This is a genomic window from Pseudomonas sp. GYB4201 (genome assembly GCF_056312595.1).
In genome coordinates, this window is the sequence record NZ_JBWGIG010000007.1 from 113,177 (window position 1) to 224,156 (window position 110,980).

Consider the following 110,980-nt stretch of genomic DNA (forward strand, 5'->3'; position numbering starts at 1 on the left):
CTCTCAGCGTCGTACCTCGCCCCCTCCTGGCTGCCCCCCCAATACCCCCCGAACTGGTTAATTGACCTAACTATTGCAGCGGCATAATTTTCACTCAGCAGAACACCGTCCAACAAAACATAAGGTGCACTATGAGCAAGTACGAAGGCCGCTGGCAGACAGTCGCTGTAAGCGTCGACGACGGCATCGCCTGGGTCACACTGAACCGCGCGGAAAAGCGCAATGCGATGAGCCCTACCCTCAATCGAGAGATGCGCGATGTCCTCGAAACGGTTGAGCAGGATGACGACGCCAGGGTTTTGGTATTGACCGGTGCAGGTACCGCATGGACCGCCGGCATGGATCTGAAAGAGTATTTCCGTGAAGTGGACTCTGGCCCTGAGATCCTCCAGGAGCGCATCCGCCGTGACGCCTCTGAATGGCAGTGGAAATTGCTGCGCCTGTACAGCAAACCAACCATCGCCATGGTTAACGGCTGGTGCTTCGGCGGTGGCTTCAGCCCACTGGTCGCTTGTGATCTCGCGATTTGCGCCGATGAGGCGACGTTTGGTTTGTCAGAAATCAACTGGGGCATCCCGCCAGGCAACCTGGTCAGCAAAGCCATGGCCGATACGGTAGGCCACCGCGAATCGTTGTACTACATCATGACCGGCAAGACTTTCGATGGTCAGAAAGCCGCACAAATGGGCCTGGTCAACCGCAGCGTTCCTTTGGCCGAACTGCGCGATGCCGTGGTCGAACTGGCCAGCGACCTGCTGGACAAGAACCCCGTGGTCCTGCGCGCTGCCAAGAACGGCTTCAAGCGCTGTCGCGAGCTGACCTGGGAGCAGAACGAAGATTACCTGTACGCGAAGTTGGACCAGGCGCAGCTGCGCGACCCAGAGCATGGGCGCGAACAGGGGCTCAAGCAGTTTCTGGATGACAAGTCGATCAAGCCGGGCCTGCAGGCCTACCGCCGGTAATTGAACCGCCTAGGGGCTCTCGCCCCTGGGCACGCCCCCCTCAATGGCCCGCCGTTCCTGGAGATTGATATGTTTCAGCCAACACCCTCCCCTTACCACCTCACGGGTCACCAATACATCGACGGTGCCTGGCGACCTGGCAGGTCCAAGCGCTCGCTGGAAAACAACGACCCGTTCAATGGCGCTCAACTGCTTGAGATTCCCCTGGCCTCGATTGACGATGTGGACGACGCCTACCAGGCCGCGCACAGTGCCCAACGGCAATGGAACAAGGCAGGCGCTGGGCAACGCGCAGCACTGCTCATAAAACTGGCGGATGTCATCGAGCGCCGTGCCGAGGAGATCACGTCCTGGCTGATCAAGGAATCAGGCAGCACCCGGATCAAGGCCAGCTTCGAATGCCACAGCGCGCTCAAGCTGGTGCGCGAGTGCGCCGCGATGCCCTTCCAGGTGGAAGGCCGAATTCTCACCAGCCACAAGCCTGGCGAACAAAGCTTTGTCTTCCGGGAGCCGCTTGGGGTGATCGGCGTCATTAGCCCCTGGAACTTCCCGCTGTACCTGAGCCTGCGCTCGGTAATTCCTGCCGTTGCGCTCGGTAACACTGTAGTGCTCAAGCCCGCCAGTGACACGCCGGTGACCGGCGGCTTGCTCATCGCACACTTGTTCGAAGAAGCGGGCTTCGCTCCCGGCGTTCTGAATGTGGTGGTCGGTGCAGGATCTGAGATTGGCGACGCCTTCGTTGCGCATAACGTCCCCAGCTTTATATCGTTTACAGGTTCTACCGACGTCGGCCGTAACGTCGGCCGCATTGCCACCGGTGGCGAGCATATCAAGCGGGTCGCCCTTGAGCTGGGTGGGAACAGCCCTCTGGTCGTGCTGGATGATGCTGACATTGAAGTGGCGGCCCATGCAGCGGTGGTGGGGCGTTTTCTACACCAAGGCCAAATCTGCATGAGCGTGAATCGCGTTATTGTCGATAAGTCGGTCTATGGCCAGTTCACCCACCTGGTGGCCGAGCGGGTACGTGCGCTTAAAGTCGGCGACCCCAATCGGCCTGATACGGTCATTGGCCCGGTGATCAATAGTGCGCAACTCGAAGGCCTGCTGCGCAAGATCGACAATGCGAAAACCTACGGACTGCAGCAGTTGGCTGGCGGTCAACCTCAGGGGCTGGTCCTGCCACCGCACGTGTTCGCCGATGTCCCGTCCCACCAAGAGTTGGCGATGGAAGAAACCTTCGGACCGATTCTACCCATTGTCGCGGCAGAGAACGAGGAGCACGCACTGGCGCTGGCCAACACCGGCAGCTACGGGCTGTCCAGCGCCGTGTTTACTCGTGATATGGCCCGTGGCCTGGCGTTCGCCCGCGGCATTGTCGCTGGCATGACGCACATCAACGACATCACCGTCGATGACCAACCCAACGCTCCATTTGGCGGCGAGAAGAACTCGGGATTGGGTCGCTTCAATGGGCATTACGCCGTTGAAGAGTTCACCCGAGCGCAGTGGATCACTTGGCAACCCGGCGGGCATCACTACCCGTTCTGACCGTTTGAACTGGCTGACCACCACTTCCCAAGGTGGCCAGCCTTCATTCGCCAACACTCTCCAATAAAAATAATGGCCATGGTGAAGCAGACGTCAAGCCACCCAAGCTTGGATGATGCCCTGGGATACGCACTCAGGCGTGCCCACATTCAGCTGTCCCAGCACTTGGCAAAACAACTGAGTGCACTGCATCTGACGACCTCGCAGTTCTACGCACTGATGCTCATCCAACGATATGACGGCGCCTGCCAGGCAGAAGTGGCTCGCTTGATGGGCATTGATGCTCCCCAAATCGTTCCCCTTCTCCAAAAAATGGAGGAGAGAGGCCTGATTCATAAAGCCCGGGATCAAGGGGACAAGCGTTTCCATCACCTCCATACCACCGCTGCTGGCGTACTCGTGAGTCAGCAAATCAGCCCCATAGCGAAGGCTAGTGATCTGTTCGCTACCTCATCGCTGACTGAACTGGAACGACATAGCCTGCTGCGGTTGTTGCAGAAAATAAAATGCTGAGCGCTTTGACCAATCGACCCGAGCATCCAAAAACAACAAGGGAATTGATATGAACACGTTGCCTGTTTCAGCGAAATACTATATCCGGCGTGAAACCTTGATAAGTTGCGGGTTCAACGCGTCCTTGGCCATCGTATTTGCGATTCTGTTGTTCTGGCATATACCCACCATACCGATATGGGGAGCAAACGGAGTCGCCATGGACCTGCTTCCAACAGTGTTCATTCTGACGTCATTGGGGGGGCTGGCGCTGTCCTTGATCACACGCAAGCGGCTACGCCGCGGCATCATCGAGCCCTGGAGGCCAGAGGAGAGAGAGTGGCTCCCCTCGTTTCTGGCTACCTTCGCCGTGGTGCCCCGCGTACTGATTGTGACCTTGGCGATGACCGTCATCATCGTCCCTGCGACGTGGCTAACGCTGCAGATGCTAAGTATTCATTCACTTCCATTTCTGGCGTTCGTGGGATTCAAGGTCGTGTATGCGCCCATTATCGGCGCTATTTCCGCTCCCTGGATGTTGAAGGCAGAGCTGTTGAGGTCAGCCCTCGCCCCTGGCAGACGCAGGTGAAATACACTCCGAGGGTGGTCGTGTTGGCGTGATCCAAGGGGGTTACAAGGTAGTTGCCTGCCCCTTGCGATCCAGCTCAAACACCTTCTGAGCTTGCAGGCACTCCTTCAACCAGCGCCCTGCCTTGCCCAGCGGACGCTGACGGGCCCACAGCAGATCCACGCCGATGTGCCAGTCCGTGTGGGGATAGGCCTGTAGCTGCAATTCAATCAGCTCCCCAGCTGCCAGTTCGCGCAGGATCAATTGCCGAGGCAAGGTTGCCCAGCCCAGCCCCGCGCGAACCATTTCCAGCAACGCCAGGTAACTCTCGGCCTGCCACACTTGGGTGGAACGCAGGTATTCGCTGCTGGGGAGCTTGCTGGTGTGCGCGCTGAACGCCAGCCGACGGTGCACATGCAGATCGTCAAAGCGCACATGCTCAAGCTGGGCCAAGGGATGGTCGGGATGGCACACGTGCAACATGATCAGCTTGCCCATCTGCTGAAAGGCCAATTCCTTGGCGTACCCGGGTTGCGAAAACGCCACGCCCAGTTGCGCATCGTGACTGCCCACCAGTTCGCTGACATCGCCGTGCACGGCGTGACGGACCACTAGGTCAACGTAGGGAAAGGCCCGTTCGAAGGCCTTGAGCACCGGCATCAATGGGCCGTAAGGCATCTCAATGGCCAGGGTCAGGCTCGGCTCGATGCTGTCGGACAGGCTATCGGCGTGCGACGCCAGGCCTAGGCAACGCTCGATGACCGCCTCCGCCTGCACCAGGAGTTTTTGCCCGCTGGCCGTGAGCGTGGGGGTGCGGCTGTCGCGATCGAACAACGCTACGTTCAGGTCGGTTTCCAGGTTGGCAATCGCCGCACTGATGGTGGACTGGGTCTTGCCCAGCTTGCGGCCAGCGGCAGAAAACGAGCCGGTTTTCACCACCTCGGTGAATGTCAGCAACTGCTCGAGTGAGAAACGCAACGCTTGTCCTCCCTTAACCCATCGAGAAAAACGATGGCAGCCAATTTGTTTCATCGACTCTGCCACTCAATCATGGGGCTGTCCAGGCAGCAGGCTCATACCTGCCCAGCCAAACCACCTCACCCTGGCGCCCTCGGGAGACAAGCACTTGAGCACTCCACTGACCCACCCCGTCGATGAAATTTTGCCGCTACGCCAATTGCTCATCTTCGGCCTGCAACACGTGCTGGTGATGTACGCCGGCGCCGTCGCCGTGCCGTTGATTCTGGGCAGCGCATTGGGGCTCACCTCAGCGCAGATCGTGCTGTTGATCAATGCCAACCTGCTGACCTCCGGCCTGGCCACGCTGGTGCAAACACTGGGCTTCTGGAGGTTCGGTGCACGCCTGCCGTTGATTCAAGGCTGCTCCTTTATCGCCCTGGCGCCGATGGTCATGATTGGCAAGACGTTCGGCCTCAGCCAGGTATTCGGCGCCGTCATCGTTTCCGGTGCCGCCACGATTGCGCTGGCGCCCGTGTTCAGCCGCCTGTTGCGGTTTTTCCCGCCCGTGGTCATTGGCAGCCTTATTACCATCATCGGCATCTCGTTGATGCCCGCCGCCGCTATCTGGCTGGGCGGCGGCAACCCGGCCGGCGCCGATTTCGGCAGCGCCGCCAACTTGCTGCTTGGTGTGGCTACGGTGGCCGTGACGTTAGTGGTCTACGCCACCTGCGCAGGTTTTGTCGGCAACCTCAGCGTGTTGATCGGCTTGTTCGCCGGCAGCTTGATCGCCGCCGCCTGTGGCATGACGCACTTTACCCGCGTCAGCGAGGCTGCCTGGTTCGACATCAGCGCGCCAATGGCCTTGGGCCTACCACAGTTTGCCCTGGTGCCTGGCTTAATCATGACGCTGGCGATGCTGGTGATCATGGCGGAGACCACCGGCAACTGCCTGGCAATAGGCAAATTGACCGGCCGGTCCATCACCCAACAAACCCTGGGCAACGCCTTCCGCGCCGACGGGCTGTCGACCCTGCTGGGCGGCTTGCTCAATAGTTTTCCTTACAACGCCTATACGCAGAATACGGGCCTGATCGCACTTTCGAACATCAAAAGCCGCTTCGTGGTGGCCGCTGCGGGGGTGATCATGGTGGTCATGGGGCTGTTCCCTAAGCTGGGCGCGTTGATTGCCGCAGTACCCACTCCGGTGTTGGGCGGCTGCGCCGTGGTGATGTTCGGCATGACGACGGTGGCGGGGATCCAGGCACTGTCGCGGGTGCAATTCGAGGGCACGCGTAACGGCATCATCGTGGCAGTCTCGATCAGCATCGGAGTGCTACCGATGTCCTTCCCTGCCCTGTTCGACCAAGCCAGTGGCACCCTCAAGTTAGTGCTGCAAAGCGGCATTTTTCTCGGCGCGATCACCGCTGTCGTGCTGAACGTGTTGCTCAACCCCAATGAAAAAACGATCCACGCCACTGCCCCTCAAGCGGCCGACATGGCCGAGTGAAAACAGTAGTTATTCCATCTGCCAAGGAGTCTATGCATGCCTCAACCAACGCCCATCATCCCGGCTGGCACCACTGACCTGGACATTGAACTGCTGCGCCGGGCAATCGCCTTGTCCGAGCTGTCCAGGCAGAACGGCCGCCATCCCTTTGCCGCCTTGGTAGCCGACCGCGATGGCAACGTGATTGCCGAAGCGGGTAATAACTCCATGCCGCCACAGGGCGACCCGACGCAGCACGCCGAGTTGGTCGCAGTGGCCAGTGCCGCCAAGCGCTTGAGCCCCGATGAGTTAGCGCTCTGCACGCTCTACACCAGTGCAGAGCCGTGCTGCATGTGCGCCGGCGCCGTGTATTGGACCGGCGTTGGTCGGGTGGTTTACGCCTTGTCAGAGCACGATCTTCTTGGCCTCACCGGGAACCATCCCGAGAACCCGACATTTTCCCTGCCTTGTCGCGAGGTGTTTGCGCGCGGCCAGCACTCGGTCAGTGTGTTGGGGCCGATGCTGGAAATTGAGGCCGCGGTGCCGCATCAAGGGTTCTGGACATAAGTAACGTCCCCTAAGACATACGCTTGACCCTCAGGCGGGAATCCAGGGTGGGTGGCCAACGGTCGCCCAGCCACAACGGATTCAGCCGCGGCACACGTGTTTTTGCTGTAATCGGCTGTTTACCCTTCTGTTCTCGACGGAGATCTCCAACCGCTTGCCTCGATAATAGGCCCACTGCCACCGCATGGACCCCCTTCGATGCAAACCACCAACACCGTACTGATGATTCGTCCTGCCCGCTTCGGCTTCAACCCCGATACCGCTGCGAGCAACCGATTTCAGCGTCCTGACACAGACCCAGCCCTGACCCAGCGCATGGCGCTCGAAGAGTTCGACGGCTATGTCGAGACCTTGCAACGCCAAGGTGTGGAGGTGCTGGTAGTGGAGGACACCCCCACCCCTCATACCCCGGACTCCATCTTCCCCAACAACTGGTGGAGCACGCACGCCGATGGCAGCCTGGTGCTTTACCCAATGGAAGGCGAAAACCGGCGCCTGGAGCGTTCCAAGGGCGTGCTGAAGGTGCTGGCCGGCCGCTTCAGCGTTGAGCGCACTATCGATCTCAGCCATCTGGAGCAGCACCAAGTATTCCTGGAAGGCACTGGCAGCATGGTGCTGGATCGCGTCAACCAGATCAGCTACGCGTGCCACTCAAATCGCACCCACGAAGATGCGCTGAGGGAGTTCGCTGACCAGTTGGGCTACAAGCTCCATGTCTTCCATGCAGTCGATCGCCAAGGCGCACCGATCTATCACTGCAACGTGATGATGAGTGTAGGCCGCACCCTCGCCGTGGTTTGCCTGGACGCCCTCCCACTCCTGACTGAGCGCGAAGCCCTGCTGAAGTCTTTGCAAGCCACCGGCAAAGATGTCCTGGCGCTGGACTTCGACCAACTGGAAGGCTTTGCAGGAAACATGCTCGAAGTCCACAACCGCCAAGGCGAGGCTCTGCTGGTGATGTCTCGAAGCGCTTGGCGCTCACTACGCGGTGAGCAGCGACAGCACATTGAGCGGCATTGCCGGCCGGTAGTGGTGAACATTGATCACATCGAACGAATCGGCGGCGGCAGCGCTCGCTGCATGCTGGCCGAAGTCCACCTGCCGTCCGCGCATTGATCTCTTCCCTCTCGTAAAGGAAACACTCATGACCCGCTATATCGACGTCAAAGATTTAAGCCAACTGGTTCGTCAGCAGGGGCTGCAACGCTGCTTGGCGGAAATGGCCGAATACATTCGCCAAGACTATTTGCGTTGGACAGACTTTGAAAAATGCCCGCGGTTGGCCAACCATTCCCCTGACGGCGTCATTGAGTTGATGCCCGTGTCGGATGCCAGCCTGTATGCCTTCAAATACGTCAATGGCCACCCCAAGAACACTCAACAAGGTCGGCTTACGGTGATGGCGTTCGGTGCGCTCGCTGATGTCGACACTGGCACACCACTGCTGCTCAGTGAAATGACCCTGACTACCGCCATCCGCACCGCAGCCACCTCAGCGCTGGCAGCACGTTACCTGGCGCGTCCCAACAGCCGCCGTATGGCCTTGATCGGCAATGGATCGCAAAGTGAATTCCAGGCCGTCGCGTTCCACGCGATGCTGGGCATTGAGGACATCGTGCTGTTCGACATTGATCCAGCAGCCACCGCTAAGCTGGCAGCCAACCTGCGGCACTACCCAGGCCTGCGTGTCACCATTGCCCAGAGCGTGGCGCAAGCGGTACGTGGGTCCGACATCGTTACAACGGTTACTGCAGACAAGGCGTACGCGACGATCCTGACTCCAGAGATGATCGAGCCCGGCATGCACCTAAACGCGGTAGGAGGTGATTGCCCAGGAAAAACCGAACTGCACCGCGACATTGTGGAGGCGGCCCGCGTCATCGTTGAGTACGAACCCCAAAGCCGCATCGAGGGTGAGATTCAGCATATGCCCGCCGACTCACCGGTAATTGAGTTCTGGCGTGTGGTGAATGGTGAGGAATGCGGTCGCGAGACATCTGATCAGGTGACGTTGTTCGACTCGGTAGGCTTCGCCCTCGAGGATTACTCAGCCTTGCGGTACGTGCTTGATATAGCGCAAGCATTAAATATCGGCAGCCCTCTGGAACTGGTCCCCGACCTGCACGACCCCAAGGATTTGTTTGCCCTTCTCAAGCCAACCGAGCACACCCTGCGACGAAGCGCTTGAACACACCGAACGTGCCTACTCAACCAGATTCGATCGCCGCACAGCCGAATCGGCTGCAAACACCACTTTAACAGCCGATAGCGGCGGTCGGCGTGACCGTAAACGACAAAAATAACGAAAGACACTGATGCATTCTGCACGTGACCAAAGAGTCACTCCCAATAACCATGCCTCACCTACTTTCACTGCCCTTACATCCACTAAAAACAGAGAGGGATACCGCACATGGTGACGATTCGACGATTGTTCGCGGTGGCGCTTTTGCCACTCCTGGCCAACTTGGCCTACGCAGATACCCCCAAGGAAATTCGTTTTGGGGTCTTCCCCGCCTACCCGCCTTTCGAATCGGTAGCGGCAGACGGCTCGCTGAAGGGCTTCGACATCGACCTGGGCAACGCGATTTGCGCCAAGCTGGAGGTCAAGTGCGTGTGGGTACAGAACGAGTTCGACGGCATGATCCCGGCGTTGTTGGCGCGCAAGTTTGACGCGGTGATGTCGTCCATGGCCGTCACGCCTGCGCGCCTGAAAAATATCGCTTTCTCCGATCGTCTCTACGTCAGCCCCACTGCCGTAGTCGTCAGGAAAGGCGCAGAGTTCGGCATGACACCTGAGTCACTCAAAGGCAAACAGGTCGGCGTGTTGCAAGGATCACTTCAGGAGGCGTATGCCCGCACGACGCTCATTCCACTGGGGGCTCAAGTCAAGGCTTACCAAGCCCAGGATCAGAATTACGCCGACTTGGTCAATGGTCGCCTTGATGCAACCTTAACGGACAAATTGGAAGCGCAACTCAATTTCCTGGCCTCCCCCCAGGGCGCCGAGTTCCAGGCTGGACCCGCTATCCAAGACCCGTCGTTGCCGCTGGATATCGCCATGGGGCTGCGCAAAAACGATGAGTCGTTGCGCGAACTGATCAACAAGGGAATTGCCGCAGTGCATGCTGATGGCACCTTCGAGCAGATCCAGCGCAAATACGTTGGCGATCTGGACATCTACCACCCGTAAGGCGAGTGCCTGGCCCGGCCGGCGTGTCGGGCCGTCCCTGCTCTCTTTCCTTTCGAAGAGAATTTTTCCGTGAACGACCTCGAACACTTTGCAGGCCTGGGCCTGCCGAGCCTGCACGGTTTTGCGCCGATGCTGGCCATGGGTACGTGGATGACCCTCAAACTCGCCGCCCTGTCATTGCTGCTCAGCCTGATTTTGGGCTTGCTGGGCGCCAGCGCCAAGCTGTCACGCCTAGGGCTTCTGCGCTTGCCGGGCACGTTGTACACCACACTGGTACGTAGCGTGCCCGACTTGGTGCTGATTTTGCTGATTTTTTACAGCCTGCAGATTGGCGTTAACAACGTTACCGACTGGTTGGGCTGGAATTACCTGGAAATCGATCCTTTCATGGCAGGCGTGATAACGCTGGGATTCATTTATGGCGCTTATTTCACCGAGAACTTTCGCGGAGCCATCCTCAGTGTGCCCGCCGGTCAACTGGAAGCGGCCACTGCCTACGGGTTGAGCAGGACGTTACGCTTTCGCCTGATCCTGTTCCCGCAACTGATGCGTTACGCACTGCCTGGCCTGTGCAACAACTGGCTGGTGTTACTCAAGGCCACCGCGCTGGTGTCGTTGATCGGCCTGTCGGACCTGGTCAAGGCTGCACAAAACGCGGGCAAGACCACCAACAATGTACTGTTCTTTCTGCTGCTGGCCGCGCTGGTCTACCTAGTGATCACGACCCTCTCCAATCGGTTGTTCAAATCGCTGGAGCGCCGTTACAACACAGGCATCAAGGGAGCAACCTCATGATCGAGTTGCTGCAGCAGTATGGCAGTGCGTTCATTTACACCGATGGCCAGGGCCTGTCGGGTCTGTCCATGACGCTTTGGCTGTTGGTGATCAGCTTGGTGGTGGGGTTTTGCCTATCGATCCCGCTCGCCTTGGCCAGGGTCTCACCCCGTGCATGGCTATCACAACCAGTGGCGTTTTACACCTACCTGTTCCGGGGTACGCCGCTCTACATCCAACTATTGATCTGCTATACCGGCTTCTACGGCATCGACGCCGTGCGAGCCAACGCGGTACTCGATGCATTCTTCCGCCAGGCCATCAACTGCACGGTACTGGCATTCGTGCTCAATACCTGCGCCTACACCGTGGAAATATTTGCCGGGGCGATCCGCAACGTTCCTCATGGCGAAATCGAAGCAGCCCGCGCATATGGCTTCACCAGTTGGAAGCTCAATGTGTTTGTCGTGCTGCCCTCTGCACTGCGGCGCTCGATCCCGGCCTATAGCAACGAGGCCATTCTGATGCTGCATGCCACCTCGCTGGCCTTTACTGCAACCGTTGCGGATATCCTTAAAATTGCTCGTGATGCCAACGCCGCCACGTTTCTCACGTTTCAGTCCTTCGGTGTGGCAGCACTGTTGTACATGCTCCTTTCATTTGCCCTAGTGGGCGCGTTTCGCTGGGCCGAAGGCCGCTGGATGCGCTTTCTTGTTCCCGTTCGAGGCTAAGTCATGACCCAGTCCCTGAAGCAAGCACTACCCGAATTCGCCAGCGTTCCCTCTGTGTCAACGGCCGCCCAAGGTAAAGCAGATATGGCAAGCTCGGCCAAGCTGAACGTGGAAAACCTGCACAAGTGCTACGGCAATCACCAAGTGTTGAAAGGTGTTTCGCTGCAAGCGCGCAGCGGCGATGTGATAAGCCTGATCGGTGCCAGCGGCTCAGGCAAGAGCACGTTTCTGCGCTGCATCAATTTCCTGGAGCAACCCGATGCCGGCAGCATCACCCTGGATGGCCAACGGATAGAGCTGCGCAACGGGCGCGGCGGGTTGCAGGCCCCAGACCCACGCCAACTGCAAAATCTGCGCACACGCCTGGCCATGGTCTTTCAGCATTTCAACCTATGGAGCCACATGACCGTGCTGGAGAATATCTGCATGGCACCGCAGCGCGTATTGAGCGTCAGTGCCCAGCAAGCCCGTGAGCGCGCCTTCAGTTACCTGGACAAGGTCGGGCTTCCACAGCGCGTCGCCGAACAGTACCCTGCCTTCCTTTCCGGAGGCCAACAGCAGCGAGTGGCCATCGCTCGCGCCTTGGCAATGGAGCCGGAAGTCATCCTTTTCGACGAGCCTACCTCGGCACTCGACCCGGAATTGGTGGGTGAAGTGCTGAAGGTTATCCAGACGCTCGCAGAGGAAGGCCGCACCATGCTGATGGTCACGCACGAGATGGGCTTCGCCAGGCAGGTATCGTCCAAGGTGCTGTTCTTGCACCAAGGGTTGGTAGAGGAACAGGGCGGTGCCACCATTCTGGACAACCCGCAAAGTGAGCGGCTGCAGCAATTTCTGTCAAACCGATTGAAGTGAACAAGACCCCTTGATGGACACCAAAGACAGCAACTCGCGGTACAGCTTGGACCGGATCGACGAGGCCATTCTTGACGTGCTGCGCCATGACGGGCGTATCACTTATGAAAAGCTATCCACCCTGGTGCACCTCACGCCCCGGCCATGCCTTGAGCGGGTGCGCAAGCTTGAGCGCAACGGCGTGATTCGCGGGTACAGCGCGATTATTGATACCCAAACGTTATCGCCAGGGCTATCACTGCTGGTGCTGGTAGCGTTGTCCAACCAAAGCGGGCGTTCGGCCCAAAGAGCCTTTGAGACCACCGTCAAGGAGTGTCCGCAGGTGCTGGACTGTCGCTTGATCAGTGGGCACTTTGACTACAGTCTGCGCATGCGCTGCAAGGACATGGAGCATTACCGGGTGCTGACGGAGTTGTGGCTCAACAATGAGGAACTGCATATTGACAAGCTAGTGGCGCATCCAGAATTGGCGATGGTCAAGGACAGCGCCCCATAACGCTGGCGATAACCTGCCCGAATTCGCTTCGGGCGGACTCAGTGGATGGGACCACTCTACAAGGGCTGCACAGCGTCTACATCCTCGAGCAAGCCCTGCAGGGATTCGATGAACACCGATTCGGCACGGTTCATCCGCTGTTCACGATTCCACATCAAATAAACGTCCACGTCAGCGACTCCGTCCGCGGGTGGAAGGCGCCACAACAACCCGTTGTGCAAGTCGACATCAACCAAATGCTCCGGAAGACAGCCGATGCCATAACCGGCGATGACCAGTCGCCGGATTTCTTCGAAACTGGATGATGACGCGACGATCTTGCCGGTGAAGCCTTGCTGGTCACGAAACATAGTGATCGGTGAAAGATTTCCCCCCACCTGGTCGCTGGTAAAACTCACGAAATTCTCACCCTGTAGCGCTTCCAGCGGCAGCCGACGCTGTCCGAAAAGGCGGTGCCGCTTACCGCAGAAGAATGCATACCGCTGTCGCAACAGACGGCGCCGTTCAAGCTTCGCTTGGGCGAAACGGCACAGCCCCAGGCCAACCGTGGCGGTTTTCTGGCTAAGCGAGCTTTGGATGTCGGAACTGCGAAGCACCTCGACCTCTAGCTCCACACGCGGATGGTCACGGTGAAACTGAATCAAGAAATCGTCGTACAACGCCGATTGCACCTGGCTGATCGTAAGAATTCTAACCTTGCCTACCACGTCGTCCTGAGGCGTCTTGATCGTCGCCGCCAACCTCGACACGTTGCCGTAGATCTCCTGGGCGATGCGGAGTACCTCCTCGCCGGCCGGAGACAAATCAAATCGCGGACCGCGACGCAAAATCAAGGCGCACTCCAGTTGCTCTTCCAGCCGCTTGAGTGACTGGCTGACCGCTGACTGGGTGAGATGCAGGCGCGCCGCAGCACGGCTGATGCTTTTTTCCTGGCCGATGGTCAGGAAGGTGCGCAGCAGGTTCCAATCCAGCCGATCGTGCAGAAAGCGTCTACCCAGCCATTCCTGGCCCGCAGCGGGCACTTGTTCTTCGCTCATCACCCACCATCAGTAATCTGGCTAATAATCAGAATAAGTATTAGCAAATTGAATAATCATGAAGGTTAAGGGATAAAGGTGCCAAGCGCCATAGAGCGCACCGTGATCAGCCTTAGCACCCTGCCAGAAGTCAAAAAAACAAAGGGCCTTGTATGCACTCTTCAAGCACTCAGCCGCGCCGCGCGGCCGCTGCCGCCTTCGTGGGCACGACCATCGAGTTCTACGATTTCTATATCTACGCCACGGCAGCCGCGCTGATTCTTGGTCAGGTCTTTTTTCCCAGCGGTGACCCCGCACTCAGCACCCTTGCAGCGTTCGGGACCTTCGCGGTCGGCTTCATCGCCCGCCCCTTGGCTGGCGTTGTCTTTGGCCACTTGGGTGACCGCCTTGGCCGCAAGAAAATGCTCCTGCTGACTATCGTACTCATGGGCCTTGCCACCACTGGAATTGGTCTGCTGCCCAGTTATGCCAGCGCTGGTATTTGGGCACCGATCGGGTTGGTAGCCTTGCGGATCGTGCAAGGGATTTCAGTAGGCGGTGAGTGGGGTGGTGCAGTGCTGATGGCCAGTGAGCACGCCCCGAAAGGTCGTAAAACCTTCTACGCCTCCTTTGCCCAGCTGGGTAGTCCTGCGGGCCTGCTGCTGGCTCTGATCGCCTTCCGCGTGGTTACCTCCCTGGAGCCTGCGCAATTTGCCGACTGGGGTTGGCGACTGCCCTTCCTGGCCAGCGGTGTATTGATGCTTATCGGTCTGTTCATCCGCTTTGGCGTTGATGAGTCCCCGGAGTTCAAAGAGGTCGCCAAGACCGGCGCGACCGCTAAGTTCCCGGTCATGGAGGTACTGCGTACTTGCTGGCGGCAGATCCTGTTTGCAGCCTGTGCCGTCACCATCGGGTCGGCAGGCTTCTTTTTCACCAACACCTTCATGATCACTTACGTGACCCAGTACCAAGGCATTCCCAGGGCCACGATTCTGGACTGCTTGTTCGTGGTCACGATTCTGCAATTTCTGTCGCAACCCCTCAGTGCGCTGCTGGCTGAAAAAATAGGCGAAGGTCGATTCCTGACGTTGGCAGCCCTACTGTCGATCGCCATGCCCTACCCCATGTTCCTGCTGGTCGGTTCGCACAACCTGGTGTTGATGACCCTGGGTATCACCATGGCCGTGGTCACGCTGTCAGGGCTCTACGCCGTGATCGCTGGCTATATGGCCCAGGCGTTTCCAGCCCACCTTCGCTACAGCGGGATCTCCCTGGCGTACCAATTGATCTGTGCCATTGCCGGCGGTACCACGCCCGTCATCGGCACGCTGCTCGCCTCCCACTACGCCGGCCAGTGGCTGCCACTGGCATTGTTTTTCAGCCTGCTGGCCGGGCTGTCGTTGTTCGGCGTCTGTGGACTTACCCGCCTTCGCGAAGCCCCCATCGCCCAGCCAGCCTCGGCACTTTAACAAGGAGCTCACATGCATAACTCAGACACTATCAGCCCCGTGGAGTGGCAGGCACGCTGCGAACTCGCCGCCTTGTATCGTCTGGTGGCTTACTACCGCATGACCGACCTGATCGACACGCACATTACCTTGCGCGTCCCCGGGCCGGACCACCACTTCCTCATCAATCGCTATGGCGTTGCCTTTGATCGCATGAAGGCCAGCGACCTCGTACTGATCGACCGCGATGGCAGGGTCGTTCATGGTGACCGCGAGCGCAGCCGGGTCAATGCAGCCGGCTTCATTGTTCACTCGGCCATTCACATGGCCCGTCATGACCTGACGTGCGTGATTCACACTCATACCGCCGCAGGTATGGCCGTGGCAGCCCAAGAGCAAGGGCTGCTGCCAATCAGTCAGCATGCATTGAAGTTCTACGGCAAGTTGGGCTACCACACCTACGAGGGAATTGCCTTGTCGCTGGATGAGCGCGCTCGCCTGGTCGCTGACCTGGGCCCACACAAGGCCATGATTTTGCGTAACCACGGTTTGTTGGTGGGTGGTAACGGTGTCGCCCAGGCGTTCCAGGAAATTTACTTTCTGGAACGTGCCTGCCAGGCCCAGGTGCAGGCACTGGCGGGCAACGCGAAGCTGGTCTGCCCAAGCGAAGAAGTCTGCCGACTGACCGCCGAGCAATTCGATCGTGACGAAGCCGGTGAAATCATCGACCTTGGCTGGAAAGCTGCATTGAGCCTGATCGAAGACCAGCGCGAGTCCTATTGCTCATGACAACACTCGTATTGCTCAGCCGCGACACCCTATTGCTGGGCCAACTGCAGAAGGCGTTTGCCCAGCACGCGCCAGCGCTCAAGGTGGTGCTGGCCGATCACCCCGATGCTGCCCAGGCAGAAGTCGCGGCCTGCTGGTACCCGCCGGCTGGCAGCCTGGGCCGATTGCCTGGCCTGCGCCTGGTTCACTCGGTCGCGGCGGGCGTCGACCATCTGAGTACCGACCCTAGCGCCCCCTCAGTGCCCGTATGTCGTGTGGTGGATCCGGATCACCGGCGCGGCATGACCGAATATGTGCGCTGGGCGGTCTTGCACTACCACCGCGACTTTGATCGTGTGAATGCGCAACAGCGCCAGAACCTGTGGCTGCGTCACCCCCAGCGGCCTGCAAGCCAATTCAAGGTGGGGGTCATGGGCCTGGGTTCACTGGGTTCCGCGATCGCTGCCGATCTGGCTAGCGCCGGTTACGACGTACGAGGTTGGTCACGAAGTGACCGACAACTGCCGGGAGTAGCCTGCAGTCACGGCGATTCATCGTTTAATCATTTTCTCGATCGGCTTGACCTGCTGATCAACCTGCTGCCGCTGACCGATGCCACCCGCGGCATCCTCTGCCAGAAAACCTTTTCGAAACTCGCTCCGGGTGCGGCGATCGTCAACGGTGGGCGCGGCCAGCATGTGCTGATCGACGACCTGCAGCAGGCATTGACCAGCGGCCAACTTCGCGGCGCGGTACTGGACGTGTTCGAACACGAACCCCTGCCTGCGGAGCACCCGCTTTGGCAAATGCCGGGCGTTGTGGTCACGCCGCATATGGCATCGGCCGCTGCTCATGACTGCATCGTCCGCCAGGTCGCCGAGAACACGCGGCGACTGATTGCCGGCGAAGTACTGAACAACCTGGTGGACCCTTCACGGGGCTACTGAAGCAACACGAGAGGTATTGCATGAACGTATTCAATTGCAACGGTGAACGGCTGTGGAGCAGCCTGATGGACATGGCTCAGGTGGGCGCAACGGACAAAGGGGGCAATTGCCGCCTGGCGCTCTCCCCGGAAGACAAGGCCGGCCGCGAACTGTTCATGGGTTGGTGCAAGGACGCCGGCATGACCCTAGGCTTTGATGCCATCGGTAACCTGTTTGCCCGGTTACCCGGCACCGACGATAGCCTAACGCCGGTTGTCATGGGCAGTCATCTGGATACCCAACCCAAAGGCGGGCGATTCGACGGAATCTACGGTGTGCTCAGCGGCCTGGAAGTGGTGCGCTGCATCAACGAACAGGGTTTGAAAAACAAGCGCCCCATCGAGATCGCCGTATGGACCAACGAAGAAGGCGCGCGCTTCACCCCTGCCATGTTCGGTTCCGCAGTCTTTACCGGGACCCTGCCCTTACAAACCGCTCTGGATGCGCGTGACGCCGACGGTATCAGCGTCGCCCAAGCCTTGGACAGCACGGCTCACGTCGGTGAACTGCCGTTCAATCGCCCGTTCGATGCCTACTTCGAGGCGCATATCGAGCAGGGCCCAATCCTTGAGGACAACGGTTTGCCCGTGGGCGTGGTCACTGGCGGCCAGGCCATTTGCTGGCTGGACATCAACGTTACCGGCATGAGCGCTCACGCAGGTACTACGCCGATGGATCTGCGCCGTGACGCCTTTTTCGGTGTAGCAGACATGGCTGCCCGCCTGGAAAGCCTCGCCGCTGACTTCGCACCCAAGTGCCTCGTCACCATTGGCCAGGTCAGTATCGCGAAATCATCGCGCAACACGATTGCCGGCCAGGTCAGCTTTACGGTGGACTTACGTCATCACGACGATGCCCAGATCGCACTCATGGAGCAGCAAGTACGGGCGCGCTTCAAGCACGTTGCCCAGACCCGAGGCCTGACACTAACCATCAATCGCCACTGGTTGAGCCCGGCTACCCCTTTTGACGCCGACTGTGTCAGCGCCGTCCGGCGCGCTGTCGAGGCTTTGGGTTACCCGCATCAGGATATCGTCAGTGGCGCTGGACACGATGCCATCCTGCTGGCGCGCCATTGCCCCACCACCATGATTTTCATCCCCTGTGTCGGTGGCCTCAGCCACAACGAGGCGGAGGATGTCATCCCCGAGGACGCGCGCAAGGGATGCGACGTTCTCCTCAATGCCGTGATCGAACGCCTCCAACGCTGATCGTTCCACTGCAGCGCAACCGGAGCGCTGCATTCAGGGCACGTCGAGGCCCGTGACAACAATAAACAGGCGCCCGGACGCGGGCGCTCGCACTACGCAATACCTGCCAATCAAAAAACATTATCCGCTGAGCATTGGCTCATCTTGGAGACATAAGGCATGAACAGTTCCGCGTGCATTCCCGACCCGCTGGCCACCGAAGCCACGCCGGTCAACATGAAAAAGGTGGCGGTCGCCAGCGTTATTGGCACCACCGTCGAATGGTACGACCTGTTCGTTTTCGCGACGGCGTCAGCGTTGGTCTTCAACAAGATTTTCTTCCCCGCCTTCGATGCTCTGATCGGCACATTGCTAGCCTTCGGCACCTTCGCCTCGGCATATGGAGCCCGCATCATCGGCGCCGCCTTGTTTGGCCACTTCGGTGACAAGCTGGGGCGCAAATCCATGCTGTTGATTTCGCTGCTGACCATGGGCGCTGCGACCTTCGCCATCGGCCTGCTGCCCGACTATGCCAGCATCGGCATCTGGGCGCCGGTGCTGCTGCTGACACTGCGAATTATCCAGGGCCTGGCCCTGGGCGGTGAATGGGGCGGCGCGGTGCTGATGGCGGTCGAACATGCGCCTGCCAACCAGCGCGGTCTGTACGGTTCCTGGGTGCAGATCGGCGTGCCAGCCGGCACCATGATTGCCAACTTGGCGTTCTTGGCGATCGCCGCCATGCTGTCGCCCGAGGACCTGTTGGCCTGGGGCTGGCGCATTCCTTTCCTGGGCAGTGCGCTGTTGATCGCAGTGGGCTTGTACATTCGCCTCAACATCACGGAAACGCCTACCTTTCACCAGGCCCAGGCCAGCGAGCAGGCGGTTAAGGTACCGTTGCTGGAAATCTGTCGCAAATACTGGAAGCAAGTGTTGCTGGGCGGCATTGCCACGATGTCAACCGGTGCCTCGTTCAACATCATCGTCGCCTTCGGCCTCACCTACGGAACCCAGACCCTGGGCTTCACCCGTCCAGTGATGCTCAGCGTGGTGCTGGCCTCCTGTGCCCTGTGCGTATTCCTGCTGCCAGCCTTCGGCGCCCTCTCCGATCGTATCGGTCGCAAGCCAGTGATCATTGGCGGCATCGTCGCCGAAGCCCTGGTGGCGTTCCCAATGTTCTGGCTGATGGACACCCGCGAACTGCCCATGGTGTTCCTGGGCTACATGCTGCTGATGACAGCCTTCGCTGCCAACTACGGGCCGATAGCAACGTTCCTTGCCGAGCTGTTCGGTACCCGCGTGCGTTACTCGGGTCTGTCGGTGGCCTACATGTTGTCCGGACTGCTGGGCAGCGCTGCAACACCCATGGTCACCACAGCCCTGCTGAACTGGACAGGCAAAGGCTCCTCCGTGGCCTGGTACATGATTGGTTCTGCACTCATCTCACTGATTGCCCTGCTGCTGCTCACCGAAACCTTCAAACGTGACCTGACCCGGACTGACAAACATGCCTGAGTTCACTCCTCGTTTGAAACCACTTTCGTTGATCGACAACAGGACCCGTACCATGAGCAAGTCTTTGAATCTGCTGGGCCTGGGCACCAGCGCTGTGTTGATGTCACTGAGCGGCAGCGCGTCAGCTGATTTCTTTGCCGATAGCAAGGCCACTTTGGGGCTGCGCAATTTCTACTTCAACAACGACTATCGCGACCAGGCGGGCAGCGCCGGGCAAAGCAAGACCGAAGAGTGGGCGCAAGCCTTCATGCTCAAGTACACCTCGGGTTACACCGACGGCACCGTAGGCTTTGGGATAGATGCGCTTGGCCTGCTGGGTATAACGCTGGACAGCGGCCCGGGCCGCCACCTTGGCAGCTCGATGATACCCAATGACGGCGATGGCGCGGCCGGCGAATGGGCACGCTTGGGCTTGACCGCCAAAGTTCGCTTCGCAAAGACCGAGGCCCGGGTCGGCACCCTGCAACCCAAGCTGCCAGTGCTGCTGAGCAACGATGGTCGCTTGCTGCCGCAAACCTTCAACGGCGCGATGGTGACCAGCAATGACATCGACAATCTGACCTTGACCGGCGGCCGGATCAACCAGGCTACCAGCCGCGGCTCCAGTGACCGCACCGGGCTCGCTGTCAGCGGTGGTACCCGCGCCAGCAACGATTTTGTATTCGCCGGCGCCGACTACAAGATCAACAAGAACCTTACCTTGCAGTACTACGCTGCAAACCTGGAGGACTACTACACACAGCAGTTCTTCGGACTGCTCAATGCACTGTCACTGGGTGACGGCCAATCGCTGAAGACTGATCTGCGCTACTTCGACACCCGTTCCAGCGGTGCCAACGACAGTGCCTCAGGGCGTAGCCAGGGCTACAAGATCAGCGGCTACACGGACGATAGCAACGGCAAGATCGATAACCAGACCTGGAGCGCGATATTCACCTACAGCCTTGGTGGCCATGCGTTGACCGCAGGCTACCAAAGCGTCTCGTCGGGGAGCAACTTCGCCCAGCTAAACCAGGGCTCGATCACCGGCAAGGGCGCAGGTGGGTCCAGCATTTACCTGTTCACCGATCGTCTGCTCGCCAGCTTCAACCGTGCAGGCGAACGGACGTGGTTCGGGCAGTATGCCTATGACTTCGCGGCGCTGGGCGTCCCTGGCCTTAGTGCATCGATGGTCTATCTCAAGGGCGACCATATTCAGACGGCTTCAGGCCAGGATCAAAGCGAATGGGAGCGCGATGCTGCGCTGGATTACGTGATTCAAAGCGGCACATTCAAAGGTGTTGGCCTGGGCCTGCGGCAGGGGGTGTTCCACTCCCAGGCCGACGTTAATCAGGATCAAACACGATTCATCGTCAGCTACAGCCTGGACTTGCTCTGACCCTTTGGCTCGCCTGCCGGCGAGGCAGGCGGGCCATCCAAACCGAGGTATTACATGAAACGCATCACTGCCGCCCCTGGCACCATCGGCCCGGTGGGCCCTTACTCGCAGGCCGTTATCAGTGGCCACTTGGTGTTTACCGCCGGCCAGATCCCCGCGAGCAAGGACTTCGACTCACAACCTGACACTTTCGAGGAGCAAGTCCGTCAGACGCTGCGTAACCTCGAAGCGATCCTGATTGCGGCGGGCTCCGACTTCGACCACGTCATCAAGGTCAATGGCTACCTGACGGACCCTGCGCAACTGGAACCCTTCAACCGCGTGTACACAGAGGTATTGGGACATGCCCCCCCTGCGCGAACAACGGTGTGTGTGTCGCTGTGGGGTGTGACGCTGGAACTCGACTGCGTGGCCGAGCTGATTGATCCAGCGGGAGCCCGACCATGATAGATGAACAGCAATTGCAGGAAAAACTCGAACGCGTGAGCTTTGCCACCCTGGGACATTTCCTGGAGGACGGATTCGTCTCCCCCGGCATTCGCGCTCAGCTCAGTGGCATCAAAGTGATTGGTCGCGCTCGTACGCTGAGCGTGGGAAATGCTGACGCCTTCGCCGTGAACAGGGCACTCGCTGGACTGCAGGAAGGTGATGTGCTGGTCATCGACATGCAAGGTGACCACGAGCACGCTTGTGTCGGCACCGTCACGAGTTGCGCCGCAGCCGCTAAAGGTGCTCGTGCGATTGTGGTCGATGGGGTGGTAACCGACATCGTCGAATTGCGCGAAGCGCGCCTGCCTGTGTTTGCGAGGGGCACCAGCTTACTGACCACCAAATTGCGCAGCGACCCGAGTAGTGCGCAGGGCATTGTTATCAGTTGCGGGGGGGTACACGTCAAGCCGGGCGACTGGGTTTTGGCGGATGACAACGGTGTGCTCATCAGTTCGTCAGAGAACCTACAAGGCGTTATTGATCAGGCTCTGGCCAGTGATATGGCCGAACCGGCGTTGATTGAGCGCATCAATCAGGGTGAATCGATCGAATCTGTTTTGCGGCTGGAGTAGCACACCCGAGTCCCACCTATTATCAGGTTAGTGTGCAGTGGCATCCGCGAACAGAGTTGGCCACCTCGATTTTTTGCCCCTCCTCCATGTGCCCGACGCGAGGATGATCTGGGTTCAAGACTGACTCCATGCGAGACTCATGTGCCAGCGATGCTGGCGCATGGCCTGCGTGTTAAAATTCACATTCAACTATGGAGGGCGTGTGGTGCAAAAACTTGGAATTGCAATGTTGGTCTCGTCTGTCCTCATACTCGGTGGCTGTGGACCAAAGGATTTGACCCCGGAAGAGAAGGCATACGTGGCGAAGCTTGAAACCGAGCTTGGCCAGACAAAGCTGGAACTAGGCTATGCGGAACAGACTGCAGCGCAATACAGTGGCGGGATGATCAAAGCGCTGGCTTCATCGCGAATCGAGATCCTGAAGACCAATCAGGCGCTGATTGAGCAGCGGATCTTGTCGGTGAGCTCGGGCGCTCCCGTCAAAGTCGAGACGCTTGCATCCACCGCTGACGAGGCACTGGCTGCGGCGCTGGCATCCGAGATTGAAAAGACGAAAGCTCAAACCCAGGCCGCCAACGCCGAGGCTGCGCAATACAGCGGGGGGTTGATCAAGGCCCTGAAGTTATCGGCAGCTGCTACTGGAGAGCAGACGCTCGCCATGCTTGAGCAACGATATCTGGTCGCCAAGTACGGGCTCAACCCCACGGTCGCTCGCAGTACGGGGTCATCGCCCGCACCCTCGACTCCTGCTTTACCCGCCCAACCTGCTCAGCCAACCATCACCCAATCACCCGCATTGCCACCCGCTGATGGGCCGCTTGGCCTTTCCGCTGGTTTGAGCAAGGATTTGATCGAGCAAATGACTGGCGAGCGCCTGGTGCTCACAGATGATGGCCAAAACCTCTACCAGATGAACCACGCACCCAAAAGCAACCAAGCATTCGAAGCTTACGCACTGGTCATTTCCCCAACCGTAGGGCTGTGCCAAATTCGTGCGATCGGAAAAACGATCGACACCAATGGCTTTGGCCATCAGCTGAAATCCGGGTTTGACGATCTCTCGGGATCCTTGACCTCCATCTACGGCCCTCCTCAGACGCTTGACATGCTCATGCCTGGAAGCATCTGGAAGGATCCTGATGACTGGATGATGGGGCTTTACAAGAAGGATCGCAGCCTAATGGCGGACTGGACAGGTTCATCATCTGTACCCTTGAAGAGCTCGTTGAAGTCAGTAATTTTGCAAGCTCGGGCGCTGGGGTCCGACAAAGGGTACGTGATGCTGCAGTACTCCTTCACCAACGACGCGCAATGTCAGGCTGAAGCCAAAACAAAGGCTTCGGGTTCTCTATAACCGAGCTAAGCCCTAGGTAAGCTCGTATCGGGCGGGCAGTCGGTACAAAGGCCTATTCTGCCAGGGTCAGCGCCGCTTGCCTGTGCCTGGGGCACCGCCGCTGACAAAGTGAACCTGCGAAAATGGTGTAGACCGATCAGGGGCAGACGGCAGGTGGGTTTCGTCCAAATCTTTCGTACATGCTTTACAGAGACTGGGTGGCCGTTGCCAATCCACATGAACGGCAAATCGCGAGCGACAACGCCAGCAAGTCCTGTCTACCCACTTGGAGGGCATTGTCGGGGCTGGTGTGACGGGTTTGGTTCGTTTTGCCTGCTTGACCGGCTTCGGCCGCTTCTCAAGCTTCTTGGCCTCTTTTAGCGCCGCTCTGGCGGCCTTGCGGCTTTGCGGCTTTGCTTTGTGCTTCTATGTTGGGCGATTTCACGAAGCTCAATGATCTTGTTCAACAGCGCGAATTCTGCACGGAGTTGCCGAGTTAAGTCGTCCAGTTCAAGTCCGACCATGCCTGCTCGATCTTGTGCCAATTGCTTATCAACGTCCTGGCGTTTTTGAGCAGCAAGTTCCGCAAACACCTTCTCCGACTCCACACTGAACCCTTGACCAGGCACATGAGGGACCTGCGTGAGCTCGTCGGGCCGCTTCATCAGCTTGCAGCATTGAAGATTTTTGACATCCATGTGAGACCTCAGATCCGTCTGATAGAACCGACGATAGCCATCTGCCTGCACCTCACCTTAGCACCTTGCAAGGCCGATGACATCGGTAATACCCAAACCTTCCGCTGACTGGATTCTTGCGCCTAAACAGCTCGTCGCTGACGTAGGGGGAAATCGCCGGGCTCGTATCTCCACGGTTGCTGAAGTGATCGACGGCAAGGTACACGGTAGTACCACCCCATCCTGCCGCGAATCCTAGCCTTGAGGGAAAAGGGAAAAGACCAGCGCCGCCCCACTGCGCTTCGCTTAGTTCACCGTCCAGCGGCCTCTCCTAGGCACGCTATAAGCTAAGCCAGCGGTCTCGGGCACCTCGATTGGACTGAGACCGCCAATCTACTAGGCTGAGAGCTGAATAACCGCGACGAGGTATAGCATGGGGATTGATTGGTCAACGATTGACTGGGCGGTAGTTGCCGCAACGCTTATAGGTCCGATAGTCGCCGTATTGATAACGCTTTGGCACCAAGAACGCTCCATGAAGCGACGGTCTCGTCAGGAACTATTCGTCGCCATGATGAAGACCCGCCGACACCCAACTAATGCAGAGTTTGTTGGCGCTCTTAACCTGCTTCCGGTCCATTTTTTTGCAGACAAAGCGGTGATGGAGCGCTACGTTCAACTGATTGCAGTTTTTGACGATCCGGCTTGGTTCATACCCGATGCAGCACAACGGCTGAACGAGCAGGCAAGTTTGAAAGTCGCCTATCTCCTCTCAGAGATGTCACGAGCCGTCGGACGTCCTGTTGAGCAACTGCAGATTCTTCGGGGGGCCTATGCGCCTCAAGGCTGGCAAGATGAAGAGCAGGCTCAAAAAGCAGTGAGAACGGCTTTGACGCAGATATTGATGGGGCAACGGTCGCTGCCCATCTGGGTGGCTCAGCTGCAGCAACCAAATACCCCTGCACCGGTCTCACCGCCTGCTGTGCCCAACGAGCAACTGTCGCCAGATGCCCCTTCCCCATCTCCCGACGGTTCTCGTTGAAAAAGCCGCCGGCACAGGACGAACACCGGGGAGATACCTGGTCGATTCATCGCTGAGTTTGCTGATCCCCATCCTAACTGTTCAAATCCCAGCGCTATGAGCCGTATTATGGCGCCAGAGCATCGAACTAGTTTCGTTGAGAGTGTCGCGGCTTTTAACGGCATCGATCTGATGCCTGGCTGAATTATTCCTCAGTCCAGGTATCTAGCTCTCCGCGGGTATGGCGATCTACCGCATCTCGGAGCAATGCGAGTGTGTGCAAGTCGCTGTCGCTCAACGCGATCGAGTCTAGCTCGGTAAGCCATTCCTCACAGCGCGTCAGCCCAAGCAACTGTTCTAGTGCGGTCGGTGAAATATAGTCGGCACGCGTTATGCGGCCGCCACTATACGAAGACCGGGCGTTGATCTGCCCTCGCGCGAATTGAAGGAACCGGCCTGGGGAAGTGATATGCGTTTCAAGCCACTGACCGCCCTCACCTCCGCCCTCAGCGTAACGGTTCAGATCAAGGAGGTAAGACGCGTGGTCCTCGCTCTCCAAAAATGCATCCGGATCACGATCGGCGACCTGTCGCAAAGTCTGGACATAGACGCCCTTGAGTTGCTCCAGCCCCTCATCCTCGAAGTATCCGACATCGCCTTTGCGTCGCAGCGCGTAGTCTCCCGCGAGCAGTTGCCCCACAACGACCAAGCCCGTCCCTGCGACCAAGGACTGGATGACCAACCTGCTGCGCGTCGCTTTGTCTGCTTGACGCTCCAGGTACAAACGAAGTAATCGAGCGACCTGCTGGCGCGGCGAAAAATTGGTGAACGACATCCGGCGGCCAACCTTCTCCCCGGCATGCAGCAAGGTCTGCACCACTGCCTCCGCGTTATCTATTGGAAACTCTTCGACCAATCCCAGCATCCGCTGGAGAATTTCTGCCTGACGGTCTTCGTCGTGGCTGATGAGCAGCGTTGTGAAATCCTGGCGGTCCGTGATGTGCCGACTCAATTCGTGCAGCAACGAATTGGGTACGTCTTGATCTGGCAGGGACAGCTCAAAATAGCGATCAAACACATCACCGCAACACACCCGCGAATTTATCAGCCAGCGAATCTGGATCTGCTGGCTGTACCGGGTGTTGATAAATACCCAGTCCAAATTCGGAAACAACTCTCGCAGCAACTGGCGGGTGGCAATCTGATGATTGGAAGGGGCCGTAGCGACCAAGTGATCGAACAACTGGCTGACGCGAGCACGTTGCGCCTCGTCCTCCCGCGCAAACGGCTCGCTCCCAGTCAACAGCACTTTGTGCCGCGGTAGTTCCTCGTAAGTCTGGGGGGCAAACACGCGCAGGCACTCCAAGGCAAAGAGATCCACCGCGTTCACTTCTGCAACCTCGGTACCGCGCAGTAGCCGGCAGTGAAATGCCAGCGTTGAGGCATAGCGATAAACGTGGCGCAGATTACGAAAGAACGGCCGCAGGCCTGCCTGGAACATGCGGTCCCAATACTCCTTGTTGAAGCGCTGCTGCAGCTGGGGCTCATCGACCAAGATAGCGTCCAGCCGATTGAACAGGACCTTTTCCAGCTGGCTTGATGAAATGACCGGCACACTGAACGGGGCCTGGATGATCTTTTCCAGATAGTCAGCGGCATCGAAGCCCGCCTTCTGCAGCCCCTGCTCGACGGTGTCGCGTTGAAAAAGCAGTAGGAACACCACGTTGGCGAAATCCATATGGGCTTTGACCAACTGAAAAATCGCTTTCATCTGCTCGCTCGAGAGTCTATCCAGATCATCCAACACGATCAGCAGCGGCTGGGTACGACCGGACAGCAGCATCTGCAATTCAGCGCGAATCTGGCTGAGGGAACGTTCATTGTCTTTCGCTTGCTCGTCCAGGTTTTTCGAACGCCTGACCGCCCAGTCTGCCGCTTTCTTCACCCAGGGAGCCAAGGTCCCAATCCAACCGATGCCGCTCACCGTCCATACAGTCACCTGCGCAGCGGTTCCTTCGGCTAAGCTGCCCAACGCGGTAGTCACCAATGCTGAGCCCAGCAGGATTGGGGTCCACTTGGCCGTGGCGCTGAGCACTTCCGCTCCAGCGTTCAGGTAATGGCTGTAGCGACGCAACGCCTTTGCCAATTCCTTGTCGGCCTTGCTTGGGGCCTTGCGCTGAACAATGCGGGAAACTTCCTCAAAAAAAGCGCTGCTCAACTTGTCCTGGTCAGCCCACTGCCATGGGTTGAACTCAATCACCTGGCAGCCTTTGGTGGCCTCCAGCTGTTCGAGCGCCATGTTCTTGATGGAACTCTTGCCGCTGCCCCAGCTTCCCATGAGACTGATCACCAAGCTTTCCTTATTCCTCCAGGAGCTGATCGCCAGCGCCAAACGCTGAGCAAATCCTGCCCGGTCAAGCAAGTCCTCTGTTTGCATGGCGATCGGGCGATCGTGGGCGAACTGCAGATCATCGTGGGACATAGGCTGCTCCTTGGCAGAGTGGACAGGTATCAGGGGTGGGGATGCGCGCGCCCGTAACCGGTACAGGCACAACCGCGGATTAAGATCGATTGCGTTGGCGCTTGCTCTGCAGGGCGTCGCGCAACTGGGCTAATTGCGTTTCAAGGGTGTCAGCCCGCGCTTGTTGCGCGATGGCGCTGCGCTGTGCCGCTTCCAATGTCTGCCGCGTGGCGTCGGCGCGCGACTGCGAGATGGCACGTTCTCGTTCCCCTTGTTCCGCTGCAAGCTCTGCACGGGCTTGCAAGGCTGCGGCCTCACGCTGGCTTTCAGCCAATGTGCTACGACACACCTCAATCGTGTGTTGGCTAGCCGTAATTTGTCGCTGCAATTCGCGCTGCTCTGCCTGGCGTGCTTTGCCCTCTTCTCGTGCACGGTCTACTTCGCGGTGGGCTCGCTCCTCCACTCCCCGCACATAGGCCTCCTGGCTGATACGGGCTTGTTCTGCCTGGCGTTGCTGTTCTTGCAGTTCTGCTTGCAAGCTGTCGACTTGACGCGATAAAACCTGGCGCTCTTCCTGCAGGCCGACACGCTGGTCCTGCAGATCTTCAATCTGCGCCTGGCGTTGGACGAGCAGTTGCTCCAGGTCCAGCAGTCGGGTTTCGACACTGAGACGCGCCGCCTGCGCTTCGGCCACCAGTTGGCGCGCCTGGGTAATTTCCAGTCGGGCGCGCGCCTCCTGGGCTGCCAGTTGCTCGCGCTCCTCCTCCAGCACCTGCCGCTGGGTCGCCACCGAGTGGTCTACGACGACCTGAGCCAGAGTGGTCGCCTGCTGCCAGATGGCAACGAACGCCTGCGCCACTTCCGGAGGCAAGCCGGGTAGCCGCGTTTCGCCACGCAGGCGCACGGCCAATTGCTCCCACCATTGATCCAACAGGGCGCCGACCCGAGCCGGGCTACCCCTTCCTAACTCACCACGCACGCGCTCCACGGTAGGCCGTTCACCGCGTGCCAACACCGCATCCGCTGCAGCAAACACTTCGCTTTCCGGTACACCTACGGCCATGGCCACAGCTCTCCGTAATTAGGTATGATAATTAAATGTTATCCGACGTTATATTATCGAAACTGGAATTATAATACGTTGAACGTAACAAATATTACAGATCAGTTTTTACTGCTCGATGAACCGCCTCTGGACCCGCATTTCCTAGCGCTCAGCGCCCAGGAAGCGGCTGCCGCGTTCGTCGCCGCCGGTACGGCCGCCAATACGGTCCGCAGCTACCGCAGCGCCCTCGCCTACTGGTCGGCCTGGCTGCAGCTGCGCTATGGCCTGGTGCTGGGCGAGACACCGCTGCCGGCGACGGTGGCTGTGCAATTCATCCTCGACCACTTGGCCCGGCCGCTCGCCGACGGTACCTGGGCCCATCTGCTGCCGCCGACGATCGACGCCGCACTGGTCCGCGCCCGGGTCAAAGCCAACACCGGGGCATTGGCCTACAACACCGTCAGCCACCGGCTGGCAGTGCTGACCAAGTGGCACCGGCTGCATGACTGGGAGAGCCCCACCGACGCGCCGGCGGTGAAAACCTTGCTGCGTGAAGCCCGCAAAGCCCAGTCGCGGCAAGGCGTGGCGGTGCGCAAGAAGACCGCGGTGGTGCTCGAACCCCTGCAGGCGATGCTCGCGACCTGCAACGATGGCGTGCGCGGAATCCGCGACCGCGCCCTCCTCCTCCTGGCCTGGAGCGGTGGCGGTCGACGGCGCTCGGAAGTGGTGGGACTGCAGGTCGGCGACGTGCGCCGGCTGGACGCCGACACCTGGCTCTACGCCTTGGGCGCGACCAAAACCGATACCGGCGGCACGCGCCGTGAAAAGCCGCTGCGCGGCCCCGCAGCTCAAGCGCTGACGGCCTGGCTAGCGGCAGCTCCCGCTAGCAGCGGCCCGCTGTTTCGGCGGCTGTTCAAGGGTGGCAAGGTGGGGACAGGAGGACTGTCGGCTGATCAAGTCGCCAGGATTGTGCAGCGTCGCGCCCAACTGGCCGGCCTGGAGGGGGATTGGGCAGCGCACAGCTTGCGTTCGGGGTTCGTTACCGAAGCCGGCCGCCAGGGCGTGCCGCTCGGCGAGGTGATGGCCATGACCGAGCACCGCAGCGTCAGCACGGTAATGGGCTACTTCCAGGCTGGGTCACTCCTGGACAGTCGGGCCAGTCAGCTGATCCGTGACCAGGAGGATGGAACGCAGCCTGCATCACCTAGGGCCGCAGCAGACTGACTGGCGTCGCTTGTTCACGCGCCCTGGCCGCCTTCACCCCGCCTATTGGCGTTCGGACGCAATGGTCAGAGTCCAGCACCACCGAATGTCATCGGTTCAGGTGCTGCGATAATCACCTGGTCGTGCTCTATCCGCAGCGCGAAGTGATGGCGGTCCCGCGCACTCACTTGGCGAGAAGGAAGGTCGAAACCGCCATCCCTACCCGCCGAATCCGATCACTGATAGGCAGAGCGATAAAGTCTTCTGGAATGGTTCCACCGTACCGGATACCCGCATCGGCTCTCGCTGGAATGATATCGACCGTCCGATCATCTACAGCAATTTCCACAACAATATCCGGATAGGCATCGAGAAAATGCGGCAGGCATTTGGTAAACAGAAGGCAGACATTGATGCGTAGTCGTCTGGCAGGCCTATCCCGATGCTGGTCAACTTCCGCCAATGCCCCGCCGATCGCCTCAAAGCCCACTGCCAGGCACTTGGCCAATGTCGCTCCAGCGTCAGTTGGTGACGCCGTGCGGCTACTGCGATTGAGCAACCTGACGCCCAGACATGCCTCTAGCCGACTCAGGCAGCAGCGTAAAGCCTTGGTCCTGTTTCACCAACGCGGGGACGGTGGGCAGGTAATTGGCTTCGATGCGTCGATTCAGGGCCAGGCCGGCTTACTCGAACAGGCGCTCGATCTTCTGACGCACGCTGCTCTGCCGGCTGGTAAGAATTATCGGAAGGCCGTCCAGGCCCATCTCTGCCAGGTCTTCGCGGCACGCCAAGGGGGGGCAGCCTCCATGAACAGGTAACGCCGATGCTTCAGCATCTGCTCGAACACCAATCTAGGCGCGTTGCGCGTTGCCACATCCAGGCCGAAGCATACCGCACTGTCGCGCACTAATTCGTTGACGCCGCCGTCACGGTTGAGCATACCGTCGGCACACTGGAGCCCTGGGTGGTGGCCACGCGCTTCCGCACTAAATCCTTGACGGGGTAAGGACCGAATTGAGCCTGCATTTTTGCGATCGCTTTGGACTGTGGCTGTCAGTCGATCGTAGAGTAGTGGGTGAACGATTACGGCCACTTCACGATCATCGGGGTGTTATTATCGCCGGCCAAAGGGACGCAATCTCGGGGTCAATCAGATCATTCATGCTTGACGTCGCGGGAGTTTGTAGTCCCCAGTGTTGAGTCAAGGGGCTCAAGTAGCATTTTGCGGCATCACAACAAAGGTCGGGAGACCAAGGAATGGAACAAGAATTTTTGCTGAAGTTTCTTGAGATTGGAGCTATTGACCTCAAAGGCGATGACACCAAACTAGAGAAGCTTCGATCCACGGCCAAAGACCTGTCGGCCAATCTTCGAAAGTCGCCCTCAAAGACAGCCAGCTTCACGATGGTGGCGGCCGACCCAAACATTCCAGCTACGGACTCGACCGTAGAAGAGGCGATGACCCACCTTCGTAAGCAATGGGAAACTGTTTCAAATGCGTTTTCTGCGCGTCCTGTTGCAATCTTACGTGCCGTTCTTCTGGACGCGGTCATGCAGGTAGCTCGTGCAGATGATACGGTTGCCGTTGCCTTCGTCAATACGGCGCGCAATGCGCTGTCTCACGCCGAAACCTCCGACGAAGCTGAAATTTGGCGCGAAGCTATCAGTGAAATCGAGACGAAGGTCGATGCCCGTGCCGAGGCGGAGTGGGCAACGCCTGAGATGATCACGGTAGACCCGTTGCAATATACGCCGCCAGCCCCAGTGACTACAGAATACGAGGTCCCCACGGTTGATCGGGACACGCTACGAGACAGCGTCTTTTCCGCCGCGGGACCGTGGGGAACTAACAACCCAAATCCGCATCAGTCGAACCAGCCCCAGCACTGGGCTCCAGGATTTGCAGACCGAATGACCGCCGCCATCGCAGAAGCGCTGAATGGGATGGCCGAGGAGCTTGCGCCCGTGCCAATCGACCTATCCGGTCCGCTATCTACGCTGGCGAAGGCGGTAACCGCTCACGTTGACATGGCTCTTTCCAGCTTCAGCGGCGCGACTGCTGGTCTGCAGCGCCGTACCAATCTGCTTTGGTGGAAAGAGGCGCTGTATTCCTCCAGCGCTCACGCGAGCTACCTCGACCTGCCACCTTTCGAGGCCTCTGCTTTGATGGCGCTCGACCTACACGAGCAGGTACCCACCTATTCGCCAGCGAGCGTTTCGGCCTTCCTACGGGAGGCGATTCGCTGTCTTCCGGTTGTGGATGACGGGCAGAACAACGGCGAGCGTGACGTCGCGAGCCTAGTAGACGACGCCAGGACAATCGCATTCATGCAGCCTTTCCGCGTGCTGGCTGCTAAGTACACACCCGAACCAATTGGGCGAGGCCCGTTGCTGGCGTTGATTGGGCATCTGAGGGGGGCAGGCGCAATCGAAGCCGCAACTCTGCGTAACTTGGGTGGCCTTGACGCTTCCACCAAGATGACCCCATCCGAGTGGGGAACATACTTATTCCGTGAGCTTCAAAGCGCGCGCGCCTTGAGCGAAAGCCCAACCTAACGGGTCGAGAAGAATTAAAACACCTATGGACAGATGCCCTCACTCCAACTGTTTCGCTGATGACAACACGACTTGCACGCTGGGCCACATCCGGCTCGACCTGTGCCCCGACTGGAAGCGTGGATGCCAAGGTGAAGCAGCCGCTTCGACTGATCTCGACCAATTGCTCCTCCCATGGAGCAGTCTGGCGATGGGTGAGTCTGACCTCAACTTTGTCAGTGGAAAGATCAAACCCATCACTGTCGGTATCGTCGGCCCCGAAAGCGCAGGCAAGACGACACTTCTTGGTGCGTTCTATCTGCTGCTGGGGCAAGGTGCACTGACTGATGATGCCAATTTATTCAGTAACTCATATACGCTGGCAGGGTGGGAGGCCGTGGCGACGTATTTGCGTTGGAAACCAGGGCAGCCCCCGAGCTTTCCGCCCCATACACCCAGCGGAACGGCTCGAGCACCCGGCATGCTTCATCTTGGCTTTCGTCGTGAAGACGGCTCGCTACGCGACTTTCTTTTTGCCGATGCACCCGGAGAGTGGTTTCAGAAGTGGGCGGTCAACGAGCAGGCTGCAGATGCGGAAGGAGCCCGCTGGATTGCCCGGCACGCAGACGTCACGTTACTGATTGCTGACCGTCAGGCTCTTGCTGGGCCAAAAATGGGGACCGCTAGGAACGACTTTCAGCTACTTGCTCAGCGTGCGGTAGCCGAATCTCGCGGACGACGCATGGCTCTTGTCTGGACAAAGGGGGATGTAGATGTGGCAGAAGCGATGCAAGCGCAGATCAGAAAAGCAGTGGCCTCGCACTCAACTCGCGTTCCTGAGTTCGTCGTCAGTGTATCAGCTAGCGGCGAGGTCGATGCTGCAGAGGGCTTTCGCGACGTATTTAACTGGGTTCTCTCCACTAAGCGCGCTGGGGTGGATTTACCGGTGACGAAAGTCAGTGGCCATGATCCACTTTTTCGATTTGGTAGGAGATAGTTAGTGGCTGCACAACACACCATCTTGTTAGTTGGCGAGTCAAACGTCGGCAAGACTCACTATGGGGCCCAGTTTTTGAAACGGCTCATGGTGAAGTCGTGCAAGCTCATGATGACGGGAGCGCCAACGAACCTTGAGGCATTCACTACGGCTCTCAGTTGCCTGACTGAGGGGAAGAGTACCGACCACACTCCGGCTAATATTTATACCGAAAGCGTCTGGCCGATTACGGACGATTCAGGCCGGTATGCCGAATTGGTTTGGCCAGATTACGGCGGCGAGCAGGTTCGTAGTCTTGTGACGCAACGCCGGATCCCGGCCTCCTGGCGTGATCGCGTGGTCGAGGCCACAGATTGGGTAGTGCTCATTAGACTCCATTCTCTTCGGTCCGAAGACGATTTGTTCTCGCGACCGCTGCAGTCATTTGCTGCAGTCGAGCCGCAGGGCGAGGCGGCAGCGTATGAGCTGTCAGATCAAGCAAGGACAGTGGAACTCCTTCAAATGCTGCTCTATCTAGCGCAGTTCAATTTGGATCGGCCTCTTGCCAAACCTCGCTTGACCGTCTTGCTCAGCTGCTGGGATGAGCTTGAAACTACGGAGATGCCGGCTGACCTCTTGGCGTCTCGACTGCCGATGCTGTGGTCATTCGTACGCAGCAATTGGGCATCGCCTACTGTTCTTGGTCTATCAGCTCTGGAGCGGGCGCTCAGCCAGACACATGCAGACGAAGAGTACGCAATCCGTGGACCTGAAGAGTTCGGTTACGTGGTGCTACCCAACGGTGTGAAGAGCCCGGATATCACACTACCGATCCAGCAATTGATGGCAGGCAGGACATAAGCGCATGCGAGTGGAGCAGGCCGTTTATGGTGAGATCCTTGGCCGTGGTCACGGACTGAGAACATCAAGCACGAATGCACCGGTAGCTGCTGCTATCGCATCAAAACTTGACTTGCCAGATGTCGTACCCCCAGGCGTCCAAGGTTGGTCGCCATTTCTTCGCGGCTTTCCCATCGACGACCACTACGTTCTTGCTCGCACGTTCCTTGATTCGAGCGCATCGCGAGGCGGCATGGTGCTAACTCATGCACTAATCCTCAGCTTGGACGATATGTGTGAGGTGGCAAGCATGTCCGCGCTATTTGGTCACCTGAGCGCTTCGATCACAGAATGCCATGGCTCGGTGGTAACGCTTGAATTTGACAATCCCGGCAGCAACTATCCGCCGGCCGCTGACTTGATCGGTACAGCCAACGCGTTGACAGCCCAAGGACTCGCTCCAGTTGTCCGACTGGGCGTCCAGGGATTCGAGCACCTCGTTGATTCACTGTGGAAGAATCTCTGGCCAGCCTTAAGACGAACCTTCGCGTTCCGGCTGAGCTTCGGGCCGAACGACCTGGTGGAGCAGCCCACGCCGGCGCTTGTATGCACGCCAGAGCAGCTCCAAGCTCGCTGGACAAAGCATCGGATGGTCAAGCCAGATGATCAAACCCCGAATTCTGAACCCGCTGGAATTCTCTGCGGCCAGCGCGACGTGCAGCCTGTCCTGGCTCTCGCCGAGGACCTGGGCCTTGGAGTTCATACGCTCAGAGAATTGAGCCGGCTTGAACGGCTGCAAACCCTCCTCTCTGCCGGCGAAAGGTTCGATGATTTGTTGGCTGCGATACGGCTGGTAGACGGCCTCTCAAATCAACCGATGTTAGGTGCAAGCATCAAGGACAAGCTCATCGGTCGGCTCACGGCATTGACTCCAGGCGCAGACTGCAAACAGTTGCTGCTAACGAGGAATTTGGCGCTCTCTGGCTTTGCCAATAGGCAGTCGCTGTGGTCGGCTGTCGAACTCCTCGTTAGTAACCTCGGATTTGCGCCTGCGGACGACAGCGACTTAATGCAGGTAGTCGCAGCTGCCGCTGATGAGGATCTCGCATTGCCGTCGTGGCGCGCTGCGGTGACAGCCGGCTTATCGACTGCCGCTCGTCGAGATCGGCCCGCTATGTCGCAAGCAATTTGGAGATGGACCGAACGTAGCCAAGCCGCATTCGCCGTGGCTCTAGGTATCCTACCAGTGGAAGCGGCAGTTGAGCAGCGGCTGGCGAGGGAAGTGCCAGGAAAACTCCACGTTACCACTCCAGCCGTCCTATTATCGCCGCTGCTGAAGAAGCGCTGGCTGACTGCGTACGGCGCCGTACTAGCTTCAACGCTCCCCCCTCTCGCTGCCACAGGCCAGCAGCTTGAGGTGGACAAGGACCCAAACCACAGTACTGGTTTGCGGGCAGCCCTTCGGTACGCAAACCCATCCCAGGTGTTGGAATGCGTTCTCACGCATAAGGACTTGCGCTTGGTTGGACTATGTGCAGACCTTGCGGCAGCCCACCCCCAGATCTTGGCTAACATCAGCTGTGACGACATCATAGAGCAAAAGGTGTGGGCCGCCGCGATCGGCAAGAATTGTTCCCTGTGGAGCGCACCAAGCAATGCCAACGGTGCGCGTGACACTGTTCTAGCTAAACTCGTCGAAGGGCTCCCCGTTGACACCGACTTACTCGAGATGCTGGCAAAGACCCCATTAGCGGACCTCCACGCCACCCCGCAGCGGGCGCGACTGTGGTCGCTTCTGCCCGCTTCGCAGCGTGACCACTACCTGCAGGCAACGGCATCCGCCTGGCTGAAAGTCGCGGCGAAAGGCGCGGAGGTGACTTCCCCTGAAGCACCTCTGGAGCGCGCAATCATAGTGAGCTCAGACTTAGGCTCATTGCTTAAGGACTCATCAGTGCCGGTTGATGTGAGTTTAGCAATTGTCAGTGGCCTCCCGTCGCTTCCCGAAGAGGTGTTTATTGCATGGCTAAACAACCTCTTGAATGAAGCTCGCATGCTTTCTCACGCGGATTTTGAGTTGCTGGGAACGCTAGTGGCGTGTCGGCATTGGAAGCGCGCGGCTACACATCTTTTGGACCGGCTTGCCGATCGTCCAGACATCAAGCCAGCGCTAAGGCTGTGCGCAGACTTGTTTAGCTTTTATACGCGTTGGAAGCTTGGAATCTCAACACTAAGTGCTGCCGAGAAGTGGAAAGCCTTCGAAGATGAGGCCCGTGAACTCTACCCAAGCGGTCCGGACAGCGATGAGCTCTGGTCACGCGCCGGAGGCAAGAATTCCGACCTGCCCGGACGGTCTCAAAATGGGGCCACACGTTGGCACACTGCATTGAATACAATCCGTTTCGGCGGCCGGCCGACTGCACGTGATCTGCTTAAAATTATGTGCGGGGACTTCCCTATGAACGAGAAGCTGCGTCTCTATATCAGCGACACGGACATTGTTGGCCGGCGTTGAAACTCCCACATACCCATGGTTGAAACATGAACACAACTGGCTACCCGCAAGGCCACGCCCTTCTAATCGGCGTGGCGAATTATCAGCAAATCTCCAGACTACCTGCCGCGATTCTGAACGACGTCAATGACGTCGCGGCGACGCTATCATCGCCGAAGCACTGTGGCTACCCTCCCGCCAACGTCGTCACTCTTTTAGATGCTAACGCTACTCGGGCAGCTGTTTTGACGGGGCTAGACGAACTGGCGACTCGGGCGGGGCCTGATGATACAGCCTGCGTGTTCTTCTCCGGCCACGGTGGCGTCGTGGGTAGTCCAGGAAATGAAGACAGCGTGCTGGTCACTGTGGATAGCGATCTCGCTGACATTGAAAACACATCCATTAGCTCGAATGAGCTAGCTGCTGCACTTGCGAAGATCAAGGCGAAGCGACTTCTGGTCTTCATTGACGCTTGTCATGCTGGAGGCGCTGCGATCTCGAAGAGTTTGACTGATGACAAAGGCCAAGAGGTCAAGTCTGGCTATAGCCAAAACACCTTCGCAAAGCTGGCAGTTGGCAGCGGACGTGCACTAATGGCATCGTGTCGTGCTGACGAAGTCTCGTCCGTGTTTGCCGGCGCAAGGAACAGCGTATTCACAACTGCACTGTTGGCGGGTTTACGCGGAGCTGCCGACCAAAGCGCAAGCGGCTTCATCAAGGTCTTTGACCTGTTTAACTACGTCTCCCAGGAGGTACCCAAGCTTATTCCAGGCAGCCAGCACCCAATTTTTAAGGCCGACAACGTTGAAGTAAATTTCGCTGTCGCGCTGAGCCAAGGTGGGAAGAAGTCGCCGTACAGTCCTGAGATCACGCTACCGGTGCAAGAGCATCTCCCATGGTCGGCGCTAGAGAAGGTCTTGGTCGAGCTTTACCCATTCGGGCCGCGTGACCAAGAGGCATGGAGCCGCGCCGGAGGTGACCTCTCACGTATCCAGTTTCATCCCAGCGGCCAGGCTGCTTGGCATGCTGCGCTTCGTACGCTGAAACAGGGCGGGGGTGGCAGGAGTATTAACTTCGATAGCTTGCTTGGTACAGCAAAGGAAGATTTCCCGAACCATCCTCAACTGGCGATGCTTCAGGCGCCTTAAATACGGCGGTTTTTCCCTATTAGGGGGCTGGCCTCTTAGTATGGAAGAGGCCACTGCCGTCGGATGAGCTATAGATTGTGAGCCCCGACGCCGATCAAAAAGCAGGCCTTTAGGCTCCTAGCCAGAACGCTCTTTCGGTCTTGGCAAGAATCAGTGTCCAAGCAAAAAAAAAACGGCGCTTTCCCTGCTGGTAAATCGCCGTTTTTTTTATTAGCTTGCAGGCAGCTTTTTACGGTGAAGTCATTTTTTACCAGCCAACCGGCCTACTGGCTCAAACTCTCGGCCTTCGGCCAAGGCAAGATCGAGAAAACGGCTGGGGTTGTTAGCCCGCTGAGTCAGCGTTGCGCGTGCTTCCGCCTGAAAACGAGCAACCATCATTCGCTCCGGTTCGTGTTTTTGCTTGCTCATGGAGACCTCGCGAGTCTAAAGGGGTAAACAGATAGTATTGCGGTTTGACTACTATGACAAACCTGTCTGTCTACGCCAGCTTCATAATCGACCAGCCCAAGCCCCCTCCTAAGGCCACCAGTACCAATGCGCGCGGCCAAGCAGGCCGCGTGCCCCTTATAAGACGTACAGTGGGGAATCACTAGGATGCCTCTCCCAGGCCGGTCCCGGTCAGCACAGGTCAGCAGCACCCCGAGTCTCTTCCCGGATAATTTCGAGCAATGATGTCAGCGTAAGCGAAGAATTGGCGGCCAAGAACGCCTCCGTCATTAAGGTCAACGGATGTACCTCCAACACGGAGGCCAGCTCCACAACCTTCTCAAGCGTGGGGCATTTGATACCCCGCTCAAGTGTGCTGAGGTAGGTGCGACTACTAATTTCCGAGAAGTCTTCCTGAGTGAGACCGCTTTGCTGTCGTCGAGCACGGAGTGCCGCGCCAAACGCCTGTTTTATCTCCATTTTTCATCGCTCGCAAAAGAAACGATGAAGCCTTCGCGATCACTTTAGGGCTACAATCTATAGTGTTCATTTTTCGAAGAGATTTCCCAATGTTTTTTACACAACCGGCTGCGGAACTACGGCCAGCCCTACCCTTCGATCTGAAAATCAAGCGGTGGGCGGTCGTCGAGCGGGACCTGGAAACCCCTTGGTTTCAGATGACCATTCGTGGGAAGGAGGGGGAGGTAGACTTTTCTCGGACGCTGTTGGTCTCGGATATAGACAAGGTGGTACGACTACTAGACTGTGGCTCATTCGCCGCAACCGTCAGATCAATCATGATGGTCATCCCCCCGGCTATGAACGGATCAGAGCTGTGGAGTATGGAGCAGATCGCTGCAGTTGAGAGCGCTCGCGACGTTCTTTTGGATCGATGGGTTTACCGACTGGTCACCGAGCAAGGTGAGTTTGAAATGCCTTGTCAAGATTCTTCCGTACGGCAGATCTACTACGCCGACGTTAATAGAGCACGCGCTTAATCACTGAGCCCGCGACCTCGCCTCTTTACGCTGGACGCAAACCTGCCGCGAACTGAGCGTTAAGCAGTGGGGCCGCACCATCAGCACTGTAATGGTTGCAGTCATACTCGTTCTCACACTTGTCCGTTTGAATATTTCTCATTACTGAAATAAAGGGCATTGTCAGATCACACATATTTTTCTGACTACTACAAATACATCTGCGCAAGGCAATTTACGTTCAACGGGACGTTCCAAATCAATGCTTAATAAAAAATGGACTGTAGTTGACCGGTTTGCCAGCCAGTAGGTGGCCAAATGTGCTCAAAATCGTGTCGCTCCAATGTTGAGAGCGATCTTTCAACCATTCGAGGTATTCAGTGCTCCTCCAAACCTCACTAAGCATCCTCCACCAGAGATGGTGAACCTCAGGGCGCTCCATCTCAAACCCAAACGGCCCTTCGCGGCTACCAAGGTGCCATATCAATCTGCACGCCGGAACTTCAATGAATAATCCAAGCAGAGCGAACATAGCCATGCGGATGGAGCTGTTATGCTCACCAATATCAAAACATAAAAAAGCTTTACATCCAGCCGCTGGCAATTGAGTGGAGCTGAGCGACGACCAAGATCTTATATTTAGAATCTCTGCAATATATGCCTGCGAATCTTCCGAATCGCACCGCTTTTTACCGATCACGGCAATTAGATCCCCCATAAATTGCTCCAGCTCTTTGGCACAAACAGGCACCTTCCCTTCGCCGATCAGAAATTTATTTTCAAGCACACCTTTCATGTACCACCTCTGAAAGTGAAATGCCATAAGCTTCAAAATATTATATGTTCTACCAGTCAACGCTTTCATCTGGCACATTGAAAACGCCTGCTTTGGCCTCCACAAAGATAAAGATTGCCTAGGGGCGCCAAGCATCTGACCACGAAGTGCATTAATAAGTCCCTCAGCCGCCGATGTACTTCCGTAAGAAGACAGCAAGCTTCCATGAACTGGGCATATAGTGAACCACCAATAAAACCAGCAGTCTCTCATCGAAGGCCTACGATATGATGCGAAGTCATCCATCAAGCAATATTCGCACATCACTTGTCTACGGTTTGGCTCAATTCTCAACCAATCGCCATGGGATTGAAAAGCGGATTGTAAAGCATATTTATCATCCCCCAAACACCTCGAAGCCTTAGACCAAATCCTATTTGTCAGAGGCTGGTCTACATCGGCAATCCCTAACGCCTTAAGTGCACTGATAGCCCGGACAAAAGGGAGAGGATTTTTAGCCCGAGCTCCCCGCTCCAGCCAACTGGAAAGCGCCTCACCGGGTATGGGTTTGATTAATCCCGAGAAACTTGAATGGCTTCTCATTCTTCAAAGGTATCCAGGTAAGGAGGGATGTTTATCGCTTTTTGCAAACACGAAAGATCAATTTTTTCCTTTCCTTCAATGATAGCCCAAACTGCGCCTCGGGTAATCCGTTTGACGATCGCATCAGTTACACCTGAAGTTGATTGCAGCAAATACTTAACCTTATCCTGCGCCCACAACTCCGAAGGCCTTTGCAATGGCAATAAGCTTTCATATCCTGCCAGAAAAGATCGAAATCTTTCATCCTCTTTCCAGCGTGGCAAATCGTATGTTTCAAAGCGCCGCTCTAACTGTTCGTCACTGCTCACAGCGTTAACGGCTTCGTTTGTACCGAACGCCACAATAGATAGCGACAACGGAGGGCCGCTTAACGCTCTCAAGAATGCCAAGTTTTTCCGTTGATCAGTTCTATTGGCATTCAGCAAGTTGTGAACTTCATCAATTAAAACAACGCGCATTTTCCTTAGGTGGACTAGGCGCCTAAAGGAGTCTGGCACTAGGCCGTTCCTGATTCTCCCGATAGGGACTCCCAGCGCCTCGCTAAAGCACTCTTCAAATCCTCCTAGAGTCGGATCGGGGGCTAGCGAAAACGCAATATACCCTTTCTGTTCCGCATGGCGCTTCCGAAGTGTTTCAAGATCCGCCTGAACTTTAGCGAACAGGCTACTCTTGCCCATGCCAGGTGGTGCGGCCACCAATATGCATTGTGCCTGAACTTTTGGAGGCATTTCGTAGACCGCTCGAACCACTCCTCGGATAGTATTAACGTCTGGGTAATTAATCCAATAGTCCCTGTAGATTAAAGATATTCGCTCGCCCGCATCCAAGCGGGCTGTATGCTGCCGAGCAGGCGATATATGGTCTAGATTAATAGGAGCATTATGCATTTTGCGCCTCTTTAAACCATCATTGATCTTCAATATCATACGCTGTCGGTTTGCGACTATAATCAGCCGTTGCTGCTGGAGACGCTACCAGAGCAAGCTCATTAAGTGGGTGACTTGGGTCGGTTCGCCGGATCTTATTGCGCTCGCTAGTTTTTCTGGCTTTTTTCGTCCGAACCCGAGCTTGCTGAACCAACTCTTCATTTTTTTTGACAAGCTTAAAAACTTCTTCAGGAGCAACTCTTCTGTTGCTTTCCAAATTCAACTTATTTCTGGCCAGGGTGAATTCTGATAACGACGCATCCGGCAGACGCAGATCAGAATATGGAACTTCAAGGTAGTGGCGCTCTCCTTCAGGTAGCACCCAAATCTTGCTGAGGGACTCAGGATCGAATCGAACACTACATTTCGTTCCTATATCAAAGTTTCCAAGCGCCTGAGAATAGTAATCTAAGTTATGTATCCTTATACCACTTCTACCAAGGACTCGTGCCTTCATGGGCATAAAATCAATCAGTAGTCGCCGTTTGTCCTCAACAATGGGTGGAAAAACAAGCCCGCCATCAGGCTGCCTGAAATGACGCTCCCACTGGTGCAAGGGCGAGCAACCCAGCGCAGAGTGCTTTTTTTTATGATATATCTCAATCTCCGTAACAAACCAATCACGTAGTTCGGAAAGTGTTAAGGCGGAATATTTTTCACTTTGGTAATCTCCCTTGGCCTTGATGTCGGACATGGTAGTGCCTGGCAACAAGTGGACTTTTCGCATAAATGTACCAATCAAACGTTCTATATGCGCTCCATTGTATGCCTTCCCTTTGGGGCGATACGTTAATTCAATATTGTATCGCCGACAACTATTCGAGAGATTTTTAGACTTGAATTCTTTGGCGTTGTCCACATGGATCCTCTCGGGCACGCCATAGAAAGGGTATTCACACGCCTCCATCTCTATTTTTTTAAGCCATTGATCTTTTGGTAGCAGGGCATGAGAAATACACAAAGCCACGGACATCGATGAAGGGTGCATTAATGACAGATGTATGCCTAGAATTGCTCTAGTGAAAACATCAATAGCAATTGTTGCCCAAGGTCGCCCTAACGGCCAGCGTTGCTCACCTCCCACGATAATACAATCCATCAAAGCGTGGTCTATCTGCACTAGCTGCAAGGGGCGCTCCAACATCAACTTTCCGCCTCGCACTTCGAGCTGCTGGCGAGCAGCTTTGGCCCCTACAGTTTTCTTTAGCAACTCTTTTTTGGGTCGTTCTTTTATTCTTTGCGTGACCGTGCTCTCACCAGGTGGAGGCAAAGACAGAAAAAAGCACTTTTCCTCTACTTTCTTAAATATTTCCTGATAGCTGATCCCTGGGCCATTGTAATACTCATCTATGGTCTCACAAATAACTTCCTCTACCTTTTCACCAATGATCTTAGTGCCCTTTGGGCGACCGCGGCGCTGAGGAATGAGACTTAATGCGCCAATAGATGTATCCAGTTTATCTAGAAGCCTATAGACTTGTGAGGCACTAACTTCCAGAGTAGTAGCCAGACCTTCAATATCACTCTTAGGAATTCCCCTTCTCCCTGCGAATGGGCTTAAAATATCATAGCGAAATGAGGCCAAATCAATATCAATTTGGCGACACTCTTCAATGAGAGGCGCCCCCTCACAGTTAGGCGAATCCTGATCAGGCTTGCCTTCGAGCGATCGAAACTGAAGTCCGATGTCACCAGGCGCCACTAGAAAAATTTGTCCTGTCTCCGTATCTCGGACGCGGATTTCTGAGGGCGATTCGGTACCGATGATCTCTACCTTCCGGCTGCCGACCAGCACTACAGCCCCGGGCGTGATGTTGATCTTTTGCACAGATTTCTCCGTACTTAATTATGCGAGGATCGCCAGAAACGCAATTAAATATGCGAAAATTGTAGCTCCGGTAACAAAAACAGCAAGGGCAAAGGAAAATGTACTTATTTTTCAATAGGTTGCGCTTTCGCGTTTTTATTGTTTCTCGACAGCTCGAACCTGCACGCATCTCTCAACCGCGCCGGCGCGACACGTTGGTAAAGCCGAATGCCGTACACCGATGCACGAACCATCACGCCGGCTTGCGCAACGATATGACGTGGTAGCTCGCCAGCGAGTCTTTCTTCCCGCGCAAGGCGTCGAGGCATCCGGCCTTGACCGCGACGCCAATCGAGTCGATTCGGTAGAACTCCCAGCCTTCGGCCGCGTGTTGGTTGACGACGTGCTGCAGGTACAAGGCGGCTTCGTTGCCACGGTGTTTGCTGGCCTGGACCTGAATGGTCGGTGGCACTTGGACCATCTTGTAGGTATACATCGCGCTTCCTTGAGTCTGCTGCCTGGTGATAGGTGTCTCGGACGTTAACGAATCCCGTTGATTGAATGCACGCCAGGCGTTGTGTAGTGCTGGGGATTTTCCGATTTGCCGTATCGCGCGGCTGAAGCATGGCCGATGAATGCCGATTTATCGTTGAAATTCAACGCGTTGCAGCATAAAAAGCGCGCTCCTACGCGAAATCCGGGCGTGCCCGCAGGGGTAATGGGCACAGATTTCACGTAGGAACGCGCTTCAAAATCGAGAATTTGAGCCAAGGCGCGGTCGTCTACATCAGGCCGGGCAACCTGATTGATGATGACGTGCGCAATTGCATGAAAGGGTTGTAGGATAGGCACCCTCCTTCATCGTTTTCCCCGGCCTTCAGCGTTAACTCAACTAAAGAACTATTTAGTTGAGTTATCTTTGCACGTTCGTCTCGTCGTTCGCCTCTCTCCCTTGCCAAGCCACCACGGGCATCTACGCTTCAAGCACTTCGAAACGGAAGTCGCTCTCATGTCATTACTTGCGCAAGGCCGCGCTTCTCATCCGTCATCCATCGCTTCGCGTGGATCATCGCGCTACTACGTTGCGCCTCCCGCCGCCTGCCTGTTCGCTGCTCATCCACCGTGAACTGACGCCTCCGCGCCTGCTACATCCATGCCTTGATGCCTCATCCAACCCACACACAGGGAGTGTTGACTGTGGACATTGATATTGCCTTTGAATTGAACGACCGCCCTGCCGTGCTACCGCCCGAGGCCGGTTTTCATTATGTGGACCAGGGTAACTACCGGCGGTTCGAGCTGGTCCAGGGCCAGCCGCTCACTTGTTATTCGGACAGCGCGACGTCGTGCATTATCGTTGCCGTGGTGGCCAGCCACGGGCTGGAGCAAGCGGTCACCCTCGCCCACCTGGACAGCCCGGCGTGCATCACCACGTTCTTTGATGTAATCGCCGGGCAAGCTGCGGACCAGTACCAGGTGTTCGCCCAGGGCGCCAACCCTGCTGACAATGACACGTCGCAGCAAAACGCCGCCCAGTTGCAGCGTTGCATCGCACAGCTGGGTGCCAAGGTGGTCCGGTCGCAACTTTCGCTGCTGCAAGGTGACCCGCGCGAAGGCAATCGCGGCATGTTCGGGTTGAGCTACGACGGCGCGACCCACGCGGTGGCCGGCAACCAGCCCTATACCTTGCAGCTGTTCCAGCGCGATCCGTCCTGTGGGGGCCAGACGGTGTACTGCATCATGCGCCGGCAGGAGGTGCCGCCCCAGCAGATCCGCGATGCGGCCTTGCCGTTTACGCACCAGGAGTTGGTGGAGCTTGCGTCCATCGCCCTGCAATTTCGCAAGAGCGCTTCGGACCCGACCACGGCGTTCACCAATATTGCCTGCCTGGAAAGCGATGAAATTCGCCAGGGCTGGTCGACCACGCCGGCCTATGAAGCGCCCTGGTTCTCGGACCAGTTGCGGTTGGGCGCAGCCTTTGCCATCGCCATGGCGCCGGTGGTCAGCCTCAGCGAGCAGCACCTGCGGGACACCACGGCGCCGTCCTTCGCGCGTTTGCGCACGGCCTTGTTGGCACGCTGAACCACAGAGGGCTCATTCATGAAGATTCTGGTCCTTAATACCGGCGGCACCATCAGTTGCGTGGGATCGCCGCTTGCGCCGATGACGGCCAGCGAGTTCGCTGGCGCCAGTCGCACGCTGGTCGAACCCATCGTGCATCAGCAGTTTGCCAGCCTGCAGGTGGATTACCTGACGTCACTGGCGTTTCCCGAGTCGAGCACCAAGACCCTGGACAGCACCAACCTGCAGCCCAGCGACTGGTGCATCATGGCCCGGGCGATCCTGGACAATTACCCGGCCTACGACGGCTTCGTGGTGCTGCACGGCACCGACAGCATGGATTTCAGCGGTGCCGCGCTGTCGTTCCTGCTCAATGGCTTCGACAGCCAGGGGCTGACGGTTGCTACGCTGGGCAAGCCGGTGATTATTACCGGCTCGCAGGTGCCGCTTTACCACCGGGCGAGCCAGGGCGCGCCGCTGACGCTGAACTACAACACCGATGGCCTGCAGAACTTCTGCGGCGCGTTGGCCCTGGCCCAGGTCGGGGTGCCGGAGGTGGGCGTGTATTTCCGCAACCAGCTGTACCGGGGCAACCGCGCGGTGAAAACCAACGCCAGTGCGTTCGATGCGTTTTCATCCCCCAATTACCCTGCGTTGGCCGACTATGGCATCAACCTGACCCTCAACAACGCCACTTGGCTGCCCGGGCCGGTGCACCCCGGCGTCAGCCTGGATGACGCCACGGTGTTGCGCGGCCAGCAGGCGCTGGTGGCCGCCATTGCGGAATCGATTGACCGGTTTCCGGTGATGCAGCTCAACGCCTTTCCGGCGCAATACAGCATGGCGCCTGCCCGCGCCTTCATGGCTGACCTGGTGCAGGCGGTGGTCAAGGCCGGCGCGGTGGGCATCATTCTGGAAGCTTACGGCGAAGGCAACTTCCCGTCGGGCAACCCGGACAAGCCATCGGAGGGCGCGATCTACCAGGCCCTGGCCCAGGCCAACCGGCAAGGCGTCAACCTGGTCGACTGCACTCAGGTGGTGGCCGGCACGGTGAACAATGGCGCGTATGCGGCTGGGGCCTGGCTGCCCGCGGTGGGCGCGCTGTCGCCGGCCGACATGACGCCCATGGCCGCGCTGGCGAAGCTGATGGTGTTGATGGCGGCAGCCGGCGCGAAGGGCTGGAGCCGTGAGCAGGTGCAGAAGCTGTTCCAGACCAACCTTGCGGGCGAGATGCTCAGCGTCAACCAGCTCGACAGCCGCGGCAACGCCGAGTTGCTGCCTGGGCAGTCGATCAGTGCGCTGGATGGCAGCGCGGTGCTGGTCAACGACCCGGCGGCCGGCCCGCTCCTGAACGGCACCGGTATGGTTGCGCCGCTATGGCGCCTGCCGCAGCCCTTGCCAAGCAGTGCATTGCCAGGCCGCCTGGTGATGCAGAACGACGGCAACCTGGTGTTCTACAGCCGTGACAACCAACCGTTATGGGCCACCAACACCGGCCGTGCGGATGGCGCCTCTTCACGACTGGTGCTCACAGGGTTCTACAAGTCCGCGCCCTCCTCTGCGAGCACGCTGGCCTTGCAGGTCCTGGACTATTCGGCGAACGCCGTTGCCGCAACCTTGTACCCCGCTGTGTAACCTTACGAGAGGAACTCAAGATGGCTACCTTCACCCGGCAGTTCAAACTCAGTGGCATGATTGCCCCGCAGGACCAGTTTCACCAGATTGTCACCGGGGCAGCCCTGGCGGCGGCACCGGATGTGCATTACATCGCGCCCACGCTTGTCCAGGTCGCGATCGTTTATCCCCAGCAACAGACCATCGGTGTGCCGCAATATGCGCCCACGGTGGTAGGTGAACCATCCGGCCGCTACAACCCGGCTGGCGACTGCCAGGGCTACTTCATGTCGAGCAAGTTCCAGCCCAACAACAATTGCTATGCCTATGGTTGCAACATCACGCCCAATACCTTTCCCCAGCCGGGCAGGCGCAGCGGTTACCAACTGACGACGGCCGATTTCAAGAAGCCGTTCGCCGACCTGGGCGCGCTGGTCAGTGGCTATGCGGTCAAGGATGGCCTGCAGCTGGCGGGTACCGATATGCAGCAATTGATGAAGTTCAAGTCGGAGAGGCAAGGGACCACTCCTGGGGCTGGCGTACGCGCGGGTTACCTGGGCGGGCATTTCGTGGCGCTGATGATCTCCCCTGCCGGCGACGCCAACTGGCCGGGTGACTATCACTGGGCGCGTTGCGACAACTCTTCGGGGAGCTGTGACCAGTGGTCTCAGAAGGATGGTTCCGACCAGGTGACCAATTTCGATTTTGCCGGCAACCCGATCAGCAATCCGATGACGGCCAACTGGACCGTCAACCAAGGGCCGGTGTCCAGCACCGATTCCAGGGAGCTGGTGGCGGAGTATGACTTCTATTGCTTCATGTTCGTACCGGAGCAAGGCGTTAACATCATTTAATACGTATTACGTATGATTCAGTGGCGAATCAAGACGCGGCCTTTGGCCGCTGCTACACCCCGTAGCAGCGGCCGCAAGGCCGCGTCCCTTGCCAGCTCCGTGGTGGGCCATGACGCGGCCTTTGGCCGCTGCTACAGGTCTAGTAACAGCGTCGGGGTTTTCGCGCGGGAACAGCACACCATCATTACGTTGTTGCGCGCCCGCTCGCGGTCTGTCAGCAGCATGTCGCGATGGTCCGGCACGCCATCCAGCACTCGCGTTTCACACATCCCGCACACGCCCTGCTCGCAGGACGACGGCACCTCGATGCCGACGTCGCGCAGGGCATGCATGATCGAACGGTTGGCCGGCACGTCCACCTCCAGGCCGCTGCGCGCGAGGATCACTTTCAGTTCACCGCCCTCGCCCGCTGCCACTGGTAACGGCGCCGCGCTGAAGCGCTCCAGGTGCAGGCGCTGGCCCAGTTCCTGGGCCTGGAAGCGCGCGGTCAGGGCGTCCAGCAATACGCCGGGGCCGCAGCTGTAGGTCTCGGCGCCGGCGGCGGCGCGGGCGGCGATGGCGTCCAGGTCCAGCAGGCCGAACTCGTCGGCCGGCAAGATCTGCACGTGCGCGCCGGCATGGGGCAGCAGGCGTTCGAGAAATGCCATGGAGGCGCGCGAGCGCCCGCCGTACACCAGGTGCCACGGCACCCCTGCCCGCTCGGCTGCGAGGATCATCGGCAAGATTGGCGTGATGCCTATGCCACCGGCAACGAACTGGTAGCCGGCCGCCGGCGCCAGGGCGAAGGCGTTGCGCGGCGCACTGATGGCCAGCCGCTGACCCACGCGCAGCTCGTCGTGGATCTCCCGCGAACCACCCCGCCCCTTGTCCTCGCGCAGCACGGCAATGTGCAGGTGGCGGCGGTCCGACGGATCGCCGCACAACGAGTACTGCCGCACGGTGCCCGACGGCAGGCGCACATCAATGTGCGCCCCCGCCTGCCACTCGGGCACGGAATCTGCACCCAGCGCCCGCAGTTCCAGGGCCATGACGCCCTCGGCCTCCAGGCGCATGGCGCTGATCAGCACCTCCCGGTCCTGGGCCGGGCGGTTCATGCCGCACCTTCCGGCACCGCGCGGTCGATGAACTCGCGGAAGGCGCGGCGGTAGTTGAGGGTGAACAGGTCGGCGGGCACCGAGTGCTCGACGAACACGCCGTCCCAGTCGATTTCCCGCGGGAAGATGCCGGCGGCGATGGGCATGTCTTCCAGGTAGACCATCTCTTCGATGCGCAGGTTTTCTTCAAGGCTGGCGCCCTTGAAGTCGACGGCGTTGGCCACGCCCCAGAAGATTTTCACCTCGTCGTAGGCCACCGGGCACGGGAAGCCGGCGACCACGCGCTTGCCCAGGCGCTCGTAGTCGTAGGTGATGGTGGCCAGGCCCGGGGCGGCGCAGTGGTAATACATCATGCAGTCGCCGTCGTTGGCCCACTCGCCGTCGCCGGCGTCCAGTGGCCGCTCCATGACGATGTCGAGGCCGTCGCGGCGCACCTTCAGCGGTTCCACCACGTGCTTGCTGGGGCCCATGGAGACAAAATGCACGAAGGGGAAATGCGCCACGTCGCGGAAGTTCTCGATGGCCACGGCCACGCCGGTGGGCGAATGCAGCGGCTCGGCGGCCAGCCATTGCAGGTCCACGTCTTTCCACTGCTGGGGGTCGTAAAGGTCCTCGACCGGGTCTTCCAGCACCGTCCACACGTGGGCGAAGCGCTCGATGACGCGGTAGGTGGCGATCTTCGCCTGGGGCGGGATCTTGCACTGGTCCTCCAGCGACGGCACGTGGCTGCACTTGCCGTCGGCGGCCGCGAACTGCCAGCCGTGGTAAGGGCAGGCAATGTTCTCGCCGTGCACCTGGCCCAGGGCGAAGTCGGCGCCGCGGTGCGGGCAGCGGGCGTCCTGCACCACGGCCTGGCCGGAAGCAGTGCGGTACACCACCAGGCGCTGGCCCAGCAGGGTGGCCGATTGCGGGGTGGCCAGGTCGGTGCTGCGGGCCACCGGGAACCACTGGCGGCGCAGGGCGGCTTCGGCGCGTTGGCGTTGGGTGATGGTTGTGGTCATGTTCGTCTCCTCATCAGGCCTTGGTCAGATACCTACCACCAGCGCGCCACCGTTCACCGCCAGCACCTGGCCGGTGATGAACGCCGCCTCGTCGCTGGCCAGGAACGCCACGGCGGCGGCGATTTCCTCGGGGTGCACCAGGCGGCCGAGGGGAATGTTGGCTTTTTCGCCTTCCACGTATTCCTCCGGCACCATGCGCGTCAGGATCGCGCCCGGGGTAATGGCGTTGACCAGAATCCCCTGCCCCACGAACTCCTTGGCCATGGTTTTCATCAGGCCCAGCTGCGCGGTCTTCGAGACCATGTAGGCGTAGGAATGCCCGTCCGGCACCTGGCCCCACTGCGAGTTGATGAAGATGACCCGCGGCGCGCGGCTGTTGCGCAGCGCCGGCAGTGCCGCGCGGGTCAGGTACAGCGGCGCGTGCACGTTGATCGCCAGCAGTTGGTTGAAGTTGGCGTCGTCGGTGGCTTCAAGGCCGGTGAGCGAGTACATCATCCCGGCGTTGTGCACCAGGATGTCCAGCTGGCCGAAGTGCTCCACGGCCTGGGCAATCAAGCGCTCGGCGTTGTCGCGGGTGGTGATGTCGCAGGCCAGGGCGATGGCGGTGCCGCCTGCCTCATTGATCTCGGCGGCCGTGGCCTGGGCCACGTCGGCGTCGATGTCGTTGACCACTACGGCGGCGCCACGGGCGGCCAGCAGGCGCGCGTGGGCACGGCCGGCACCGCGGCCGGCGCCGGTGACCAAGGCCACGCGGCCAGTGAACGTCTGCGCCTCGGGGGCCAGGTCCAGCACGGGCTGGGGGGCGAGCTTGGCGGCTTGGGCGGAAACAGTCGCTGTCATTTTATTGTTCTCCAGGTGGCCAGGGCGTCAGGCTTTGTGCGGTTCGGTGATGTAGAGCATGTTGCCATCGGGGTCGAACATCGGCCGGTAGCGGTAGTGGGTGCCGCTGGGGTGCTGCCAGGCGATGGGCTGGTCGGTCACCCACTGCACCTTGCCGTCCAGGTAGGCGATGGCCTCGTCCAGGTTTTCCACCTCGAAGGCGAAGGAGTCGAAACCGGGCTGGTCTTCCACGTTCACGGCGGTGCGGCGGGCCACGCGGGCCGGGTTGTCGGTGTGGAACAGGTACAGGGTCAGGTTGCCGGTCTCGATGGCGGCCCAGCGTTCCTCGGCCACGTAGGGCAGGAAGAAGCCCAGGCCCAGGGTGCCGTGGTAGAAGTCCACCAGGCGCTGTACGTCGTGGGTGAGGATGTCCATGTTGTCGATGCGTTTGAGCTTGAGCATGCGCGGTTCTCCGTTGGGTATCGGTCAGGAATGGCTGGCGTGGGCGCAGGGCCCGCCCGCCAGGGCTTGCAGGGTGCCGGCGGGCACGTCGAGCACCACCGTGACCAGGGTCTGGTACTGGTCGGCGCTGCTGGCCGGGTCCGGGTGGCAGCACACAGCACCGGTGCTGCCCAGGTGGCTGTTCATGGCGGCGATGATTTGGCCGGCGGTAAGGTCGCGGCGGTTGGCCAGGCGCCGGGTGAGCAGGTCGTGGCGCACCAGGGTGTCCGGGTACGTGGCCCACTCGGTGTCGCCGGCCTTGGCGCGGCCATCGAGAAAATGGTTGGTGTGCACCAGCAGGCCGTCGGCGCCGGGGAACACGAAGGCCGGGCCTTCGGGGTACAGCTCCACCGACACCGCGCCGCTCTCCCCGCCCATGGCGGCGACCACGGTCAGCACGCTGGACGCCGAGAAGCGGGTGGCGGCCAGCAGCTGCAGGGCGTCGTTGAAGTCGGCGGTGCTGTCCAGCAGCCAGCGCGACGCCACGTGCACCGGCACACCGATGCCCTGGCCGTCGGTGGCGTGGTGAAGAATGTTGAAGTGCACGCCCAGGCCTTGCCGGTTGACGCCGATCTTGCCGACGATGCCGTACTCGGTGACCGTGGTGGTCATGCGCCCATCGCCATGGGGGATCTCCCACACCAGCCACTGCGGGGCGAATTGCGCGTACCAGTCCCAGGTCTGTACCGAGATGGGCATGGGCGACTGCGGGTCGAGGTGCACCACCGTCGAACATTCACCGCGCAGGGTGGCGCCGGCGTAGGCAAGGATCTCGGTGCGGGCGTTGATGGCGCCCAGCTCGCGAGGGTCCAGCCCTGCCCCTTCGGCCATGCCGAGGATTTCGGCGTGCAGGGGTGGTGCGAAGGCGGCGATTTTCTCCAGCGCCTGGGCGCCCAGGCCCAGCAGGTCCACGGGGCGTTGCGCGGTGCGCTCGAACAGGCCGCGATAGGCCTGCACCGATGCCCTGATCTGCGCGGCGTGGCATTCGCCGAACTCGCGGCCACGGCCATGGGGATCGCTGACGGTGGAACGGAAGACGTAGGTCATCGTGTGCGCTCCAGCTGCGGCGCCACCTGGGCGGCGACTTCATCCAGGCGTGCGAACCACACGTCGCCGTCGCTGACCAGGCGCTCGACGAAGCGCTCCAGCTGTTCGAAGCGGGCGGCGCGGCCGATCACTTCCGGGTGCATGGTGAAAGTGGTGTGGCGGCCGTCGCGGCGCGCCGACTCGTACTCGGCCAGCCACACGTCGGTGAGGGTGCGCGGGTGGGTGAAATTGCCGCCGTTGTCGATGCCCCAGCCGAACATCGGCCAGTCGTCCAGCGACCAGTGCACCGGCAGTTCGAGGATCTGCTGGCCGTTGCAGTGCTCGAAGTACGGGCGGTCGTCGCCCATGCAGCTGGAGTCGTACTGGAAGCCGTGCTCGACGATCATCGCGAAGGTCTCGGGGGTCAGTTCCCACGACGACGAGCGATAGCCGGCGGGCTTCGGTGCGCCAGCGCGTTGCAGGGCTTCCAGGCCGCGGTGCATTTCGTCCTGCTGCTCCTGCACGGACACCTTGTCGCTGCGCAGGTGCAGGTGGCCGTGGTGGCCCACTTCGTGGCCGGCTTTGAGCAACTGCTCGACCAGGCCGGGGTGGCTGTCGGCGGTGTGGCCGGGCACGAAGAACGAAGCCTTGAGGTGGTGGCGCGCCAGCAGCTCGAGGATGCGCGGCACGCCGCGGGTCACGCCGAAGCGCCCTTCGGACAGCGCGGTCAGGCGCCGCGCAAAGCTGGGGCTGTCGCCCAGCAGGCCGGCCTCGGCGTCGACGTCGAAGGTCAGGGACACAGCCACGGGGCTGCGGTTCGGCCACACGGGGCCGAATGAGTGATCAATGCTCATGGCGAAATTCCTTGAAGAAAAGTGTTCCCGTAGCCGCTGCCGAAGGCTGCGCTGGCCAGGGAGTTCAACCGGGATGTCTGCGTTGCAAAGCGGGCCAGCGCAGCCTGGCGGCAGCGGCTACGTGCGCAGGGGCACGGCCGGAGGCTGCTTGCGGTCCTGCCACTGGCGCCAGCGGTACATGACCTGGGACACCGCCAGCACCGCGATGGCGATGGCCACTTCCTTGTAGCCGCCGTAGCCGGTGATGGCGCTGCTGGTAATGCCCACCAGCAGGATCAGCCCGTCGAACAACGCCAGCGCCGCGGCGATGCCGAGCCAGCGTCGTGGCAGGCGAATCGGCCGTGGCGTGTCGGGCTGGTCCTTGCGCAGCACCACGAAACCGGCCACCGCCAGCAGGTGCGCCAGCACGTAGCCGACGTTGCCGGCCACGATCACCGCCAGCGCGTTGCCCACGAACAGCACCAGCGCCACGTTGATCAACAGTTGCACGGTCACCGCCCGGGCGGGCACACCATTGCGGTTGAGCACGCCGAACTGGCGCACGGTGAGGCCGTCGCGCGAGCTTTGGTACAGCGCCCGCGCCGCGTCCGCCGTACCCATCACCGAGAGCACCAGGATGCCGGCGATCAGCACCAGGGTAATGGCCGCCGCCCCGCCGCCCAGCAGCGCCACGGCGCCGGCTTGCAGAAAACCGTTGGGCTGGTTGGCCAGGGTCTGCTCGCCCAGCAGGCCGGCCAGGCCCAGGGGCGTGAGGGTGAACACCAGCAGCAGGATCAACGCCGACACGCGCAGGGCCTTGCGGGTGTCGCGCACGGTGTCGCGGTACTCGGGAATGAACGACGCTGCCGCCTCCACCGCGTAGGCCGACCAGGCCATCACGAACAGCCACGCCAGCACCGTGCGCGCGCCTTCCAGGCCAGCGGGAATGCGCCAGGTGAAGCTGGCGCTGCTCCACAGGTGCGAGGCAAAGGCGCCGCTGCCGAAGATCACCACCGGGATCATCAACAGCACCCCGGCCAGGGTGATGAGGATCATGGTGAAGCGCAGCTCGATCATGCTCAGCGCCCACGACAGCAGCGCCACGCCCAGGGCGATCAGCTTGGGCAGGTCCAGCTGCACCAGGCCCAGGTCCAGGCTATAGGTTGCGTTGGGCCAGAACTGCTCGGTGAGGATCTGCGCCACCGCCAGGCCCCAGATGGCCGGCGCCGTGGCCCAGGCGAACCAGTAGGCATAGGTGGCCAGCGGGCCCAGGGCCGGTGCGCGCCGGCTCCAGGCCTCGTTGGCGTACAGGGCGATGCCGCCGGACTTGTGGCTGAACATGGCGCCCATTTCCGAGTACACCCAGTTGTGCAGGGCGGCCACCGCGGCAATGGTCGCCCACAGCGCCACCGCCGCCCAGGCGCCGATGGCGCCCATGGAATAGCCCAGGCCCACGAACAGCGCCGCGGGCAGGCTGAGGGTGATGGCGACGCCATCCCACCAGCGAATCGTCTTCTCGAAACCTTGCTGCGGCGCGTGGCCGTCGGTGCTCTCGTGCATGGTGTTTCACCCTCATTCGCTATTTTTGTAACAGCTTGTGATGGGTCAATAATAATCATCTTTTCTGCGCATTAGCACGGTTTTATTGCCAGGAAACTGCGCAATGCGCAGTTTGTGTCGCACATAGATACGCGATTATCCCATTGATTATAGCTGCACCAATACGGCGCGCAGGCCGCAGACGGCTTGCAGCGGACAGGCGGGGGCGCGATGCCCCAGGTCGGGGCACCGATGCATGTCGCAATCAGATAAGTGAAATATTGCGCAATGCGCGTAAAAAACCGTGCCGTTATGCGCATAAGCCCGGTCGGGGGTTACAGCTCGATCTCGGAGGCGGGAATGGTGAAGCGGATCTTGTGCACCTTCACTTCCTGCATCAGCCGCACCTCCTCCACGCCCGGCAAGGCGCGAATGCGCTGCTTCAGCGCCCAGAGCGCGTCGTTGTCGCGGCACAGCACCTGCACGCAGATGTCGGCGGTGCCCATGGTAGTGGACAGGTAGCTGACCTCGGTCCAGCGCCCCAGGGTGTCCACCACCCGCTCGTGGTCTTGCGGTGCGACGTTGACGAACATCAGCGCCAGCTTGGCGTCGCCCAGCTTGGCCGGGTTGGTGAACGCCAGGATCTGCAGGATGCCCTGGTCTTGCAGGCGCTTGACCCGGGTGCGCACGGTGGCTTCGGGCACCGACAGGTTGCGGGCCACTTCACGGAACGGACGACGACCGTCTTCCTGCAACTCGCGGACGATGTCCGAGTCGAGGGCGTCGAGTTTTGACATCGGCATAATGGGGTCTCAAAGGCTGCGTACGGGGAACCGATCTGCAGGCTATCAGACTGCATGGGGCGCCGAAACGCCCCATTTACCCTTACTGCGCCTTCAAGGTCAGGACACTGAAGGTGTCCGGGTGGAACTGCGGGTCAGGCTTGGGCACCGCCGTGGTGGGCGCCGGTTGGGTGAAGTCCATCGCCAGCAGGTAGACGCTGGCCCTGGCGGCGTCGAACACCATGTTGTGCGCCCACGGCCGCGTGCCCAGGCTGCCCAGCAGGCGGAAGCTGCCGTCGGCCGCCTTGCCCACCACGCCCAGGCTGGCGTCTGCACCGCTGGGAATCAGCAGTTGCTGGCGGGCGGCATCGAACGCCATGGCGTTGACCGCACGGCCGATGGGCAGCGTCTGCAACTGCGCGCCGCTGGCAAGGTCGGCGATCACCAGCTGCGGCTGGCCACCGCGGCAGGCGATGAACAGCCGGCCGCCCTGCTCGTCCGCCGCCAGCGCGCTGGGTTGATGGCAACCGGGGTAGCTGAGCAAGCGCTGTTGCGCCAGCAGCGGGCCGCTGAGCACGGCGACCTGGTCTTCGTCGCGCAGGGGCACGATGAAGCGGCCATCGCTGAGGCCGATGGGGCCGTCGAGCTTGCGCGCGGCAATGTCCCGTTGGCCCACCAACCGGTCGGTGGCCGGGTCCAGCAGGTACAGCGTCGAGTGGTCGCCGCGACGGCCGCTGGTGATGATCACCCGATCACTGTGCGCGTCATACAGCAGGTTGTTGAGGTTGCCGCTGTCCACCGGCAGGCGCTGCAGCACCTTCAGCTGCGCAAGGTCGAGGATGCCCAGGGTGCCGTCCATGTTGGCCACGTAGGCGCGGTTGTGCCCGGGCACGAACGCCACGGCGTTGGCGCCGGTGGTGTTGGCCAGGGTCGGCAGCGCCTGCTGCTTGTCGACGTCGAACGGTGTCAGGCCGTTCTCGCGGCGGGCAATCAGCAGCAGCGGCCGGGCCGGGTCCAGCGCGGCGAAGCCCCAGCTGTGGCCGCTGCCAGGCAAGGTGCGCACGGCGCTGGTGCGGTACAGCAGGCCATCGTCGGCCTGGGCCTGGGTGCCCAGCAACGCCAGGGCAAGGGCCATCGCTTGCAATGCGCGCATGGCTTAGAACTCCAGGGTCGAGGACAGGATGAACTGACGCACATCACCCATGGAGATGAAGTACTGGTTGACGCTGGAGGTGTAGTAGGTGCGGTCGAACAGGTTCTTGACGTTCAGCGACAGGTTCACCTTGTGGCCGTCCAGGTGCGTGTCGTACGAGGCGAAGGCATCCACCGTGGTGTAGGCCGGCAGGTAGAAGCTGTTGGCCGAGTCCCCCGGGCGTTCGCCCACGTAGTGCGCGCCGCTGCCGACCCGCAGGCGGTCGCCGCCAAAGATATTGCCGAAGTCGTACACCGCAGACAACGAGGCGGTCTGGCGTGCGGTGTTCCACAGGCGGTTGCCCTCGTACAGCTGGTCCTTGGTGGTGATGGCGTCCAGGTAGGCGTAGCTGCCGATCAGGCTCCAGGCGTCGGTGATCTCGCCGCTCACGTCCAGCTCCACGCCGCGCGACCGGGCGGCGCCGCTGGTGCGCCAGTCGGTGGTGGCGGTGGCGCTGTTGTACTGCGAGACCAGCACGTTCTTCTTGTCGATGTCGAACAGCGCCAGGGTGCCGGTGATGCGCCCCGGGATCTCCAGCTTGGCGCCGATCTCATAGGACTTGGCGTGCTCGGGCAGCACCGAGGAGTCGATGGTCACGCCGCTGGACAGCTGGGCGATGCTGGAGGTGGGCTTCAGCGACTCGGTGTAGCTGCCGTAGAACGACAGCATGTCGTTGTACTGGTACACCAGGCCGGCGCGGGGCAGGAACTTCTGGCCGTTGATGTCGGTGTTGGCCTTGAACGGGCGGCCCTTGCCGGCCAGTTGGTCGTACATCTGGTAGCGGCCACCGAGCACCAGGGTCCACTGGTCGGTGAGGTGCACGGCGTCCTGCAGGAACAGCGACTGGGCGCGCAGCTTGTCGGTCTGGTCGCTGTCGCTGGCCGACACGGTGGAAGACGGGCTGAGCTGGCCATACACCGGGTCGTAGACGTTGAAGCCGCTGGTGGGCGTCTCGCGCAGCAGGTCGGCGCGGTAGATCTTGCGCTTCTCGTTGTCGGCGCCGAACTGCAGGTCGTTCTGGAAACCGGCCACGCCGACGCTGCCTTCCATCGAGGCAATCACGTAGCTGTCGGTGCTCACCGCGCCATGGGTGGCGTCGTTGCTGCGGGTGGCGGTGCCGTCGGCGGCGATCTTGGAGATGCGCAGCTGGTTGGCGTCGTACGTCTCGCGGTTCCAGCTGTAGCCCAGGTGGCCCTTCCAGTTGTCGTCGAACTGGTGGTCGATCAGCAGCTGGGTCAGGTCCGAGCGGCCTTCCATGGTGTTGAACTTGTCGTCCAGGCGCTCGGTGCGCGGGATGTCGAGGATTTTGCCGTTGCTGCCCAGCGCCGTGCCGCGGTCGAAGGGCGTCAGGTACTCGCGGTGCTCGTACGACAGCACCGCCTGGGTGTCGTCGCCGTACCAGGCCAGCGACGGCGCCACCAGGGATTCGCGGTGGGTGCCGAAGTTGCGCCAGTAGTCCTCGTCCTCGTAGTCCACCACCAGGCGGTAGGCCAGCGGCGTGTCGCCGATCGGCCCGGTGCTGTCCAGGGTGCCGCCGCTGCCGTCACGGCCGTGGGCGTAGCCCGAGGCGCGCGCGGTGATGGCGTTGTAGGCCTGCAGCGACGGCCGCTTGCTGACCACGTTGACTACCCCGCCCGGGTCCATGATGCCGTACAGCAGCGACGACGGGCCCTTGAGCACCTCGACGCTGTCGGCGGCGGCGTTGTAGCCGCGGCCCTGCACCAGCGGCATGCCGTTGTGCATGATCGAGCCGTCGCGGTTGCCACCGAAGCCGCGCTTCATGATGGTGTCCTGGGTGGACGCCAGGGTGTTGCCCTGGGTGATGCCGCTGACGTTGGCCAGGGCGTCGTCGAGGTTGCGCGGCTTCTGGTCGCGCAGCACCTGGCTGGTGACCACGTTTACCACCTGCGGGGTGTTCAGCGTGGGTTTGTCGCTGTGCAGGATGGAGCTCGAGGTCGGCGGCGCTGGCTGGTAGCTGGTGTTGATGTCGGTGCTGGAGTCGATCTCGGTGGCGCCCAGCTGCAGGTCGCCGCTGGCCACCAGCACGTAGGCGCCATTGGCCTGCTTCTGCGCGGTCAGCCCGGCGCCGCCGAGCAGCACGGCCAGGGCGCCGTCGACGCTATAGTCGCCTTCCAGGGTGGGCCCGGTGCGGCCATCGGTGAGCTGGGCGTTGCCGGCCAGCTCGATGCCGGCCTGCTGGGCGAAGCGCGCCAGTTGCAGGGTGAGGTTGCCTGCGGGCACGTGGAACGTCTGCACCCCCTGGGCGGCCTGGGCGCTGGCCATGCCCAGGGCGGCCACGCTGCCGAACGCCAGGGGAATGACCATGGCCAGGGGCGAAAGGTTGAATCGACGGGTGCGTTTTTGGATCGAAGACATGAGGCCGGTTCCGCAACGTTGGGTAGGTGAAATGGCGTGCTTTCCCTGACACCGAACGAGGCCCTCGAAAAGGGAACCGCGTGTTGAAAAATAATGTTCGCAGGCGCGCCCGTGGCTCAGGCGCGCGCCTCCAGGCTGACCCACCAGGGCAGCACGCGGCTGACCCGCACCGGCAAGGCGCTGGCCAGCGACGCCAGCGCACGGTCGGTATCACGGATAGAGAAGGTGCCCACCACCGGCAGCTGCGCCACCCGTGGGTCGCAACCCAGGTAGCCGTGACGGTAGCGCGCCAGCTCTGCCACCACCTGCCCCAGCGGCGTGCCGTCGGCCACCATCACCCCGTTGACCCAGGCGCGGTGTGCCTCGTTAGCCGGCAGCAGCGGCCCCAGGCCCTGATGGCCGACGCGCAGCTGCTGGCCTTGCTGCACGCGCTGGCTGCGGCCATTGCAGGCCACCTCCACCACGCCGGCGTAGACGTCCAGGCACAAGCCCGCTTCGGCCAGGCGCAGGTTGAACAGCGCCCGCTGCGAGGTCAGTTCGGCCACCGGCGTGGTGATGCGGAAGGTGGCGCCCCGGCGCTGTTGGTCATCCAGCAGGATCTCGCCGCTGATCAGCTTGAGGCCGCCGTCGCGCTGCAGGTCCACGGCGCTCAGGGTGTTCAGCCACAGCTGCCCTCCCCCGGCCAGCGCCACGTGGCGGTGCTCGCCCGTGCGGGTAGCGTAATCGGCGAACCAACCGCTGCCGCCCGCGTCCAGCGTGCGCCAGCCCAGCCAGGACGCCAGCCCCAGGCCACCCAGCGACAGCAGCGTGCGCCGCCGGCTGATGCCGGCGCTGCCACCTGCCCGCAGCGCCGCCAGGGCGCCGTGTTTCTCGGCGCTGTCGCCGAACTGGCCAAAGCGTCCGCCCACCCGTTCCACCAGGCTCCAGGCGTGGCGGTGCTCGGGGTGCTGGTCATGCCAGTGGCGCCATTTGGCCTGGTCCTGCTCGCTGGCCCGTTCCGAGCGCAGCAAGGCGTACCAGGCGGCGGCCTGCTGCAGCACCTGGTGCTGGGAATGGCTCATGGCGCCAGGCCCGCTTCCAGCAACAGGCACTGGAACATCGCCTGGGCCATGTACTTCTTCACCATGCGCTCCGACACCTGCACCCGCGCGGCAATCTCGCGGTAGCCCAGGCCATACAGCTGCGCCAGCAGGAACGCCTCGCGCGCCTTGCCCGGCAGGCGCCGCAGCATGGCGTCGATCTCCTCCAGGGCCTCCAGCACCAGCGCGCGGTATTCCAGCGACGGCTCGACGAACTCCGGCTGCGCCGCCAGCGCCTCCAGCCACGCCCGCTCGATGCGCTGGCGCCGCCACTGGTCGATGCACAAGCCCCGCGCCACCGTGCACAGGAACGCCCGGGCATCGCCGCTGCCGGCGAACTGGCGCGGCTTGAGCAGCAGGCGCACGAAGGTGTCGTGGGTCAGGTCGGCCACGTCCGCGGCGTTGAAGGAATGGCCGAAACGCCGGCTCAGCCAGTGCTGCAGCCACCCGCCATGATCGACATAGAGGTGGCCGACGTCAGCGGCAGACGGGGCGCAAGGGCTTGGCGTGGACAAGGGCGGATCAACCAGGGATGCGAATGAAGGTGCGGATAATAACCACTCTCATAAAAGCTGTCGACGGCTGCCTGGGGCTGCACTGCTGAATGGCGTTCACAAGGGTACGCGGCGCTGGCCCTCTAATCGTCACCGGCCTGCTGCCCTATAGTGCCGGCACAACGTTCAGGAGGCAGTCATGACAGAAGTAACCGTGGTAATCGGCGCCGGCTCCATCGGCCAGGCCATCGCCCGTCGCGTCAGCGCCGGCAAGCACGTGCTGTTGGCGGACCTGCGCCAGGCCAACGCCGACGCGGCCGCCAAGGTACTGGCCGACGCCGGCTTTGCCGTGAGCACCGCGAGTGTCGACGTGGCCTCCCGGGCCTCGGTGCAAGCCCTGGTGGCCACCGCCGTGGCGCTCGGCGACATCACCGGGGTGGTCCATGCCGCCGGCGTCTCCCCTTCCCAGGCGCCGCCGGCCACCATCCTGGCCGTGGACCTGTATGGCACCGCGCTGGTGCTGGAGCTGTTCGGCGAGGTCATCGCCAAAGGTGGCAGCGCCGTCGTCATCGCCTCGCAGTCGGGGCACCGCCTGCCCGCGTTGTCCCAGGCGCAGAACCGAGCGCTGGCCCTGACCCCGACGGACGAGCTGCTGGCGTTGCCCATGCTGCAACCCGACCAGGTCACCGACCCGCTCAACGCCTACCAACTGTCCAAGCGCGGCAACTCGCTGCGGGTGGCGGCCCAGGCCCTGCGCTGGGGCAAGCGCGGTGCGCGGGTGAATACCATCAGCCCGGGCATCATCTTCACCCCCCTGGCCCGGGACGAGCTCGACGGCCCGCGCGGTGCCGGCTACCGCGCCATGATCGCCGCCAGCCCGGCGCAGCGCGGCGGCACGCCCGACGAGGTGGGCGCGGTCGCGGCCTTGTTGATGGGCCCTGAAGGCACCTTCATCACCGGCAGCGACCTGCTCATGGACGGCGGGGTGACCGCGCACTATTGGTACGGCGACGCCGCCAACTAAGGCCGGCCCCTACCCTTGGGTGCGCACCCAGTCGCGCAGCGCCTCGGCGAACAAGCGCAACGCCAGCGGCGGATGGCGGTTGGCCGGGTAGTAAAGGCAGGCGCCGGGGTAGTACGGGCCCCAGTCGGGCAGCAGGTGCACCAGCCGCCCGTGCCGCAGGTGCTCCTCGACCTGCTGGCGCGGCAGCCAGGCAATGCCTATGCCCGCCAGCGCCGCCTCGGTCATCAGGTTGAGGTTGTCCATGGTCATGGGCCCGTCCACATCGAGACTGGCGCTGCGGCCCAGGTGCTCCAGGTCCCAGCGCAACAGCGCGCCGCTGGCGAAGCGAAAGCGAATGCAGCGGTGGGCCTTGAGGTCTTCAGGGGCCTGGGGCGCCGGGTGCCGGGCCAGGTAATCGGGCGAGGCCACCGCAGCAAAACGCACGTCGGGGCCGAAGCGCACGGCGATCATGTCCTTGGGCACATCGTCGAACAGGCGGATGCCGGCGTCGAAGCCCTCGGCGACGATGTCCACCAGGCGGCTGTCGGCAGTGCACTCGATATGGATGTTGGGATGCGCTTCCAGGAACTGCGGCATCACGTGCCGCACCAATAACGTGAAGGACGATTCCGAGGCGCTGAGGCGAATGGACCCCGAGGGTGTGTTGCGTGCCGAGGTCACCTCGTTGACCGCGCCCTCCAGGTCGTCCAGCAGCGGCTGCACGCGCTGGAACAGCTGCTCACCGGCTTCGGTCAGGGCCACCGAGCGCGTGGTGCGGTTGAACAGCCGCAGCTCCAGCCGAGCCTCCAAGCCACGCATGGCATGGCTCAGCGCCGACGCCGAGACGCCCAGCGTACGCGCCGCACCGCTGAAGCTGCGTTGCTGGGCGATGGCCACGAATGCCGTCAACTCCGGGAGCCCTGTTCGAATCATCAGCGACTGCGCCCACACCGTCCAATTGACCTGCAGTGTATCTGCCGCGCCGCTGATTGCGAAGGCGGCCATTGATGAGCACCGCTCACATCTTCATTCACGATATCGGCATTATTCAACTCAATACCCGCTGGTAACATGCGCCTCGACTGACAACGCCCCTCCCTGACATTGCGCGCCGCAACGGCGCCCGCTTGCCCCAACCACAACAAACACCGTTTTTTCCTTGCTGGTCCTGCCCAACTTTTTATTGCTCCTGACAGCGCTGCCTGCTGTCCGGGCCCGTTTCGAGGTTTACATGCAACTCAAACCAATAGCCCCCGCACTCGCCTCGGCGATTGCCATTGCCACGCTGCTCAGTGGCTGCAACAAGGAGCAGCCGGCTGCCGCCAAGGCCCAGGTGCCGGAAGTCGGCGTGGTGACGCTGCAGCCTGGCACCGTCAACCTGTCCCAGGACCTGCCGGGGCGCACCAGCGCCTACCGGGTCGCCGAGGTGCGGCCGCAGGTCGATGGCATCGTGCTCAAGCGCCTGTTCCAGGAAGGCAGCGACATCAAGGCGGGCCAGCAGCTGTACCAGATCGACCCGGCCACCTACGAGGCCACGCTGGCCAACGTGCAGGCCAGCCTTGAGCAGTACCGCTCGCTGGCCACCCGCTACCGGCAGTTGATCGACGAGCAGGCCGTCAGCAAGCAGGAATACGACAACGCCCGCGCCCAGCAGCTGCAGGCCGAGGCGCAGGTGCGCAGCGCCCAGATCAACCTGCGCTACACCAAGGTGCTGGCGCCCATCAGCGGGCGCATCGGGCGCTCCGAGGTCACCGAGGGTGCACTGGTGGCCAACGGGCAAACCACCGCCCTGGCCACGATCCAGCAGTTGGACCCCATCTACGTCGACGTTACCCAGTCCTCGGCCGACATGCTCAAGCTGCGCCGGGCGCTGGACGCAGGCCAACTGCAAACCCAGGGCGGCACCAAGGCCAAGGTCAGCCTGACCCTGGAAGACGGCCGGCTCTACCCGCAACAAGGCACCCTGGAGTTCTCCGAAGTGTCGGTGGACCCCAGCACCGGCTCGGTGACCCTGCGCGCGGTCTTCCCCAACCCCGACCGCCTGTTGCTGCCGGGCATGTTCGTGCACGCGCAGATCCCTACCGGTACTGCGCAAAATGCCATTCTTGCCCCGCAACTGGGTATTACCCGCGACCTCAAGGGGCACTCCACCGCGCTGGTGGTCACCCCCGACAACAAGGTCGAGCTGCGCGAACTGACCGCCAACCGCACCATCGGCACCCAGCTGCTGGTGGAAAACGGCCTGAAGGCCGGCGACAAGGTCATCGTCGAAGGCCTGCAGTTCGTCAAGCCCGGCGCTGAAGTCGTGCCTCATGAAGTCAAGGCAACCCTGGTGTCCGACGCCAGCGCCCCTGACGCGAAAGCGGAGTAACCCATGTCCAAGTTTTTCATCGACCGGCCCATTTTTGCCTGGGTCCTGGCGCTGGTGATCATGCTGGTGGGTGGCCTGGCCATCCTCAAGCTGCCGATCAACCAGTACCCCAACATCGCCCCGCCGGCCATCGCCATCCAGGTCAGCTACCCCGGTGCCTCGGCGCAGACCGTGCAGGACACCGTGGTGCAGGTCATCGAACAGCAGATGAACGGCATCGACCACCTGCGCTACATCTCCTCGGCCAGCAACGCCGACGGCAGCATGCAGATCATCGTCACCTTCGACCAGGGCACCAGCCCCGACATCGCCCAGGTGCAGGTGCAGAACAAGCTGAGCCTGGCCACCCCGCTGTTGCCCCAGGAGGTGCAGCAGCAAGGCCTGCGCGTGACCAAGTACCAGCAGAACTTCATGATGTTCGTGGGCCTGGTGTCCACCGACGGCAAGTCGAGCAAGGAAGACCTGGCCAACTACATCGTCTCCAACATGCAGGACCCGATCTCGCGCACCCCGGGCGTGGGTGACTTCCAGGTGTGGGGCACCCAGTACGCCATGCGCGTGTGGATCGACCCGGCCAAGCTCAACCAGTACCAGCTGACCCCGGTGGACGTGACCGAGGCCATCCAGGCGCAGAACGTGCAGATTTCCTCCGGCATGATCGGTGGCTTGCCTGCGGTGAAGGGCACGGTGTTCGACGCCACCATCATTGGCAAGACCCGCCTGCAAAGCGCCGAGCAGTTCGCCGAGATTCTGCTCAAGGTCAACCCCGACGGCTCGCAAGTGCGCCTGAAGGACGTCGCAACGCTGGGCCTGGGCGGTGAAAACTACAGCGTCAACGCCCAGTCCAACGGCGCCCCGGCCTCCGGTATCGCCATCCGCCTGGCCACCGGCGCCAATGCCCTGGACACCGCCAAGGCGATCCGCGCCACGGTGGACAAGCTCAAGCCGTTCTTCCCGCCGGGCGTGAAGGCGATCTACCCGTATGACACCACCCCGGTGGTCACCGAGTCGCTCAAGGGCGTGGCCCACACCCTGGGCGAAGCCATTGTGCTGGTGTTCCTGGTGATGCTGCTGTTCCTGCAGAACCTGCGCGCCACCATCATCACCACCCTGACCGTCCCCGTGGTGCTGCTGGGGACCTTCGGGATCCTGGCTGCCACCGGCTTCACCATCAACACCCTAACCATGTTCGGCATGATCCTGGCCATCGGCCTGCTGGTGGACGACGCCATCGTGGTGGTGGAAAACGTCGAACGGGTGATGGCCGAAGAGCACCTGTCGCCCAAGGAAGCGACGCGCAAGTCCATGCAACAGATCCAGGGTGCACTGGTCGGTATCGCGCTGGTGCTGTCGGCAGTGTTGCTGCCCATGGCCTTCTTCGGTGGCTCTACCGGCGTGATCTACCGGCAGTTCTCCATCACCATCGTCTCGGCCATGGCCTTGTCGGTGTTCGTCGCCCTGGTGTTCACCCCGGCGCTGTGCGCCACCTTCCTCAAGCCCATTGACGAACACGCCCACGGCCAGCCCAAGCGCGGCTTCTTCGGCTGGTTCAACCGCCAGTTCGATGCGGCCACCGCCAGCTACGAGCGCGGCGTGGGAAGTGTCATCCGCCACAAAATGCCGGCCTTCATGGCCTACGCGCTGCTGGTGGTCGGCATGATGTGGATGTTTACCCGCATCCCCACCTCGTTCCTGCCCGAGGAAGACCAGGGCGTGATCTTCACCCAGGTGCAGACCCCGCCCAACACCTCCGCCGAGCAGACCCAGAAGGTGCTCGACCGCATGTCCAGTTACCTGCTGGACAAGGAGCACGGCGAGGGCAATGCCGTCAGTTCGGTGTTCACCGTCAACGGCTTCAACTTTGCCGGCCGTGGCCAGAACTCGGGCATCGCCTTCGTGCTGCTCAAGCCGTGGGACGAACGCAACGCCGACAACTCGGTGTTCAAGATTGCCGCGCGCGCCCAGCAGGAGTTCTTCAAGTACCGCGACGCCCTGGTGTACGCCGTGGTGCCGCCCTCGGTGCTGGAACTGGGCAACGCCACCGGCTTCGACTTCTACCTGCAGGACGAGGCCGGCGTCGGCCACGCCAAGCTGATGGAAGCGCGGAACAAGTTCCTGGAGCTGGCGGCCAAGAGCCCGATTCTTGCCGGCGTGCGCCCCAACGGCCTGCCCGACGAGCCGCAGTACCACCTGACCATCGACGACGAACGCGCCCGTGCCCTGGGCCTGTCGCTGACGGACATCAACACCACCTTGTCGGTGGCCTACGGCAGCAGCTACGTCAACGACTTCATCGACCGTGGCCGGGTGAAGAAGGTGTACGTGCAGGGCCAGCCCGACTCGCGCATGCACGCCGAGGACCTGGACAAGTGGTTCGTGCGCAACAGCAGCGGGCAGATGGTGCCGTTCTCGGCGTTCGCCACTGGCCAGTGGGTGTACGGCTCGCCCAAGCTGGAGCGCTACAACGGCGTGTCCTCCACTGAAATCCTCGGCGCCCCGGCCCCTGGCCACAGCTCCGGCGAAGCCATGGCCGAGGTCGAGCGCATCGCCCAGCAACTGCCGTCGGGCGTGGACATCTCGTTCACCGGCCTGTCCTACGAGGAACGCCTGTCCGGCTCCCAGGCGCCCGCCCTGTACGCCATCTCGATCCTGGTGGTGTTCCTGTGCCTGGCGGCGCTGTATGAAAGCTGGTCGATTCCCATCGCGGTCATCCTCGTGGTGCCGCTGGGCGTGATTGGTGCGCTGGTGGCCACCAGCCTGCGCGGCCTGTCCAACGACGTGTTCTTCCAGGTCGGCCTGCTGGTGACCGTGGGCCTGGCGGCGAAGAACGCCATTCTTATCGTCGAGTTCGCCAAGGAGTTGCACGAGCAAGGCCTGAGCCTGTTCGAGGCAGCCACCCAGGCCTGCCGGATGCGCCTGCGGCCGATCGTCATGACGTCCCTGGCGTTCATCCTCGGCGTGGTGCCGCTGACCATTTCCACTGGCGCCGGCTCCGGCAGCCAGCACGCCATCGGTACTGGCGTCATCGGCGGCATGATCACCGCCACGCTGCTGGCGGTGTTCTGGGTGCCGCTGTTCTTCGTCAGCGTATCGACGCTGTTCAAGGGCGCGCGCAAGGACAAGCCCGCCGCCTCCATCGAGAGTGAGACTGCCTGATGAGAAAGACCCTGATTGCCCTGGCGGTGGCCGTGACCGTGCTCGACGGCTGCTCGCTGATCCCTGCGTACCAGCGCCCGGCGGCGCCGGTGCCGGCGCAGTACCCCCAGGGGGCCGCGGCTGCCGCGGCCGCCCCGCAAGGCTGGCGCAGCTTCTTCCACGACCCGGCGTTGCGCCTGCTGGTGCAGCGCGCCGTGGACAACAACCGCGACCTCAAGGTGGCGGTCCTCAACATCGAGGCCTACCGCGCCCAGTACCGCATCCAGCGCGCCGACCTGCTGCCGGCGGTCAGCGCCAACGCCACGGCGACCCGCGCGCGCACCCCGGCCGACCTGTCCCAGAGCGGCGCGACCAGCGTCGCCGGCCAGTACGGGGTAAACCTGGGCGTCAGCGCCTATGAGCTGGACCTGTTCGGCCGCGTGCGCAGCCTGAGTGACGCGGCCCTGCAGACCTATTTCGCCCAGGATCAGGCCCGCCGCGCCGCGCAGATCAGCCTGGTGGCCAGCGTGGCCAACGCCTACCTGACCTGGCAGGCCGACCGTGAGCTGTTGGGGCTTACCCAGGACACGCTGGCCGCCTACGAGCAAAGCCTGCACCTGACCCGGCGCAGCAGCGACACCGGCGTGGCCTCGGCGCTGGACGTGGCCCAGGCGCGCACCGCGGTGGAAAGCGCCCGGGCCAGCCTGGCCACCTACCAGCGCCAGGTGGCCGAGGACGAGAACGCCCTGGTGTTGCTGCTGGGGGCGCCATTGCCGGCCGACCTGCCAGCGCCGCAGCCACTGGCCGCCAACCAGCTGGAAGAGGTGCCCGCAGGGCTGCCGTCGGACCTGCTGGCCCGCCGCCCCGACGTGCTGCAGGCGGAATACGCGCTCAAGGCCGCGAACGCCGACATCGGCGCAGCGCGGGCGGCGTTCTTCCCCAGCATCAGCCTGACTGCCAGCGCCGGCACCGCCAGTGCCAGCCTGGGCGGGCTGTTCAAGGGTGGCGCCGGGGCCTGGACCTTCGCGCCCGCCATCAACCTGCCGATCTTCAACGCCGGCGCGCTGAAGGCAAGCCTGGACTACGCCAAGCTGCAGAAGGACATCGGCGTCGCCACCTACGAAAAAGCCATCCAGACCGCGTTCCGCGAGGTCGCCGACGGGCTGGCAGCACGGCAAACCTACCAGCAACAGCTGCAGGCGCAGCAGGACCTGGTGGCCGCCAGCCAGGCCTACTACCGCCTGGCAGACCGGCGCTACCGCATCGGCGTCGACAGCCACCTGACCCTTCTGGATGCCCAGCGCTCGCTGTTCAGCAACCAGCAGGCGCTGATCAGCGACCGGTTGGCGCAGTTGCAGGCCCAGGTCAACCTGTACCGCGCCCTGGGCGGCGGCATGGGCTAAAACCTGAACTCCCCGGCGGGGCATGGTGACTAACCTGCTGTGCCCCTAAACCGAGGAAACCCCATGCCCAGCAAAAAAGTCGCCGACGTGGTCATCGAAACACTCCAGGCCGCCGGGGTCCGCCACTGTTACGGGATTGTCGGCGACACCCTCAACCACGTCACCGATGCCATTCACCGCAGCGACATCCAGTGGGTGCACATGCGCCACGAGGAGGTCGCCGCCTTCGCCGCCGGCGCCGAGTCGTTCATCAGCGGGCGGCTCACCGCCTGCGCCGGTTCGTGCGGGCCTGGCGGGCTGCATTTCATCAACGGCGTGTTCGAGGCCCAGCGCAACGGCGCGCCGATGGTGCTGATCGCCAGCCAGGTGATCACCAGTGAGCTGGGCATGGACTTTCCCCAGGAGGTGGACTTCAAGGCCATCTATGGCCCCTGCACGGTGTTCTGCGAGCAGGTCTACACGCCTGGCCAGGCCCGGCGGGTCACCGCCCTCGCCGCCCAGACCGCGCTGAACGAAGGCGGCGTGGCGGTGATCATCCTGCCGTCGGACATCAGCATGGCCGAGGTCAAGGATGAGCTGCCCTTCGCCGCGCATCACCCCCGCCCGCAGAGCCAGCCCAACCCCGACGAGCTGGCGCAGGTGGCGGCGTTGCTGGCCGCCGGCAAGAAGGTCTCCATCTACGCCGGGTTCGGCTGCGCCGGTGCCCACGACGAGCTGCTGGAACTGGCGCGGCTGCTCAAGGCGCCCATTGCCCACACCTCGCGAGCCAAGGATTTCGTCGAGTACGACAACCCCTACAACATGGGCATGACCGGCGTGTTCGGCGTCGAGTCGGGCTACCACGCCATGATGGAGTGCGACACCCTGCTGTTGCTGGGGGCCGACTTTGCCTGGAAGCAGTTCTACCCGCAGAAGGCCAAGGTCATCCAGGTGGACCGCAAGGGCGCGCACCTGGGCCGCCGCCACCCGGTAGACCTGGGCGTGGTGGGCGATGTGCTGCCGACCTTGCGCGCGCTGCTGCCGCTGATCGAGGAAAAAACCACCGTGGCCTGGCTGGAGGAATGCCTCAAGCATCGCCAGGACACATTGAAGACCTTGGCCCACGACCAGCGCCACACCGACGGCGAACTGATTCACCCGCAGTACCTGACCCACCTGGTGGACACGCACGCCAGCAGCGATGCGCTGTTCACCGCCGACGGCGGCTCGCCCATGGTGTGGGTGCTGCGCCATATCAACGTCAACGGCGCCCGCCGTACCCTCACCAGCCTGCGCCACGGCACCATGGCCAACGCCATGCCCCAGGCGCTGGGCCTGCAGAAGGCCTACCCGGACCGCCAGGTCATCTCGCTGTCGGGCGATGGCGGCCTGGCCATGCTGCTGGGGGATTTGCTCACTGCGGTGCAGGAAAAGCTGCCGATCAAGGTGGTGGTGTACAACAACGCCTCGCTGAATTTCGTGCAGATCGAGCAGAAGGTCGAGGGCCTGCTGGACAACTACACCGATTTGCACAACCCCGACTTTGCCGAAGTGGCGCGGGCCATGGGGCTGTGGGGGCGGCAGGTCAGCGAGGGCGCCGCGCTCGAGGAGGCCGTGCAGGCATTCCTGGCCCAGCCAGGGCCGGCGCTGCTGGACGTCAAGGTCAACCCCGAGGAGCTGGTGATGCCGGCCAAGGTCGAGTTCGCCCAGGTGGCCGGCATGGCGCTGTACTCGGCCAAGGCGGTGCTGGGCGGGCGTGGCGGGGATGTGAAAGACCTGCTGGTGAACAACTTCCTCAAGTGAGGACCGTCAGCCCAGCAGCATCGCGATCACCGGTGCCAGCACCACGGTCAGCACGCCGCTGAAGATCATCGTCAGGCTGGCCACCGCGCCCTCCTCCGGGCCCACGGCGCGGGCGATGCTCAAGCCAAAGCCATGGGCCGCCGCGCCAAACGGCGCGCCCCTGGCCACCCGCGAGCGCAGCGGCAGCAGCGTCAGGATCACCTCGCCCAGCACAATCCCGAACAGCCCGGTGATGATCACGAACAGCCCGGTCAGCTGCGCCGTGCCGCCCAGGTGCGCCGAGGCCTCTACCGCAAACGGCGTGGACACCGAGCGGGCCAGCAGGCTGCGGGCAATGTGGCTGTCGATGTGCAGCGCCTTGACCAGCAGTTCGGTGGTGGCGATGGACACCACGATGCCCGCCACGCTGCCCACGCACAGGGCCAGCCAGTATTGCTGGATCAGGCGCCGTTGCTGGTAGATCGGCAAGGCGAAGGCCACGGTGGCCGGGCCCAGCAGCCACACCAGCCAATGGGCGTCCTGGAAGTACAGCGGGTATGGCGTGGCGGTGACCTGCACCAGCACGATCAACAGCAGCGAGGTGACGATGGCCGGCATCAGCCACACGCGCTTGTAGCGCTTGTAGACCGCCTGGTTGGCGTAGAACAGCCCCACGGTCACCAGCAGGAACAGCAGCGAGATCAGCGACGCGCTCATTGTGCCAACTCCTGTGGGCCGGCCACCGGGCGCTTGCCGCGCTGTGCGGTCAGGCGCTGCAACTGGCGCTTGCGGGTCCAGGCGCACAGCCACTCGACGGTGAAGGCCGTGGTCACCAGCACCGAGACGAAGCCCACGCCGATGGCGACCATCAGCTTCAGGCCTTCGCTTTCGAACAGGCTGGTGTACTGCACCACCGACACCACCAGTGGAATGAAGTACAGCAGCATGTTGGCCAGCAACAGCTCGCCGCCCTGCTCGAACAGGGTCGGCTTGACCACCCCGCTCAGCAGCAGCGCCACCAGCACCAGCAGCCCGAGGATGCCGCCGGAAATGGGCAGGTGCGCCAGTGTGGCGACCCGGTCGGCCAGGGACCAGACCAGTATCAGCAACAGGATCTGGCCGATGATCTGCAGCCAGCGCAGCGCGGTCCGCGAGGGACGTGGGGGAGTAAGGGGGCGGGTCGACATGGGGCGTTCCAGGGTGCAATGAACCAGGTGAAGTGACGCCATGCTAGCCAGTTGACCTTGAAAGATATAATGAATTAACTTCATCAAAATCATGCCAATCTGGAATGCACCATGGACATCCGTGCCCTGCGTTATTACGTGGAAGTGGTCGACCAGCAGAGCTTCACCCGCGCCGCCACGCGCCTGCACGTCACCCAGCCCACGGTGAGCAAGATGGTCCAGCAGCTGGAGCAGAGCTTTGGCGTGGCCCTGCTGGCCCGCGACGGCAAGCGCTTCCAGGTCACCGATGCCGGGCTGGTGGTGTTGCAACGGGCCCGCGAGATCATCGCCCTGCACGACGCCATGAAGGTGGAAGTGCGCGACCTGCAGCAGATCGAACGCGGCGTGCTGCGCATGGGCCTGTCGCCCTTCACCCACACGGTGTTGGCGCCGGTGCTGGCGGCGTACCACGCCAACCACCCGAAAATCGAGCTGAAGCTGTTCGAGATTGGCAGCAACGCCACGGTCGCCGACCTGCGCGACGGCGCCCTGGAACTGGGGACTTTGCTGGACTTTCCGCGGGTGGCCGACATCTGGGCCGAATTCGACTCGCTGCCGCTGTTCGAGTCGCCGCTGTGCCTGCTGGCCCCGGCGCAGTCCGTGTGGCAGGGCCGCGACTTCGTCGAACTGCGCGAGCTGGCCGACTGCGACTTCATCTTCTACGGCGACGCCTTCGCCCTCAACGACCTGGTCACCGACGCCTGCGCCGAAGCCGGCTTCGTGCCGCGCATCAGCGGCCGCAGCGGCCAGTGGGACTTCATTGCCTCGCTGGTGGGCCTGGGCGTGGGCATCGCCCTGCTGCCGCAGATGTACTGCCAGACCCTGCGCCCCGAGCAATTCACCATCGTGCCGGTGCGCTCGCCGGCGCTGATCTGGAAGCTGGTGCTGGCGTGGCGGCGCAACGGCCAGCTGTCGTTTGCGGCCCAGGCGTGGCTGCAGCTCGCCAGAACCCTGCTGTCCCCGTAGCAGCAACTGTCTGGAAAATGGCGTCGTCTGCATCGCGGCCTATGGGGTATCCGCATTCGCGTAGCAGCTGCCGAAGGCTGCGTCCGGGCGACCCGGCGGCGCCTATGGACGCGGCCTACGGCCGCTGCTACGAGATACGCTGCATCCTATCCCGGGCAATCTGACGCGGCCTGCCGGCCGCTGCTACATTGTTAACAACGATTGCAGCCACCCAAGGGTCTACGATGGCCGCAGAGATCACCGCCGCCAGGCTGCGGAGCAACCCCGGCTGGGCCATTGCCGCCCTGGCGCTGGGGCTGGTGCTCACGGGACTGGCGGTGTGGCAGCGCCTGGACACCAACCAGCAGGAACTCGACGAAGCCGTCGCCCAGCAGGCCAACCAGATTGCCGACCGGGTGGTGGAGCGCCTGACCTTGTACCAGTACGGCCTGCGCTCCCTGCGCGGGCTGTGGCACACCGTGGGCGTCGATAGCCTCAGCCCCGCGCAGTTCGCCACCTACAACGCCACCCGCAACGTGGTGCTGGAGTTCCCCGGCGCGCTGAGCTTCGGCATCGTGCGCAAGATCTCCGCCGCCCAGGTCGCCAATTTTACCCAACAGGCCGTGCAGGAAGGCGAAACCGCGTTCACCGTGCACGGCTTCGCCCCCCACGACGGCGACGTCTACGTGATCCGCTACGTGCAGCCGCCCGGCCCGCGCAACATCGCCCAGGGCCTGGACATCGCCTCCGAGCCCAACCGTCGCAAGGCCGCCGACGCCGCCTTGCTCACCGGCGAGCCGCAGCTCACCGGCCCCGTCACCCTGGTGCAGAGCGAGGGCGAGGTGCGCCGCGGCTTCCTGATGGTGATGCCGGTGTACCAGACGCCCACCCCGCCTGACGGCTATGCCCAGCGCACCGCGCAGGGCATTGGCTGGACCTACGTGTCGCTGTTGATCAAGGACGTGCTCAAGGACCTGAACTGGCACAGCGCCGGCACCCAGCTGGAAATCGCCGACATCACCGATACCTCGGCGGCCCCGCCCTTCTACGCGCAGGCACGCAACCCCGAGGATGCAAAGGCCGTGGCCAGCTCCAGCATCGAACGGCAACTGTTCGGCCGTACCTGGCACATCACCCTCACGGTGTTCCCACCCTTCGTTCGCCAGCTGCACCCTACCCCGCCCGGGCTGATCCTGGCCCTGGGCCTGCTCAGCAGCCTGCTGCTGGCCCTGGTGGTGCAACTGCTGCGCCAACGCCTGCTGCGCGACATCACCGAGCAGAAAGCCCACCACGCCAAGACGCAGCAACTGGCCCAGGTGCTGGAAAGCGAGGTCAACCAACGCACCCAGGCGCTGCAGAGCCTGGACCTGCTGCTGAAGAACATACTCGACGCCGCCACCGGTGTGTCGATCATTGCCACCGACCCCAATCGCATCATCCGCGTGTTCAACCGCGGCGCCGAGCGCATGCTGGGCTATGGCGCCGAGGAAGTCATCGGCCGCTTCACCCCGGAGCTGATGCACGACCCCGACGAGTTGCGCGCCCAGAACCAGCAGATGGCCGCCCGCTACGGCGGCGAGTTCAGCGGCATCGACGGCTACGTCGCGCAAACCCGCAACCAGGCCGAACCGTCGGTGTTCCAGTGCCATTACCGGCGCAAGGACGGCAGCTACCTGCTGGTGCACCTGGTGGTCACGGTGATGCGCGACCACACCCAGGCCATCACCGGCTACCTGGGCTTCGCCATCGACGTCAGCGCCCAGCGCGAGCTGGAAATCAACCTGCAGAAGGCCAAGGTCGAGGCCGACAAGGCCAACATGGCCAAGTCCGCGTTCCTGGCCAGCATGAGCCACGAGATCCGCACGCCCATGAACGCCGTGCTGGGCATGCTGCAACTGGCCGCGCAGTCGGGCCTGAACGCCGACCAGCAGGACTTCGTCAGCCGCGCCCAGACCGCCGCCACGCTGTTGCTGGGCCTGCTCAACGACATCCTCGACTATTCCAAGATCGAGGCCGGCAAGCTACAGGTCGACGAACACCCGTTCAACCTCGAAGAGCTGCTGCGCGACCTGGGCGTGGTGCTGTCCGGCAACCAGCCGCACAACGACGTCGAGCTGATGTTCGATATCGACCCGCAACTGCCCCTGGGCCTGATCGGCGACAGCCTGCGCCTGCAACAGGTGCTGATCAACCTGGCCGGCAACGCGCTGAAGTTCACCTCCGCCGGCCAGGTCGTCATCAGCGTGCGCCAGGTGCGCCGCAGCGCCAGCCGCGTGGGCATCGAGTTCGCCGTGGCCGACAGCGGCATCGGCATGGACGCCGAGCAGTTGGCGCGGATTTTCCAGGCGTTCAGCCAGGGCGATGCCTCCACCGCGCGCAAGTTCGGCGGCTCGGGGCTGGGGCTGTTGATCTGCAAACGGCTTACTGACCTGATGGGCAGCGACCTGCGGGTGGACAGCGAACCGGGCCTGGGCAGCCGCTTCTGGTTCGAACTGGGCCTGGCCATCGACCCGGCGCAACAGCCTGCCAGCCCGTTGCCGCCGTTGCAGGTGCTGCTGGTCGACGACAACCCCCTGGCCGGCGCTTTGCTCAAGCGCAACCTGGAAGGCCTGGGCTGGGCGGCCGAGCGCATCACCCGCCTGGACCAGGCGTTCACCCAGGCGTTCGACGTGCTGGTGGTGGATTGGCGCCTGCTGGAGGCGCAGCCGCCCCAGGCGTTGGGCCCGCTGAAGGCCATCGAACAGCTGGTGGTGCTGGTGACCGCCTTCAGCCGCGACGCCGCCACCCAGGCCTTGCACGGCGCCGGGCTGCGGCCACCGCTGCTGCTGACCAAACCCCTGACCCCGCGCCAGCTGGCCAGGCACCTGGCCGACCTGCGCCCGGCGCCCAGCCAGCCCCCGGCAAAACCTGCCACCGCCCCTGCCCGGCCCAAACGCCTGGCCGGCCTGCGGCTGCTGCTGGTGGAAGACAACGCGGTAAACCAGATGGTCGCCGCCGGCCTGCTCAAGGCCGAGGGCGCCAGCGTCGACCTGGCCGACTGCGGCATGGCCGGGGTGGAGCGCGCCCTGCACGCCCAGCCGCCCTACGACCTGGTGCTGATGGACCTGCGCATGCCCGACATCGACGGCCAGGAAGCCACCCGCCGCATTCGCCAGGCCATCCCGGCCGACCAGTTGCCCATCGTCGCCATGACCGCCAACGTCTCCGAGCAAGACCGCGAACAGTGCCTGGCGGCGGGGATGAATGAACACGTGGGCAAGCCGATCAATCTGGAGCGGTTGGTGGAAGTTATTCGCAGGTTCCGTTAACACCCCGGACGCAGCCTTCGGCAGCTGCTACGGAGGTGGGCAGCCCCTTCGTCGGCCCAGCTTAATTTGCATATGGTTATTCTTTATTTTGCAATAATCAACCATCTGTCGGCACCTATTCGATTTCATCTGCACGCCCGGAAACCGGTGCTTAACTGAGGAAGCCACCGGGCAGGTGGCACGACTTGCACCCCAAGATGCGGAGCCGAACAACCCGTATTCATTAGGCTAATACCTAAACGCCAGGCGCCACGGCGAACGGTTTCGTGCCTGCGGGCTTCGCGCTCCACCCACCGTCTGCCTTGTGACTAACGCAACTTGATCCTTAACCATTGCTTGCATTGGAGGCAACAATGTCTGAATCAACTCTGCACACCGTCGTTGGGCTTTTCCCCGTTTCCCTGGATGTGGGCACTCACAAGCCTGGGGCCCAGCAGCTGCAGCTGGACCTGCTGGTGAACACCCCGCGCCGCGTGCTGACCGGCGCCGCCACCCTGACCCAGGCCATCAACCCGCCGCTGGATCTGCATGTGCAGGTCGCAGGCGACTACACCTACCTGGGCCTGATTCCACCGACCGATGCGCGCATTCTGCTGACCCTGCAGGGCCGCAAGGCGGGCCAGGGGCCGACGGCGCCGATCATCTTCAAAGCGCAGCTGGTACTGGAGCCGAACTGGCAGCTGGGCGTTGCCAGCTATTCGTATGAGGTCAACGGCCAGTGGCATTCGGTCGAGCAGGTGCCGGTGAAAGTGGACGCCCAGCGCATCCGCGAACGCGGCCATGTCGACCAGGCCGCGCGCTTCCACCAGGCCACGGTGGAAGCCGCCATTGCCGGCGGCGACCTGGTGCAGCTCAAGCGCCTGGCCGGCGACCATGCCGGCGCGGCCTTGCACAGCGCCATCGACCAGAACAAGGCGGCTGCCAGCAAACCCGCCAAATCCGCCAAAGCCTGAGCAAGGAGCACTGACATGGCTAACGCTATCGGTCTGTTTCACACCCGCCTCAACGTGCGCAAACCCATCCTGGGTGCGCCGGAGCTGACCCTGGACCTAGTGGTCAACACGGTGACCCGCCAGGTGTTTGGCAGCGCCCGCATCACCCAGCCCACCCACCCGGTGCGCGAATTCCACGCCGACCTGTGGGGCGAGTTCGCCGAGCTGCCGTTTGGGCCGGGCGGCGTCAACCAGATCAGCCTGCACCTGGACGGCAACCCCAGCGGCCGCACCAGCGAGCTGGCCGAGACCTTTCACCTGCAGGCGTTGCTGGCCGGCGACTGGGCCCAGGGCAACGCCAGCTACCGGTTCTTCGACAACGGCCTCTGGACCAACCTGGCCAGCGTGCCGGTGCGCCAGGCGCCGGACGTGGCCTTGCAGGCGGCTGCCAACGAGCGGTTGCATGAGGTGATTCGGCAGTTGGAATCGGCTTAGGGCCAGGACGCGGCCTGCGGCAGCTGCTACGAAAACGCGGTCCTGTAGCAGCGGCCGCAGGCCGCGTCACTTCAGGCAAGCAAACACCACAGGCCGGATGATCCGCGTCTCCTGCGCCACCACCAGGTGCCGCGTGGCCTGCAAATAGGCAGCAAACTCCACATCCGCATCACGCGCCAGGCTGCGGCGCTCGAAATCGGCCAAATCCTCATAGCCCCACAGGTGCACCACCTGGTTCAGCGGGCCGATGCTGCTGGTGTAGAACGCCAATGGCCGCCCCAGGTGCCGCAGCAGAATCGGCATCGCCAGGCGCTCGAACACTTCCAGGAACTCGGGCATGCCCCGCGGCACGATGGTATAGACGCGATGGTCGACGATCATGCCGGCTGCTCCTCTGCCTGTTGCTGCAACACCCCCGCCAGGTGCCGCCCGGTGATGTAGCCAAGGGTCATGATCGGCCCCAGGGTGATGCCGGCGCCGGGGTAGTTGCCGCCCATGATGCTGGCGCGGTCGTTGCCCACCGCGTACAGGCCTTCGATGGGCCGGTCGCTGGCGTCCAGCACCTCGCCCACCACGCTGGTGCGCAGACCGTCGAAGGTACCTAGGTCGCCCATCACGGTTTTCACCGCGTAATAGGGCCCGTCGCCAATGGGCGCCACGCAGGGGTTGGGGCGTTGCTGCGGGTCGGCCAGGTAGCGGTTGAACGTGGTGCTGCCACGGCCGAACGCTTCGTCGCGGCCTTGGGCGGCGCCACGGTTGTAGCTGGCGACGGTGCGCGCCAGGCCCTCGGCGTCGATGCCGGCCTTGGCGGCCAGCTGCGCCAGGGTGCGGCCCTTGAACAGGTAGCCCTGGCGAATCAGCTTGCCCAGGGGCATGGGCGATGGCTTGGCGTAGCCCAGGCCGTACTTGCCCAGGGTCTTTGCGTCGCACACCAGCCACATGGCCGTGTCGCTACGTGCGGCGTCGTTGGCGATCATGGCCTCGCCGACGTCGTGGTAACTGTTGGCCTCGTTGGTGAAGCGCTGGCCGCTGGCGTCCACGCCGATCACCCCGGGCTTGTAGCGGTCCAGCAGGTGCGGGAACGCAGTGAAACGGCCCTTGCCCATCGGCACCTTCGACACCGGCATCCACGCGGCGGCGGCTTGCAGGCGAATGTCCACGCGCCCGCCCACGGCTTCGGCCAGGCGCGCGCCGTCGCCGGTGTTGCTGTCGGGCACCGGCGAGAAGTGCTCGCCGCCGCGCTTGACGTGGGGGTAGGCCTCGCGCAGCCGCTGGCGGTCGTGGGAGAAGCCGCCGCCGGCCAGCACCACCGCACGGCGCGCCTGCAGGCGGCATTCGCCCTGGGCGCTGGTGGCGAGCACGCCGGTGATGCGGCCCTGGTCCTTGAGCAACTGCCGCGCCGCAGTGCCGGTGAGAATCGGAATGCCCAGGTCCAGCGCCGACTTGGCCAGCCGCGCGGCCAGGGCGTTGCCGCTGGTGACCTGGGTGCCACGGCGGTACAGCAGCATCTCCTTGAGGTGGGTGGCCAGGCGCCGGGCCACGTAGACGAACGAGGTCAGCGAGCGCGTGGCGTTGAAGAAGTGCTTGAGGTCGGCGTTGGACGAATTGAACATCATGCCGATGAAGGTGATGGTCTTGAGCGGTGGGCGCAGGCGCGCCATGTCGGCGCCCAGCTGGCGGATGTCGAACGGCGCGGCGAGGATCGAGCGGCCCACGTCGAGGCCGCCCGGGGCGTCGGGATGGTAGTCGGGGTACAGGGTGGGGACGAACTGCACGGCGGTCTCGCGCTGGAAGAAATCGACCATCTGCGGGCCGTGCGCCAGGAAGGCCTCGATGGCCGCGTCGTTATAGAAGGCGCCAGCCTGGTCGCGCAGGTAAGTGCGCGCCAGCGCCAGGCTGTCGTTGGCCTGCTGGGCCTTGCCCAGGCGGTTGTTGGGAATCCACAGCACGCCGCCGGAGAACGCCGTGGTGCCGCCGAAGCAGTCGGCCTTCTCGATGACCACCACGTCAAGGCCGGCCTTCTTCGCCGTGATGGCGGTGCTCAGCCCCCCTGCCCCGGCGCCTACCACCACTACGTCGCAGGTCCGGTTCATGGCCGTGCTCCTTCGAAGCCTGGGCGTGGCAACAGGGCCATGGGCATGCTTTCGAAGCCGCCGTCCACCAGCAGTTCGGCGCCGTTGATGTAGTTGGCGCGCTGGCTGGCCAGGAACAGCACGGCGTCGGCAATGTCCTGGGGCTCGCCGATGCGCCGGCTGGCGGTCATGGCGCTGCGCTGCTGTTCCACCTGCGGGTCGGCGTAGAAGGCCGCCGACAGCGGCGTGCGAATCAGCCCCGGGCACACTGCGTTGCTGCGCACGCCGCGCGCGCCCCACTCTACCGCCAGCTGGCGCGACAACATGCTCACCCCCGCCTTGGCGGTGCTGTAGGCGCCGCTCCAGGGTTGCGGCGCGTGGGCGGCAATGGACGCGACATGGATGATGCTGCCGCTGCCCTGGGCCAGCATCGGCTGGCCGAACGCCTGGGCGCACAGCAGGTAGCCGCTGAGGTTCACCGCCAGCACCTGGTTCCAGTGTGCCAGGCTGATGTCTTCCAGGCGGCCGGGGCGCATCACACTGGCGTTGTTGACCAGCACGTCGCAACGGCCATGGCTGGCCAGCACCTGGGCGGCGGCCTGGCGCACGCTGGCGGCATCGCTGATGTCGCAGGCCAGGGCGCTGGCCGCGCCGCCCAGGGTGGCGGCCAGGGATTGGCATGTGTCCAGGTCAAGGTCCAGCAGCACCAGGGTGGCGCCCTGGGCGGCCAGCTCGCGGGCGACTATGGCGCCGATGCCGCCGGCCGCGCCGGTGACCACGCAGACGCGCGAGGCCAGGTTGAGCCAGTCATTGTTCTTGTTGTGCATGGTTTTCTCCAACGGGCGCCGCGACAGGCGGCGCTTCCACAGGCCACAGGTTAGGCCTGGCGCCCGCCGGGCTTGAATGGACAAAACCTGCAAAGGCCGGCACATGCCGATCAAACTGCGCCGCCCGCCACGGCGCTGTGGCACAGTAGCGGTGCCCATAACAACAACACCTGACACCATGGCCGCCATTCCCAACTACGCCCTGTACGGCGAGCGCATGCAGCCGATCTGGCATGACGCGCTGCACGTCGAATCGATTTCCCTGCGCTCCGGCGCGCACCACTGGGAGATCGCCCCCCACCGCCACGAAGGCCTGTTGCAGCTGCTGTACCTGCAACACGGCAGCGGCCAGCTGCGTTTCGACGGCCAGGTGCTGCGCGTGCAGGCGCCCTGCGCGATTATCGTGCCGGCGCCTATCGTGCATGGCTTCAGCTGGGACGGCGCGGTGGAGGGCCAGGTGATCACGGCCGTGCAGACCCTGCTGCAGGCCATGGCCGACGCCGTGTCGGCGCCGCTGGCGGCACGGCTGCTGCAGGCACAGGTGGTGGACCTGCCCACCTGGCCCGCCGCAGCCGACCCGCTGCTGCCCCTGTTCACCAGCCTGCGCGATGAATACCACAACCGCGCCAGCGACCATGTGGCCTGCAGCATGGGCCTGCTGCTGGGCCTGCTGGTGCAGGTGCTGCGCCACGGCCGCTGCCCGCAGGGCGTGGACGAGGCGCCGGCGTCAAGGCGCTCGCAGCAGATGGTGCGGTTCCGCGAGCTGGTGGACATGCACTTCCGCCAGCACCGGCCGCTACAGGCCTATGCCCGGGAGCTGGGCATGACCCTGGTGACCCTGGGGCGCCTGTGCCAGGAGCACCTGGGCATGCCGCCCATGGCGCTGATCAACGCCCGGCTGGTGCTGGAGGCGCGCCGCGAGCTGGCCTATTCCAGCCTGAGCATCAAGGCCATCGGCCATGGGTTGGGGTTCAACGACGTGGCGTACTTCAGCCGCTTCTTCCGCAAGCACACCGGGCTGTCGCCCAGCCAATACCGCGAGCAGGCGTAGCAGCAATTGTCTTGAAACGGCGTCGTCTGCCGCCGTACGTGGTAGGAGCCGGCCTTGGCCGCGATGCAGGCGACGCGATCGACGAGGTACACAGGGCCCCGTAGCAGCGGCCGAAGGCCGCGTCCCAGGCGCCGCGGTGTGCCAGGCGAATCGCGTTTGCTGCCGGACGCCGCCTTCGGCAGCTGCTACGCCGATCCCCCGTAGCAGCGGCCGAGGGCCGCGTCCCGGGCGCTGCGGGGTGCCTGGCGAATCGGGTTTGCTGCCGGACGCCGCCTGCGGCAGCTGCTACGCCGATCCCCCGTAGCAGCGGCCGAAGGCCGCGTCCAACGCGCCGCGGTGTGCCTGGCGAATCGCGTTTGCTGCCGGACGCCGCCTTCGGCAGCTGCTACGGTAAGGGGGGAAGGTTGGGGGGTTGCATGGCGCTGCATCGAGGGTTTCGCTTGTTCGGGGGTATTGTCTTCGGGGCCTTGCTGCTCTATCTGGCGCTGTGCGCGGCGTTGCTGGTGTTCCAGCGGGCGCTGATTTATCACCCGCAACCCAACGAGGGCGATACGCCGGCCTCGCTCATGGCGTTCACGGTGGATGGCGTGCGCCTGCAAGCCTCGGTGCGCCCCCATGCAGGGCCTGACGCGGTGCTGTACCTGGGGGGCAACGCCGAGGACGTGTCGCTGAACCTGGCCGATTTCTCGGCAACTTTCGCCGACCAGGCGCTGTACCTGCTGCACTATCGCGGCTTCGGCGGCAGCGGTGGCTCGCCGACCCAGGCCGCGTTGCAGGCCGATGCGTTGGCGCTGTATGACCTGGTTGCCGCCAGCCACCCGCACGTGACGGTGATCGGCCGCAGCCTGGGCAGCGCTGTGGCGGTGTACCTGGCCAGCCAGCGGCCGGTGGCGCGGCTGGTGCTGGTGACGCCGTTCAACAGCCTCGCGGAGCTGGCCAGCCAGCGCTTCGCGCTGTTCCCGGTGCAATGGATGCTCAAGGACCGCTTCGACTCATGGCGCTACGCCCCCCAGGTCAGCGCCCCTACCCGCCTGGTGGCGGCCGCCGACGACAGCCTGGTGCCGCGGGCCAGCACCGAGCGGCTGTACGCGCATTTTGCCCCGGGCGTGGCGACGCTGCAGTTCATCCCGGCCAGCGACCACAACAGCATCTCCGACAGCCCGGCGTATCTGCCGGCGCTGAAGGCTCGCTGAAACCCTGACGCGGCCTGGGGCCGCTGCTACGTTGATCCGTGTCACATTAGTGAAATATACAAGGCTTACCATGGCGCAGATGACTGCTATATGACAGTTTGAAGACAGCTGACCACTGACACAGGGAGTGACCATGGAATCGTCTCTAGACGCGCTTCGCCAGCAGATCCAGCAAGCCGAACCGGTGCTCAAGCGCCTGGACGTGGCCATGGAGAACCTGACGTTCGACCCACTGCAGCCCGCCAGCGTCGACGCTGCCAACGCCACCGTCTCCCACCTGATCGCCACCTTGCTGGCCGGGTTTGAACACAACCCCATCCTCGGCCCCCTGGCCAATGACCTTGAAGCCCAGTACCTGGAAGGCATCCGCCTGAAAGTGCGTGCGGCCCGCGCCCAGGCGGCCTGACGCCTAGCCCTTCACCCGCGCCAGCTCGGCCTTGAGCCGGGCAATCTCGTTGCTGTCGCTGCCGTGCATGGTCACCAGCGCAGCGATGCGCTGGCGGCATGCCCGCAGTTCGGCATTGGTTTCATCCAGCTCGTTGGCCAGCAGCGTGCATTGATGTTCCAGCAATTCCAGGTGGGACGGAAAGGGTTCGAAACCAGTGGCGTCTACGAGGTCGTTTGTCATGAGCATGGGGCACCAACGGAGTAGAGTACAAATGTTCTCCATGCAGAATAACCGCAACCACTGGATGCATCAACAGTGTTTCGTCGGCACATCAATACGCAAACGCGTGCCCCAGCTCCTGCTCCATCCACGCCAGGAAGCGCCGCACCCGCGGAAAGCTGGAGTGCGCGCGCGGAAACACCAGGTGATGGGCCGCCACCGGCGCGCTGAGTGACGCCGGCGTCACCGCCACCAACGCCCCCGAGGCCAGGTATTTCTGCGCCAGCAAGGTGCTTTCCAGGGCAAAGCCCAGGCCCAGGCTGGCCGCCTCCAGGGTCATGTACGAGCGGTCGAAGCTCAGCGCATAAGGCTTCTCCGGCAGCGCCAGGCCGTGCTGGGCGAACCATTCGGGCCAGGTCAGCAAGGTCGAGGCCGACAGGATCAGGTCGCTGCCCAGCAGGTCGGCGGCCTGCCGCACCGGGTGCCGGGCCAGCAGCGCCGGCGCCGCCAGCACCGCCACCGACTCGTCGCGCACGGTGCGCACCTCGTAGCTGGGCCAGGCGGGCCGGCCATGGCGAATGTCGACGTCGATCTTGTCGCGGCTGAAATGCAGCGCCTCGTAGGAGCACGACAGGTTGATCTGGATGTCCGGGTGGCTCTGGCGGAACGCCTCCAGGCGCGGCATCAGCCACAGCAGGCCGAAGCTGGGCGAGGCATGCAGGCGCAGGCAGTCGATGCTGACGTCGCTGGCCGCCCGCTCGGTGGCCACCGCCAGGGTCTGCAGAATGCCGGAGACCTCCTTGAGGTACTGCTCGCCCACCGGCGTCAGGTGCACGCCACGGGCGCCACGGGTAAACAGCTGGCGGCCGATCAAGGCTTCCAGGTTGGCCAGCTGGTGGCTGACCGCCGAGGGCGTCAGGTCCAGCACCTCGGCGGCCCTGGCCACGCTGCCGAAGCGCGCGGTCTGTTCGAAGGCCTGAATTGCTTTCAGGGGTGGCAGTGGCGGCATGACCGGGGACATGGCGGATCCTTGCGCGTGGGTCTTGTTATTGATGGCTTCATTCAAGCACCGCTGGCCGCGAGTGCTGAATTTTTTTCAGCCACCGATGATGTTTAGCGCATTGCTCAGGGCCGCCGCCCGGCACAAGCTGAGTCATCGGTTGAGCACAACCGACCCATAACAACAATCAGAGGGACTGCACATGCTGCTCAAAGACAAGGTTGTCATCATCACCGGCGCCGCCTCCGCCCGTGGCATCGGCCGCGCCACCGCCACCACCTTCGCTGCCCAGGGCGCGTGGGTGGTGATCCTCGACCTGGACGCCGCCGCTGCCCGCGACGCCGCCGCCACCCTGGGCGAAGGCCACCTGGGCCTGGCCGCCAACGTCGCCGACGAAGGCCAGGTCCGCCAGGCCGTGGGCCAGGTGCTGGAGCAGTTCGGGCGCATCGACGTGCTGGTCAACAACGCCGGCATCACCCAGCCGCTGAAGACCCTGGAGATTCGCGGCAGCGACTACGACAAGGTGCTGGACGTGAGCCTGCGCGGCACCCTGCTGATGTCCCAGGCGGTGATTCCGGCGATGCGCCGCCAGGGCGCGGGCAGCATCGTCTGCATGTCCTCGGTGTCGGCCCAGCGCGGCGGCGGCATCTTCGGCGGCCCGCACTACAGCGCCGCCAAGGCCGGCGTGCTGGGCCTGGCCCGGGCCATGGCGCGGGAGCTGGGCCCGGACAAGGTGCGCGTCAATTCCATCGCCCCCGGGCTGATCCACACCGACATCACCGGCGGCCTGCTGCAGGACGAGCGCCGCCAGGCCATCCTCGACGGCATCCCCCTGGGCCGCCTGGGCCAGGCGCAGGACGTGGCCAACGCCGCGCTGTTCCTGGCCAGCGACCTGTCTTCCTACCTGACGGGCATCACCCTGGACGTGAACGGCGGCATGCTCATTCATTGAGCCACCCACGCTGGCCCTGGTGCCAGCGTTGTTCTTATAACAACAAGAGAACAGACCATCATGACCACTCTATCGCTCGACGCGGTGGTGTCCGTGCGCTCCAACGCCTATCGCAAGACGGCGTGGCGGCTGATGCCGTTCCTGATGCTGTGCTACCTGTGCGCCTACCTTGACCGGGTCAACGTCGGCTTCGCCAAACTGCAGATGATGAACGACCTGGCCTTGAGCGAGGCGGTCTACGGCCTGGGCGCCGGCATGTTCTTCATCGGCTATTTCCTCTGCGAGGTGCCCAGCAACCTCATCCTGCACCGCGTGGGTGCGCGCCGCTGGATCGCGCGCATCATGATTTCGTGGGGAGTCATTTCCGCGCTGTTCGCCTTCGTCGAGACCGCCTGGCAGTTCTACGGCCTGCGTTTTCTGCTGGGCATCGCCGAGGCCGGCCTGGCGCCGGGCCTGCTGCTGTACATGACCTACTGGTTCCCCTCGTACCGGCGGGCGCGCATGACCGTGCTGTGGTTCGTGGCCATTCCGTTGTCGGGCATGCTCGGCGGGCCGCTGTCGGGGCTGATCATGGCCAAATTCGCCGGCGTGCATGGCTGGGCCGGCTGGCAGTGGCTGTTCGTCATCGAGGCGATCCCCACCGTGGTGGTCGGGCTGCTGGTGCTGACCTGCCTGAAGGACGGCGTGGCCCAGGCCACCTGGCTGCGCGACGATGAAAAGGAGTTGGTGCGCCAGGAACTGGCCGAGGACAACAGCCGCAAGGTCAGCCATGCCTCGGTGGGCGCGTTCCTGCGCGACAGGCGCCTGTGGCTGCTGGCCGGCATCTACTTCTGCGTGGTCATGGGCCAGTACGCCCTGACGTTCTGGCTGCCCACCCTGATCCGCAACGCCGGGGTCGCCGACCCGCTGCACATTGGCCTGATGACCAGCCTCCCCTACCTGTGCGCCATCGCCGCCATGCTGCTGATGGGGCGCAGCAGCGACCGCCAGGGCGAGCGGCGCTGGCACCTGATAGTGCCGATGCTGGCCGGCGCCGTGGGCCTGGCGCTGGCGGCGCTGCTGGGCAGCAACCTGCTGCTGTCGGTGCTCAGCCTGTGCCTGGCGGCCGCCGGGGTGCTGAGTGCGTCCTCGCTGTTCTGGATGCTGCCTACCACCCTGCTGGGCGGGGTGTCGGCGGCGGCCGGTATCGCCGGCATCAACAGCTTCGCCAACCTGGCCGGCTTCTGCTCGCCCTACCTGATCGGCTGGGTCACCACCCGCACCGGGTCCAGCGCCATCGGCATGTACCTGATCACCGCCGTGCTGTGCCTGGGCGCCTGGCTGGTGCTGCGCATTCCGGCCGCTTCGGTCAACCGTTGAAACCATGGAGTCTTGATCATGACAGCTACTTCCGCACACCCATCCAGCGTGCCCCTGGCACAACGCGCGTTCAACATCCGCCAGCACGCCCTGCGCATGGGCCAGGTGCAGGGCCAGGGCTACGTGGGCCAGGCCCTGGGCGCCGCCGACCTGCTGGCCGTGGCCTACTTCCACGCCCTGCGCTACCAGCCCCACGACCCGCACTGGGAGCAGCGCGACCGCTTCTACCTGTCCATCGGCCACTACGCCATTGCCCTGTACGCCGCGCTGATCGAGGCGCAGGTCATTCCCCTGGATGAGCTGGAAACCTACGGCTGCGACGACAGCCGCCTGCCCATGTCGGGCATGGCGGCCTACACCCCCGGCATGGAGATCACCGGCGGCTCGCTGGGCCACGGCCTGGGCATCGCGGTGGGCGCCTGCCTGGGCCTCAAGCGCAAGCAGTCGGCTTCGTTCGTCTACAACCTGCTGTCCGACGGCGAGCTGAACGAGGGCTCGACCTGGGAGGCGGCGATGTCGGCCTCGCACCGCAAGCTCGACAACCTGATCGCCATCATCGACGTCAACAACCAGCAGGCCGACGGCCACAGCAGCGAGATCCTCGCCTTCGAGCCCATCGTCGACCGCTGGCAGGCGTTCGGCTGGTTCGTGCAGCGCGTCGACGGCAACGACCTCGACGCCCTGGTGCAGGCCTTCGACACCGCCCGCAGCCACACCGGCGCGCAGCCGCGGGTGATCATCTGCGACACCCGGATGGGCAAGGGCGTGAGCTTCCTGGAGCAGCGGGAGAAAACCCATTTCATCCGCGTCGACGAACACGAATGGCAAGTGGCCCTGGACACCCTCGAGCACGGGAGCAGCAAATGAACAGCATCAACCAGACCCCAGCGGGCAAGAAGCGCCTGACCACCTCGGCGATGATCGCCTCCATTGCTGCCGAGGGCCAGCCGGTGCGCCCGGCGCCGTTTGGCCACGCCCTGGCGGCGCTGGCCGAGCAGCGCGCCGACATCGTCGGCTTGTCGGCCGACCTGTCCAAGTACACCGACCTGCACGTCTTCGCCAAGGCCCACCCCCAGCGCTTCTACCAGATGGGCATGGCCGAGCAGCTGCTGATGAGCGCCGCGGCCGGCATGGCCCGCGAAGGCTTCGTGCCGTTCGCCACCACCTACGCGGTGTTTGCCGCGCGCCGGGCCTATGACTTCATCTGCATGGCCATTGCCGAGGAGAACCTCAACGTCAAGATCGTCTGCGCCCTGCCCGGCCTGACCACCGGCTACGGCCCCAGCCACCAGGCCACCGACGACCTGGCGATATTCCGCGCCATGCCCAACCTGATGGTCATCGACCCCTGCGACGCCCTGGAGATCGAACAGGCCGTGCCGGCCATCGCCGCCCACCAGGGCCCGGTGTACATGCGCCTGCTGCGCGGCAACGTGCCGCTGGTGCTGGATGAGTACGGCTACACGTTCGAGATCGGCAAGGCCAAGACCCTGCGCACCGGCAACGACGTGCTGATGATCAGCACCGGGTTGATGACCATGCGCACCCTGGAGGCGGCTGAACAGCTGCGCGCCGACGGCATCGACGTGGCGGTGCTGCACGTGCCCACCATCAAGCCGCTGGACGCCCAGACGATTCTGGCCGAGGCGCGCAAGCCAGGCAGGCTGGTGGTGACAGCCGAGAACCATTCCATTGTCGGCGGGTTGGGCGAAGCGGTGGCCGGGTTGCTGCTGCGCAGCGGCGTGACCCCGACGTTCCGGCAGATCGCCCTGCCCGACGCGTTCCTGGACGCGGGGGCGCTGCCGACCTTGCATGACCGTTATGGCATATCCACGAGTGCGGTGTGCGCGCAAGTAAAAGCCTGGTTGTAACCTCCCCCCCCCGTAGCAGCGGCCGCAGGCCGCGTCTGGCCACAACGCGGTATACCCGGAAATGCGCGTTGGCTTCGGACGCGGCCTGGCGGCCGCTGCTACAGGGGACGTGCTACCCACCCTTGGCCATGCCGGCGCTATCGGCGATCTCGTTCCACAGGTGCATCGCCGCGTAGGCCCGCCATGGCCGCCAGGTCTCGGTGTCAAGCGGCGCTTCGCGGCGGGCGATGGCCTGCATCAGCACCAGGTCCGTGCCGGGCCAGGCATCGGCGTCGCGCCAGGCGCGCATGGCCACGTACTCCACCGTCCACGGGCCAATGCCCTTCATGGCCAGCAGGCCCTTGCGCAAGGCCGGAATGTCCGGCGTCGCCGCATCGATATCCAGCCTTCCCTCCGCCACCGCCCGGGCAAACGCCTGCAGGGTCTCCACGCGCTTGCCGGGCATGCCGATCTTCTCCAGGTTGGCGTCCGCCAGGGCCGCCGGCGTGGGGAATAACCAGGCCGTGTCGGGGTGGAACGGCGCCTGGGCCGGCGCACCGGCGCGCTGCACCAGGCGCCCGACGATGGTGGTGGCCGCCTTGACGCTGACCTGCTGGCCAACGATGGTGCGCACCACCAGTTCAAAACCCGACCAGGCCCCGGGAATACGCAGGCCCGGCGCCTGGGCGACCAGGCGGCGCAGCCAGGGGTCGCGGTCGAACGCCTCGCGCAGGTGCTGCGGGTTGGTGTGCAGGTCGAACAGGTGGCCGAACCTGGGCGCCATGTCCGCCAGGAAACGGCTGGCCTCGCCTTCCACCCTGGCGATCAGGCAGGGGCGCGTGGGGTCCTTGCGCACCGTGAGCAGCCCTGGCGCGCCTTGCCAATGCAGGGTGCGGATATAACGGTCGCCGTCCACGGTCTCGACGCCACCGGTGGAGCGGCCGCCAAAGAAGCGCAGCATGCGCGCCCAGTCGAAGGGTGGCGTAAAGGGCAGTTCCAGCTCATCGGCAGGGTGCATCAGCATCAATTTACCTTGTGAATGGCAACGCCTGGCTGCAAGGTCCGGGCGATGGCCCTTACCAGCGCATCGATGGACCAGGGCTTGAGCAGGTAGACCAACGGCGGCGGCAAGCCGGAGACGTCGAGCAAATAGCCCGAGGTCAACACAAAGCCGGTGCCCGGCCATTTCTGCTGCACCATGGCAGCGAGCTCCATGCCCTTGATGCTGCCAGGCACGCCGTGATCGGCAATCACCAGCCGACAGTTCGCCACGGGGCGGAGCATGTGCACCAAGGCGTCCTCGGCGTTGTCGAAGGCAATGCAGGAAGCCCCCAGTTCGACGACGATGTCCACCATCAACTGCCGCAAGGTGGGGTCATCCTCGACAACGACCACCTCGCCCTGGATCGGCCGCAGCCCTTTCCATTGGATATTCACGGCGTGCTCTTCTTCCCCTTCAAACCCCGAGTGTTTCAAAGTTGAGAGTAGCGGTCGATGGTAGCCGAAGGCCAGTGGGCCGACGGCTCACCCACCGTCAATGCCACGTGTTCACTGAGGTAATCCACCAGCGCCCGCACTTTGGGCGACGGGTGTTTGCTGGCCGGCCACAGTACGTGGAAGACGTTGGTCTGCTGCACATGGTCAACCAGAATCGGGCGCAGGCTACCGGCGGCCAAGGCGTCGCGGATGGCGAACTCGGGCAGGTAGGCGATGCCAAGGCCGCGCAGGGCAAAGCACACGCGGGTCTCGATGTTGTTGCAGATCATCGACACCGGCAACTGCAGCTGCTCGGCATCGCGCAGTGCCCAGGTCTCCAGTTTGCCGCTGGTGGTGGAGCGGTAATGCAGACAGGTGTGCCCTTGCAGGTCAGCTGGCGCTTGGGGGGTGCCATGGCGTGCCAGGTAGTCAGGGGACGCTACCAGCAGCAGGCGGAACGTTCCCAGCCTGCGCGCTGAAAGCCGTGAGTCGGCGGGCTCACCGGTACGGATCACGGCATCGAAGCCGTCCTCGATCACGTCGACCAGGCGGTCGGTGAAGTCCAGGTCCAGCTCGATGGCCGGATACTGCGCCATGAAATCGCCGAGCACCGGCAGCATCAGCGGGCTGACCAGGGGCAGGCTGACGCGCAGACGGCCGCGGGGCGCGGCGGCGGCTTGGGAGAGTTCCAACTGCGCGGCCTCGATTTCGGCGAGGATGCGCCGGCTGCGCTCCAGGAACATCGCCCCTTCGGGCGTCAGGGTGACGCTGCGGGTGCTGCGGTGGAACAGCCGTACCGCCAGCTTTTCCTCCAGGCGCACCACCGTCTTGCCCACCGCCGAGGCCGACACCCCCAGCAGCCGGCCCGCCGCCACGAAGCTGCGGGTTTCGGCGACCTGCACAAACACCGCGAAACTGTTCAGGCTGTCCATCGCGCTCCCATTGCGGACGTTTGTGTCCGTGCAAACCGGAACCTTACCCTACTTTTTCCACAGTCCTGGACTTTCTATCGTGGGCCTCTCTTCATACAGGACGCTCACCCATGCCCTCCACTCCCCCTGAAAAACTGCCGCTGGCGGCGCTCTTGGCCATGGCGATGGCCGGTTTCATCACCATCGTCACCGAAGCCCTGCCGGCCGGCCTGCTGCCGCAGATCGCCGCCGGGATGCAAATCCCGCCAACCTGGGCGGGGCAAATGATCACTGTGTATGCCATGGGCTCGTTGGTGGCGGCGATCCCGCTGACCGCGGCGACCCAAGGGCTGCGCCGCCGGCCGCTGCTGTTGGCGGCGATCGCCGGGTTCGCCGTGGCCAACACCATTACGGCCGTGTCCGCCAGTTACCCACTGAGCCTGGTGGCACGCCTGCTGGCGGGTGTCTCGGCGGGGTTGTTGTGGGCGCTGCTGGCCGGCTATGCGGCGCGGTTGGTGCCAGCGCACCAGCAAGGCCGAGCGATTGCCGTGGCCATGGCCGGCGCGCCGGTGGCGTTGTCCCTGGGGGTGCCCCTGGGTACCTGGTTGGGCAACCTGCTGGGCTGGCGCCTGTGCTTTGGCTTGATCAGCGTGCTGACGCTGCTGCTGATGGCCTGGGTGCGCCTGCGCGTGCCGGATTTCGCCGGCACGCCGGCGGGCAAGCGTTTCGCCTTGCGCGACGTCGTGAAAATGCCCGGTGTGCGGCCTGTACTGGTGGTCGTGCTGGCGTTCGTACTGGCCCACAATATTCTCTACACCTACATCGCGCCGTTTCTGCAACTGGCACACCTGCAAGCGCGCACCGACAGCGTGCTGCTGGTGTTCGGCCTGGCCTCGGTGGCGGGCATCTGGGGCGTGGGTGTGCTGATCGACCAGCACCTGCGTCCGTTGACCCTGGCCAGCACCGCGCTGTTCGCCGGTGCGGCCCTGCTGTTGGGGCTGGCCGGCAGCCAACCGTTGGCGGTGTACGCCGCCGTGGCCATCTGGGGCCTGGGCTTCGGCGGCGCGGCCACGCTGTTCCAGACTGCCCTGGCGAAAACCGCGGGCGCCGCCACCGATGTCGCGCAGTCCATGCTGGTGACGGCGTGGAACGCGGCCATTGCGGGCGGCGGCATCGTCGGTGGGCTGTTGCTGGACGGCTATGGCGCCGGGGCGTTTCCCGGTGCGGTGCTGGTGTTGCTGCTGGCGACGTTTGGCGTGGTTTGGGGCGCGCGGCACCAAGGCTTTCCTGCCGCCGCACGTTTGTAGCAGCGGCCGTAAGGCCGCGTCAGGTCTAGCGCGGGACGCCGCCTTCGGCAGCTGCTACGAGGTTTATATAGACTGATCTGTCTATGTTGCCGCCGGAGAGGATCACTGCCACGCGCTTGCCTTGCATCGCCTCGTGCTCCTGCATCAGCGCCGCCAGGGCAGCGGCGCCGGCGCCTTCGGCGAGGTTGTGGGTGTCGGTGTAGTAGACGTTCACGGCGTCGGCGAGCTGTTGCTCGGTGACGGCGACGAAGCGCTCGGCACCCGCCGCGTACATCGCGAACGCCTCGGCGATCGGCTTGCGCACGGCCAGGCCGTCGGCGAAGGTGTTGGCGCTGGCCGTCTCCTGGACGGTGCCGCTGTCGAAGGAGCGCTTGGCCGCCGCCGCTTCGCTGGCCACCACGCCCACCACCCGGGTGTTCAACCCCAGCGCATCACGGGCGGCGATGACCGCGCAGATGCCCGAACCGCAGCCCACCGGCACATACAGGGTGTGCAGGTCCGGCACTGCGTTGAACAGCTCCAGGGCGTAGGTGGCCACGCCCTTCACCAGTTCGCCGTGGAACGGCGGCACCAGGAACAGGCCCTCGCGCTGGGCCAGGCGCGCCGCTTCCTCGCGGGCCTCGTCGAAGTCGCGGCCGTATTCCACCACCTCGCCACCGAAGGCACGCATGGCGCTGTTCTTCTCCAGCGAATTGCCGAACGGCACCACGATCAGCGCCCGCAGCCCGGCCGCGCGGGCCGCCAGCGCCAGGCTCTGGCCGTGGTTGCCGCGGGTGGCGGTGACGATGCCGGCGGTGTCGGGATGGGCCTGCTTGAGCCAGTGCATGAAGGTGATGCCGCCGCGCACCTTGAAGGCGCCGGTGGGCGTGTGGTTCTCGTGCTTCACCCACACCTCGCAACCCAGCCGCTGGGCCAGCAGCGGCCAGGCGTACTGGGCGGTGGCGGGCATCACCGGGTAGACCTGGCGGGCGGCGGCTTCGATATCGTGGCGGGTCAGCGTGAGCATGGGGCAGTCCTCCTGGGTTTCCCCCACTGTAGAGGGCAGGGCCGCGCACAGGCTTTCAAAAAACTGACCTGACCTTTTGGCCGCAGTTTGCGTAGGATGACCGGCATGACCCAGCCATTACGCCCGTCCCCTGCCAACGAACCGGTCCGCCGCGCCGAAGCCGGGCCGTGGGCGATCGAATTGCTGCCGGCCAATGCCTATGACGCGCGCTATGTCGCCAGCCAATCGGCAATCGGCTTCGCCTTCGACAGCCAGCGCGGCGTGCACGCCATCGGCAGCGACCGGGTGCGCCCCTTCCTGGCCACGCCCAACGGCCTGGCGTTCGTGCCGGCTGGCTGCGACGTGTATTCCACCTCGGCGCGCGGCGGCGAATACCTGCGCGTGGTGCGCACCGACGGCCTGCCGCTGGCCGGCGCGCAGCCGTTCAACAACCGCAACGACCGCCAGGCCACGGCGCTGGCCCTGGGCATGCGCCGGGCGCTGCTGCAGGCCTCGCCCACTGATGAGTGGGAAGCCTGGGCGCTGGCCCTGGCGGCGCGCGCAGCCGGTGAGGCGCTGCCTACGGCCCACGGCGACGCCATGACCTCCCGGCGCCTGGGCCAGCTGGATGAATTCATCGACGCCGGCCTCGACGGGCCTTTGAGCGTGCAGGCCATGGCCACGCTGCTGGGGCTGTCGGAAGGTTATTTCCTCCGTGCGTTCAAGCAGGCCACCGGCCAGAGCCCCCACAGTTACCTGATCGACCGCCGCCTGGCACGGGCCCGCGAGCTGCTGCGTGACCGTCGCGCACGGCTCGCCGATATCGCCTTGGCTTGTGGCTTCGCCTCCCAGGCGCACCTGGCCACGGCGTTCAAGCAGCGCCTGGGCGTGAGCCCGAGTGCGCTGCGCGGGTGAGCCTCAGCCCTGGCGCGGCAAGGCCTGGTAGGCTTGCTGCACCGCGTCATGGCCGTAGCGCCGCTCCAGCTGGCGTACCATGAAGTGCCCGCGGGCCATGTCCTGGAAGTGGTCGATGAACGCCAGGTTGATCAGCGAGCCGCCCACCGCGCCAAGCGCCGGAATGGCCTGGGCCGCGGCCTTTTCGCCGACGTTGACGCTGAAGCGCTCGGCAATGGCGCTGATCAGCTTGATGATCGAACCATCGCTCAACGACTTCGCCAGCGCCGCGCGCACGGGGTAGTAGCCGGTTTCCGACTCGTCATCGCTGGCCGAGCGGCCGCCCAGCGCGAACACCGCCAGGCAGGCCTGCTTGGCCTCTTCGCTGTCGATGCGTTCGCCGTGGCTGCGGGCGATGTCGGCGATGGAGCGCAGCATGATCGAGGTCGACAGCGGCAGCTCGACGCTGAGCCCGGCGAAGCCGAAGAAACCGCCCACCCCGCCGCTGACAGCGATGCCCGCCTTGTGCCACAAGTTGGAGGACTTCTCGCCCGGCACGTCCTTGAGGGTGAACACCGCGGCGTCCAGCGCCTTGACCAGCGCCGAGCGGGTCACCGTGGCGATTTGCCGGGTGACACTGCCCGGCAGGTGCCGCAGCGCCGCCTCCACCGGCATGCCGATGATGCGGGTGACCTTGGCGACGAAACCGGGGTTCTCCAGCAGGTTCTTCGCCACTTGCAGTTGGGCGAGGTCTTCGGGGGCAAGGTTCATGGCAGTACTCATCTCGAAGTTGCAGGCACCGTAGCCGCTGCCGCCAGGCTGCGCTGGCCCTAGGCGGCGCTGATTACCCCCAGTGTACACAAGGCCCGGCGCAGAGCTGCGCAAGCCGCTACAGGTTTCATTTTGCCTCGGCCTGCGCGTTCGCTAGGATCAGGGATTGGCCCAACGAGACCCTGCGATGAGCACATCCCACGCCCCCTGGCGCTACATCCTGCTGCTGGGCGCCTGCACTGCCCTGCCGCCGTTGTCCACCGACATGGCGCTGCCAGCCATCAGCCAGGTGGGCAGCGCGTTGCACAGCGACTCCGCCGCAGCGGCGCAGACCATCACCCTGTTCATCCTCGGCTTTGTGCTCGGCCCGCTGCTGTTCGGGCCGCTGTCGGACCGCCTGGGCCGGCGGCCGATCCTGTTTGCCGGGCTGGCCGTGTTCGCCCTGGCCGGCCTTGCCTGCGCACTGGCCCCGAACATGCCCGTGCTGCTGGCCAGCCGTCTGCTGCAAGGCGCAGCGGCGGGTGCGGCGGCGGCCATGCCCATCGCCATCGTCCGTGATGCCTTCACCGGCACCCAGGGCCGCTCGCTGCAGAGCGCGCTGGTGGCCATCAACAACGTTGCGCCGCTGCTGGCCCCGCTGCTGGGCGCCGGCATCCTCAGCCTGGGCAGCTGGCGCAGCATTTACGCGACCCTGGCGCTGGCTGGCGTCGCGTTGCTGGCCAGCGCCAGGCTGTCGCTGCGCGAATCCCACCCACCGGCCAAGCGCAGCGCCCAGCCGCTGATTGCCACTTACCGCCAGGTGCTGCGCAACCGCCGCTTCGTGGTATGTGCGCTGATCCTGGCGCTGAACTTCGCTGGCCTGTTCGCCTACATCACCGCCTCGCCGCTGGTGTTCATGGACGCCCTGGGCCTGAGCAGCCAGGGCTTTGCCGTGCTGTTCGCAGTGACCGCGCTGGGCACCCTGGGCGGTTCGTGGCTGAACGGGCGGCTGATTCGCAGCGGCTGGGGCGAGGCGCGCATCATTGGCCTGAGCCTGCTGGCCAGCCTGGGCTGCAGCCTGGGGCTGGTGCTGTGCAGCGCGTTCGCCAGCGCGCCGATGCTGCCACTGGCGGCCCTGGTGGTGCTGAGTAATGTGTGCACCGGGCTGGTGATGCCCAACGCCACTCACGCCTCGCTGGAAGACCTGCACCAGGTGGCCGGCTCCGGCGCCGCGTTGCTGCGGGCGATGCAGATGGCCGGGGGCGCGGCCTCGGGCTTCCTGGTGGGCTTGCTGTACGACGGCCATTCGGCTCACGCCATGGCCGGGGTGATGCTCGGTTGTTCGGTGCTGGCGCTGTTGTGCTATGCCGCAGGCTACGGGGCTATCAATCAGGTTGATAGTCCAAATCTGCCTGATCAATTACCCCTTGAGCGCGAACCTTCATAAGCTGCCTGCATTCCATTTGCCAACGGACGACGCCGCCATGAATGTTCACCTGACCCTTGCTGCCATTTTGGTGCTGTTTTTCTCGGTGGCGCTGATTCACGTGTAGAACCTGTGACGCGGCCTGTGGCCGCTGCTACATGGGCGGGGGGCCGTGACGCAGCCTGGCGGCAGCTGCTACGATCGGTGGTTCAGGCATTTGTTTGGACGCCCCATGCTCGCCACCCTTCGGCACTACCCGCTCGCCGTCAACCTGCTGCTGGCCAGCGCCTTCCTGCTGACACTGGGCCGGGCCATCACCCTGCCCTATCTGGTCATCTATCTGACGTCGCACTACGGTTTGGACGTGTCCACCGTGGGCGCGGTGATTGGCGGCGCGCTGGTGGCGGGCTCGGTGCTGAGCCTGTATGGCGGCTACCTCACCGACCGGCTCAGCCCCTACCGGCTGATACTCGGCTTCACCGGCTGTTTCGTCGCCGGCTTCGTGGGCATGTGCCTGACCTCCAGCCTGGCGGTGTTCTTCCTGTTCCTGGTGGCCTTCAACTTCGCCTATTCGGTGATCGACGTGGTGGCCAAGGCCAGCTTCGGCCGGCTGCTGCCCGACCACGAGCAGGCCCGGGTGTTTTCCCTGCGCTACACCCTGATCAACATCGCCTACGCCGTGGGCCCGTTCATGGGCGCGGGGCTGGCGGGCGTCAGCCTGCAGTTGCCGTTCATGCTCTCGGCGCTGCTGGGCGTGGTGTTCCTGGGGCTGTACGCGCTGTACGGTGACCGCCACTTGAGTGGGCCCGAGGCGGCCAGCGAAGGCTTTTCCTTCATGCGCGTGGGCCAGGTGCTGCTCAAGGACCGGCGCCTGGTGTGCTTCACCGTCGGCGGCATCCTCAGCGCGGTGGTGTTCGGCCAGTTCACTGCCTACCTGTCGCAGTACCTGGTGCTGACCAGCGACCCGCAGCAGGTGTACGCGGTAATCAGCACCGTGCTGGCGGTGAACGCCAGCGTGGTCATCGGCCTGCAGTACGCGGTGGGCAAGCACATCGACGCGCGGCGCCTGACGCCCTGGCTGATCGTCGGCCTGGCACTGTTCCTGGCCGGCCTGGTGGGCTTTTCCGTGGCCCACAGCCTGACGGCCTGGGCGCTGGCGATGTTCATCTTCACCCTGGGCGAGATCATCGTGTTCCCGGCCGAATACATGTTCATCGACCGCATTGCCCCCACGCACCTGCGCGGCATGTACTACGCGGCGCAGAACCTCTCCAACCTGGGCGGCGCCCTGGGCCCGGTGGTGTGCGGCCTGGCCCTGGCCTGGCTGGCGCCGGCGGCGATGTTCTACGTGCTTGCGGCGTTCCTGGTGGTGGGCGGCGCGTTGTACGTGCTGGGCGGCTCGCTGGCCGAGAAGGTTGGCTGAAGCGCCGGGTTGGCGGTATGGTGCCCGCCTTTCATAAAGCTGACCCCCGAGGTGCACATGCTGACTTTCCTTCCTGACCCGGACGCGGACTCCATCTCGTCCGACGTTGCCAGCTTCAACGGCATCCTGGTCTCCACCCAGATCCCCACCCGCGCCGACGGCAGCCTGGAGCTGGGCAGCATCACCGCCCAGAGCGAATGCACCCTGCAGGCGCTGAAAGTGGCCCTTGAGCGCGCCGGCAGCTCCATGGACCGGGTGATGCACCTGACCATCTACCTCACCGACATGGCCGACCGCGCCGCGTTCAACGAGGTGTACCAGCGCTTCTTCGCCAAGCCCTGGCCGGTGCGCGCCGCGGTGGGCGTGGCGTCGCTGGCGGTGGAAGGCATGCGCGTGGAAGTCACCGCCATGGCCGCCAAGGCATAAATTCCGTAGCAGCGGCCGCAGACCGCGTCCCGCACGCTAAATTCAGCGCCGCCAGCGGACGCCGCCTGGCGGCAGCTGCTACGGGAAAACTGCCACTGCTTCTATTTCACCGCTACAATGCCCGCCTTGACCGTGCAAAAGCCTGACTAAAAAAACATGTCCCTACCCAAGCATCACCTGGAATTGCTGAGCCCTGCCCGCGACGTAGAGATCGCGCGCGAGGCCATCCTGCATGGCGCCGACGCCATCTACATCGGCGGCCCAAGCTTCGGCGCGCGCCACAACGCTTCCAACGAGGTGGCCGATATCGCCCGCCTGGTGGAATTCGCCCGCCGTTACCACGCCCGCGTGTTCACCACCATCAACACCATCCTGCACGATGACGAGCTGGAACCGGCGCGCAAACTGATCCACCAGCTGTACGATGCCGGCGTCGACGCGCTGATCGTCCAGGACCTGGGGGTGATGGAGCTGGACATTCCGCCCATCGAGCTGCACGCCAGTACCCAGACCGACATCCGCACCCTGGCCCGGGCCAAGTTCCTCGACCAGGCCGGCTTCTCCCAGCTGGTGCTGGCCCGCGAGCTGAACCTGCAGGAGATCCGCGCCATCGCCGATGAAACCGATGCTGCCATCGAGTTCTTCATCCACGGCGCCCTGTGCGTGGCCTTCTCCGGCCAGTGCAACATCAGCCACGCGCAGAACGGCCGCAGCGCCAACCGTGGCGACTGCTCCCAGGCTTGCCGCCTGCCCTACACCCTGAAAGACGACCAGGGCCGCGTGGTGGCGTTCGAGAAGCACCTGCTGTCGATGAAAGACAACAACCAGAGCGCCAACCTGCGCGCCCTGGTGGAAGCCGGCGTGCGCTCGTTCAAGATCGAAGGCCGCTACAAGGACATGGGCTATGTGAAGAACATCACCGCCTACTACCGCCAGCGCCTGGACGACATCCTCGAAGGCCGCCCGGACCTGGCCCGCGCCTCCAGCGGCCGCACCGCGCACTTCTTCGTGCCCGACCCGGACAAGACCTTCCACCGCGGCAGCACCGACTATTTCGTCACCGACCGCAAGGTGGACATCGGCGCCTTCGACACCCCTACCTTCACCGGCCTGGCCGTGGGCGTGGTGGAAAAGGTCGGCAAGCGCGACCTGCAGGTGGTCACCCATGAGCCGTTGACCAACGGTGACGGCCTCAACGTGCAGATCAAGCGCGAAGTGGTGGGTTTCCGCGCCAACATCGCCGAGCCCAAAGGCGAGTTCGAGGAAGACGGCGAGAAGCGCTACCGCTACCGCGTCGAGCCCAACGAGATGCCGGCCGACCTGTACAAGGCGCGCCCCAACCACCCGCTCAACCGCAACCTGGACCACAACTGGCAACAGGCCCTGCAGAAGACCTCCGCCGAACGCCGCATTGGCGTGAACTGGAAGGCGCAACTGCGCGAAGACCGTCTGCAACTGACCGTCACCAGCGAGGAAGGCATCAGCGCCAGCGTCAGCCTGGACGGCCCGTTCGGCGCAGCCAACAAGCCCGAGCAGGCGCTGGACCAGCTGCATGACCTGCTGGGCCAACTGGGCACCACCCAGTACCACGCCACCGACATCAAGCTGGACGCACCGCAGGCGTACTTCATTCCCAACTCGCAGCTCAAGGCCCTGCGCCGCGAAGTGATCGATGCCCTGACCGAAGCGCGCGTCGCCGCCCACCCACGCGGTGGCCGCAAGGCCGAGACCGTGCCGGCGCCGGTGTACCCCGATTCGCACCTGTCGTTCCTGGCCAACGTCTACAACCAGAAGGCCCGCGACTTCTACCACCGTCACGGCGTGAAGCTGATCGACGCCGCCTACGAGGCCCACGAGGAACCGGGCGAAGTGCCGGTGATGATCACCAAGCACTGCCTGCGCTTCTCCTTCAACCTGTGCCCCAAGCAGGCGAAAGGCGTGACGGGCGTGCGCACCAAGGTCGCGCCGATGCAGCTGATTCACGGCGATGAAGTGCTGACCCTGAAGTTCGACTGCAAGCCGTGCGAGATGCACGTCATCGGCAAGATGAAGGGCCACATCCTCGACCTGGCACCGCCAGGGAGCAACAAGAGCGTTGTGGGGCACATCACCCCGGAAGACCTGCTGAAGACCATTCCGCGCGCGCCGCATTGATCGGCTGCCGTGGGAGCGGGCTCTGCCCGCGAAAAATGCACCGCGTATTGCCTGACATACCGCAGTGTTCTTTTCGCGGGCAGAGCCCGCTCCCACATTATTTCAGGCAGTCCAGGACTGCCTGGGCCGTGCGCTCGAAGGTCAACGGCGTCACGGTTACATAGCCATTGAACACACCGTGAGTCTCGGTGCCCTCTTCGTCGAAGCTCTCCGTGCGCGACATGTTCAACCAGAAATACTCGACGTTGCGCGGGTCTTGCTGCCCCGTCACCTGAATACCGTTCAGCCTGCCCGTGCCCTGGGACGTGTACTGCGTGCCCTTGCAGGCCGCCGGTTCCACGTCGGGGAAATTGATGTTCAGGCAACTGCCCGCCGCCCAGTCCGCCTGCGCCACGCGCGCCAGCACATCCACCCCCAGCGCCTCGGCGGTAGCCCACTTCACCGGTTGGCCTTTGGTAAACGCCTGGCTCAGGGCAATCGACGGAACACCCAGCAACATGCCCGCCATCGCCGCGCCTACCGTGCCGGAAAACGCCGTTTCCACCCCCAGATTGGCGCCGCGGTTGACCCCGGACAGAATCAACGTCGGCTTGTGCGGCATCAGGTGCTGCAACGCCAGCACCACGCAATCGCCCGGCGTGCCCTGCACGGCAAAGCGCCGCTCGCCCAGGGTTTCCACGCGCAGCGGGTGGTGAATGCTGATGGCATGGGACACGCCACTCTGGTCGTGGGCCGGTGCCACCACCCAGACCTCGCGGGCCAGTTTCGTGGCAATGACTTCCAGCGCGGCCAGGCCAGGGGCGGTGATGCCGTCATCGTTGGTCAGCAGAACGCGGTCGAACAAGGGGGTGTACGGGTCCATGTGCATCTCCAGGTGAAAGGCGGTCAGGCCGGTTGCGAAATCTCGATCAGGTTCAGGTCCGGGTCACGCACATACACCGAGCGGATCGGCCCGGCGGCGCCGGTGCGCATCACCGGCCCTTCGAGGATAGGCCACTGCTGGGCGTGCAGGTGTTCGATCACCTGCTCCAGGGGCGTGCTGGCAATGAAGCACAGGTCCAGCGCGCCCGGCACTGGCAGGTGCGCCTTGGGCTCGAACTCGTGGCCGCGCACGTGCACGTTGATCTTCTGCTGGCCAAACACGAAGGCCAGGCGGCCCTGGCCGAAGGTTTCCAGGCGCATGCCGAGCACGCGGGTGTAGAAGTCCTTGCAGGCGTCCAGGTCGATGGTGGTGAGGACCAGGTGGTCGAGGTGGTCGATCATCAGCGAAGCTCCAAGGCGGTTGGCCCCTGATGATGCCCTGCTGGCACGCCAGTGAAAATCAAGACGTTTGTCGATACCCGCGTCAGGGCTTGCGCTCCGCCAACTTCTCCAACAGTTCCGCCGAAGGCACGAAGAACAACCCGCCGGTCACCGCCGTGCTGTAGTCGAGCAAGCGGTCGTAGTTGCCCGCCGGGCGGCCCACGAACATGTTCTCGAGCATTTTTTCCAGGGCCGACGGCGAACGCGCATAGCCAATGAAATAGGTGCCGAATTCGCCCATGCCGGGGCGGCCGAAGGGCATGTTGTCGCGGAGGATTTTCACTTCCTGGCCGTTTTCACTGAGCGTGGTCAGGGCGCTGTGGGAGTTGCTGGGTTTGTGGGCGTCGTCCAGTTCCACGTCCGAGAGCTTCTTGCGGCCGATCACCCGTTCCTGGTCTTCCACGCTCAGGGCGTTCCAGGCGTTCATGTTGTGCAGGTACTTCTGCACCATCACGTAGCTGCCGCCGGCGAAAGCCGGGTCTTCGTTGTCGATCAGGGTGGACTCGGTCAGTTTGCGGCCGGCGGGGTTTTCGGTGCCGTCGACGAAGCCGACCATGCTGCGCATGTCGAAGTTGCGGAAGCCCTGCACCTCGTCCACCACCAGGATGGCATCGCCCAGGGCGGCGCACAGTTGGGTGGCCAGTTCGAAGCACAGGTCCATGCGGTCGGCGCGGATGTGCAGCAACAGGTCGCCGGCCGTGGCGGGCGCACGGCGGCCTTCGGGGCCGAACTCGCGGAACGGGTGCAACTGCGCCGGGCGCGGCGCGCCGAACAACACGTCCCAGGCCGTGGAGCCGAAGCCGCACACGCAGGACAGCTTGCCGTCGGGCACGCGCTTGCCCACCGTGCGGGTCAGCGCCGCCACGTCGCCGCACCAGCCGCGCACCGTGTCGGCGGCCTCGGCGCCCAGCGCCACGGTGGCGACGATAAAGATGACGCTGCTGGTGATGGGACTGCAGACGGCCTGGGGTTCGGGAAGGAGGTCAGTCATGGTCGGCCTTCAGGGCTGGGAAAACCATTGCTCAGCGTAGCTGGCGCCGGTGGTTGCCGGGGCTTTTTCCATTGTCTCTGCACGTTCCGACGGTAGACTGCGGGCATTTACCCACCAGGGAAGTCTTTGCCATGATCGATCTCCACCAGCCCCTGGGCGCCCTCACCGCCCTGCGCAAACTCCACGGTTCCACCGTGGACGGCAAGCCCGTGGTGTTCCACTGGTCCGGCCAGGCCTGGGCGCGGCGCGAAGGCGAGCCCGACCGTTTGCTGTTCAAGGTCGAGGGCATGAACGTTCGTCAATGCGGCAGCCTGCACGACCCCCAGCGCGGTGCCGGCTTCCGGCTGGTGTCGCGCGAACTGATGCTGTACCTCGACCCGGTGACGGGCGAACCGTTGAAAACCTGGCACAACCCCTGGACTCAAGCTGACGTGCCGGTGATGCACGTGGCCAACGACCCGGTGAACCTGCGCCCGTTCTTCGAGCGCGATCCTCAGGGCCAGCCTTTGGCCTCCCCCTTCCGCGTCCAGGGCGAGCGCATATTCGCCGCCAGCGAGATCCCGCTCTTCTACCCCAATCCCTTGGCGGGCGATTACCAGGAGTACGTCGGCAACCACTACCACGCCATGGAAATCTTCGATTTCGTGGCCGACCGCGAGGCGCTGCTCAGTAAAGAGACCGACAGCGCGAATGCGGCGTTGGCATGGGTGCGTATCGCGCCGTGGCTGCCGTTCATGCGCATGGGCAGCCGGCCGGGGTTGATGGTGTTCAACGCCATGGGGCAGACCGTGGCAGGTATCGAAGCCTTGCCGGGGGTGCTGCGCGAGGCGATTGGCCGGGATTACCCGGAGTACCGTGAGCCGCCGGCGCTGGATGATGTGCGCCCGAACGCTACCAGTTGGACAGTCGCGCAGCGACTCAAAGAAGCGCAGCGCCCGCGCACCTGATCTTGACCTGGCTTGTGATCTGTTTGTGATCTGTTTGTGATCTGCTGTTGATCTGGCTTTTGATCTTGATTGTATGCCCCGTAAAGCGCCCGGGCCGACTGGAGGCGTCGATCAACGGGCTGCCCGAAGGGCCGAGGCCGCAGGCCGAAGAGACGGTAACCCGCAGGCTTCTATAGCGGGTGCCGTCTGCCCGTTGAGCGGCGCCGGAAGGAGGGGACCCGTAGCGAAGCGTAGGGCCCAAGCAGGGGCAAGCCCTTTTTGGTGACTTTTTGGGGCGACTGCCAAAAAGTTACTCGCCGTAAGGGCGAAACGGTCGGTGGTATCCCCGCGAAAATGGATATGCTCGAAAACGCCGAAGCGGGATACGAACACCACGAACATATCCATTTTTTCGAGTGATGCCACTTCACCTTTCCGGCCTTACGCCGGGTCACTTTTTGGCAAACGCCCCAAAAAGTAACCAAAAAAGGCTTGCCCCTGCTTGGTCCCTACGCTTCGCTACGGGTCCCCTCCCTCCGGCGTCGCCCAAGCGGCCGACGGCCCGGAATAGAAGCGCCTCCGGTTCCGTCTTCCCTGGCTACGCCAGGGACCGCTTGGCCAACGCCTCCAGTCGGCCCTGGCGCTTTACGGGGCACACAATCAAGATCAAAGGCCGCACGGGATCAAGGTCAAGGTCAACAGCGGTTCGCGGCGCGACCAATACTGGTGCTACTTGAATGCACCCAACGTGCTGGGCAAACTGCACTTTTTTGCCTCGGAACCCCACCATGGCCCACCCCAACCAGCCCCTGCAAATAACCCGTTTCCAGCCTACCGACGAATCCGGCGTAATCAACGTCATCCTGCCCATCCAGCAAGCCGAATTCGGCATCCCCATCACCGCCGCCGACCAGCCGGACCTGCGCGCCATCGGCGAGTTCTACCAGCAGGGCAACGGTGATTTCTGGGTGGCCAAGGCCGGCGAGGAAGTGGTGGGCACCATCGGCCTGAAAGACATCGGCGAAGGCCGCGCCGCCCTGCGCAAGATGTTCGTCGCGCAAGCCTATCGCGGCGCTGCGTACGGCACCGCCGCACGCTTGCTCACCACCCTGCTGGAAGCCGCCCGCGCACGCGGCGTGCAGCAGATATTGCTAGGCACCACCGCGCAGTTCCTCGCCGCGCACCGCTTCTACGAGAAACACGGTTTCCACGAAGTGGCCAAGCACAGCCTGCCCGCCTCGTTCCCGCTGATGGCCGTGGACAGCAAGTTCTACGCCCTGGACCTCTGACGCTTACCCGTAGCAGCTGCCGCCAGGCGGCGTCCGGCTGCAACGCGGTGGGCCTGAAAGTACGCGGCGCTTGCGGACGCGGCCTGGCGGCCGCTGCTACGGGGGCGGCGTTGGCAGTTTCTGCCTCGTTACGCGCGCCTCTCGAGCAACCGCCGCCACCAGGAAGTTCGGCGAGTGCCCGCGCTTGCCGGCAGCAGTTGCGGCATGTCGCGCAACCGAACCCAAGGCTCGTCTTGCCAATACAGCACACTCAACGACAATCGCGGCCAAGACATCTGCCCTACCAGCGGTCCGCGCTCGCCAGCGGGAGCCGCGCGCAGCGTAGGCAGTACCACTTGGGTCAGCCACTGCCGCAGCGCACGATTTTCCGGAACGTAGTGATACACCAGCAACGCAAGCGCGCCCGACTCACTGACCATCGCCGTGTGATGCAACTCGCCTTGATAACGCAACCACATCATTCGACGTTGGTCGGCATCCAGCTTGACGGCCTGGCGCTCGTCCAGGCCCGTGCCCATCACACGACCGAGATCCTTGAGGCAAAACCAGGCCTGATCGTCAAACGTAACCGCCTTGAGCAAGCGCCCGTGGCGCAGGAAGGGAATGCTGTCGTAAGGCTGGGTATCAGATGCCGCGAATAGATTTGATCCGTGCATAGGTGAAGCTCCTTTCGTAGAGGAGCTGCCAACCCTTGCGACCAAGCAAGATTGGGTGGCAGCTGTGCACAGGTTGGTCGACCGGGACGAAAGGAACCCGGCAGGCACGAATGCCTCCCGCACACAGCCGCCATAAAGCCACGTGCAGGCAAAATACCGGCATCGGCAATAGCAAGGCTGTTGCACCTTTCGTAAGACGGGCGACCAAACCCGATCGCTGATGTGCAGCGACGGCGCGAGGATACAGCGTGGGTTGGCGACCGGCAAGGCTGCAACGCGGTGTGTCAGGTCGCGCGCGGCGAGAGGGACGCGGCCTGGCGGCCGCTGCTACGGGGGTTTACAGTCAATTGCCGCTGACGATGGCAACGCTGGCGCTGCACCCCAGGCGTGTCGCGCCGGCTTCGATCAGCGCCAGCGCGGTGGCTGCGTCGCGTACGCCGCCGGAGGCCTTGACGCCCACGCCCGGGCCGACGATACGGCGCATCAGCGCCACGTCGGCCACGGTCGCCCCGGCCTTGCCGAAACCGGTGGAGGTCTTGACGAACGCCACGCCCAGGTCGCGGCAGATTTCACAGGCGCGGATTTTCTGGATGTCGTCGAGCAGGCAGGTTTCCAGGATCACTTTCAACGGCACACCGCCACAGGCGTGCAGCACCTGGGCGATGTCTTCGCGCACATGGTCGAACAGGCCTTCCTTGAGCCAGCCGATGTTCAACACCATGTCGATTTCCGTGGCGCCGGCGGCGATGGCGCACTCGGCCTCGAAGGCCTTGGCCTGGCTCACGCACGCCCCCAGGGGGAAGCCCACCACGGCGCACACCTTCACGCCGCTGCCGCGCAGCCGTTGCGCCGCGTGGTAGACCTGGGCCGAGTTCACGCACACGGCGTGGAAGCCGTGCAGCCGCGCCTCCTGGCACAGCTGGGTGACCTGGGCGCTGGCGGCGTCGGCCGCCAGCAGGGTGTGGTCGATCATGGCGGCCAGGGCGGCGCAGTCCAGCTTGCTCATCACGGGTGCTCCTGCGGGTAATTAGCGTGCCAGCGCGAAACTAACACACCCTGGCCCCGCCCATCACCCGTGGGACGCGGCCGGTGGCCGCTGCTACGCTAGATTGGCGACCGCCGAGGGTTGTTCGATGGCGCCATAGCGCCAGCAGCAATGGCGATGGCCCGGGACAAACACACAACCGCTCACGCTGGTCAGCATGATCACGGTCAACAGCACGGCAAGGCGGCGGGTCATGATGGTATTCCTCTGGTTGGGGCAAGCGCCCATGGCGGGCGGTTACTGTTTTGAACGCCGGACGGGGGTGAAATCCGTCGCCGAAAAAAATTTCATTTTCGCGCGACGGATTGCGCCGACCTTGCCGTTAAACCCATCAGCAGCGTTCACCGTCGAACGCGCTTGAAGGAGTTGTCATGAGACTTGCCCGACCTCTGGCCAAACTACGCTATGTCCTGATCATCCCGTTTGCGCTGGCTTCGCTGATGAGCGTGCCGGCCTTCGCCGAACCCGAGATCATCATTCGCCAGGCGCCGCCGCCCCCGCGCGCCGAGATGTTCCCCCGCGAGCGCCCCGGCTACGCCTGGGACCAGGGCCACTGGCGCTGGGCCGGCAACCACTACGAGTGGGTCCCGGGGCACTGGCAGCCAGTGATGCGTGGCGGCCACTGGATCCCTGGCCACTGGGCGCAGCGCGGTCCGGGCTGGCGCTGGGTGGACGGCCACTGGGCCCGCTGAAGCCCTGCCTGGGTGCGGGTAATGCCCGCGCCCAGGCGTTATTCGAGCTGATGCCCCGCCCACTCACCGAGACGCGCGATTGAACGAAACTGACCCGGACGTGGAGTTGCTGGCCCGCATCGGCAACAACGAACCGGCGGCCGTCAACGAGATGGTGTCGCGCAAGCTGCCCCGCCTGCTGGGCGATGCCGACGAAGCCCGCGACGTGGCCCAGGAGAGCTTTCTGCGCATCTGGAAGCAGGCTGCCAGCTGGCGCCCCGGCCAGGCGCGGTTCGACACCTGGCTGCACCGGGTGGCCCTGAACCTGTGCTACGACCACCTGCGCCGCCGCAAGGCCCACGGCCTCGACGACGCGACGCTGGAGGAGCTGGCTGACCCAGCCGGCGCCCCCGAGGACCATCTGCTGGCCAGCGACCAGCAAGCGCGCATGGCCGCCGCCCTGGCCGCCCTGCCCGACCGCCAGCGCGAGGCCATCGTGCTGCAGTACTACCAGGAACTGTCGAACATCGAGGCAGCGGCGCTGATGGACATCAGCGTCGAGGCATTGGAAAGCCTGCTATCGCGAGCCCGGCGCAACCTGCGCAAGCAACTCGCCGAACCGGTTGGCCCGGGAGGAAAACAGCATGACGCCTGAACGCTTTGAGTACCTGGCCGATGCCTACGGCGCCAACCTGCGCCGCTGGCCCGCCGCCGAACAGCCGGCGGCGCGCGCGCTGCTGGACAGCGGCGATGCCCAGGCCCGCGCCAGCCTGGCCCAGGCACTGGCGCTGGACACCCTGCTGGACAGCCATCGCCTGCCCGCGCCCCACCCTGCCCTGGCGCACCGCATTGCCGCGTCCGCGGCACTGCCGCCACGGCATTCACTGTGGCGTGGCCACCAGACCCTGTGGTCGCGGCTGGGGCTGCTGGGCGTGGGCCTGGCCGGTATCGCGGCGGGCATGCTGGCGGTGTCGCTGAGCCTGTCCATGGGCAACGGCCCGGAAGCCTTGCCGAGCATTTTCGACCAAAACGATGCCGATATCGTCTACTCCATCAGTACCGAGGACAGCGAACAATGACTCAAGCCCGTAGCCCACTCAAGCCCTGGCTGGCCGCCTCGCTGGTGCTCAACGTGTTCCTCATCGGCGGCGTGGCCGGTGGCGCCTACCAATGGCTGTCGCACCCGGCGCCCGTGGTCGGCCCGGTGGTGCAGCACGGGCTGCGCCAGGTGATGGTGCAACTGCCGGTGCAGCGCCGCCATGAACTGCGGCGCCTGCTGCGCGAAACTCGCGAGCAGAGCCAACCCCTGATCCTGGCTGGGCGCCAGGCGCGCCAGGACGTGATGCAGCAACTGCGCGCGCCCACCCTCGACCGCGACGCCCTGGTGGCCGACCTGGGCCGCGCCCGCGACGCCGACCTGGCACTGCGCGCCCGAGTGGAAACCAGCCTGGCCGACTTCGCCGCCACCCTGCCGGCGGACGAGCGCGAACAGCTGGCCAAATCCATGTACCTGCGCGGCCAGGGGAAGGTCAACAGGCCGCAGCCATAAGGCGACGGATTTTCCCGTCGCCGACGTTAAACCTTGCAAGCCCGCCGAACCGGCGTGGCTATGGCTTACGCAAGGAACCTCCCATGTTCAAGACTTTCAAGGCTGCCATCATCGCCACCCTGGTGGCGGCATCGCTGTCTGGCTGTATCGTCGAACCCGTCCACCCCCGCCGCCCGCCACCGCCAGTTGAAGTGGTGCCGGTGATGCCGGCGCCGGGGTACCACTGGGTGCCAGGGCACTATCGTTGGGGCCCGGGCCGTTGGGTGTGGGTGCCGGGGCATTGGCGGTATTGATCGGCACTCCTGACGCGGCCTGCGGCAGCTACTACGAAACTCTGTAGCAGCGGCCGCAGGCCGCGTCACAGGCGCCGCGGTGTATCAGGCCGACCGCGCCTGGGCCCGGACGCCGCCTGCGGCAGCTGCTACGGGGGTGTTGGGATCCTTGAGGAGGATGAAGTAGGCCAGCGCCGAGCAGGTCGCCACCACCGCGCTGATCACGAACGCCGACGAGAACGAGCCGCTCTGCTGCACGCTGAAGCCGGTGAGGATCGGTGCGATGGAGCCTGCCAGGTAGCCGCCGAAGTTCTGGATGGAACCAAACGACGCCACCCGCTCCGACGGCACAATGGTGTTGACGATCATCCACGCCGTGGCGCTGGAGATGTTGATGAAGAACAGCGCCGCACACAGCAAGGCCACGCACGCCACCAGGTTGCTGGTGAAGGCGACGATCAGGGTGAACAGCGCCCCGCCCAGCAGGCCGGTGATGATCACCAGTTTGCGGCTGGCCAGCACCTTCATGCCGCGCACCACCAGGGCGTCGCAGGCCTTGCCCGCCACCACCGTGCCGGCGGCGCCGAACAGGTAGGCCAGCGACACCACCCACGCGGTGCGGTACAGGTCCAGGCCATGGGCCTTCTCGAAGTAGCCGGGCATCCAGGTCAGGTGCAGCCAGATCATGTAGATCACGCCCATGAAGCCCAGGAAGGCGCCCCAGGTGTTGCGGTCGCGCAGCAGCGCCGACCAGCGCAGCTTGGGCGCGGTTTTCGCCACCACAGGCTGTGGCTCGGTACGGCCAGTCTCGGCCATGTATTGTGCCTTGCTCTTGTAGAAGGTGAACCAGCACGCCGCCAGCACCAGGCCGATGACGCCGGTCAGCACGAACATGCCGCGCCAGCCCAGGTGCACCATGAACAACGTCAGCAGCGGCGGCGCCAGGCACGGGCCGATGCAGGTGGCCGACCACACCCAGCCGGTGGCGGTGCCGCGCTCCTGGGTGTCGAACCACTCCGACAGCGCCTTGGCCGCCGAGGGGAACACCGGCGCCTCGCCGATGCCCAGCAGCACGCGCATGCCCAGCAGGTGGCCGAAGCCGCTGAACAGGCCGAACGCCGCCTGCGCCAGCGACCACACAATCAGCGAACCGCCCAGCGCCAGCTTGCTGCCCAGGCGGTCGATCAGCGCGCCCATGGGCAGCTGTGAAAACGCATAGGCCAGGGAAAACGCCGACAGCAGGAAACCCATCTGCGTGGGGCTGATGGCCAGGTCGTGCTGGATGGAGGTGTTGGCGATGGACAGCGCGCTACGGTCCAGGTAGTTGACCACGCCGATCATGAACAGAAAAACGATGGTCAGCGTCTTGAAGCTTTTTATTGTTTTCATGACACGCCTCTTTGAGCGGTTGACGCCTGCATGCCGGGGCACGGGCGTCGTTGCACTCTAGTCAGCGTGGTCGGGTTTGCCCAATGACAACATTCCATTGGGCGATAACCTGGGGTTATTGGCGCCTCGTTACGGCCACCTCACCCCTGCCCTTCATCGGCTGCCCAGGCGTTGTCGTCACGCGGCGCGCGGCCAAAAAACGCCTTGTAGGCACGGCTGAACGCGGCTTCCGATTCGTAGCCCACGGCAAAGCCCACCTCGCCCACCCGGTGCCGGCCATGCAGCAGCATGGTTTTCGCCAACGCCAGGCGCCACTCGTTCTGGTAGCGCAACGGCGGCCGCCCCACGAGTGCGTTGAAACGCTCGCAGAAGTTGGAACGCGACATGCCCGCAACCGCCGCCAGCGCAGCGATGCTCGACGGCTGGCCCGGCGCTTCGTGGATGGCTTTCAACGCCCTTGCAACGCGGGGGTCGGACAAGGCCTTGAGCCAGCCCGCAGCCGCGCCTTGCTGCACCCAGGTGCGCAGGATGCGGATGACCACCAGGTCGATGAGCCGTGACACCATCAATGCCCCGCCCGGTTGCGTGTCGTTGGTTTCCAGCAACATGAAATGCAGGATGCCTTCCGACCACGCCGCAGCGTCGGCATGGCTGAGGTGGATCAGCCACGGCAGGCTGAACACCATGGCTTCGAAGCTGCTGGCGTCGAACCAGAACCGGCAGACCACGACCTCGGCACGCCCCTCGCCCGCCGTGATGTCCAGCCCCGACAGCGCGTGCGGCAACAGCAGGATGTCGCCCTGCCGTACTGTTTTTGCGGGCTGATCGCCATGGCGAATCTGCAGCTGGCCGTCACGCAGCATGCACACATGGGCGCTTTTTTCATCCAGCACCAACGCGTCCCCCGCCTGCAGCACGGCCGAATAGACGCGGTCCCCTGTCAGGCGAATTTTCGCCAGCACCTGGGACAGCAAGTCCGCCGCGGCAAAACCTTCCAACTGCATTTCCGGATGAATGATCAAGCTTTCAAGGGAATCCATCATGTCTGCCTGGCCACGGCGTGGTTAATCTGAGCCACAAGCATATCGCCTTTCAGGCGACATCGGTGCACGGCCGCCAAGCAGGTGACTGTGCCTTTCATCCAACTT

At 63.1% G+C, this 110,980-nt stretch carries 109 protein-coding genes; 62 read left to right on the forward strand and 47 right to left on the reverse strand.

The genetic code is table 11. From position 1 onward, the window contains the following. The first annotated feature begins 131 nt into the window (after nucleotides 1–131). The 4 genes from AC0Z2B_RS08740 to AC0Z2B_RS08755 all read left to right on the forward strand — a co-directional run bounded on the left by AC0Z2B_RS08740 (nucleotide 132) and on the right by AC0Z2B_RS08755 (nucleotide 3,591). Nucleotides 132–962 (forward strand): p-hydroxycinnamoyl CoA hydratase/lyase, encoded by an 831-nt coding sequence (locus tag AC0Z2B_RS08740; RefSeq protein WP_476296031.1) that lies wholly within the window; start codon nucleotides 132–134, stop codon nucleotides 960–962. 69 nt (nucleotides 963–1,031) lie between these two features. Continuing rightward, nucleotides 1,032–2,510 (forward strand): aldehyde dehydrogenase family protein, encoded by a 1,479-nt coding sequence (locus tag AC0Z2B_RS08745; protein WP_476296033.1) that lies wholly within the window; start codon nucleotides 1,032–1,034, stop codon nucleotides 2,508–2,510. Nucleotides 2,511–2,588: 78 nt separating this feature from the next. Then, a complete protein-coding gene (locus AC0Z2B_RS08750; protein WP_476296035.1) occupies nucleotides 2,589–3,023 on the forward strand; it encodes a MarR family winged helix-turn-helix transcriptional regulator in 435 nt (144 codons plus the stop codon). 49 nt (nucleotides 3,024–3,072) lie between these two features. Next, a complete protein-coding gene (locus tag AC0Z2B_RS08755; RefSeq protein ID WP_476296037.1) occupies nucleotides 3,073–3,591 on the forward strand; it encodes a hypothetical protein in 519 nt (172 codons plus the stop codon). Between the two features lie 42 nt (nucleotides 3,592–3,633). Here the strand turns inward: AC0Z2B_RS08755 and AC0Z2B_RS08760 are convergent, their stop codons facing one another. Continuing rightward, entirely contained in the window at nucleotides 3,634–4,548 is a 915-nt protein-coding gene (locus tag AC0Z2B_RS08760; protein ID WP_476296227.1) for a LysR family transcriptional regulator, read from the reverse strand. Between the two features lie 148 nt (nucleotides 4,549–4,696). On the opposite strand from AC0Z2B_RS08760, the gene AC0Z2B_RS08765 reads away from it, so the two are divergent. The 9 genes from AC0Z2B_RS08765 (at nucleotide 4,697) to AC0Z2B_RS08805 (ending at nucleotide 12,632) form a co-directional block, all read left to right on the forward strand. Then, the gene (locus AC0Z2B_RS08765; protein WP_476296039.1) at nucleotides 4,697–6,037 is read left to right on the forward strand and encodes a nucleobase:cation symporter-2 family protein; all 1,341 of its coding nucleotides are present in this window, start codon (nucleotides 4,697–4,699) and stop codon (nucleotides 6,035–6,037) included. A gap of 36 nt (nucleotides 6,038–6,073) precedes the next feature. Next, nucleotides 6,074–6,583, forward strand: coding sequence for a nucleoside deaminase (locus AC0Z2B_RS08770; RefSeq protein WP_476296041.1), 510 nt, complete (start codon nucleotides 6,074–6,076; stop codon nucleotides 6,581–6,583). Between the two features lie 198 nt (nucleotides 6,584–6,781). Further along, nucleotides 6,782–7,699 carry a citrulline utilization hydrolase CtlX gene (gene ctlX / locus AC0Z2B_RS08775; protein ID WP_476296042.1) on the forward strand — a complete coding sequence of 306 codons (918 nt, stop codon included), beginning with the start codon at nucleotides 6,782–6,784 and terminating at the stop codon, nucleotides 7,697–7,699. A 28-nt stretch (nucleotides 7,700–7,727) separates the two neighbouring features. Next, on the forward strand, nucleotides 7,728–8,771 hold the full coding sequence (locus tag AC0Z2B_RS08780; RefSeq protein ID WP_476296044.1) for an ornithine cyclodeaminase: 1,044 nt from the start codon (nucleotides 7,728–7,730) through the stop codon (nucleotides 8,769–8,771). Between the two features lie 225 nt (nucleotides 8,772–8,996). Beyond that, nucleotides 8,997–9,776: an ABC transporter substrate-binding protein gene (locus AC0Z2B_RS08785; RefSeq protein ID WP_476296046.1), complete on the forward strand. Its 780-nt coding sequence runs from the start codon at nucleotides 8,997–8,999 to the stop codon at nucleotides 9,774–9,776. Between the two features lie 129 nt (nucleotides 9,777–9,905). Then, nucleotides 9,906–10,571 carry an ABC transporter permease gene (locus AC0Z2B_RS08790; RefSeq protein ID WP_476296229.1) on the forward strand — a complete coding sequence of 222 codons (666 nt, stop codon included), beginning with the start codon at nucleotides 9,906–9,908 and terminating at the stop codon, nucleotides 10,569–10,571. Next, entirely contained in the window at nucleotides 10,568–11,281 is a 714-nt protein-coding gene (locus AC0Z2B_RS08795; RefSeq protein WP_476296048.1) for an ABC transporter permease, read from the forward strand. Before AC0Z2B_RS08790 ends, AC0Z2B_RS08795 begins: the two co-directional genes overlap by 4 nt. 84 nt (nucleotides 11,282–11,365) lie before the next feature. Continuing rightward, on the forward strand, nucleotides 11,366–12,136 hold the full coding sequence (locus AC0Z2B_RS08800) for an ABC transporter ATP-binding protein (RefSeq protein ID WP_476296231.1): 771 nt from the start codon (nucleotides 11,366–11,368) through the stop codon (nucleotides 12,134–12,136). 13 nt (nucleotides 12,137–12,149) lie between these two features. Next, nucleotides 12,150–12,632 (forward strand): Lrp/AsnC family transcriptional regulator, encoded by a 483-nt coding sequence (locus tag AC0Z2B_RS08805; RefSeq protein WP_476296050.1) that lies wholly within the window; start codon nucleotides 12,150–12,152, stop codon nucleotides 12,630–12,632. Between the two features lie 56 nt (nucleotides 12,633–12,688). On the opposite strand, the gene AC0Z2B_RS08810 is transcribed toward AC0Z2B_RS08805, so the two are convergent. Further along, a complete protein-coding gene (locus AC0Z2B_RS08810; protein ID WP_476296052.1) occupies nucleotides 12,689–13,669 on the reverse strand; it encodes a LysR family transcriptional regulator in 981 nt (326 codons plus the stop codon). Nucleotides 13,670–13,821: 152 nt separating this feature from the next. On the opposite strand from AC0Z2B_RS08810, the gene AC0Z2B_RS08815 reads away from it, so the two are divergent. The 9 genes from AC0Z2B_RS08815 (at nucleotide 13,822) to AC0Z2B_RS08855 (ending at nucleotide 23,345) form a co-directional block, all read left to right on the forward strand. Then, on the forward strand, nucleotides 13,822–15,117 hold the full coding sequence (locus tag AC0Z2B_RS08815) for an MFS transporter (RefSeq protein ID WP_476296054.1): 1,296 nt from the start codon (nucleotides 13,822–13,824) through the stop codon (nucleotides 15,115–15,117). A gap of 12 nt (nucleotides 15,118–15,129) precedes the next feature. Next, nucleotides 15,130–15,885 (forward strand): class II aldolase/adducin family protein, encoded by a 756-nt coding sequence (locus AC0Z2B_RS08820; RefSeq protein WP_476296056.1) that lies wholly within the window; start codon nucleotides 15,130–15,132, stop codon nucleotides 15,883–15,885. Further along, nucleotides 15,882–16,811 carry a 2-hydroxyacid dehydrogenase gene (locus AC0Z2B_RS08825; protein ID WP_476296058.1) on the forward strand — a complete coding sequence of 310 codons (930 nt, stop codon included), beginning with the start codon at nucleotides 15,882–15,884 and terminating at the stop codon, nucleotides 16,809–16,811. Before AC0Z2B_RS08820 ends, AC0Z2B_RS08825 begins: the two co-directional genes overlap by 4 nt. 20 nt (nucleotides 16,812–16,831) lie before the next feature. Beyond that, on the forward strand, nucleotides 16,832–18,061 hold the full coding sequence (locus AC0Z2B_RS08830) for a Zn-dependent hydrolase (RefSeq protein ID WP_476296060.1): 1,230 nt from the start codon (nucleotides 16,832–16,834) through the stop codon (nucleotides 18,059–18,061). A gap of 159 nt (nucleotides 18,062–18,220) precedes the next feature. Then, nucleotides 18,221–19,552: an MFS transporter gene (locus AC0Z2B_RS08835; protein WP_476296062.1), complete on the forward strand. Its 1,332-nt coding sequence runs from the start codon at nucleotides 18,221–18,223 to the stop codon at nucleotides 19,550–19,552. Nucleotides 19,553–19,604: 52 nt separating this feature from the next. Further along, nucleotides 19,605–20,930 (forward strand): OprD family porin, encoded by a 1,326-nt coding sequence (locus AC0Z2B_RS08840; protein WP_476296064.1) that lies wholly within the window; start codon nucleotides 19,605–19,607, stop codon nucleotides 20,928–20,930. 54 nt (nucleotides 20,931–20,984) lie between these two features. Further along, nucleotides 20,985–21,377 carry a RidA family protein gene (locus AC0Z2B_RS08845; protein ID WP_476296066.1) on the forward strand — a complete coding sequence of 131 codons (393 nt, stop codon included), beginning with the start codon at nucleotides 20,985–20,987 and terminating at the stop codon, nucleotides 21,375–21,377. After that, nucleotides 21,374–21,991 (forward strand): RraA family protein, encoded by a 618-nt coding sequence (locus tag AC0Z2B_RS08850; RefSeq protein WP_476296068.1) that lies wholly within the window; start codon nucleotides 21,374–21,376, stop codon nucleotides 21,989–21,991. The genes AC0Z2B_RS08845 and AC0Z2B_RS08850 overlap by 4 nt, the downstream gene beginning before the upstream one ends. Nucleotides 21,992–22,196: 205 nt before the next feature. Beyond that, entirely contained in the window at nucleotides 22,197–23,345 is a 1,149-nt protein-coding gene (locus AC0Z2B_RS08855) for a hypothetical protein (protein ID WP_476296070.1), read from the forward strand. A gap of 356 nt (nucleotides 23,346–23,701) precedes the next feature. Here AC0Z2B_RS08855 and AC0Z2B_RS08860 read toward each other — a convergent pair whose 3' ends face one another. Next, entirely contained in the window at nucleotides 23,702–24,022 is a 321-nt protein-coding gene (locus AC0Z2B_RS08860) for a hypothetical protein (RefSeq protein WP_476296072.1), read from the reverse strand. A 412-nt stretch (nucleotides 24,023–24,434) separates the two neighbouring features. Here AC0Z2B_RS08860 and AC0Z2B_RS08865 point away from each other — a divergent pair, with 412 nt between their 5' ends. Then, nucleotides 24,435–25,043 carry a DUF6680 family protein gene (locus AC0Z2B_RS08865; RefSeq protein ID WP_476296074.1) on the forward strand — a complete coding sequence of 203 codons (609 nt, stop codon included), beginning with the start codon at nucleotides 24,435–24,437 and terminating at the stop codon, nucleotides 25,041–25,043. A 184-nt stretch (nucleotides 25,044–25,227) separates the two neighbouring features. On the opposite strand, the gene AC0Z2B_RS08870 is transcribed toward AC0Z2B_RS08865, so the two are convergent. Then, on the reverse strand, nucleotides 25,228–27,504 hold the full coding sequence (locus AC0Z2B_RS08870; RefSeq protein WP_476296076.1) for a KAP family P-loop NTPase fold protein: 2,277 nt from the start codon (nucleotides 27,502–27,504) through the stop codon (nucleotides 25,228–25,230). Between the two features lie 79 nt (nucleotides 27,505–27,583). Next, nucleotides 27,584–28,546, reverse strand: a complete 963-nt coding sequence (locus AC0Z2B_RS08875; protein ID WP_476296078.1) for a DNA-binding protein — start codon at nucleotides 28,544–28,546, stop codon at nucleotides 27,584–27,586. A 78-nt stretch (nucleotides 28,547–28,624) separates the two neighbouring features. On the opposite strand from AC0Z2B_RS08875, the gene AC0Z2B_RS08880 reads away from it, so the two are divergent. After that, nucleotides 28,625–29,752 (forward strand): site-specific integrase, encoded by a 1,128-nt coding sequence (locus tag AC0Z2B_RS08880; protein WP_476296080.1) that lies wholly within the window; start codon nucleotides 28,625–28,627, stop codon nucleotides 29,750–29,752. A 163-nt stretch (nucleotides 29,753–29,915) separates the two neighbouring features. Here the strand turns inward: AC0Z2B_RS08880 and AC0Z2B_RS08885 are convergent, their stop codons facing one another. Further along, the gene (locus AC0Z2B_RS08885; protein ID WP_476296082.1) at nucleotides 29,916–30,239 is read right to left on the reverse strand and encodes a type 2 periplasmic-binding domain-containing protein; all 324 of its coding nucleotides are present in this window, start codon (nucleotides 30,237–30,239) and stop codon (nucleotides 29,916–29,918) included. A 231-nt stretch (nucleotides 30,240–30,470) separates the two neighbouring features. Then, on the reverse strand, nucleotides 30,471–30,671 hold the full coding sequence (locus AC0Z2B_RS08890) for a hypothetical protein (protein WP_476296084.1): 201 nt from the start codon (nucleotides 30,669–30,671) through the stop codon (nucleotides 30,471–30,473). 317 nt (nucleotides 30,672–30,988) lie between these two features. Between AC0Z2B_RS08890 and AC0Z2B_RS08895 the strand changes: the two genes are divergently transcribed. From AC0Z2B_RS08895 to AC0Z2B_RS08915, 5 genes are all read left to right on the forward strand, one after another. Further along, the gene (locus AC0Z2B_RS08895) at nucleotides 30,989–32,287 is read left to right on the forward strand and encodes a GTPase-associated system all-helical protein GASH (RefSeq protein WP_476296086.1); all 1,299 of its coding nucleotides are present in this window, start codon (nucleotides 30,989–30,991) and stop codon (nucleotides 32,285–32,287) included. 190 nt (nucleotides 32,288–32,477) lie between these two features. Continuing rightward, entirely contained in the window at nucleotides 32,478–33,263 is a 786-nt protein-coding gene (locus AC0Z2B_RS08900; RefSeq protein WP_476296088.1) for a TRAFAC clade GTPase domain-containing protein, read from the forward strand. A gap of 3 nt (nucleotides 33,264–33,266) precedes the next feature. Continuing rightward, nucleotides 33,267–34,103 carry a TRAFAC clade GTPase domain-containing protein gene (locus AC0Z2B_RS08905; protein WP_476296090.1) on the forward strand — a complete coding sequence of 279 codons (837 nt, stop codon included), beginning with the start codon at nucleotides 33,267–33,269 and terminating at the stop codon, nucleotides 34,101–34,103. 4 nt (nucleotides 34,104–34,107) lie between these two features. Continuing rightward, nucleotides 34,108–36,594, forward strand: coding sequence for a GAP1-N1 domain-containing protein (locus AC0Z2B_RS08910; protein ID WP_476296092.1), 2,487 nt, complete (start codon nucleotides 34,108–34,110; stop codon nucleotides 36,592–36,594). A gap of 26 nt (nucleotides 36,595–36,620) precedes the next feature. Continuing rightward, nucleotides 36,621–37,721: a caspase family protein gene (locus AC0Z2B_RS08915; RefSeq protein WP_476296093.1), complete on the forward strand. Its 1,101-nt coding sequence runs from the start codon at nucleotides 36,621–36,623 to the stop codon at nucleotides 37,719–37,721. A 240-nt stretch (nucleotides 37,722–37,961) separates the two neighbouring features. Here the strand turns inward: AC0Z2B_RS08915 and AC0Z2B_RS08920 are convergent, their stop codons facing one another. The 7 genes from AC0Z2B_RS08920 to AC0Z2B_RS08950 all read right to left on the reverse strand — a co-directional run bounded on the left by AC0Z2B_RS08920 (nucleotide 37,962) and on the right by AC0Z2B_RS08950 (nucleotide 44,087). Then, the gene (locus tag AC0Z2B_RS08920) at nucleotides 37,962–38,129 is read right to left on the reverse strand and encodes a hypothetical protein (protein ID WP_476296095.1); all 168 of its coding nucleotides are present in this window, start codon (nucleotides 38,127–38,129) and stop codon (nucleotides 37,962–37,964) included. Nucleotides 38,130–38,339: 210 nt separating this feature from the next. Further along, a complete protein-coding gene (locus tag AC0Z2B_RS08925; protein ID WP_476296097.1) occupies nucleotides 38,340–38,627 on the reverse strand; it encodes a helix-turn-helix domain-containing protein in 288 nt (95 codons plus the stop codon). Nucleotides 38,628–39,383: 756 nt separating this feature from the next. Then, nucleotides 39,384–39,920 (reverse strand): hypothetical protein, encoded by a 537-nt coding sequence (locus tag AC0Z2B_RS08930; protein WP_476296099.1) that lies wholly within the window; start codon nucleotides 39,918–39,920, stop codon nucleotides 39,384–39,386. A gap of 578 nt (nucleotides 39,921–40,498) precedes the next feature. Next, nucleotides 40,499–41,428, reverse strand: coding sequence for a TniB family NTP-binding protein (locus tag AC0Z2B_RS08935; RefSeq protein WP_476296101.1), 930 nt, complete (start codon nucleotides 41,426–41,428; stop codon nucleotides 40,499–40,501). Continuing rightward, complete coding sequence (locus AC0Z2B_RS08940) at nucleotides 41,409–43,256, reverse strand: Mu transposase C-terminal domain-containing protein (protein ID WP_476296103.1); 1,848 nt, start codon at nucleotides 43,254–43,256, stop codon at nucleotides 41,409–41,411. The genes AC0Z2B_RS08935 and AC0Z2B_RS08940 overlap by 20 nt, the downstream gene beginning before the upstream one ends. A 232-nt stretch (nucleotides 43,257–43,488) precedes the next feature. Then, nucleotides 43,489–43,731 carry a DUF4177 domain-containing protein gene (locus tag AC0Z2B_RS08945; protein ID WP_416424308.1) on the reverse strand — a complete coding sequence of 81 codons (243 nt, stop codon included), beginning with the start codon at nucleotides 43,729–43,731 and terminating at the stop codon, nucleotides 43,489–43,491. A gap of 44 nt (nucleotides 43,732–43,775) precedes the next feature. After that, a complete protein-coding gene (locus AC0Z2B_RS08950) occupies nucleotides 43,776–44,087 on the reverse strand; it encodes a hypothetical protein (RefSeq protein ID WP_476296105.1) in 312 nt (103 codons plus the stop codon). 345 nt (nucleotides 44,088–44,432) lie between these two features. On the opposite strand from AC0Z2B_RS08950, the gene AC0Z2B_RS08955 reads away from it, so the two are divergent. From AC0Z2B_RS08955 to AC0Z2B_RS08965, 3 genes are read left to right on the forward strand one after another with little or no spacing between them, the layout of a single operon-like run. Further along, nucleotides 44,433–45,317 (forward strand): hypothetical protein, encoded by an 885-nt coding sequence (locus tag AC0Z2B_RS08955; RefSeq protein ID WP_476296107.1) that lies wholly within the window; start codon nucleotides 44,433–44,435, stop codon nucleotides 45,315–45,317. Nucleotides 45,318–45,335: 18 nt separating this feature from the next. Further along, nucleotides 45,336–46,931, forward strand: coding sequence for an asparaginase (locus AC0Z2B_RS08960; protein WP_476296109.1), 1,596 nt, complete (start codon nucleotides 45,336–45,338; stop codon nucleotides 46,929–46,931). A 20-nt stretch (nucleotides 46,932–46,951) separates the two neighbouring features. Beyond that, complete coding sequence (locus AC0Z2B_RS08965) at nucleotides 46,952–47,764, forward strand: hypothetical protein (protein ID WP_476296111.1); 813 nt, start codon at nucleotides 46,952–46,954, stop codon at nucleotides 47,762–47,764. Nucleotides 47,765–47,895: 131 nt separating this feature from the next. On the opposite strand, the gene AC0Z2B_RS08970 is transcribed toward AC0Z2B_RS08965, so the two are convergent. The 12 genes from AC0Z2B_RS08970 to AC0Z2B_RS09025 all read right to left on the reverse strand — a co-directional run bounded on the left by AC0Z2B_RS08970 (nucleotide 47,896) and on the right by AC0Z2B_RS09025 (nucleotide 60,521). Further along, a complete protein-coding gene (locus AC0Z2B_RS08970) occupies nucleotides 47,896–48,858 on the reverse strand; it encodes a PDR/VanB family oxidoreductase (protein ID WP_476296113.1) in 963 nt (320 codons plus the stop codon). Continuing rightward, nucleotides 48,855–49,859: a Rieske 2Fe-2S domain-containing protein gene (locus AC0Z2B_RS08975; protein WP_476296115.1), complete on the reverse strand. Its 1,005-nt coding sequence runs from the start codon at nucleotides 49,857–49,859 to the stop codon at nucleotides 48,855–48,857. Before AC0Z2B_RS08975 ends, AC0Z2B_RS08970 begins: the two co-directional genes overlap by 4 nt. Nucleotides 49,860–49,883: 24 nt before the next feature. After that, complete coding sequence (locus AC0Z2B_RS08980; RefSeq protein WP_476296117.1) at nucleotides 49,884–50,699, reverse strand: SDR family NAD(P)-dependent oxidoreductase; 816 nt, start codon at nucleotides 50,697–50,699, stop codon at nucleotides 49,884–49,886. 27 nt (nucleotides 50,700–50,726) lie between these two features. After that, on the reverse strand, nucleotides 50,727–51,140 hold the full coding sequence (locus tag AC0Z2B_RS08985; RefSeq protein ID WP_416424303.1) for a VOC family protein: 414 nt from the start codon (nucleotides 51,138–51,140) through the stop codon (nucleotides 50,727–50,729). Between the two features lie 24 nt (nucleotides 51,141–51,164). After that, entirely contained in the window at nucleotides 51,165–52,226 is a 1,062-nt protein-coding gene (locus AC0Z2B_RS08990; RefSeq protein ID WP_476296119.1) for a C45 family autoproteolytic acyltransferase/hydolase, read from the reverse strand. Continuing rightward, nucleotides 52,223–53,059 carry a polysaccharide deacetylase family protein gene (locus tag AC0Z2B_RS08995; RefSeq protein ID WP_476296121.1) on the reverse strand — a complete coding sequence of 279 codons (837 nt, stop codon included), beginning with the start codon at nucleotides 53,057–53,059 and terminating at the stop codon, nucleotides 52,223–52,225. Before AC0Z2B_RS08995 ends, AC0Z2B_RS08990 begins: the two co-directional genes overlap by 4 nt. A 117-nt stretch (nucleotides 53,060–53,176) precedes the next feature. Beyond that, nucleotides 53,177–54,598, reverse strand: coding sequence for an APC family permease (locus tag AC0Z2B_RS09000; RefSeq protein WP_476296123.1), 1,422 nt, complete (start codon nucleotides 54,596–54,598; stop codon nucleotides 53,177–53,179). A 314-nt stretch (nucleotides 54,599–54,912) separates the two neighbouring features. Next, nucleotides 54,913–55,380 carry an Lrp/AsnC family transcriptional regulator gene (locus AC0Z2B_RS09005; protein WP_416424299.1) on the reverse strand — a complete coding sequence of 156 codons (468 nt, stop codon included), beginning with the start codon at nucleotides 55,378–55,380 and terminating at the stop codon, nucleotides 54,913–54,915. Nucleotides 55,381–55,462: 82 nt separating this feature from the next. Further along, nucleotides 55,463–56,512: a YncE family protein gene (locus AC0Z2B_RS09010; protein WP_476296125.1), complete on the reverse strand. Its 1,050-nt coding sequence runs from the start codon at nucleotides 56,510–56,512 to the stop codon at nucleotides 55,463–55,465. A 3-nt stretch (nucleotides 56,513–56,515) separates the two neighbouring features. After that, complete coding sequence (locus AC0Z2B_RS09015; RefSeq protein WP_476296127.1) at nucleotides 56,516–58,927, reverse strand: TonB-dependent siderophore receptor; 2,412 nt, start codon at nucleotides 58,925–58,927, stop codon at nucleotides 56,516–56,518. 116 nt (nucleotides 58,928–59,043) lie between these two features. Further along, on the reverse strand, nucleotides 59,044–59,988 hold the full coding sequence (locus AC0Z2B_RS09020; RefSeq protein ID WP_476296129.1) for a DUF4880 domain-containing protein: 945 nt from the start codon (nucleotides 59,986–59,988) through the stop codon (nucleotides 59,044–59,046). Beyond that, nucleotides 59,985–60,521: a sigma-70 family RNA polymerase sigma factor gene (locus tag AC0Z2B_RS09025; RefSeq protein ID WP_416424295.1), complete on the reverse strand. Its 537-nt coding sequence runs from the start codon at nucleotides 60,519–60,521 to the stop codon at nucleotides 59,985–59,987. The genes AC0Z2B_RS09020 and AC0Z2B_RS09025 overlap by 4 nt, the downstream gene beginning before the upstream one ends. Before the next feature lie 178 nt (nucleotides 60,522–60,699). Here AC0Z2B_RS09025 and AC0Z2B_RS09030 point away from each other — a divergent pair, with 178 nt between their 5' ends. Further along, nucleotides 60,700–61,524, forward strand: coding sequence for an SDR family oxidoreductase (locus AC0Z2B_RS09030; protein WP_473006734.1), 825 nt, complete (start codon nucleotides 60,700–60,702; stop codon nucleotides 61,522–61,524). A 9-nt stretch (nucleotides 61,525–61,533) separates the two neighbouring features. Here AC0Z2B_RS09030 and AC0Z2B_RS09035 read toward each other — a convergent pair whose 3' ends face one another. Continuing rightward, nucleotides 61,534–62,436 carry a LysR family transcriptional regulator gene (locus tag AC0Z2B_RS09035; protein ID WP_476296233.1) on the reverse strand — a complete coding sequence of 301 codons (903 nt, stop codon included), beginning with the start codon at nucleotides 62,434–62,436 and terminating at the stop codon, nucleotides 61,534–61,536. Nucleotides 62,437–62,734: 298 nt separating this feature from the next. Here AC0Z2B_RS09035 and AC0Z2B_RS09040 point away from each other — a divergent pair, with 298 nt between their 5' ends. The 4 genes from AC0Z2B_RS09040 (at nucleotide 62,735) to AC0Z2B_RS09055 (ending at nucleotide 70,194) form a co-directional block, all read left to right on the forward strand. Then, nucleotides 62,735–63,874 carry an efflux RND transporter periplasmic adaptor subunit gene (locus AC0Z2B_RS09040; RefSeq protein WP_416424293.1) on the forward strand — a complete coding sequence of 380 codons (1,140 nt, stop codon included), beginning with the start codon at nucleotides 62,735–62,737 and terminating at the stop codon, nucleotides 63,872–63,874. A gap of 3 nt (nucleotides 63,875–63,877) precedes the next feature. Next, nucleotides 63,878–67,030, forward strand: coding sequence for an efflux RND transporter permease subunit (locus tag AC0Z2B_RS09045; RefSeq protein WP_476296131.1), 3,153 nt, complete (start codon nucleotides 63,878–63,880; stop codon nucleotides 67,028–67,030). Beyond that, nucleotides 67,030–68,412: an AdeC/AdeK/OprM family multidrug efflux complex outer membrane factor gene (gene adeC, locus AC0Z2B_RS09050; protein ID WP_476296133.1), complete on the forward strand. Its 1,383-nt coding sequence runs from the start codon at nucleotides 67,030–67,032 to the stop codon at nucleotides 68,410–68,412. Before AC0Z2B_RS09045 ends, adeC begins: the two co-directional genes overlap by 1 nt. Before the next feature lie 63 nt (nucleotides 68,413–68,475). Further along, nucleotides 68,476–70,194 carry a thiamine pyrophosphate-dependent enzyme gene (locus AC0Z2B_RS09055; protein WP_476296135.1) on the forward strand — a complete coding sequence of 573 codons (1,719 nt, stop codon included), beginning with the start codon at nucleotides 68,476–68,478 and terminating at the stop codon, nucleotides 70,192–70,194. Between the two features lie 6 nt (nucleotides 70,195–70,200). On the opposite strand, the gene AC0Z2B_RS09060 is transcribed toward AC0Z2B_RS09055, so the two are convergent. Both AC0Z2B_RS09060 and AC0Z2B_RS09065 read right to left on the reverse strand, forming a co-directional pair. Then, on the reverse strand, nucleotides 70,201–70,890 hold the full coding sequence (locus tag AC0Z2B_RS09060; RefSeq protein WP_476296137.1) for an LrgB family protein: 690 nt from the start codon (nucleotides 70,888–70,890) through the stop codon (nucleotides 70,201–70,203). Then, entirely contained in the window at nucleotides 70,887–71,360 is a 474-nt protein-coding gene (locus tag AC0Z2B_RS09065) for a CidA/LrgA family protein (protein ID WP_476296139.1), read from the reverse strand. Before AC0Z2B_RS09065 ends, AC0Z2B_RS09060 begins: the two co-directional genes overlap by 4 nt. Nucleotides 71,361–71,471: 111 nt before the next feature. Between AC0Z2B_RS09065 and AC0Z2B_RS09070 the strand changes: the two genes are divergently transcribed. The 4 genes from AC0Z2B_RS09070 to AC0Z2B_RS09085 all read left to right on the forward strand — a co-directional run bounded on the left by AC0Z2B_RS09070 (nucleotide 71,472) and on the right by AC0Z2B_RS09085 (nucleotide 77,079). Continuing rightward, the gene (locus AC0Z2B_RS09070) at nucleotides 71,472–72,365 is read left to right on the forward strand and encodes a LysR substrate-binding domain-containing protein (protein WP_476296141.1); all 894 of its coding nucleotides are present in this window, start codon (nucleotides 71,472–71,474) and stop codon (nucleotides 72,363–72,365) included. A gap of 224 nt (nucleotides 72,366–72,589) precedes the next feature. Then, nucleotides 72,590–75,652: a PAS domain-containing hybrid sensor histidine kinase/response regulator gene (locus AC0Z2B_RS09075; RefSeq protein ID WP_476296143.1), complete on the forward strand. Its 3,063-nt coding sequence runs from the start codon at nucleotides 72,590–72,592 to the stop codon at nucleotides 75,650–75,652. Between the two features lie 353 nt (nucleotides 75,653–76,005). After that, entirely contained in the window at nucleotides 76,006–76,605 is a 600-nt protein-coding gene (locus AC0Z2B_RS09080) for a DUF1842 domain-containing protein (protein ID WP_416424273.1), read from the forward strand. A gap of 15 nt (nucleotides 76,606–76,620) precedes the next feature. Next, complete coding sequence (locus AC0Z2B_RS09085) at nucleotides 76,621–77,079, forward strand: DUF1842 domain-containing protein (protein ID WP_476296145.1); 459 nt, start codon at nucleotides 76,621–76,623, stop codon at nucleotides 77,077–77,079. Nucleotides 77,080–77,145: 66 nt separating this feature from the next. Here AC0Z2B_RS09085 and AC0Z2B_RS09090 read toward each other — a convergent pair whose 3' ends face one another. Genes AC0Z2B_RS09090 through AC0Z2B_RS09100 form a run of 3 tightly spaced genes read right to left on the reverse strand, consistent with a single transcriptional unit; the run spans nucleotide 77,146 to nucleotide 79,978 of the window. Next, nucleotides 77,146–77,460 (reverse strand): NIPSNAP family protein, encoded by a 315-nt coding sequence (locus tag AC0Z2B_RS09090; RefSeq protein WP_476296147.1) that lies wholly within the window; start codon nucleotides 77,458–77,460, stop codon nucleotides 77,146–77,148. Next, a complete protein-coding gene (locus AC0Z2B_RS09095; protein WP_476296149.1) occupies nucleotides 77,457–79,172 on the reverse strand; it encodes an FAD-dependent oxidoreductase in 1,716 nt (571 codons plus the stop codon). Before AC0Z2B_RS09095 ends, AC0Z2B_RS09090 begins: the two co-directional genes overlap by 4 nt. Then, nucleotides 79,169–79,978 carry an SDR family NAD(P)-dependent oxidoreductase gene (locus tag AC0Z2B_RS09100; RefSeq protein ID WP_476296151.1) on the reverse strand — a complete coding sequence of 270 codons (810 nt, stop codon included), beginning with the start codon at nucleotides 79,976–79,978 and terminating at the stop codon, nucleotides 79,169–79,171. The genes AC0Z2B_RS09095 and AC0Z2B_RS09100 overlap by 4 nt, the downstream gene beginning before the upstream one ends. A gap of 178 nt (nucleotides 79,979–80,156) precedes the next feature. Between AC0Z2B_RS09100 and AC0Z2B_RS09105 the strand changes: the two genes are divergently transcribed. The 3 genes from AC0Z2B_RS09105 (at nucleotide 80,157) to AC0Z2B_RS09115 (ending at nucleotide 82,628) form a co-directional block, all read left to right on the forward strand. After that, nucleotides 80,157–81,029: a helix-turn-helix domain-containing protein gene (locus AC0Z2B_RS09105; protein ID WP_476296235.1), complete on the forward strand. Its 873-nt coding sequence runs from the start codon at nucleotides 80,157–80,159 to the stop codon at nucleotides 81,027–81,029. A 416-nt stretch (nucleotides 81,030–81,445) separates the two neighbouring features. Beyond that, the gene (locus tag AC0Z2B_RS09110; RefSeq protein ID WP_476296153.1) at nucleotides 81,446–82,222 is read left to right on the forward strand and encodes an alpha/beta hydrolase; all 777 of its coding nucleotides are present in this window, start codon (nucleotides 81,446–81,448) and stop codon (nucleotides 82,220–82,222) included. Nucleotides 82,223–82,355: 133 nt separating this feature from the next. Next, on the forward strand, nucleotides 82,356–82,628 hold the full coding sequence (locus AC0Z2B_RS09115; protein ID WP_476296155.1) for a hypothetical protein: 273 nt from the start codon (nucleotides 82,356–82,358) through the stop codon (nucleotides 82,626–82,628). Nucleotides 82,629–82,631: 3 nt separating this feature from the next. Here the strand turns inward: AC0Z2B_RS09115 and AC0Z2B_RS09120 are convergent, their stop codons facing one another. Together AC0Z2B_RS09120 and AC0Z2B_RS09125 are read right to left on the reverse strand one after the other, a co-directional pair. After that, entirely contained in the window at nucleotides 82,632–82,850 is a 219-nt protein-coding gene (locus tag AC0Z2B_RS09120) for a hypothetical protein (protein ID WP_416424265.1), read from the reverse strand. A 91-nt stretch (nucleotides 82,851–82,941) separates the two neighbouring features. Beyond that, entirely contained in the window at nucleotides 82,942–83,850 is a 909-nt protein-coding gene (locus AC0Z2B_RS09125; RefSeq protein WP_416424264.1) for a LysR substrate-binding domain-containing protein, read from the reverse strand. Between the two features lie 181 nt (nucleotides 83,851–84,031). Between AC0Z2B_RS09125 and AC0Z2B_RS09130 the strand changes: the two genes are divergently transcribed. From AC0Z2B_RS09130 to AC0Z2B_RS09145, 4 genes are read left to right on the forward strand one after another with little or no spacing between them, the layout of a single operon-like run. Next, nucleotides 84,032–84,781 carry an SDR family NAD(P)-dependent oxidoreductase gene (locus AC0Z2B_RS09130; protein WP_476296157.1) on the forward strand — a complete coding sequence of 250 codons (750 nt, stop codon included), beginning with the start codon at nucleotides 84,032–84,034 and terminating at the stop codon, nucleotides 84,779–84,781. Between the two features lie 60 nt (nucleotides 84,782–84,841). Then, the gene (locus AC0Z2B_RS09135) at nucleotides 84,842–86,140 is read left to right on the forward strand and encodes an MFS transporter (protein WP_476296159.1); all 1,299 of its coding nucleotides are present in this window, start codon (nucleotides 84,842–84,844) and stop codon (nucleotides 86,138–86,140) included. Between the two features lie 18 nt (nucleotides 86,141–86,158). Beyond that, on the forward strand, nucleotides 86,159–87,007 hold the full coding sequence (locus AC0Z2B_RS09140; protein WP_476296161.1) for a transketolase: 849 nt from the start codon (nucleotides 86,159–86,161) through the stop codon (nucleotides 87,005–87,007). Then, complete coding sequence (locus AC0Z2B_RS09145) at nucleotides 87,004–88,011, forward strand: transketolase family protein (RefSeq protein ID WP_476296163.1); 1,008 nt, start codon at nucleotides 87,004–87,006, stop codon at nucleotides 88,009–88,011. Before AC0Z2B_RS09140 ends, AC0Z2B_RS09145 begins: the two co-directional genes overlap by 4 nt. A 112-nt stretch (nucleotides 88,012–88,123) precedes the next feature. Here the strand turns inward: AC0Z2B_RS09145 and AC0Z2B_RS09150 are convergent, their stop codons facing one another. Genes AC0Z2B_RS09150 through AC0Z2B_RS09160 form a run of 3 tightly spaced genes read right to left on the reverse strand, consistent with a single transcriptional unit; the run spans nucleotide 88,124 to nucleotide 90,398 of the window. Next, nucleotides 88,124–89,014 carry a DNA-3-methyladenine glycosylase family protein gene (locus AC0Z2B_RS09150; protein WP_476296165.1) on the reverse strand — a complete coding sequence of 297 codons (891 nt, stop codon included), beginning with the start codon at nucleotides 89,012–89,014 and terminating at the stop codon, nucleotides 88,124–88,126. Then, a complete protein-coding gene (locus tag AC0Z2B_RS09155; protein ID WP_476296167.1) occupies nucleotides 89,014–89,427 on the reverse strand; it encodes a response regulator in 414 nt (137 codons plus the stop codon). Before AC0Z2B_RS09155 ends, AC0Z2B_RS09150 begins: the two co-directional genes overlap by 1 nt. Nucleotides 89,428–89,462: 35 nt before the next feature. Continuing rightward, nucleotides 89,463–90,398, reverse strand: a complete 936-nt coding sequence (locus AC0Z2B_RS09160) for a LysR family transcriptional regulator (RefSeq protein WP_476296169.1) — start codon at nucleotides 90,396–90,398, stop codon at nucleotides 89,463–89,465. Nucleotides 90,399–90,508: 110 nt separating this feature from the next. On the opposite strand from AC0Z2B_RS09160, the gene AC0Z2B_RS09165 reads away from it, so the two are divergent. Next, complete coding sequence (locus tag AC0Z2B_RS09165) at nucleotides 90,509–91,684, forward strand: MFS transporter (protein WP_476296171.1); 1,176 nt, start codon at nucleotides 90,509–90,511, stop codon at nucleotides 91,682–91,684. A gap of 25 nt (nucleotides 91,685–91,709) precedes the next feature. On the opposite strand, the gene AC0Z2B_RS09170 is transcribed toward AC0Z2B_RS09165, so the two are convergent. Then, on the reverse strand, nucleotides 91,710–92,690 hold the full coding sequence (locus AC0Z2B_RS09170) for a threonine dehydratase (protein WP_476296173.1): 981 nt from the start codon (nucleotides 92,688–92,690) through the stop codon (nucleotides 91,710–91,712). Nucleotides 92,691–92,786: 96 nt separating this feature from the next. Here AC0Z2B_RS09170 and AC0Z2B_RS09175 point away from each other — a divergent pair, with 96 nt between their 5' ends. After that, nucleotides 92,787–93,584 carry a helix-turn-helix transcriptional regulator gene (locus AC0Z2B_RS09175; RefSeq protein ID WP_476296174.1) on the forward strand — a complete coding sequence of 266 codons (798 nt, stop codon included), beginning with the start codon at nucleotides 92,787–92,789 and terminating at the stop codon, nucleotides 93,582–93,584. Between the two features lie 3 nt (nucleotides 93,585–93,587). On the opposite strand, the gene AC0Z2B_RS09180 is transcribed toward AC0Z2B_RS09175, so the two are convergent. Next, entirely contained in the window at nucleotides 93,588–94,334 is a 747-nt protein-coding gene (locus tag AC0Z2B_RS09180) for an EcsC family protein (protein WP_476296176.1), read from the reverse strand. A gap of 187 nt (nucleotides 94,335–94,521) precedes the next feature. Here AC0Z2B_RS09180 and AC0Z2B_RS09185 point away from each other — a divergent pair, with 187 nt between their 5' ends. The 4 genes from AC0Z2B_RS09185 to AC0Z2B_RS09200 all read left to right on the forward strand — a co-directional run bounded on the left by AC0Z2B_RS09185 (nucleotide 94,522) and on the right by AC0Z2B_RS09200 (nucleotide 99,742). Further along, the gene (locus AC0Z2B_RS09185; protein ID WP_476296178.1) at nucleotides 94,522–95,760 is read left to right on the forward strand and encodes a multidrug effflux MFS transporter; all 1,239 of its coding nucleotides are present in this window, start codon (nucleotides 94,522–94,524) and stop codon (nucleotides 95,758–95,760) included. 211 nt (nucleotides 95,761–95,971) lie between these two features. After that, nucleotides 95,972–97,162 (forward strand): MFS transporter, encoded by a 1,191-nt coding sequence (locus tag AC0Z2B_RS09190; RefSeq protein ID WP_476296180.1) that lies wholly within the window; start codon nucleotides 95,972–95,974, stop codon nucleotides 97,160–97,162. Between the two features lie 57 nt (nucleotides 97,163–97,219). Continuing rightward, nucleotides 97,220–97,588, forward strand: a complete 369-nt coding sequence (locus AC0Z2B_RS09195) for a RidA family protein (protein WP_475503216.1) — start codon at nucleotides 97,220–97,222, stop codon at nucleotides 97,586–97,588. Between the two features lie 156 nt (nucleotides 97,589–97,744). After that, complete coding sequence (locus AC0Z2B_RS09200) at nucleotides 97,745–99,742, forward strand: peptidase U32 family protein (protein ID WP_476296183.1); 1,998 nt, start codon at nucleotides 97,745–97,747, stop codon at nucleotides 99,740–99,742. A 97-nt stretch (nucleotides 99,743–99,839) separates the two neighbouring features. Here the strand turns inward: AC0Z2B_RS09200 and surE are convergent, their stop codons facing one another. From surE to AC0Z2B_RS09215, 3 genes are all read right to left on the reverse strand, one after another. Continuing rightward, nucleotides 99,840–100,604, reverse strand: a complete 765-nt coding sequence (gene surE, locus AC0Z2B_RS09205; RefSeq protein ID WP_476296185.1) for a 5'/3'-nucleotidase SurE — start codon at nucleotides 100,602–100,604, stop codon at nucleotides 99,840–99,842. Nucleotides 100,605–100,627: 23 nt separating this feature from the next. Beyond that, complete coding sequence (locus AC0Z2B_RS09210) at nucleotides 100,628–101,005, reverse strand: VOC family protein (RefSeq protein WP_476296187.1); 378 nt, start codon at nucleotides 101,003–101,005, stop codon at nucleotides 100,628–100,630. Between the two features lie 82 nt (nucleotides 101,006–101,087). After that, a complete protein-coding gene (locus tag AC0Z2B_RS09215) occupies nucleotides 101,088–102,035 on the reverse strand; it encodes a Dyp-type peroxidase (RefSeq protein ID WP_476296189.1) in 948 nt (315 codons plus the stop codon). A gap of 131 nt (nucleotides 102,036–102,166) precedes the next feature. Between AC0Z2B_RS09215 and AC0Z2B_RS09220 the strand changes: the two genes are divergently transcribed. Both AC0Z2B_RS09220 and AC0Z2B_RS09225 read left to right on the forward strand, forming a co-directional pair. Further along, a complete protein-coding gene (locus tag AC0Z2B_RS09220) occupies nucleotides 102,167–102,982 on the forward strand; it encodes a DUF1838 family protein (protein WP_476296191.1) in 816 nt (271 codons plus the stop codon). 767 nt (nucleotides 102,983–103,749) lie between these two features. Then, complete coding sequence (locus AC0Z2B_RS09225) at nucleotides 103,750–104,250, forward strand: GNAT family N-acetyltransferase (protein ID WP_476296193.1); 501 nt, start codon at nucleotides 103,750–103,752, stop codon at nucleotides 104,248–104,250. Between the two features lie 128 nt (nucleotides 104,251–104,378). Here AC0Z2B_RS09225 and AC0Z2B_RS09230 read toward each other — a convergent pair whose 3' ends face one another. From AC0Z2B_RS09230 to AC0Z2B_RS09240, 3 genes are all read right to left on the reverse strand, one after another. Beyond that, a complete protein-coding gene (locus AC0Z2B_RS09230) occupies nucleotides 104,379–104,906 on the reverse strand; it encodes a BRO family protein (protein ID WP_473006081.1) in 528 nt (175 codons plus the stop codon). Between the two features lie 343 nt (nucleotides 104,907–105,249). Beyond that, the gene (gene deoC / locus AC0Z2B_RS09235; protein ID WP_473006079.1) at nucleotides 105,250–105,912 is read right to left on the reverse strand and encodes a deoxyribose-phosphate aldolase; all 663 of its coding nucleotides are present in this window, start codon (nucleotides 105,910–105,912) and stop codon (nucleotides 105,250–105,252) included. Between the two features lie 93 nt (nucleotides 105,913–106,005). Continuing rightward, a complete protein-coding gene (locus AC0Z2B_RS09240) occupies nucleotides 106,006–106,146 on the reverse strand; it encodes a hypothetical protein (RefSeq protein WP_416423488.1) in 141 nt (46 codons plus the stop codon). On the opposite strand from AC0Z2B_RS09240, the gene AC0Z2B_RS09245 reads away from it, so the two are divergent. The 6 genes from AC0Z2B_RS09245 (at nucleotide 106,145) to AC0Z2B_RS09270 (ending at nucleotide 108,464) form a co-directional block, all read left to right on the forward strand. After that, entirely contained in the window at nucleotides 106,145–106,312 is a 168-nt protein-coding gene (locus AC0Z2B_RS09245; protein ID WP_476296197.1) for a hypothetical protein, read from the forward strand. The two genes, AC0Z2B_RS09240 and AC0Z2B_RS09245, sit on opposite strands and share 2 nt — an antisense overlap. A 10-nt stretch (nucleotides 106,313–106,322) precedes the next feature. Next, nucleotides 106,323–106,643: a YXWGXW repeat-containing protein gene (locus tag AC0Z2B_RS09250; protein WP_476296199.1), complete on the forward strand. Its 321-nt coding sequence runs from the start codon at nucleotides 106,323–106,325 to the stop codon at nucleotides 106,641–106,643. Between the two features lie 79 nt (nucleotides 106,644–106,722). Continuing rightward, the gene (locus tag AC0Z2B_RS09255; protein ID WP_476296201.1) at nucleotides 106,723–107,277 is read left to right on the forward strand and encodes an RNA polymerase sigma factor; all 555 of its coding nucleotides are present in this window, start codon (nucleotides 106,723–106,725) and stop codon (nucleotides 107,275–107,277) included. Beyond that, nucleotides 107,267–107,701, forward strand: coding sequence for a hypothetical protein (locus tag AC0Z2B_RS09260; RefSeq protein WP_476296203.1), 435 nt, complete (start codon nucleotides 107,267–107,269; stop codon nucleotides 107,699–107,701). Before AC0Z2B_RS09255 ends, AC0Z2B_RS09260 begins: the two co-directional genes overlap by 11 nt. Next, nucleotides 107,698–108,171 carry a periplasmic heavy metal sensor gene (locus AC0Z2B_RS09265; protein WP_476296205.1) on the forward strand — a complete coding sequence of 158 codons (474 nt, stop codon included), beginning with the start codon at nucleotides 107,698–107,700 and terminating at the stop codon, nucleotides 108,169–108,171. Before AC0Z2B_RS09260 ends, AC0Z2B_RS09265 begins: the two co-directional genes overlap by 4 nt. A gap of 83 nt (nucleotides 108,172–108,254) precedes the next feature. Next, nucleotides 108,255–108,464: a YXWGXW repeat-containing protein gene (locus AC0Z2B_RS09270; protein ID WP_416423482.1), complete on the forward strand. Its 210-nt coding sequence runs from the start codon at nucleotides 108,255–108,257 to the stop codon at nucleotides 108,462–108,464. Nucleotides 108,465–108,548: 84 nt separating this feature from the next. Here the strand turns inward: AC0Z2B_RS09270 and AC0Z2B_RS09275 are convergent, their stop codons facing one another. Together AC0Z2B_RS09275 and AC0Z2B_RS09280 are read right to left on the reverse strand one after the other, a co-directional pair. Then, nucleotides 108,549–109,832 (reverse strand): MFS transporter, encoded by a 1,284-nt coding sequence (locus AC0Z2B_RS09275; RefSeq protein WP_476296207.1) that lies wholly within the window; start codon nucleotides 109,830–109,832, stop codon nucleotides 108,549–108,551. A 140-nt stretch (nucleotides 109,833–109,972) separates the two neighbouring features. After that, complete coding sequence (locus AC0Z2B_RS09280) at nucleotides 109,973–110,875, reverse strand: AraC family transcriptional regulator (RefSeq protein ID WP_476296209.1); 903 nt, start codon at nucleotides 110,873–110,875, stop codon at nucleotides 109,973–109,975. Nucleotides 110,876–110,980: the final 105 nt, after the last annotated feature.

Coding starts and splice junctions, on each gene's coding strand:
- AC0Z2B_RS09030 (WP_473006734.1), top strand. CDS start 60,700: ATGACAGAAGTAACCGTGGTAATCGGCGCCGGCTCCATCGGCCAGGCC.
- AC0Z2B_RS08995 (WP_476296121.1), bottom strand. CDS start 53,059: ATGAGCATTGATCACTCATTCGGCCCCGTGTGGCCGAACCGCAGCCCC.
- AC0Z2B_RS09265 (WP_476296205.1), top strand. CDS start 107,698: ATGACTCAAGCCCGTAGCCCACTCAAGCCCTGGCTGGCCGCCTCGCTG.
- AC0Z2B_RS09175 (WP_476296174.1), top strand. CDS start 92,787: ATGACCGGCATGACCCAGCCATTACGCCCGTCCCCTGCCAACGAACCG.
- AC0Z2B_RS08860 (WP_476296072.1), bottom strand. CDS start 24,022: ATGGATGTCAAAAATCTTCAATGCTGCAAGCTGATGAAGCGGCCCGAC.
- AC0Z2B_RS09245 (WP_476296197.1), top strand. CDS start 106,145: ATGATGGTATTCCTCTGGTTGGGGCAAGCGCCCATGGCGGGCGGTTAC.
- AC0Z2B_RS08835 (WP_476296062.1), top strand. CDS start 18,221: ATGAACAGTTCCGCGTGCATTCCCGACCCGCTGGCCACCGAAGCCACG.
- AC0Z2B_RS09130 (WP_476296157.1), top strand. CDS start 84,032: ATGCTGCTCAAAGACAAGGTTGTCATCATCACCGGCGCCGCCTCCGCC.
- AC0Z2B_RS08910 (WP_476296092.1), top strand. CDS start 34,108: ATGCGAGTGGAGCAGGCCGTTTATGGTGAGATCCTTGGCCGTGGTCAC.
- AC0Z2B_RS09260 (WP_476296203.1), top strand. CDS start 107,267: ATGACGCCTGAACGCTTTGAGTACCTGGCCGATGCCTACGGCGCCAAC.
- AC0Z2B_RS09035 (WP_476296233.1), bottom strand. CDS start 62,436: ATGATTCGAACAGGGCTCCCGGAGTTGACGGCATTCGTGGCCATCGCC.
- AC0Z2B_RS09270 (WP_416423482.1), top strand. CDS start 108,255: ATGTTCAAGACTTTCAAGGCTGCCATCATCGCCACCCTGGTGGCGGCA.
- AC0Z2B_RS08750 (WP_476296035.1), top strand. CDS start 2,589: ATGGTGAAGCAGACGTCAAGCCACCCAAGCTTGGATGATGCCCTGGGA.
- AC0Z2B_RS08740 (WP_476296031.1), top strand. CDS start 132: ATGAGCAAGTACGAAGGCCGCTGGCAGACAGTCGCTGTAAGCGTCGAC.
- AC0Z2B_RS09240 (WP_416423488.1), bottom strand. CDS start 106,146: ATGACCCGCCGCCTTGCCGTGCTGTTGACCGTGATCATGCTGACCAGC.
- AC0Z2B_RS09100 (WP_476296151.1), bottom strand. CDS start 79,978: ATGCACAACAAGAACAATGACTGGCTCAACCTGGCCTCGCGCGTCTGC.
- AC0Z2B_RS09040 (WP_416424293.1), top strand. CDS start 62,735: ATGCAACTCAAACCAATAGCCCCCGCACTCGCCTCGGCGATTGCCATT.
- AC0Z2B_RS09160 (WP_476296169.1), bottom strand. CDS start 90,398: ATGGACAGCCTGAACAGTTTCGCGGTGTTTGTGCAGGTCGCCGAAACC.
- deoC (WP_473006079.1), bottom strand. CDS start 105,912: ATGAGCAAGCTGGACTGCGCCGCCCTGGCCGCCATGATCGACCACACC.
- AC0Z2B_RS08790 (WP_476296229.1), top strand. CDS start 9,906: ATGCTGGCCATGGGTACGTGGATGACCCTCAAACTCGCCGCCCTGTCA.
- AC0Z2B_RS09170 (WP_476296173.1), bottom strand. CDS start 92,690: ATGCTCACGCTGACCCGCCACGATATCGAAGCCGCCGCCCGCCAGGTC.
- AC0Z2B_RS08915 (WP_476296093.1), top strand. CDS start 36,621: ATGAACACAACTGGCTACCCGCAAGGCCACGCCCTTCTAATCGGCGTG.
- AC0Z2B_RS09110 (WP_476296153.1), top strand. CDS start 81,446: ATGGCGCTGCATCGAGGGTTTCGCTTGTTCGGGGGTATTGTCTTCGGG.
- AC0Z2B_RS08935 (WP_476296101.1), bottom strand. CDS start 41,428: ATGATATTGAAGATCAATGATGGTTTAAAGAGGCGCAAAATGCATAAT.
- AC0Z2B_RS09000 (WP_476296123.1), bottom strand. CDS start 54,598: ATGCACGAGAGCACCGACGGCCACGCGCCGCAGCAAGGTTTCGAGAAG.
- AC0Z2B_RS09090 (WP_476296147.1), bottom strand. CDS start 77,460: ATGATCGTCGACCATCGCGTCTATACCATCGTGCCGCGGGGCATGCCC.
- AC0Z2B_RS08975 (WP_476296115.1), bottom strand. CDS start 49,859: ATGACCACAACCATCACCCAACGCCAACGCGCCGAAGCCGCCCTGCGC.
- AC0Z2B_RS08830 (WP_476296060.1), top strand. CDS start 16,832: ATGAACGTATTCAATTGCAACGGTGAACGGCTGTGGAGCAGCCTGATG.
- AC0Z2B_RS08930 (WP_476296099.1), bottom strand. CDS start 39,920: ATGAAAGGTGTGCTTGAAAATAAATTTCTGATCGGCGAAGGGAAGGTG.
- AC0Z2B_RS09275 (WP_476296207.1), bottom strand. CDS start 109,832: ATGAAAACAATAAAAAGCTTCAAGACGCTGACCATCGTTTTTCTGTTC.
- AC0Z2B_RS08920 (WP_476296095.1), bottom strand. CDS start 38,129: ATGAGCAAGCAAAAACACGAACCGGAGCGAATGATGGTTGCTCGTTTT.
- AC0Z2B_RS09165 (WP_476296171.1), top strand. CDS start 90,509: ATGCCCTCCACTCCCCCTGAAAAACTGCCGCTGGCGGCGCTCTTGGCC.
- AC0Z2B_RS09180 (WP_476296176.1), bottom strand. CDS start 94,334: ATGAACCTTGCCCCCGAAGACCTCGCCCAACTGCAAGTGGCGAAGAAC.
- AC0Z2B_RS09080 (WP_416424273.1), top strand. CDS start 76,006: ATGTCTGAATCAACTCTGCACACCGTCGTTGGGCTTTTCCCCGTTTCC.
- AC0Z2B_RS09195 (WP_475503216.1), top strand. CDS start 97,220: ATGCTGACTTTCCTTCCTGACCCGGACGCGGACTCCATCTCGTCCGAC.
- AC0Z2B_RS09105 (WP_476296235.1), top strand. CDS start 80,157: ATGGCCGCCATTCCCAACTACGCCCTGTACGGCGAGCGCATGCAGCCG.
- AC0Z2B_RS08890 (WP_476296084.1), bottom strand. CDS start 30,671: ATGCTCAACCGTGACGGCGGCGTCAACGAATTAGTGCGCGACAGTGCG.
- AC0Z2B_RS09120 (WP_416424265.1), bottom strand. CDS start 82,850: ATGACAAACGACCTCGTAGACGCCACTGGTTTCGAACCCTTTCCGTCC.
- AC0Z2B_RS08945 (WP_416424308.1), bottom strand. CDS start 43,731: ATGTATACCTACAAGATGGTCCAAGTGCCACCGACCATTCAGGTCCAG.
- AC0Z2B_RS08820 (WP_476296056.1), top strand. CDS start 15,130: ATGCATAACTCAGACACTATCAGCCCCGTGGAGTGGCAGGCACGCTGC.
- AC0Z2B_RS08845 (WP_476296066.1), top strand. CDS start 20,985: ATGAAACGCATCACTGCCGCCCCTGGCACCATCGGCCCGGTGGGCCCT.
- AC0Z2B_RS09125 (WP_416424264.1), bottom strand. CDS start 83,850: ATGTCCCCGGTCATGCCGCCACTGCCACCCCTGAAAGCAATTCAGGCC.
- AC0Z2B_RS09070 (WP_476296141.1), top strand. CDS start 71,472: ATGGACATCCGTGCCCTGCGTTATTACGTGGAAGTGGTCGACCAGCAG.
- AC0Z2B_RS08925 (WP_476296097.1), bottom strand. CDS start 38,627: ATGGAGATAAAACAGGCGTTTGGCGCGGCACTCCGTGCTCGACGACAG.
- AC0Z2B_RS08965 (WP_476296111.1), top strand. CDS start 46,952: ATGGCTACCTTCACCCGGCAGTTCAAACTCAGTGGCATGATTGCCCCG.
- AC0Z2B_RS09085 (WP_476296145.1), top strand. CDS start 76,621: ATGGCTAACGCTATCGGTCTGTTTCACACCCGCCTCAACGTGCGCAAA.
- AC0Z2B_RS09060 (WP_476296137.1), bottom strand. CDS start 70,890: ATGAGCGCGTCGCTGATCTCGCTGCTGTTCCTGCTGGTGACCGTGGGG.
- AC0Z2B_RS09225 (WP_476296193.1), top strand. CDS start 103,750: ATGGCCCACCCCAACCAGCCCCTGCAAATAACCCGTTTCCAGCCTACC.
- AC0Z2B_RS08800 (WP_476296231.1), top strand. CDS start 11,366: ATGGCAAGCTCGGCCAAGCTGAACGTGGAAAACCTGCACAAGTGCTAC.
- AC0Z2B_RS08805 (WP_476296050.1), top strand. CDS start 12,150: ATGGACACCAAAGACAGCAACTCGCGGTACAGCTTGGACCGGATCGAC.
- AC0Z2B_RS08960 (WP_476296109.1), top strand. CDS start 45,336: ATGAAGATTCTGGTCCTTAATACCGGCGGCACCATCAGTTGCGTGGGA.
- AC0Z2B_RS08770 (WP_476296041.1), top strand. CDS start 6,074: ATGCCTCAACCAACGCCCATCATCCCGGCTGGCACCACTGACCTGGAC.
- AC0Z2B_RS08780 (WP_476296044.1), top strand. CDS start 7,728: ATGACCCGCTATATCGACGTCAAAGATTTAAGCCAACTGGTTCGTCAG.
- AC0Z2B_RS09230 (WP_473006081.1), bottom strand. CDS start 104,906: ATGCACGGATCAAATCTATTCGCGGCATCTGATACCCAGCCTTACGAC.
- AC0Z2B_RS09220 (WP_476296191.1), top strand. CDS start 102,167: ATGATCGATCTCCACCAGCCCCTGGGCGCCCTCACCGCCCTGCGCAAA.
- AC0Z2B_RS08840 (WP_476296064.1), top strand. CDS start 19,605: ATGAGCAAGTCTTTGAATCTGCTGGGCCTGGGCACCAGCGCTGTGTTG.
- AC0Z2B_RS09145 (WP_476296163.1), top strand. CDS start 87,004: ATGAACAGCATCAACCAGACCCCAGCGGGCAAGAAGCGCCTGACCACC.
- AC0Z2B_RS08895 (WP_476296086.1), top strand. CDS start 30,989: ATGGAACAAGAATTTTTGCTGAAGTTTCTTGAGATTGGAGCTATTGAC.
- AC0Z2B_RS09075 (WP_476296143.1), top strand. CDS start 72,590: ATGGCCGCAGAGATCACCGCCGCCAGGCTGCGGAGCAACCCCGGCTGG.
- AC0Z2B_RS09045 (WP_476296131.1), top strand. CDS start 63,878: ATGTCCAAGTTTTTCATCGACCGGCCCATTTTTGCCTGGGTCCTGGCG.
- AC0Z2B_RS08755 (WP_476296037.1), top strand. CDS start 3,073: ATGAACACGTTGCCTGTTTCAGCGAAATACTATATCCGGCGTGAAACC.
- AC0Z2B_RS08865 (WP_476296074.1), top strand. CDS start 24,435: ATGGGGATTGATTGGTCAACGATTGACTGGGCGGTAGTTGCCGCAACG.
- AC0Z2B_RS08785 (WP_476296046.1), top strand. CDS start 8,997: ATGGTGACGATTCGACGATTGTTCGCGGTGGCGCTTTTGCCACTCCTG.
- AC0Z2B_RS09190 (WP_476296180.1), top strand. CDS start 95,972: ATGCTCGCCACCCTTCGGCACTACCCGCTCGCCGTCAACCTGCTGCTG.
- AC0Z2B_RS09010 (WP_476296125.1), bottom strand. CDS start 56,512: ATGCGCGCATTGCAAGCGATGGCCCTTGCCCTGGCGTTGCTGGGCACC.
- AC0Z2B_RS08810 (WP_476296052.1), bottom strand. CDS start 13,669: ATGAGCGAAGAACAAGTGCCCGCTGCGGGCCAGGAATGGCTGGGTAGA.
- surE (WP_476296185.1), bottom strand. CDS start 100,604: ATGGACCCGTACACCCCCTTGTTCGACCGCGTTCTGCTGACCAACGAT.
- AC0Z2B_RS08900 (WP_476296088.1), top strand. CDS start 32,478: ATGGGTGAGTCTGACCTCAACTTTGTCAGTGGAAAGATCAAACCCATC.
- ctlX (WP_476296042.1), top strand. CDS start 6,782: ATGCAAACCACCAACACCGTACTGATGATTCGTCCTGCCCGCTTCGGC.
- AC0Z2B_RS08875 (WP_476296078.1), bottom strand. CDS start 28,546: ATGGCCGTAGGTGTACCGGAAAGCGAAGTGTTTGCTGCAGCGGATGCG.
- AC0Z2B_RS08985 (WP_416424303.1), bottom strand. CDS start 51,140: ATGCTCAAGCTCAAACGCATCGACAACATGGACATCCTCACCCACGAC.
- AC0Z2B_RS08815 (WP_476296054.1), top strand. CDS start 13,822: ATGCACTCTTCAAGCACTCAGCCGCGCCGCGCGGCCGCTGCCGCCTTC.
- AC0Z2B_RS09200 (WP_476296183.1), top strand. CDS start 97,745: ATGTCCCTACCCAAGCATCACCTGGAATTGCTGAGCCCTGCCCGCGAC.
- AC0Z2B_RS08990 (WP_476296119.1), bottom strand. CDS start 52,226: ATGACCTACGTCTTCCGTTCCACCGTCAGCGATCCCCATGGCCGTGGC.
- AC0Z2B_RS08980 (WP_476296117.1), bottom strand. CDS start 50,699: ATGACAGCGACTGTTTCCGCCCAAGCCGCCAAGCTCGCCCCCCAGCCC.
- AC0Z2B_RS09015 (WP_476296127.1), bottom strand. CDS start 58,927: ATGTCTTCGATCCAAAAACGCACCCGTCGATTCAACCTTTCGCCCCTG.
- AC0Z2B_RS09135 (WP_476296159.1), top strand. CDS start 84,842: ATGACCACTCTATCGCTCGACGCGGTGGTGTCCGTGCGCTCCAACGCC.
- AC0Z2B_RS09095 (WP_476296149.1), bottom strand. CDS start 79,172: ATGAACCGGACCTGCGACGTAGTGGTGGTAGGCGCCGGGGCAGGGGGG.
- AC0Z2B_RS09055 (WP_476296135.1), top strand. CDS start 68,476: ATGCCCAGCAAAAAAGTCGCCGACGTGGTCATCGAAACACTCCAGGCC.
- AC0Z2B_RS09150 (WP_476296165.1), bottom strand. CDS start 89,014: ATGCTGATGCACCCTGCCGATGAGCTGGAACTGCCCTTTACGCCACCC.
- AC0Z2B_RS09280 (WP_476296209.1), bottom strand. CDS start 110,875: ATGATGGATTCCCTTGAAAGCTTGATCATTCATCCGGAAATGCAGTTG.
- AC0Z2B_RS08745 (WP_476296033.1), top strand. CDS start 1,032: ATGTTTCAGCCAACACCCTCCCCTTACCACCTCACGGGTCACCAATAC.
- AC0Z2B_RS08850 (WP_476296068.1), top strand. CDS start 21,374: ATGATAGATGAACAGCAATTGCAGGAAAAACTCGAACGCGTGAGCTTT.
- AC0Z2B_RS08870 (WP_476296076.1), bottom strand. CDS start 27,504: ATGTCCCACGATGATCTGCAGTTCGCCCACGATCGCCCGATCGCCATG.
- AC0Z2B_RS09185 (WP_476296178.1), top strand. CDS start 94,522: ATGAGCACATCCCACGCCCCCTGGCGCTACATCCTGCTGCTGGGCGCC.
- AC0Z2B_RS08825 (WP_476296058.1), top strand. CDS start 15,882: ATGACAACACTCGTATTGCTCAGCCGCGACACCCTATTGCTGGGCCAA.
- AC0Z2B_RS08970 (WP_476296113.1), bottom strand. CDS start 48,858: ATGAACCGCCCGGCCCAGGACCGGGAGGTGCTGATCAGCGCCATGCGC.
- AC0Z2B_RS09005 (WP_416424299.1), bottom strand. CDS start 55,380: ATGCCGATGTCAAAACTCGACGCCCTCGACTCGGACATCGTCCGCGAG.
- AC0Z2B_RS09020 (WP_476296129.1), bottom strand. CDS start 59,988: ATGAGCCATTCCCAGCACCAGGTGCTGCAGCAGGCCGCCGCCTGGTAC.
- AC0Z2B_RS09065 (WP_476296139.1), bottom strand. CDS start 71,360: ATGTCGACCCGCCCCCTTACTCCCCCACGTCCCTCGCGGACCGCGCTG.
- AC0Z2B_RS09215 (WP_476296189.1), bottom strand. CDS start 102,035: ATGACTGACCTCCTTCCCGAACCCCAGGCCGTCTGCAGTCCCATCACC.
- AC0Z2B_RS09250 (WP_476296199.1), top strand. CDS start 106,323: ATGAGACTTGCCCGACCTCTGGCCAAACTACGCTATGTCCTGATCATC.
- AC0Z2B_RS09210 (WP_476296187.1), bottom strand. CDS start 101,005: ATGATCGACCACCTCGACCACCTGGTCCTCACCACCATCGACCTGGAC.
- AC0Z2B_RS08795 (WP_476296048.1), top strand. CDS start 10,568: ATGATCGAGTTGCTGCAGCAGTATGGCAGTGCGTTCATTTACACCGAT.
- adeC (WP_476296133.1), top strand. CDS start 67,030: ATGAGAAAGACCCTGATTGCCCTGGCGGTGGCCGTGACCGTGCTCGAC.
- AC0Z2B_RS09140 (WP_476296161.1), top strand. CDS start 86,159: ATGACAGCTACTTCCGCACACCCATCCAGCGTGCCCCTGGCACAACGC.
- AC0Z2B_RS09115 (WP_476296155.1), top strand. CDS start 82,356: ATGGAATCGTCTCTAGACGCGCTTCGCCAGCAGATCCAGCAAGCCGAA.